Source organism: Labrys neptuniae (genome assembly GCF_040797145.1).
Lineage (GTDB): Bacteria > Pseudomonadota > Alphaproteobacteria > Rhizobiales > Labraceae > Labrys > Labrys neptuniae.
The window spans coordinates 115,344-230,369 of sequence record NZ_JBFNQD010000008.1 but is presented as its reverse complement, the minus strand read 5'-3'; the positions used below and the strand labels follow the sequence as shown (position 1 = coordinate 230,369).

At 64.0% G+C, this 115,026-nt stretch carries 100 protein-coding genes and 1 tRNA gene (1 of these 101 cut by a window edge); 57 read left to right on the top strand and 44 right to left on the bottom strand.

The annotated features are described in order from the left end of the window. The 6 genes from ybgF to ABXS05_RS22410 all read left to right on the top strand — a co-directional run. Positions 1 to 626, top strand: the 3' portion of a protein-coding gene (gene ybgF / locus ABXS05_RS22435) for a tol-pal system protein YbgF (protein ID WP_367625442.1). The gene continues 535 nt to the left of window position 1, outside the view; 626 of the gene's 1,161 nt are visible here — the last part of the coding sequence; its start codon lies off the left edge, out of view; its stop codon occupies positions 624 to 626. 65 nt (positions 627 to 691) lie between these two features. Then, positions 692 to 1,747, top strand: coding sequence for a tRNA lysidine(34) synthetase TilS (gene tilS, locus ABXS05_RS22430; protein ID WP_367625441.1), 1,056 nt, complete (start codon positions 692 to 694; stop codon positions 1,745 to 1,747). 244 nt (positions 1,748 to 1,991) lie between these two features. Then, positions 1,992 to 3,920: an ATP-dependent zinc metalloprotease FtsH gene (gene ftsH, locus ABXS05_RS22425; protein ID WP_311939993.1), complete on the top strand. Its 1,929-nt coding sequence runs from the start codon at positions 1,992 to 1,994 to the stop codon at positions 3,918 to 3,920. Between the two features lie 301 nt (positions 3,921 to 4,221). Further along, positions 4,222 to 4,638 carry a hypothetical protein gene (locus tag ABXS05_RS22420; protein ID WP_367625440.1) on the top strand — a complete coding sequence of 139 codons (417 nt, stop codon included), beginning with the start codon at positions 4,222 to 4,224 and terminating at the stop codon, positions 4,636 to 4,638. Positions 4,639 to 4,765: 127 nt separating this feature from the next. Then, positions 4,766 to 5,161: a DUF6152 family protein gene (locus ABXS05_RS22415; RefSeq protein WP_311939997.1), complete on the top strand. Its 396-nt coding sequence runs from the start codon at positions 4,766 to 4,768 to the stop codon at positions 5,159 to 5,161. Between the two features lie 15 nt (positions 5,162 to 5,176). After that, positions 5,177 to 5,641, top strand: coding sequence for a DUF6644 family protein (locus tag ABXS05_RS22410; RefSeq protein WP_367625439.1), 465 nt, complete (start codon positions 5,177 to 5,179; stop codon positions 5,639 to 5,641). 10 nt (positions 5,642 to 5,651) lie between these two features. On the opposite strand, the gene ABXS05_RS22405 is transcribed toward ABXS05_RS22410, so the two are convergent. Continuing rightward, positions 5,652 to 7,454, bottom strand: a complete 1,803-nt coding sequence (locus tag ABXS05_RS22405; protein ID WP_311940000.1) for an ABC transporter transmembrane domain-containing protein — start codon at positions 7,452 to 7,454, stop codon at positions 5,652 to 5,654. 333 nt (positions 7,455 to 7,787) lie between these two features. Between ABXS05_RS22405 and mgtE the strand changes: the two genes are divergently transcribed. Together mgtE and rpmE are read left to right on the top strand one after the other, a co-directional pair. Next, complete coding sequence (gene mgtE, locus ABXS05_RS22400) at positions 7,788 to 9,161, top strand: magnesium transporter (RefSeq protein ID WP_311940002.1); 1,374 nt, start codon at positions 7,788 to 7,790, stop codon at positions 9,159 to 9,161. Positions 9,162 to 9,308: 147 nt separating this feature from the next. After that, a complete protein-coding gene (rpmE, locus tag ABXS05_RS22395; RefSeq protein ID WP_068285651.1) occupies positions 9,309 to 9,536 on the top strand; it encodes a 50S ribosomal protein L31 in 228 nt (75 codons plus the stop codon). A gap of 303 nt (positions 9,537 to 9,839) precedes the next feature. Here the strand turns inward: rpmE and ABXS05_RS22390 are convergent, their stop codons facing one another. Then, positions 9,840 to 11,048 carry an MFS transporter gene (locus ABXS05_RS22390; RefSeq protein WP_367625438.1) on the bottom strand — a complete coding sequence of 403 codons (1,209 nt, stop codon included), beginning with the start codon at positions 11,046 to 11,048 and terminating at the stop codon, positions 9,840 to 9,842. A gap of 132 nt (positions 11,049 to 11,180) precedes the next feature. Here ABXS05_RS22390 and ABXS05_RS22385 point away from each other — a divergent pair, with 132 nt between their 5' ends. After that, positions 11,181 to 11,810, top strand: coding sequence for a TetR/AcrR family transcriptional regulator (locus tag ABXS05_RS22385; protein WP_311940006.1), 630 nt, complete (start codon positions 11,181 to 11,183; stop codon positions 11,808 to 11,810). Here ABXS05_RS22385 and ABXS05_RS22380 read toward each other — a convergent pair. Together ABXS05_RS22380 and ABXS05_RS22375 are read right to left on the bottom strand one after the other, a co-directional pair. Further along, on the bottom strand, positions 11,800 to 11,991 hold the full coding sequence (locus ABXS05_RS22380) for a DUF1192 domain-containing protein (protein ID WP_311940008.1): 192 nt from the start codon (positions 11,989 to 11,991) through the stop codon (positions 11,800 to 11,802). The two genes, ABXS05_RS22385 and ABXS05_RS22380, sit on opposite strands and share 11 nt — an antisense overlap. 19 nt (positions 11,992 to 12,010) lie before the next feature. Further along, the gene (locus ABXS05_RS22375; RefSeq protein WP_367625437.1) at positions 12,011 to 12,925 is read right to left on the bottom strand and encodes a DUF1444 family protein; all 915 of its coding nucleotides are present in this window, start codon (positions 12,923 to 12,925) and stop codon (positions 12,011 to 12,013) included. Between the two features lie 213 nt (positions 12,926 to 13,138). Between ABXS05_RS22375 and ABXS05_RS22370 the strand changes: the two genes are divergently transcribed. Next, on the top strand, positions 13,139 to 13,858 hold the full coding sequence (locus tag ABXS05_RS22370) for a DUF1013 domain-containing protein (protein ID WP_322434799.1): 720 nt from the start codon (positions 13,139 to 13,141) through the stop codon (positions 13,856 to 13,858). Between the two features lie 220 nt (positions 13,859 to 14,078). On the opposite strand, the gene ABXS05_RS22365 is transcribed toward ABXS05_RS22370, so the two are convergent. Beyond that, positions 14,079 to 14,369: a hypothetical protein gene (locus tag ABXS05_RS22365; protein WP_311940014.1), complete on the bottom strand. Its 291-nt coding sequence runs from the start codon at positions 14,367 to 14,369 to the stop codon at positions 14,079 to 14,081. A 130-nt stretch (positions 14,370 to 14,499) separates the two neighbouring features. Here ABXS05_RS22365 and gcvA point away from each other — a divergent pair, with 130 nt between their 5' ends. Then, a complete protein-coding gene (gene gcvA / locus ABXS05_RS22360; protein ID WP_311940016.1) occupies positions 14,500 to 15,420 on the top strand; it encodes a transcriptional regulator GcvA in 921 nt (306 codons plus the stop codon). 63 nt (positions 15,421 to 15,483) lie between these two features. On the opposite strand, the gene ABXS05_RS22355 is transcribed toward gcvA, so the two are convergent. Continuing rightward, positions 15,484 to 15,708, bottom strand: a complete 225-nt coding sequence (locus ABXS05_RS22355; protein ID WP_068285637.1) for a YdcH family protein — start codon at positions 15,706 to 15,708, stop codon at positions 15,484 to 15,486. Between the two features lie 367 nt (positions 15,709 to 16,075). Between ABXS05_RS22355 and ABXS05_RS22350 the strand changes: the two genes are divergently transcribed. From ABXS05_RS22350 to ABXS05_RS22340, 3 genes are all read left to right on the top strand, one after another. Beyond that, positions 16,076 to 16,255, top strand: coding sequence for a YdcH family protein (locus ABXS05_RS22350; RefSeq protein ID WP_068285636.1), 180 nt, complete (start codon positions 16,076 to 16,078; stop codon positions 16,253 to 16,255). A 172-nt stretch (positions 16,256 to 16,427) separates the two neighbouring features. Next, entirely contained in the window at positions 16,428 to 17,603 is a 1,176-nt protein-coding gene (locus tag ABXS05_RS22345; RefSeq protein WP_367625436.1) for a DUF6600 domain-containing protein, read from the top strand. Between the two features lie 81 nt (positions 17,604 to 17,684). Beyond that, the gene (locus tag ABXS05_RS22340) at positions 17,685 to 18,509 is read left to right on the top strand and encodes a creatininase family protein (RefSeq protein ID WP_367625435.1); all 825 of its coding nucleotides are present in this window, start codon (positions 17,685 to 17,687) and stop codon (positions 18,507 to 18,509) included. Positions 18,510 to 18,653: 144 nt separating this feature from the next. Here the strand turns inward: ABXS05_RS22340 and ABXS05_RS22335 are convergent, their stop codons facing one another. The 4 genes from ABXS05_RS22335 to ABXS05_RS22320 all read right to left on the bottom strand — a co-directional run bounded on the left by ABXS05_RS22335 (position 18,654) and on the right by ABXS05_RS22320 (position 22,551). After that, complete coding sequence (locus ABXS05_RS22335; protein WP_367625434.1) at positions 18,654 to 19,733, bottom strand: ABC transporter ATP-binding protein; 1,080 nt, start codon at positions 19,731 to 19,733, stop codon at positions 18,654 to 18,656. A gap of 20 nt (positions 19,734 to 19,753) precedes the next feature. Next, positions 19,754 to 20,539, bottom strand: coding sequence for an ABC transporter permease (locus tag ABXS05_RS22330; RefSeq protein WP_311940024.1), 786 nt, complete (start codon positions 20,537 to 20,539; stop codon positions 19,754 to 19,756). Continuing rightward, a complete protein-coding gene (locus ABXS05_RS22325) occupies positions 20,536 to 21,435 on the bottom strand; it encodes an ABC transporter permease (RefSeq protein ID WP_367625433.1) in 900 nt (299 codons plus the stop codon). Before ABXS05_RS22325 ends, ABXS05_RS22330 begins: the two co-directional genes overlap by 4 nt. A gap of 72 nt (positions 21,436 to 21,507) precedes the next feature. Further along, the gene (locus ABXS05_RS22320) at positions 21,508 to 22,551 is read right to left on the bottom strand and encodes an ABC transporter substrate-binding protein (RefSeq protein WP_311940152.1); all 1,044 of its coding nucleotides are present in this window, start codon (positions 22,549 to 22,551) and stop codon (positions 21,508 to 21,510) included. Positions 22,552 to 23,002: 451 nt separating this feature from the next. On the opposite strand from ABXS05_RS22320, the gene ABXS05_RS22315 reads away from it, so the two are divergent. Continuing rightward, entirely contained in the window at positions 23,003 to 24,292 is a 1,290-nt protein-coding gene (locus ABXS05_RS22315; RefSeq protein ID WP_068285624.1) for an adenylosuccinate synthase, read from the top strand. Between the two features lie 306 nt (positions 24,293 to 24,598). Then, positions 24,599 to 25,909, top strand: coding sequence for a hypothetical protein (locus ABXS05_RS22310; RefSeq protein WP_367625432.1), 1,311 nt, complete (start codon positions 24,599 to 24,601; stop codon positions 25,907 to 25,909). A 16-nt stretch (positions 25,910 to 25,925) separates the two neighbouring features. Here ABXS05_RS22310 and rnk read toward each other — a convergent pair whose 3' ends face one another. Next, positions 25,926 to 26,327: a nucleoside diphosphate kinase regulator gene (rnk, locus tag ABXS05_RS22305; protein ID WP_367625431.1), complete on the bottom strand. Its 402-nt coding sequence runs from the start codon at positions 26,325 to 26,327 to the stop codon at positions 25,926 to 25,928. Between the two features lie 506 nt (positions 26,328 to 26,833). Next, entirely contained in the window at positions 26,834 to 27,721 is an 888-nt protein-coding gene (gene rpoH / locus ABXS05_RS22300; RefSeq protein ID WP_311940031.1) for an RNA polymerase sigma factor RpoH, read from the bottom strand. Positions 27,722 to 28,257: 536 nt separating this feature from the next. Here rpoH and ABXS05_RS22295 point away from each other — a divergent pair. Continuing rightward, complete coding sequence (locus tag ABXS05_RS22295) at positions 28,258 to 28,623, top strand: ElaB/YgaM/YqjD family protein (RefSeq protein WP_311940032.1); 366 nt, start codon at positions 28,258 to 28,260, stop codon at positions 28,621 to 28,623. Then, positions 28,620 to 29,018: a hypothetical protein gene (locus tag ABXS05_RS22290; protein ID WP_311940034.1), complete on the top strand. Its 399-nt coding sequence runs from the start codon at positions 28,620 to 28,622 to the stop codon at positions 29,016 to 29,018. Before ABXS05_RS22295 ends, ABXS05_RS22290 begins: the two co-directional genes overlap by 4 nt. Before the next feature lie 7 nt (positions 29,019 to 29,025). Here ABXS05_RS22290 and ABXS05_RS22285 read toward each other — a convergent pair whose 3' ends face one another. Continuing rightward, positions 29,026 to 30,072 (bottom strand): RluA family pseudouridine synthase, encoded by a 1,047-nt coding sequence (locus ABXS05_RS22285; RefSeq protein ID WP_311940036.1) that lies wholly within the window; start codon positions 30,070 to 30,072, stop codon positions 29,026 to 29,028. Between the two features lie 221 nt (positions 30,073 to 30,293). Here ABXS05_RS22285 and ABXS05_RS22280 point away from each other — a divergent pair. Then, positions 30,294 to 30,369, top strand: a tRNA-Glu gene (locus tag ABXS05_RS22280). Between the two features lie 161 nt (positions 30,370 to 30,530). Here ABXS05_RS22280 and ABXS05_RS22275 read toward each other — a convergent pair. After that, complete coding sequence (locus tag ABXS05_RS22275) at positions 30,531 to 30,830, bottom strand: hypothetical protein (protein WP_068285434.1); 300 nt, start codon at positions 30,828 to 30,830, stop codon at positions 30,531 to 30,533. Positions 30,831 to 31,454: 624 nt separating this feature from the next. On the opposite strand from ABXS05_RS22275, the gene ABXS05_RS22270 reads away from it, so the two are divergent. Next, positions 31,455 to 32,123, top strand: coding sequence for a FecR family protein (locus tag ABXS05_RS22270; RefSeq protein ID WP_311940039.1), 669 nt, complete (start codon positions 31,455 to 31,457; stop codon positions 32,121 to 32,123). A gap of 84 nt (positions 32,124 to 32,207) precedes the next feature. Here the strand turns inward: ABXS05_RS22270 and ABXS05_RS22265 are convergent, their stop codons facing one another. Continuing rightward, positions 32,208 to 32,783, bottom strand: a complete 576-nt coding sequence (locus tag ABXS05_RS22265; protein WP_311940040.1) for a DNA-3-methyladenine glycosylase — start codon at positions 32,781 to 32,783, stop codon at positions 32,208 to 32,210. Between the two features lie 166 nt (positions 32,784 to 32,949). Here ABXS05_RS22265 and ABXS05_RS22260 point away from each other — a divergent pair, with 166 nt between their 5' ends. The 5 genes from ABXS05_RS22260 to ABXS05_RS22240 all read left to right on the top strand — a co-directional run bounded on the left by ABXS05_RS22260 (position 32,950) and on the right by ABXS05_RS22240 (position 38,415). Then, positions 32,950 to 34,545 carry an OpgD/OpgG family glucan biosynthesis protein gene (locus tag ABXS05_RS22260; RefSeq protein WP_367625430.1) on the top strand — a complete coding sequence of 532 codons (1,596 nt, stop codon included), beginning with the start codon at positions 32,950 to 32,952 and terminating at the stop codon, positions 34,543 to 34,545. Positions 34,546 to 35,105: 560 nt separating this feature from the next. Then, positions 35,106 to 35,630: a 5-(carboxyamino)imidazole ribonucleotide mutase gene (gene purE, locus ABXS05_RS22255; protein ID WP_311940044.1), complete on the top strand. Its 525-nt coding sequence runs from the start codon at positions 35,106 to 35,108 to the stop codon at positions 35,628 to 35,630. Further along, positions 35,627 to 36,709 (top strand): 5-(carboxyamino)imidazole ribonucleotide synthase, encoded by a 1,083-nt coding sequence (locus ABXS05_RS22250; RefSeq protein ID WP_367625429.1) that lies wholly within the window; start codon positions 35,627 to 35,629, stop codon positions 36,707 to 36,709. Before purE ends, ABXS05_RS22250 begins: the two co-directional genes overlap by 4 nt. 150 nt (positions 36,710 to 36,859) lie before the next feature. After that, a complete protein-coding gene (rpsU, locus tag ABXS05_RS22245; RefSeq protein ID WP_068285423.1) occupies positions 36,860 to 37,093 on the top strand; it encodes a 30S ribosomal protein S21 in 234 nt (77 codons plus the stop codon). Between the two features lie 452 nt (positions 37,094 to 37,545). Then, complete coding sequence (locus ABXS05_RS22240) at positions 37,546 to 38,415, top strand: tetratricopeptide repeat protein (RefSeq protein WP_311940048.1); 870 nt, start codon at positions 37,546 to 37,548, stop codon at positions 38,413 to 38,415. A 171-nt stretch (positions 38,416 to 38,586) separates the two neighbouring features. Here ABXS05_RS22240 and ABXS05_RS22235 read toward each other — a convergent pair whose 3' ends face one another. Next, positions 38,587 to 39,996: a hypothetical protein gene (locus ABXS05_RS22235; RefSeq protein WP_367625428.1), complete on the bottom strand. Its 1,410-nt coding sequence runs from the start codon at positions 39,994 to 39,996 to the stop codon at positions 38,587 to 38,589. A 359-nt stretch (positions 39,997 to 40,355) separates the two neighbouring features. On the opposite strand from ABXS05_RS22235, the gene ABXS05_RS22230 reads away from it, so the two are divergent. The 3 genes from ABXS05_RS22230 to ABXS05_RS22220 all read left to right on the top strand — a co-directional run bounded on the left by ABXS05_RS22230 (position 40,356) and on the right by ABXS05_RS22220 (position 42,881). After that, positions 40,356 to 41,417 (top strand): CobW family GTP-binding protein, encoded by a 1,062-nt coding sequence (locus ABXS05_RS22230; RefSeq protein WP_311940052.1) that lies wholly within the window; start codon positions 40,356 to 40,358, stop codon positions 41,415 to 41,417. A gap of 188 nt (positions 41,418 to 41,605) precedes the next feature. Then, positions 41,606 to 42,616: a WD40 repeat domain-containing protein gene (locus ABXS05_RS22225; protein WP_376717723.1), complete on the top strand. Its 1,011-nt coding sequence runs from the start codon at positions 41,606 to 41,608 to the stop codon at positions 42,614 to 42,616. A 1-nt stretch (position 42,617) separates the two neighbouring features. After that, entirely contained in the window at positions 42,618 to 42,881 is a 264-nt protein-coding gene (locus tag ABXS05_RS22220; RefSeq protein WP_311940055.1) for a hypothetical protein, read from the top strand. Positions 42,882 to 42,941: 60 nt separating this feature from the next. Here ABXS05_RS22220 and ABXS05_RS22215 read toward each other — a convergent pair whose 3' ends face one another. Further along, entirely contained in the window at positions 42,942 to 43,853 is a 912-nt protein-coding gene (locus ABXS05_RS22215) for a LysR family transcriptional regulator (RefSeq protein ID WP_367625427.1), read from the bottom strand. A 153-nt stretch (positions 43,854 to 44,006) separates the two neighbouring features. Here ABXS05_RS22215 and ABXS05_RS22210 point away from each other — a divergent pair, with 153 nt between their 5' ends. Together ABXS05_RS22210 and ABXS05_RS22205 are read left to right on the top strand one after the other, a co-directional pair. After that, positions 44,007 to 45,446, top strand: a complete 1,440-nt coding sequence (locus tag ABXS05_RS22210) for an MFS transporter (RefSeq protein WP_311940059.1) — start codon at positions 44,007 to 44,009, stop codon at positions 45,444 to 45,446. 24 nt (positions 45,447 to 45,470) lie between these two features. After that, positions 45,471 to 46,244, top strand: a complete 774-nt coding sequence (locus tag ABXS05_RS22205; protein ID WP_367625426.1) for a siderophore-interacting protein — start codon at positions 45,471 to 45,473, stop codon at positions 46,242 to 46,244. A 27-nt stretch (positions 46,245 to 46,271) separates the two neighbouring features. Here the strand turns inward: ABXS05_RS22205 and ABXS05_RS22200 are convergent, their stop codons facing one another. The 9 genes from ABXS05_RS22200 to ABXS05_RS22160 form a co-directional block, all read right to left on the bottom strand. Beyond that, positions 46,272 to 46,913 carry an amino acid ABC transporter permease gene (locus ABXS05_RS22200; RefSeq protein WP_311940062.1) on the bottom strand — a complete coding sequence of 214 codons (642 nt, stop codon included), beginning with the start codon at positions 46,911 to 46,913 and terminating at the stop codon, positions 46,272 to 46,274. Further along, on the bottom strand, positions 46,910 to 47,578 hold the full coding sequence (locus ABXS05_RS22195; RefSeq protein ID WP_367625425.1) for an amino acid ABC transporter permease: 669 nt from the start codon (positions 47,576 to 47,578) through the stop codon (positions 46,910 to 46,912). Before ABXS05_RS22195 ends, ABXS05_RS22200 begins: the two co-directional genes overlap by 4 nt. Positions 47,579 to 47,776: 198 nt before the next feature. Next, the gene (locus ABXS05_RS22190; RefSeq protein ID WP_149252043.1) at positions 47,777 to 48,568 is read right to left on the bottom strand and encodes a transporter substrate-binding domain-containing protein; all 792 of its coding nucleotides are present in this window, start codon (positions 48,566 to 48,568) and stop codon (positions 47,777 to 47,779) included. Positions 48,569 to 48,616: 48 nt separating this feature from the next. After that, on the bottom strand, positions 48,617 to 49,708 hold the full coding sequence (locus ABXS05_RS22185) for an ABC transporter ATP-binding protein (protein WP_311940066.1): 1,092 nt from the start codon (positions 49,706 to 49,708) through the stop codon (positions 48,617 to 48,619). A gap of 12 nt (positions 49,709 to 49,720) precedes the next feature. Continuing rightward, a complete protein-coding gene (locus ABXS05_RS22180) occupies positions 49,721 to 50,557 on the bottom strand; it encodes an ABC transporter permease (protein ID WP_367625424.1) in 837 nt (278 codons plus the stop codon). Continuing rightward, positions 50,554 to 51,444, bottom strand: coding sequence for an ABC transporter permease (locus tag ABXS05_RS22175; protein WP_367625423.1), 891 nt, complete (start codon positions 51,442 to 51,444; stop codon positions 50,554 to 50,556). Before ABXS05_RS22175 ends, ABXS05_RS22180 begins: the two co-directional genes overlap by 4 nt. 297 nt (positions 51,445 to 51,741) lie before the next feature. Continuing rightward, positions 51,742 to 52,776, bottom strand: a complete 1,035-nt coding sequence (locus ABXS05_RS22170) for an ABC transporter substrate-binding protein (RefSeq protein WP_437178691.1) — start codon at positions 52,774 to 52,776, stop codon at positions 51,742 to 51,744. Between the two features lie 424 nt (positions 52,777 to 53,200). After that, the gene (locus ABXS05_RS22165) at positions 53,201 to 54,058 is read right to left on the bottom strand and encodes a LysR substrate-binding domain-containing protein (RefSeq protein ID WP_311940155.1); all 858 of its coding nucleotides are present in this window, start codon (positions 54,056 to 54,058) and stop codon (positions 53,201 to 53,203) included. 222 nt (positions 54,059 to 54,280) lie between these two features. Next, positions 54,281 to 54,667 carry a RidA family protein gene (locus ABXS05_RS22160; protein WP_311940073.1) on the bottom strand — a complete coding sequence of 129 codons (387 nt, stop codon included), beginning with the start codon at positions 54,665 to 54,667 and terminating at the stop codon, positions 54,281 to 54,283. 147 nt (positions 54,668 to 54,814) lie between these two features. Here ABXS05_RS22160 and ABXS05_RS22155 point away from each other — a divergent pair, with 147 nt between their 5' ends. The 8 genes from ABXS05_RS22155 (at position 54,815) to ABXS05_RS22120 (ending at position 61,938) form a co-directional block, all read left to right on the top strand. Further along, entirely contained in the window at positions 54,815 to 55,831 is a 1,017-nt protein-coding gene (locus ABXS05_RS22155) for an ABC transporter substrate-binding protein (RefSeq protein ID WP_311940074.1), read from the top strand. A gap of 124 nt (positions 55,832 to 55,955) precedes the next feature. Then, on the top strand, positions 55,956 to 56,750 hold the full coding sequence (locus tag ABXS05_RS22150; RefSeq protein ID WP_367625421.1) for an ABC transporter ATP-binding protein: 795 nt from the start codon (positions 55,956 to 55,958) through the stop codon (positions 56,748 to 56,750). A 35-nt stretch (positions 56,751 to 56,785) separates the two neighbouring features. Beyond that, on the top strand, positions 56,786 to 57,625 hold the full coding sequence (locus ABXS05_RS22145) for an ABC transporter permease (protein ID WP_311940078.1): 840 nt from the start codon (positions 56,786 to 56,788) through the stop codon (positions 57,623 to 57,625). A gap of 2 nt (positions 57,626 to 57,627) precedes the next feature. Further along, positions 57,628 to 58,965, top strand: a complete 1,338-nt coding sequence (locus ABXS05_RS22140) for a cytosine deaminase (protein WP_367625420.1) — start codon at positions 57,628 to 57,630, stop codon at positions 58,963 to 58,965. A gap of 60 nt (positions 58,966 to 59,025) precedes the next feature. After that, positions 59,026 to 60,435, top strand: coding sequence for an FAD-binding oxidoreductase (locus ABXS05_RS22135; RefSeq protein ID WP_367625419.1), 1,410 nt, complete (start codon positions 59,026 to 59,028; stop codon positions 60,433 to 60,435). Between the two features lie 2 nt (positions 60,436 to 60,437). Beyond that, positions 60,438 to 60,746, top strand: coding sequence for a cupin domain-containing protein (locus tag ABXS05_RS22130; protein WP_311940085.1), 309 nt, complete (start codon positions 60,438 to 60,440; stop codon positions 60,744 to 60,746). Further along, a complete protein-coding gene (locus ABXS05_RS22125) occupies positions 60,746 to 61,327 on the top strand; it encodes an NAD(P)H-dependent oxidoreductase (RefSeq protein ID WP_367625418.1) in 582 nt (193 codons plus the stop codon). Before ABXS05_RS22130 ends, ABXS05_RS22125 begins: the two co-directional genes overlap by 1 nt. Before the next feature lie 125 nt (positions 61,328 to 61,452). Then, on the top strand, positions 61,453 to 61,938 hold the full coding sequence (locus ABXS05_RS22120) for a MarR family winged helix-turn-helix transcriptional regulator (protein ID WP_311940089.1): 486 nt from the start codon (positions 61,453 to 61,455) through the stop codon (positions 61,936 to 61,938). A gap of 207 nt (positions 61,939 to 62,145) precedes the next feature. On the opposite strand, the gene ABXS05_RS22115 is transcribed toward ABXS05_RS22120, so the two are convergent. Then, a complete protein-coding gene (locus tag ABXS05_RS22115; RefSeq protein ID WP_311940157.1) occupies positions 62,146 to 62,766 on the bottom strand; it encodes a glucose-6-phosphate isomerase in 621 nt (206 codons plus the stop codon). Between the two features lie 272 nt (positions 62,767 to 63,038). Between ABXS05_RS22115 and ABXS05_RS22110 the strand changes: the two genes are divergently transcribed. The 9 genes from ABXS05_RS22110 (at position 63,039) to ABXS05_RS22070 (ending at position 75,165) form a co-directional block, all read left to right on the top strand. Next, the gene (locus ABXS05_RS22110; RefSeq protein WP_367625417.1) at positions 63,039 to 64,007 is read left to right on the top strand and encodes a substrate-binding domain-containing protein; all 969 of its coding nucleotides are present in this window, start codon (positions 63,039 to 63,041) and stop codon (positions 64,005 to 64,007) included. A 175-nt stretch (positions 64,008 to 64,182) separates the two neighbouring features. Next, positions 64,183 to 65,700 carry a sugar ABC transporter ATP-binding protein gene (locus ABXS05_RS22105; protein WP_311940093.1) on the top strand — a complete coding sequence of 506 codons (1,518 nt, stop codon included), beginning with the start codon at positions 64,183 to 64,185 and terminating at the stop codon, positions 65,698 to 65,700. A 4-nt stretch (positions 65,701 to 65,704) separates the two neighbouring features. Further along, a complete protein-coding gene (locus ABXS05_RS22100; protein WP_311940095.1) occupies positions 65,705 to 66,694 on the top strand; it encodes an ABC transporter permease in 990 nt (329 codons plus the stop codon). A gap of 140 nt (positions 66,695 to 66,834) precedes the next feature. Beyond that, entirely contained in the window at positions 66,835 to 67,983 is a 1,149-nt protein-coding gene (locus ABXS05_RS22095) for a glycerol dehydrogenase (protein ID WP_367625416.1), read from the top strand. A 55-nt stretch (positions 67,984 to 68,038) separates the two neighbouring features. Then, positions 68,039 to 69,055: a galactitol-1-phosphate 5-dehydrogenase gene (locus tag ABXS05_RS22090; protein ID WP_311940099.1), complete on the top strand. Its 1,017-nt coding sequence runs from the start codon at positions 68,039 to 68,041 to the stop codon at positions 69,053 to 69,055. Between the two features lie 118 nt (positions 69,056 to 69,173). Then, positions 69,174 to 70,691: an FGGY-family carbohydrate kinase gene (locus tag ABXS05_RS22085; RefSeq protein ID WP_367625415.1), complete on the top strand. Its 1,518-nt coding sequence runs from the start codon at positions 69,174 to 69,176 to the stop codon at positions 70,689 to 70,691. Continuing rightward, positions 70,691 to 71,689, top strand: coding sequence for a sugar-binding transcriptional regulator (locus tag ABXS05_RS22080; protein WP_367625414.1), 999 nt, complete (start codon positions 70,691 to 70,693; stop codon positions 71,687 to 71,689). The genes ABXS05_RS22085 and ABXS05_RS22080 overlap by 1 nt, the downstream gene beginning before the upstream one ends. Beyond that, positions 71,682 to 72,758, top strand: a complete 1,077-nt coding sequence (gene deoC, locus ABXS05_RS22075) for a deoxyribose-phosphate aldolase (protein ID WP_367625413.1) — start codon at positions 71,682 to 71,684, stop codon at positions 72,756 to 72,758. The genes ABXS05_RS22080 and deoC overlap by 8 nt, the downstream gene beginning before the upstream one ends. Positions 72,759 to 72,768: 10 nt before the next feature. Then, the gene (locus ABXS05_RS22070; RefSeq protein WP_367625412.1) at positions 72,769 to 75,165 is read left to right on the top strand and encodes an aldehyde dehydrogenase family protein; all 2,397 of its coding nucleotides are present in this window, start codon (positions 72,769 to 72,771) and stop codon (positions 75,163 to 75,165) included. A gap of 99 nt (positions 75,166 to 75,264) precedes the next feature. On the opposite strand, the gene ABXS05_RS22065 is transcribed toward ABXS05_RS22070, so the two are convergent. The 5 genes from ABXS05_RS22065 to ABXS05_RS22045 form a co-directional block, all read right to left on the bottom strand. Then, positions 75,265 to 78,276, bottom strand: coding sequence for an ABC transporter transmembrane domain-containing protein (locus tag ABXS05_RS22065; RefSeq protein ID WP_367625411.1), 3,012 nt, complete (start codon positions 78,274 to 78,276; stop codon positions 75,265 to 75,267). Between the two features lie 225 nt (positions 78,277 to 78,501). Beyond that, positions 78,502 to 79,287, bottom strand: a complete 786-nt coding sequence (locus ABXS05_RS22060) for a winged helix-turn-helix domain-containing protein (protein ID WP_367625410.1) — start codon at positions 79,285 to 79,287, stop codon at positions 78,502 to 78,504. A 468-nt stretch (positions 79,288 to 79,755) separates the two neighbouring features. Beyond that, positions 79,756 to 80,838 carry a helix-turn-helix transcriptional regulator gene (locus ABXS05_RS22055; protein WP_311940111.1) on the bottom strand — a complete coding sequence of 361 codons (1,083 nt, stop codon included), beginning with the start codon at positions 80,836 to 80,838 and terminating at the stop codon, positions 79,756 to 79,758. Positions 80,839 to 80,919: 81 nt separating this feature from the next. Continuing rightward, positions 80,920 to 81,387, bottom strand: coding sequence for a GNAT family N-acetyltransferase (locus ABXS05_RS22050; protein WP_311940113.1), 468 nt, complete (start codon positions 81,385 to 81,387; stop codon positions 80,920 to 80,922). Positions 81,388 to 81,415: 28 nt separating this feature from the next. Then, complete coding sequence (locus tag ABXS05_RS22045) at positions 81,416 to 82,336, bottom strand: LysR family transcriptional regulator (protein ID WP_367625409.1); 921 nt, start codon at positions 82,334 to 82,336, stop codon at positions 81,416 to 81,418. A 168-nt stretch (positions 82,337 to 82,504) separates the two neighbouring features. Between ABXS05_RS22045 and ABXS05_RS22040 the strand changes: the two genes are divergently transcribed. Both ABXS05_RS22040 and ABXS05_RS22035 read left to right on the top strand, forming a co-directional pair. Continuing rightward, complete coding sequence (locus ABXS05_RS22040; protein ID WP_367625408.1) at positions 82,505 to 83,449, top strand: ring-cleaving dioxygenase; 945 nt, start codon at positions 82,505 to 82,507, stop codon at positions 83,447 to 83,449. Positions 83,450 to 83,625: 176 nt separating this feature from the next. Further along, on the top strand, positions 83,626 to 83,997 hold the full coding sequence (locus tag ABXS05_RS22035; protein ID WP_367625407.1) for a cupin domain-containing protein: 372 nt from the start codon (positions 83,626 to 83,628) through the stop codon (positions 83,995 to 83,997). A 21-nt stretch (positions 83,998 to 84,018) separates the two neighbouring features. On the opposite strand, the gene ABXS05_RS22030 is transcribed toward ABXS05_RS22035, so the two are convergent. The 3 genes from ABXS05_RS22030 to ABXS05_RS22020 form a co-directional block, all read right to left on the bottom strand. Beyond that, entirely contained in the window at positions 84,019 to 85,041 is a 1,023-nt protein-coding gene (locus tag ABXS05_RS22030; protein WP_367625406.1) for a hypothetical protein, read from the bottom strand. A 136-nt stretch (positions 85,042 to 85,177) separates the two neighbouring features. After that, positions 85,178 to 85,507 carry a GNAT family N-acetyltransferase gene (locus ABXS05_RS22025; RefSeq protein ID WP_149252071.1) on the bottom strand — a complete coding sequence of 110 codons (330 nt, stop codon included), beginning with the start codon at positions 85,505 to 85,507 and terminating at the stop codon, positions 85,178 to 85,180. Then, complete coding sequence (locus tag ABXS05_RS22020) at positions 85,500 to 87,059, bottom strand: VOC family protein (RefSeq protein WP_311940123.1); 1,560 nt, start codon at positions 87,057 to 87,059, stop codon at positions 85,500 to 85,502. The genes ABXS05_RS22025 and ABXS05_RS22020 overlap by 8 nt, the downstream gene beginning before the upstream one ends. A gap of 219 nt (positions 87,060 to 87,278) precedes the next feature. Between ABXS05_RS22020 and ABXS05_RS22015 the strand changes: the two genes are divergently transcribed. The 7 genes from ABXS05_RS22015 to tkt all read left to right on the top strand — a co-directional run bounded on the left by ABXS05_RS22015 (position 87,279) and on the right by tkt (position 95,490). Then, entirely contained in the window at positions 87,279 to 88,214 is a 936-nt protein-coding gene (locus ABXS05_RS22015) for a pirin family protein (RefSeq protein WP_367625405.1), read from the top strand. Positions 88,215 to 88,472: 258 nt separating this feature from the next. After that, entirely contained in the window at positions 88,473 to 89,906 is a 1,434-nt protein-coding gene (locus ABXS05_RS22010; protein ID WP_068295730.1) for an ABC transporter substrate-binding protein, read from the top strand. Positions 89,907 to 90,191: 285 nt separating this feature from the next. Beyond that, complete coding sequence (locus ABXS05_RS22005; protein WP_311940129.1) at positions 90,192 to 91,073, top strand: carbohydrate ABC transporter permease; 882 nt, start codon at positions 90,192 to 90,194, stop codon at positions 91,071 to 91,073. Further along, positions 91,073 to 91,909: a carbohydrate ABC transporter permease gene (locus ABXS05_RS22000; protein ID WP_068295726.1), complete on the top strand. Its 837-nt coding sequence runs from the start codon at positions 91,073 to 91,075 to the stop codon at positions 91,907 to 91,909. The genes ABXS05_RS22005 and ABXS05_RS22000 overlap by 1 nt, the downstream gene beginning before the upstream one ends. Before the next feature lie 4 nt (positions 91,910 to 91,913). Next, positions 91,914 to 92,147, top strand: a complete 234-nt coding sequence (locus tag ABXS05_RS21995; protein WP_311940131.1) for a DUF2160 family membrane protein — start codon at positions 91,914 to 91,916, stop codon at positions 92,145 to 92,147. Positions 92,148 to 92,291: 144 nt separating this feature from the next. Further along, positions 92,292 to 93,188 (top strand): NAD-dependent epimerase/dehydratase family protein, encoded by an 897-nt coding sequence (locus ABXS05_RS21990; protein WP_367625404.1) that lies wholly within the window; start codon positions 92,292 to 92,294, stop codon positions 93,186 to 93,188. Positions 93,189 to 93,465: 277 nt separating this feature from the next. Further along, positions 93,466 to 95,490, top strand: coding sequence for a transketolase (gene tkt / locus ABXS05_RS21985; RefSeq protein ID WP_367625403.1), 2,025 nt, complete (start codon positions 93,466 to 93,468; stop codon positions 95,488 to 95,490). A gap of 8 nt (positions 95,491 to 95,498) precedes the next feature. Here the strand turns inward: tkt and ABXS05_RS21980 are convergent, their stop codons facing one another. The 7 genes from ABXS05_RS21980 to ABXS05_RS21950 form a co-directional block, all read right to left on the bottom strand. Then, positions 95,499 to 96,227: a GntR family transcriptional regulator gene (locus ABXS05_RS21980; RefSeq protein WP_311940136.1), complete on the bottom strand. Its 729-nt coding sequence runs from the start codon at positions 96,225 to 96,227 to the stop codon at positions 95,499 to 95,501. A 93-nt stretch (positions 96,228 to 96,320) separates the two neighbouring features. Continuing rightward, the gene (locus tag ABXS05_RS21975; RefSeq protein WP_311940138.1) at positions 96,321 to 96,623 is read right to left on the bottom strand and encodes a helix-turn-helix domain-containing protein; all 303 of its coding nucleotides are present in this window, start codon (positions 96,621 to 96,623) and stop codon (positions 96,321 to 96,323) included. 321 nt (positions 96,624 to 96,944) lie between these two features. Further along, on the bottom strand, positions 96,945 to 98,339 hold the full coding sequence (locus ABXS05_RS21970) for a porin (protein WP_367625402.1): 1,395 nt from the start codon (positions 98,337 to 98,339) through the stop codon (positions 96,945 to 96,947). A gap of 621 nt (positions 98,340 to 98,960) precedes the next feature. After that, positions 98,961 to 99,932: a 2-hydroxyacid dehydrogenase gene (locus ABXS05_RS21965; RefSeq protein ID WP_311944458.1), complete on the bottom strand. Its 972-nt coding sequence runs from the start codon at positions 99,930 to 99,932 to the stop codon at positions 98,961 to 98,963. Between the two features lie 247 nt (positions 99,933 to 100,179). Beyond that, positions 100,180 to 101,184: a D-erythronate dehydrogenase gene (gene denD, locus ABXS05_RS21960; protein ID WP_367625401.1), complete on the bottom strand. Its 1,005-nt coding sequence runs from the start codon at positions 101,182 to 101,184 to the stop codon at positions 100,180 to 100,182. Between the two features lie 280 nt (positions 101,185 to 101,464). Beyond that, positions 101,465 to 102,235: a VOC family protein gene (locus tag ABXS05_RS21955; RefSeq protein ID WP_367625400.1), complete on the bottom strand. Its 771-nt coding sequence runs from the start codon at positions 102,233 to 102,235 to the stop codon at positions 101,465 to 101,467. Positions 102,236 to 102,358: 123 nt separating this feature from the next. Continuing rightward, positions 102,359 to 103,090 carry a DUF899 domain-containing protein gene (locus ABXS05_RS21950; RefSeq protein ID WP_311944455.1) on the bottom strand — a complete coding sequence of 244 codons (732 nt, stop codon included), beginning with the start codon at positions 103,088 to 103,090 and terminating at the stop codon, positions 102,359 to 102,361. A gap of 80 nt (positions 103,091 to 103,170) precedes the next feature. Between ABXS05_RS21950 and ABXS05_RS21945 the strand changes: the two genes are divergently transcribed. Next, positions 103,171 to 103,692 (top strand): MarR family winged helix-turn-helix transcriptional regulator, encoded by a 522-nt coding sequence (locus ABXS05_RS21945; protein WP_367625399.1) that lies wholly within the window; start codon positions 103,171 to 103,173, stop codon positions 103,690 to 103,692. 73 nt (positions 103,693 to 103,765) lie between these two features. On the opposite strand, the gene ABXS05_RS21940 is transcribed toward ABXS05_RS21945, so the two are convergent. Further along, complete coding sequence (locus tag ABXS05_RS21940; protein ID WP_367625398.1) at positions 103,766 to 113,392, bottom strand: hypothetical protein; 9,627 nt, start codon at positions 113,390 to 113,392, stop codon at positions 103,766 to 103,768. Between the two features lie 878 nt (positions 113,393 to 114,270). Beyond that, positions 114,271 to 114,957 carry a hypothetical protein gene (locus ABXS05_RS21935; protein ID WP_367625478.1) on the bottom strand — a complete coding sequence of 229 codons (687 nt, stop codon included), beginning with the start codon at positions 114,955 to 114,957 and terminating at the stop codon, positions 114,271 to 114,273. Positions 114,958 to 115,026: the final 69 nt, after the last annotated feature.

Below are 115,026 nucleotides of genomic sequence, written 5' to 3'. Positions count from 1 at the left end.
CCCCTCCCGCCACGCAGCCCAACTCCCTGGGCAGCCTTCCCGCCGGCGGCGGCAACGATGTCGCCATGCAGGACTCCACCGGCGACGTTCCCGACCAGGCTCCGCCGCCCTCGACGCCGCGCCCGCGCAACTCCACCGTCTCCCCCGGCCTGCCGGGCATTGCCGTCGACACGTCGCGGCCGATGGCGAGCAATGAACCCAATGCCGGCGCCGAGCCGGCACCCGCAGCCCCGGCAACTCCGGAGGCCGAATACGCCGCCGACTATCGCTTGATCGAGACCCAGCGCTACGACCAGGCCGAGGCTGCCTTTCGCAACTTCATCGCCAGCCACCCCAAGGACAAGCGCGTGCCCGACGCCGTGCATTGGATCGGCGAGAGCCTCTATCAGCGCAAGCAATATACCGACGCAGCCGAGCAGTTCCTGAAGGTCACCAAGACCTACGCCAATTCCAGGCGCGCGCCGGCAAGCATGCTCAAGCTCGGCATCACATTGGCGGCCATGGGCGAGAAGGATGCGGCCTGCGCCGCGCTTCAGGCCGTCGGCAGCAAATATCCCAAGGCCGGCCCGACCATTCTCAGCGGTGCCGATCGCGAGATCAAGAAGAACGCCTGCAAGGTCGGGTGATCCCGGCCTTCGGCGCCCGGGACACCGCCATGGCGGATGCCGGTCATGCATCCGGGAGCCGTGCCTTGTCCGCACCCATTGCCCTGGGAGAGCTTCGCACCCTCCTTGCCGATTTCGGCAATCGTACGCATGTCATCCTCGCGGTCTCGGGGGGCGCCGATTCCACCGCCCTGATGTTGCTGGCCGCACGCTGGCGCGAGCAAAACCCGCAAACTTGCCTCACCGTCGCAAGCATCGATCACGCCCTGCGTCCCGAAAGCGCCGGGGAATGCCGTATCGTTGCCATGAGGGCCACGGAACTCGGCCTGCCCTGCATCATCAAGCGCTGGGAGGGCGACAAGCCGGCCGCACGCCTGCAGGAAGCAGCCCGCAACGCCCGCTATGCCCTGCTGGCAGAAGCCGCGACCGAAATCGGAGCGGATGCGATCGCCACGGCCCATACGCTCGACGACCAGGCCGAAACCGTGCTGATGCGCCTGATGCACGGCTCTGCCGTCGACGGCCTGGCCGCGATGCGCCCCGTCATGCCTCTGGCTGGTCTCAGCCTCATCCGCCCCCTGCTCGGCACGACCAGAGCCCGGCTGGTGGCGACCCTGCAGGCCGCCGGCATGGCCTGGCTCGAGGACCCGTCCAATCGCAATGCCCGATTCGAGCGCGTACGCCTGCGCGCCCTTCTGGCCCAGCTTGCCCCGCTCGGCCTCGATCCGGAGCGCCTGGGCCTGCTCGCCCGCCGGGCCGCACGCAGCAGCGACGCGCTGGAAGCCATCGCGGCCGAGCGTTTCGAGGTTCTGGTCCGTCGGGAGCAAGACTGCCTGCGGCTCGACGGCCGCGGCCTTGCGGCCTGCCCCGCCGATATCAGGCTGCGCATCCTGGAGCGGGCGGTGCTCGAGATGCGGGGCAGAAACCCGGGATCGGTCTATGGCCTGCGCCTCGAACGCCTGGAGGCACTGGCGGCGGCGCTCGACCAGGCTCTCCGCCAAGCTCTCGACCCGGGCGACGGCCAGGGCGGCCCCTGGCAGCGCAGCCTCGGCGGCACCCTGCTGCGGCTGGACAAGTCCGGCAATCTCCAAGTCACCCCCGAGCCTGAACGCCGACGCGGCATCACGAAAACCAAGATGTAGAAATTGTCATTTTCCGCCAGCCTTGCCCTAGAAGCGGCAAAATAATGGCCTATTTCAAGAAATTAGCGGCGCATGCGCCACTCGAATCTTCACCGTGACAAGCCCTCGGCACTTCTGTAAGGGAGCGCAGGGCTATCTATCCCACGGGCTTGCCTTGGCATTTGGCTCGCCTGTGCCTATTTTAGCCGCGATATGCTGTGGCGTCTCCTGCAGAAGGCAGGCCGTCCGCCGCGAAAGGCGAGAGATGAACGCGAACTTCCGAAATTTTGCGCTTTGGGTGATTGTCGTGCTGCTGCTGCTGGCACTCTTCACCCTGTTCCGGCAGACGGGCAGCCAGAGCGCCGCCGCCGACGGCTCGATCTCCTATTCGGAATTGGTGAAGTCCGCCAAGGAAGGCAAAATCAAGGATGTCACCATCCAGGGCAGCGAGCTCAAGGGCACCTACGTCAATGGTGGCACGGGCTTCACCACCCAATTGCCCAATGATCCGAATCTGGCCAAGACGCTGAACGACCTCAACGTGCAGGTCAGCGCTGCCCCGCCCGCCGAGACGCCATGGCTCCTGCAGCTGTTGCTGCAGGCCCTGCCGATCCTGGCGCTGATCGGCGTCTGGATCTTCTTGTCCCGCCAGATGCAGGGCGCCGGCGGCAAGGCCATGGGCTTCGGCAAGTCCAAGGCCAAGCTGCTGACCGAGGCCCATGGCCGCGTCACCTTCGATGACGTCGCCGGCATCGACGAGGCCAAGGAGGATCTGCAGGAAATCGTCGAGTTCCTGCGCGATCCCCAGAAGTTCCAGCGCTTGGGCGGTCGCATTCCGCGCGGCGTGCTGCTGGTCGGGCCTCCCGGCACCGGCAAGACGCTGACGGCGCGTGCCGTCGCCGGCGAAGCCAATGTGCCTTTCTTCACCATTTCAGGCTCCGATTTCGTCGAGATGTTCGTGGGCGTCGGCGCCAGCCGCGTGCGCGACATGTTCGAGCAGGCCAAGAAGAATGCGCCCTGCATCATCTTCATCGACGAAATCGACGCCGTCGGCCGCCATCGTGGCGCGGGCCTCGGCGGCGGCAATGACGAGCGCGAGCAGACGCTGAATCAGCTGCTGGTCGAAATGGACGGCTTCGAGACCAACGAAGGCATCATCATCATCGCGGCGACCAACCGCCCCGACGTGCTCGATCCTGCCTTGCTGCGTCCCGGCCGCTTCGACCGCCAGATCGTGGTCTCCAATCCCGATCTGTCGGGCCGCGAAAAGATCCTGCGCGTACATGTGCGCAAGGTGCCGCTCGCTCCCGACGTCGACCTCAAGATCATCGCCCGCGGCACGCCCGGCTTCTCCGGCGCGGACCTGATGAACCTGGTCAACGAGGCGGCCCTGCTCGCCGCGCGCCGCAACAAGCGCATGGTCACCCATCTCGAGTTCGAGGACGCCAAGGACAAGATCCTGATGGGTGCCGAGCGCAAGACCATGGCGATGTCGGAAGAGGAAAAGCGCCTCACCGCCTATCATGAGGCGGGCCATGCCATCGTCGGCCTCAACGTGCCCAAGGGCATCCCGGTGCACAAGGCCACGATCATCCCGCGTGGCCGTGCGCTCGGCATGGTGAAGTTCCTGCCTGAGGGCGATCGCTACTCGATGAAATATATCGAGTTCACCTCCCAGCTCGCCGTCGCCATGGGTGGCCGCGTGGCCGAGGAGATGATCTTCGGCAAGGAGAACATCACCTCCGGCGCCGCGGGCGACATCGAGCAGGCCACGCGCATGGCAAAGGCCATGGTCACCCGCTACGGCTATTCGGACGAGCTCGGCACCGTGATGTATGGCGAGAACCAGGACGAGGTTTTCCTCGGCATGTCCATGGGCCGCACGCAGAGCGTGTCCGAAGCGACGTCCCAGAAGATCGACGCCGAAGTGCGCCGCCTGATCAACCAGGGCTGGGACGACGCCAAGCACATCCTCACCGAAAAGCGGGACGACCTCGAAGCCCTGGCCCAGGCGCTGCTCGAATATGAGACGCTGACCGGCGACGAGATCCGCGACCTGCTCGACGGCAAGCCGCCGTCCCGCGATCCGCTGGAGGAGCCCCAGACGACGCGCGGCTCGGCCATCTCTGCCGGCAAGCCGCGCCGCCCGCCACCGCAGCCGGAAGGCGGCATGGAGCCTGCTCCTTCGGCCTGAGGGCCAAGGATATCCAATATTGATGGAGGCCGGTCGCGAGACCGGCCTTTTCATGTTGTGGGTGCCTCCAGCAGGGATCGGTCCGCAGCATCCTGATGGATGCCACGCTGGCGCAAATCGCAGAGGCAGCCGGCAAATCCTTTCCAAGGGTGTCACCGGCGAAACAACGCCTCTCCTCGCCTCGAATTGCCACTGTTCAGCTTCAGGGCGGTGAACTATGCAGCAATGTCGCAGTGCCTCTGCAGGCCTAGCGGCGACCTCCTCCAGCCCAGCCGCCCAGGCGGCAGACAGAGACCGTCCCATGCTGAAATATCTCGCCGGCGCCGCCGCGCTTGCCCTCTTCGCCGCATCGCCCGCCGCGGCGCAGAGCTGCGCGCAGAACCTCAAGACTTCCGGCGTTCCCCTGCTCACCGGCCTGACCTACTCGACCTGGGCCGTCTTTCCCAAGGTCGCTCCCGCCAAGGCCCTCGACAATGTCGGCCGCGCCTTGTCCGCCGAAGGCATCGATGTCGTCAGTGTCGACAAGCGGGCCGGCGTACTGATCGCCGACCAGGACAGCGCCAACAACGGCCGTCTCCAGACCATCCGCGTCACCGCCCGCAAGGCCGGCGGCGGCACCCGCATCGATCTGCAATTCCATGTGCAGGCCGGCCAGATCGCCACCCAGGACGCCCTGCGCTCCCATATCTGCCGCGTCGTGAACGCTGCGGGCCGTTAGCATGCGTGGCACCGGGCCCGTTTGCCGGACCGCGAGGCTGGACACGGGGTTTTGATGATCCGCGCATGATTTCCGCCTCATTCGCCGGCCACTCTCCGTCAACCGAAGCCGGCACGAGGGGGCATCGATGACGATTGCGGTCGAACGGCGCGCTTTTCTCCGTCTCGTCGGAGCGGGAGCCGTCATCACCTTTGCGCCCAAGGCCTTTGCCCATCACGGCTGGTCATGGGCCGAAGGCGAACAGATGGAATTGAAGGGCACCATCAAGGCGGTTTCGATGGCTCCGCCCCATCCTTCGCTGGACGTCACCGCCGAGGACGGCGTGCTTTGGCGGGTCGACCTCGCCAATCCCGGCCAGACGCAACGCTCCGGCTTTAGCGGCGACACCGCCAGGCCGGGCGACACGGTCACGGTGCTGGGCAACCGCGCCAAGGATCGCAGCAAGGCCTGGATGAAGGCCGTGCGCGTTACCATCGCCGGCAAGAATTACGACATGTATCCCGATCGGATCCAGACACGCTGAACCCGGCGGCCCGCCATGCTGGAAGTTCTCGCTGCCTGGCCAGGCGCGGTGCTGCTGCGCGAGACACCCACGGCCTATATCTTCGTCAATGCCGGGCATATTCTCGGTATCGGCCTGCTGCTCGGCGCCATCCTGCCACTCGATCTGCGGCTTGCCGGATTATGGCCCGCGGTGCCGATCGCGGTCATCGGGCCGTTCCTGACACGCGTGGCCGCCATTGGCCTCGGGCTCACCCTTGCCTGCGGCCTGTGGCTGTTCAGCGTGCGCCCAGGGCATTATGCCGATAATGCCGCCTTTCAGGCCAAGCTCGTTCTGCTCATGCTGGCCCTGATCAATGTCGGCCTCCAGCACCGTCGCCCGGCCTTCCGCGCTGCGCTCGCCGGCGGGCCGTTGGCTGCCAGCGTGCGGGTATCGGCCCTAGTCTCAGCCTTGCTCTGGCTCTCGGTGCTGGTGGCCGGGCGCTGGATCGGTTTCCTGTAGCCGACCTCGCTCAGGCTGCATCCCTGAATTGCAGCTGCGCCAGCCGCGCATACAGGCCACCGCGCGCCACCAGGGCTTCGTGCGTGCCCTCTTCGACGATGCGACCGTCATCGAGCACGATGATGCGATCGGCGGCCTGCACCGTGGCCAGACGATGGGCGATCACCAGCGTGGTACGCTCGGTCATCAAGCCATCGAGGGCTGCCTGGACCGCCTTCTCGCTTTCGGAATCGAGTGCGGAGGTCGCCTCGTCGAGCAGCAGCACGGGGGCATCCTTGAGGATGGCGCGAGCGATGGCGATGCGTTGGCGCTGGCCGCCCGACAGTGTCACGCCGCGTTCGCCGATCGGGGTGTCATAGCCCTGCGGCATGGCGCGGATGAAGCCGTCGGCGGCGGCCAGGCGGGCCGCCTCCTCCACCTCGGCATCGCTGGCATCGGGGCGGCCGAAGCGGATATTGTCGCGGGCGGTCGCCGCGAAGACCACCGGGTCCTGCGCCACCACGGCTATGCGCTGGCGCACGCGCTTGGGATCGGCCTGCGGCAGCGCCACCCCGTCCAGCCTCACGCGCCCGAACTGGGGATCGTAGTAGCGCAGCAGGAGCTGGAACAGCGTGCTCTTGCCCGCGCCGGACGGTCCCACGATGGCAACCGTCTCGCCCGCCTTCACGGCAAGATCGACATCGTGCAGCACCGGCTTGTCGGGCTGGGCGGGATAGGCGAAGGTCACGCCTTCGAAGGCGACGGCGCCGCGCGCCGGCTCGGGGAGGGCAAGCGGCCGGGCGGGCGCCGAGATCGCCGGCCTTTCGCCGAGAAGCTCGCCCAGGCGCTCTGCGGCGCCGGCTGCCTGTACGATCTCCGCCCAGACCTGGCCGAGCTCCGAAAGAGCGCCGGCGCCGAATACCGCATAAAGCACGAATTGCGACAAGGTGCCGGCTGTCATCGTGCCGGCGACCACGTCATGGGCGCCGAGCCAGAGCACGCCGACCACCGAGGCGAACACCAGGAACAGTGCGATCGCCGTCAGCATCGCGCGCGAGCGGGTCGAGGTCGCGGCAGCCTGGTAGGCATTTTCCACTTCACCCGAGAAACGCCCGATGGCCAGCCGTTCGGCCGTGAAGGCCTGCACCACGCGCATCGCGCCGATGATCTCGCTGGCATAGGCGGAGGCGTTGGCCAGCGTGTCCTGCGCCTTGCGCGAGCGCGTGCGCACGGACCGGCCGAAGGCGACCAGCGGCAGCACGATCAGCGGAATGGCGATCAGCACCAGCGCCGAAAGCTTGGGGCTGGTCCACACCATCATCACCACGGCCCCGGCAAACAGGAAGAGGTTACGCAGGGCAACGGAAGCGGAGGAGCCGAAAGCCGCCTTGATCTGCGTGGTGTCCGCCGTGAGGCGCGAGAGCACTTCGCCAGTCTTGACCGTGTCGAAGAACAGGGGCGAAAGCTGGGTGAGATGGGCAAAGACGGCGGTACGGACGTCTGCGACCACGCGCTCGCCGAGGGTCATCACCAGATAGTAACGGGCCGCGCTGGCCAAGGCGAGAATCAGCACCACGCCTGTCATGGCCAGGAAGTAGGAATCGATGGCGGCGGCATGTCCCACCGAGAAGCCGAAATCGATCATGCGGCGCATGGCGACCGGCACCACCAGCGTAGCCGCCGCCGCCACCGTCAAAGCCAGGAAAGCCAGCACGATGCGGCCGCGATAGGCCAGGGCATAGGGTGCCAACGCCATCAGCGGGCGCAAGGTCCGGCTATTCCTGGAGGATTCCGCGGTATTTTCTCGGGTTTTCGGGTCAGTTTCCGTGGCCACGTACTATTCTTCCTTTCGAGCGCGCGGGACAATGCCCCGCTGTGGGCGCGGCTGCAATCGCACCGGCCCAAACCGCTTCAGTTTGCCGCGCTCTCCATATTATCGCGCAGTGCAAAAAAGCGCTTGACTGCGACGGCTGAGAGGCGCAAGTCGCGATTGTTCCGGCCTTTGGATTTATTCCAAAGGAATCGTCCTGGCCGGGCCCCACGAGATCAACGAGATCATGCCAAGCGACAGTAGCAGTCGAATGTTCGCGCCGTTGACGGCCTGTAAGGACTGACCGCTCGCGGGCTCGTCCTTCCGGCCGGCAACGGCCGAGAGGAAGGAAGAGCCATGGAAGACCTGGCTGAAAAGACCGTTGACGTCGCCGACCGCGACATCCTCGAGGTGTGCCTTGGCCTCGAGCACGTAGCCGACATCGTCGAACTGCTCAATGAGCAGGAGATCGAGGAACAGGCTTATGTCCTCGTACACCTGCCCGACGAGCGGGCGATCGAAGTGCTCGACCAGCCGGGCCTGGACGATCCGGCGGCGTTGATCGAGGCCCTTCCTGCCGAACGGGCCCTCAAGCTGATGGCCGGCATGTCCTCGGACCGTGTGGCGGATGTCTTCCGCTACATGAACGATCCGCCGCGCACCGATCTGCTCAACCGGCTCGATCCCGAGACCCGCGCCTCGCTCGACAGGCTGCTGTCCTACCCCGAGGACACCGCCGGCGCACTGATGACCACCGAATTCGTGTCCGTGCCCTCGTCCTGGACGGTGGAGCAGACGCTGGATCACATCCGCCGGGTCGAGCGCACGCGCGAGACGATCTATTCGGTCTATGTCCTCGATCCCAAGACCCGCCAGCTCCTGAAGGCCGTGGCGCTGCGCCGGCTGATCACGGCCGATCCCAAATCCTCGGTGCTGACGGCCGCCCGTTTCGACAAGCCGATCACCGTCGCCCCCACGGCCGACCGCGAGGAAGTGGCAAGGCTGATCGCCAAATACGACCTCCTGGCCGTGCCGGTTGTCGACGACAGCATGCATGTCATCGGCATCTGCACCTTCGACGACATCATCGACGCCATCGTGGCCGAAGGCACCGAGGACGCCCAGAAGTTCGGCGGCATGGAGGCGCTTGACGACCCTTACGACCAGATCGGCTTCTGGTCGATGATCAAGAAGCGTGCCGGCTGGCTGTCCGTGCTGCTGCTCGGCGAGATGCTCACGGCGAGCGCCATGCAATTTTTCGAGGGCGAACTCGAGAAGGCGGTGGTGCTCACCCTGTTCATCCCGCTCATCATGTCTTCGGGCGGCAATTCCGGCTCGCAGGCAACCTCCCTGCTCATCCGCGCCCTGGCGCTGAGCGAGGTGAAGCTGAAGGACTGGTGGCGGGTGGCCCTGCGCGAGCTGCCCACCGGCGTCGTGCTCGGCGCCATCCTTGGCCTGATCGGCATCGTGCGCATCGTGGTCTGGCAGAAGGCCGGCTTCTACGATTACGGGCCGCATTGGGCCCTGCTGGCCCTGACCATCGGCTGCGCCCTCACCGCGATCGTCACCTTCGGCTCGCTGACCGGCTCCATGCTGCCCTTCATCCTCAAGAAGGTCGGCTTCGACCCCGCCAGCGCCTCCGCACCGCTGGTCGCGACCCTGGTCGACGTGACCGGGCTCGTCATCTACTTCACCGTTGCCCTGGTCATTCTGAGAGGAACGTTGCTGTAGCCGGTGCAGAAAGGTGATTCCCGCATGTGAGAAATGCGGGGCCAGTGCTTGTATCCGGACCGAAATTGCGCTATCGAGCCGCCCACTCATTCGAATTTGACTTGTCCGACCGGGGTAGCGCTCCGGCACAGAGCAGGATTTGACCCCATGAAGGCCGACATTCATCCCGACTACCACAAGATCAAGGTTGTCTTCGTCGACGGCACCGAGTTCTACACCCATTCGACCTGGGGCAAGGAAGGCGACACCCTTCAGCTCGACATCGACCCCAAGACCCATCCGGCCTGGACCGGCGGTTCGCAGCAGCTTCTCGACCGCGCCGGCCGCGTGTCGAAGTTCAACCAGCGCTTCGCTGGCATCAGCTTCAAGCGCTGAGCACGAACATTCGGATATCGACGCAAGCGGGCCTTCGGGCCCGCTTTTGTTTTGGGCTGTCTTGGTTATGGAGGCGGGTTTTCAGACCCGCCCTGCTCTCTCATCGAGCCTCGTGTCTCCAGGCGGATCCGAAGATCCGCCCACACACACAAAAAGAAGCCGCGATAAGATATCGCGGCTTGTCCAAGTCGAAACAGGGAGGCGTCAAACAGAGTGAACAGGAGCCACTCGAACATCCAGCAAGCTGGAATGGCAGCGAGGCTATCGCAGAAGTCTTGATATTCGGTTAACGCCCGGTCCCGATCAGGCGGCGGCCGCGCAGAGCCTGTCCTCCTTCGATACCGGCGTCAGCCGGCACGAGCCCAGCAGCGCAGCCGTCAACGCAACGATGCCGGCCGCAAGCGAGATCCAGAAGCCGTCGGCGGCACCGAAGCGGTCGATGACCCAGCCCGAGGCGAAAGAGCCGACCGCCATGCCGATGCCGATGCCGGTCATCGCCCAGGTGATCCCTTCCGTCAGCCTGGCTGCCGGGACATGCCGCTCGATCAGGCCCATGGCGGTGATCAGCGTCGGCGAGATCGACACGCCGGACAAGAACAGCAACAGCGCCAGCATCGCGACATTCGAAACGAACAGCAGCGGCACGGTGGTGGCCGCGGCCACCGCGATGGCGATCACGAACTGACGCTCGAGCGGCATGCCGAGCTTCAGTGCCCCGAATACCAGCCCGACGATGAGCGAGCCTGCGGCATAGCCGGCGAGCACGAAGCTGGCCGCCGTCGCCTGCCCCAATTCCCTGGTAAAGGCGATCACCGTGACCTCGGCCGTTCCAAAGATGGTGCCGATGGCAATCAGGACGAAGGTCAGGATCTGCACCGACGGCAGGCGGATGGCCGAGGAGCCGCCGCTTTCGGTGAAGCGGACCGGCGGCTCGGTGGATTTCTGCACCACGAAAAGCGCCGTGCCGACGGCAAGAAACACGGTCGAGACCAAGGGACCGGCCTCAGGGAACCAGGCCACGCTCAGGCCGACCGAAAGGATCGATCCAGCCATGTAGACAACCTCGTCGGCTACCGATTCGAAGGCGAAGGCCGTGTGCAGTTGCGGCGTGTCGCGATAGAGCTCCGACCAGCGGGCCCTGACCATGGCCGGCATGCTGGGCATGGTGGTGGCGAACAGCGCCGCGACGAACAGGATCCAGGCCGGCCAGTGGAAATGGGCGGCCAGCAGCAGAACCGAAAAAGCGGCAACCGATAGGCTGGTGGCGGGAACGAGGACTCGGCCCTGGCCGTAGCGATCCACCATGCGGGAGATCTGCGGGGACATGAAGGCATTGCCGAGGGCGAAGGTGGCCGATACAGCGCCGGCCAGCCAATATTCACCGTGTGTCTGGGAGATCATGGCGACGATACCCATGGTCACCATCGCGAGCGGCAGTCGCGCCAGGAATCCGGCAGCCGCGAAGGCCTTTGCCCCCCGCGCTCGAAAAATCTGGCTGTAAGGATTGGACATCGGTCACTCCAAAGCGGAAGAGGATGCATTGACATACGCAACGTATGTATTCGACATAGTTGCATACGTCTCGTATGTCAAATAATATACACAACGTATGTGAAGGGGATGATTGGCTGCGAAGGAGATGCCATGGCCCGTAGGCCGCGAACCCAGATGATCGCCGAGACGCGCGCCAAACTGGTCGCCGTAGCGCGCGCGGCCTTCGGCACTGTCGGTTATGCGCAAGCGTCGATGGACGATTTCACCGCGGCGGCCGGCCTGACGCGCGGCGCGCTCTATCATCATTTCGGCGACAAGAAGGGCCTGTTCGCAGCGGTTATCACGGAACTCGACGCCGAAATGTCCAAGCGCCTCTCCGCGATTTCAGCCCAGGCCGAAGATCCCTGGCAGGGCTTCGTCGCCGAATGCTCGGCCTATATCGAGATGGCTTTGGAGCCGGAGATCCAGCGCATCCTGTTTCGCGACGGTCCGGCCGTCCTCGGCGATCCCTCGCAATGGCCGAGCCAGGATGGCTGCATCGCCACGATGCGTGCGACATTGATCGCGCTGAAGCGGAACGGGGTTCTGGCCGATGTCGACCCGGAGGCTGCGGCCCGGCTGGTCAATGGCGCCACTTGGCATGCCTCGCAATGGATCGCCAATGCCGCCGATCCCAAGGCAGCGTCAAAGCAGGCGGTGAAGGCCTTTCATGCGTTACTGAACGGCCTACTGTGTCATCCCGCTGACCGGCGGAGCTCTCCTGCAAGGCTCAACTCTTGAAAAAGGCGCTCGCCGCCGAAAGCGAGGCTGCCTTGCTGGCCCTGGCTTCCTCCAGGCGCGCGATCTCCTGCTTCAGGGCCGCGATGCGTTCGTCGAGTTCATGCAGCGACAGGGTCGAGAGGTCCTGCCCGATCTGATGTCCCACCGTCACCTTTCGCGGCTCTTCATCGAAAATCGCCATCTCGTCTCCTCACCTCCCATCATATGCGGCGCTGCTCGACGAGCTCGGCCGCGGTGGCCACTCTAAACCCATTCGCCTCGATTACGAAAAGCTCATCGGTGAGCGGATGTGAGCGCGACTTGGAATCTTCGCTCACTTTTGCGGCAAAACCGGCCCGGGCTGAAAAATCGGGCGTCCAGGCCACCAGAAAGTCCCGATTGGGAATGCCGGCGATGGCCAGGTCACTGCCCAACGCCTGCAGCAGTCTCTGTCGGACCGAGGGCAACAGCAAGCGGGCGGCATCATAGCCATCACTGGTCAGGATGGTGGCGTAGGCGCCCCGACCTTTCGCCGATCTCTCTGCCTCGATCGCCAGCTTGCCGGAGGCGGCCTCCAGCCCGGCCAGAGCTGCTTCATGGATCGCATCGGCATCCACGCCCCATGTCTTCAGGTCATCCGTGGTGACGAGCGCATAGCGCTCACCCTGATCGAGCGCATAGGCGATCACCACCCTGGCCGCCAGGTCGCGTGAGACCAGTTCCTTGGTCTGCCGGCGATATTCGATCGGCACGACCTGCAGGCGCAGTTTGGTTCGCGCCTCCTGCCAGCGCGCGCGCTCTTCGTCATCGGCGGGCCTGACTGCCACGATACGGTCGAAAAAGTCGAGGATCTGCCCTTCCCGGTCCATCCCCCTCGCTTTGCCGAGCTGACGCTCCAGATTGCCGAGATAGACCTGGAGCGTATTCCCGCCGACCTTGACATGAATACCCTCGGGATCATCGCCGGGCAGCGTGAATGCCAAAGCAGGCCGCCGTCGGCGCAGCAGGGCGACCACCTCTTCGCGAAAGCTTTCGTCGGCGCGCGCCGCCACGGCTGTGACGCCGGCAGCGGCCAGCCCGAATATTGCTTGCAGCACCCCACGACGCCCGATTCCGCCCTGGCTCCGCCTCGTCATCACGCCCTCGCGCATTAGCCCCTCGAGGCGATCACCTTAGCCAGGACGGTTCCTTCTCGACAATCCTGGCGAGAAAGCGGCGTAACAGGCTTTCCTTTCGAGCCGACGACGACTATATGAAGTGTTGAATCCCGACAATCAGCTCGCGTCGGGCTTCGTTCCAGGAGGCTGGAGCGAGGCGGCAGCGAGCCCATGCTTTCCGAGGAGATGCAAATGTCGACCGCCCCGCTGATGCCGAAGGCCACTGCTGTCTGGCTGGTTGAGAACACCGCCCTCACCTTCGACCAGATCGCCGAGTTCTGCAAACTGCATCCGTTGGAGGTCAAGGGCATTGCCGACGGTGAAGTCGCGGCCGGCATCAAGGGCCAGGATCCCGTGATCTCCAACCAGCTCACCCGTGAGGAGATCGCCCGCGGCGAGCGCGATTCCCATCATCGCCTCCGACTGGCCGAACCGAAGGTCAAGATCGCCGTCGCCAAGGTCAAGAAGGGCCCGCGCTATACGCCGGTCTCGCGGCGCCAGGACCGTCCCAACGCCATTCTCTGGCTGGTCAAGAACCATCCCGAGCTCAAGGACGCCCAGATCATGCGTCTGGTCGGCACCACCAAGACGACGATCGCAGCCATCCGCGACCGCACCCATTGGAACACCGCGCAGTTGACCCCGGCCGATCCGGTCATGCTGGGCCTGTGCACCCAGATCGACCTCGACTTCGAAGTCGCCCGGGCCTCCAAGGACCGGCCGCCCGAGGCCGAGAGCGCCACGCTGCTGCCTGCCGAGATCACCACGGGGCCGGCAGCCGACCGGAGCCAGAGGCAAGACGACCCCTTCGCTTCACTCGGCAACAAGCCGCGCCAGACGGAAGACGAGGACGAACTCGACGTCGCCAACGTGTTCGCCAAGCTCAAGGGCATCAAGCAGAAGGAAGACTGACGCCCTCGCCGGCCAGTCCAACTCCGTCATCGAAAAGGGCCTTTCCGCCGGGGCGGAAAGGCCCTTTTGCTTACGTAAGCCATCGACGGTGCCCACGATCCCCGGCGCAGCGCCTCTTCGCCGGCCCCTGCTGCGTCGAATCCCGGCAGTACCGGCAACAGGAAAAGGGCGCGATCGACGATCACGCCCTCATATCCCACCGAATTACCGGTCTCTACGCTTATGGAAGCGGACGCCCGAATTCGTCCCGCACGCCCTCGTAACGGACATAGCCGACAGGCGGTACGTCGTCGTCGCCATAGAGGTCGCGCTGGCGCCCCGCCTTCGCGGCTGCCTGATCCTGCCTCCTGAACTGCGCCAGGCCGGCGGAGGCCGCCTCGACGACGGCGTTGGTGGCGCCCACCACAGCGGCGACGATCGAATAATGCAGGCGCACCTGCGTCCCGTGCAGGGCCGGGGCATAGCTCCAGTGCCGGCCCCATTCATCTTCGTGGAATTCGACGCTCGACATACTCTTACCCTCAACAAAAAGTAAATGCGCTCTCGCGATATGTTTCCTATTTTCAATGGTTTATGCTAGGTTATCAACGGGGATGACCTTTCTTCACCATCAACAAAAGCTTGATGATCATAGGGTGAGCATGAGCAAATCGGGAGCCGGTCTGGGAGCGCTGTGGACCTTTGCCGTCGCCGCTCGCCATCTGAGCTTCGCCAAGGCCGCGATCGAGCTCGATGTGACCCCCGCTGCGGTCAGCAGCCAGATCCGCGCTTTCGAAGACCGCCTCGGCACCCGGCTGTTCTTCCGCACCAGCCGCAGCATGAAGCTCACCCATGCCGGCGAAGAGCTGCTCGAATCGACCAGCGGCGCCCTGCGTACCATCGACGAAGCGCTGCGCCGGGCCGCCAACACCACCCAGCGCATGAGTTTCACCGTTTCTTCCGGTTCATCCTTCGCCGCCAAATGGCTGGTGCCGCGCCTGCCACGCTTCCGCCAGCAATTTCCCGATATCGACATGCGCATCGACATTTCCGATACGCTCGCCGATTTCAGCCGCCAGGAAATCGACGTCGCCATCCGCTTCGGCCGCGGCGCCTATGCCGGCCTGCGCTCGGATCGCCTGTTCGTCGAGGACGTCTTTCCGATCTGCAGCCCCCAGCTTCTGCACGGGCCCGTGCCCCTGCGGGAACCCGACGATCTGCAATATTTCACCCTGATCCATCTCGACTGGCACAGTCAGGATTCGATGTGGCCGGACTGGCGCATGTGGCTGATGGCCGCCAAGGCGGACAAGCCCGATCCCACGCGCGGCCTGCATTTCAGCCAGTCGATCATGACCCTGCAGGCGGCTGTGGACGGCCAGGGCGTAGCGCTCGGCAATACCAGCCTTGTGGGCGACGACCTGGCTGCGGGCCGGCTGGTACGCCCCTTCGACCTGTCTTTGAAGATCGCGCCGGAATTCGCCTATCACCTGGTGGCGCCGAGGGCCAAGGCGGACAAGCCGATGATCAAGGCGTTCCGGGACTGGGTGCTCGCCGAAATCGCCAGCGGCAAGGCGGTTTGATCGCCCGGATCGCCTCCATCCCCGTCGAAGCCACGCCGAGGCCATGCCCGACGATCACAAGCGTCAGGCGATGATGTCCGGCGTCAGCAGGTCCTCGAGCAGGGACATGCGGTCCTTGAGATGGAGCTTGCGCTTCTTCAGGCGCTGAAGCTGCAGACGGTCGGGCGTTCCCACCTGTTCCAGAGCGGCAATCGCGGCATCGAGATCGCGGTGTTCCTGGCGAAGCTGCCCCAGCTCCGCAACCATCGCGGCTTCCTCCTCCTCGGTGAGCGGATTTGACAAGCCCATACCCTTCCATTCCGAATGGCAGCTTCGGTATTTCGACCATTCTGCCGCTCCATGCCCATCCGGGCACGGTGCCGAACTATGCCGAGCCGATTCCTCGCCCGCAAGCGCTGCGGCAAGATATCGCCATCTATTTACACCCGTTTGGCGAAGCTTGCCGGACAACTTTCACAAGCCCTTCCTAGGCCTTTGATCCAGCATTCTTTTTGGCCCGGCCACACTGCATTACCGTGCGGTAAGCTATTGTTCTGACTAAATTTATTGTTGCTTTGCACAATCGATTCAACGTCGGAATCCGCGATTTTCCTTCGACATGCGCGCCTTTTCGTGAGAACGTTGAATGTCGGAACTGTGACACAAGGAGCCGTTAATGCCTGTGCAGTCGCATTTGGTCGAACTGGAGCGCAAACATCACGCTCTTGAAACAGAACTCACCATCGCACTGGCTCATCCCTCCTCGGATGACCTCAAAATCGCAGAGCTGAAGCGTAAGAAACTCCTTCTCAAAGACGAAATTGCAAGATTGAAGAGCGCCGAGAGGCTGCACTGAACCAGTCACCGCTGGTGTATGTTGACCGCCGGACCGGAGCATCATCCGGTACCGGCGGTTTCATTTTGTGGCCGGATCTCAGTTGATCCACGTGCCAATTGATACGGACGTCTCCCCCAGACAGGTTCAGGATCGGCTGCGATCGAAGCAATAACCCATGGAGGGGTTTGCTATGGCCAGCACGAGTCGGCATTGGGGGCTTGGCCTCGTTTCTTCTTTCCTGCTGGCGTGCGCCGTCCTGCCCGCTCCCGGCGCTCTGACCGACCCGGCCCAGGCTGCGCCCGTCGCCGCCATCCAGGCGCAGGCGCCCAGCCTCGACGAATTCAAGGCCGTGTTGTCGGGCTATGGCCAATACATCTATTCCGAACGCTACGGCGAAGTCTGGAAACCCTCGGTGGTCCCCGCCGGCTGGCATCCCTATCCAGCCTGCCGCTGGGTCTATGACCGCACTTACGGCTGGACGTATGACGATCCCTCCGTCTGGGGCAAGATCGTCCATCACTATGGACGCTGGGCCTCGGACGGCAGCAATGGCTGGGTCTGGGTGCCCGGCACGCAGTGGAGCCCCGCCTGGGTGATCTGGCGCAGCGGTGGCGACTGGACCGGCTGGGCGCCGACACCACCTGCAAGCGACCAGCAGGAGATCAGCCTCGCCAATTTCAACGTCGACAGGCAATGGACCTTCATCGAGACGGTCAAGCTCGGCAATCGCTGCGACGACAGGCCTTCCGCCGCGCCAGCCGGCACTTTCGCCGGCTCGACCCCGGTGACGCGTTTCAAGATCGTACGGGGCATCGCCGTGTTCGTGCTGCCGCCGCCGACCCTCATCGTCGATTACGACACCGGCCCGGTGGCGCCCTGGTCGAGTGAATTCCTGGGCGAATGGCTGCTCTGGCTGAACACCGCCGCCTCCGCCGCCTCGCTCAGCGTCGGCGACAGTCTCGCCGCCTGCGCACCTCCCTCACCCCCGGCGGCGCCGATGGCCACGCCCATCGCCGTGCCCGCCCCCGCCGCGCCCCGCATGAAATCCTGGAGCCCGCCGCCACCCCGCTCCAGCAGGCGGCGGGAAGTACGCCAGACCATGATGCCCGACGCCCCCCGTAGCCGACGGCGGGTCTATGACGAGCCCGGGCCGTATTATGGCGACGAACCGCCGATCTACATCCCGCCGCGCCGGCGCCGCCCACCCGTCTGGAACGAGGGGCCGGTGGTCCAGAGGCCGCCCCGCTATCCGAGGCCCGGTCCGGTGATCACCCCCTCCAACAACCCGACCAAGCCCAATTCCGGTCAGCGCTATCGCTGGCGCCCGCGGCCCACCCCCGACAGCGCTCCGTCATCCGGGTGGTGATTCGATGATCGCAGCAAGCGGGGCGTTGAAATGGCGCCTCGCAGCGCTATGGTTCAGGCAGTTCCCGCCCTGGATTCGATCATGACCACCACCGCTTCCCTGCCCCGCCGCCATTGGTTCGAGATGACGACGGAGGATTTCCGCACCGGCGATACCGCCAACTGGATCGCAGTATTGCCGATCGCCGCCGTGGAACAGCATGGCCCGCATCTGCCGGTCGGGGTCGACTCGATGATCATGCAGGGTTATCTCGACCGTGCCATCCCGCTGATCCCGGCCGACATTCCGGCGACCTTCCTGCCGATCCAGACCATCGGCAAGTCCAACGAGCATCTGGAATTCCCCGGCACGCTCAGCCTGTCGGCCGAAACCGTGATCCGGGCCTGGACCGAGATCGGCGAGAGCGTGCATCGGGCCGGCATCCGCAAGCTTTTGATCGTCAATTCCCATGGCGGCAACATGTCGGCGATGGACATCGTCGCCCGCGAATTGCGCGTACGCCACGGCATGCTGGTCGCCTTCACGTCCTGGCATATGTTCGGCTACCCCAAGGGCGCCTTCTCGGACGACGAAACCCGCCTGGGGATCCATGCCGGCGAGATCGAGACGGCGCTGATGCTCGCCTTCCGCCCCGACCTCGTGCGCATGGACAAGGCCAAGGACTTCCGCCCTGTTACCTATGAGATGGAAGAGATCTTCAAATATCTGCGCACCGGCCGCCCCGGCGGCTTCGGCTGGATGGCGCAGGACATTCGCCCCGAGGGGGCGGCGGGCGACGCCAGCAAGGCGACGCCCGAAAATGGCCAGCTCTCAGCAGAGTTCGGCGCACAGGCTTTGGTCGACCTGCTCAGGGATATCCGCGACTTCGACCTTTCGCGGCTGAGGAACGGGCCGCTGAAAGACTGAGCGCGGTGATGCCAAGCGCCGGATGAGGGGTTGATGAAACCTCTCTTTATTGGCGGCTCCCCGGAAGGTGATCAGGAAGGGTCGCAAGATCCCTCATCCCCCTGCCGGGACCTTCTCCCACAAGGGGAGAAGGAAGCTCTATTCTCAAGCCGCGACCTTCTCGGCCTCTTCCAGCAATTGCAGGTCGCCGCGGCCGAAGGATACCGTAACGTCCTCGCCCATCTGCGGCGGCGGGGCGCCCGGATTGTTGAAGGTATCGAGCGAAACCACATTCTCGTTGAAGCGCACGCGGATGCGTACGATCGAACCGAGGAAGCTGACGAGCTCAATGCGGCCGGTGAGGCTGTTGCGCCCCTCGCCACCGCTGCCCAGCACCACCGCTTCCGGGCGCAGGGCCAGCGTGCGCGTCTCACCATTGCTGGCGCCCTGCAAGCCGCGGCTGGTGATCACTTCCTGCCCGTCGACGGAGAAACGCCCGGCAGCGGCATCGACGACCTTGCCGGTGAGGAAGTTGAGCGTACCGACGAAGGAGGAGACGAAGCGGGTCTTGGGGAAGTTGTAGATCTCGAAGGGGGTGCCGACCTGTTCCATCTGCCCGGCGCTCATCACCACGATGCGGTCGGACATCGACAGCGCCTCTTCCTGATCGTGGGTGACGAAGAGCGTGGTGATGCCGAGTTCCTGCTGCAGCACGCGAATCTCGTCGCGCAGGGACACGCGGATCTTGGCGTCGAGGGCCGAGAGCGGCTCGTCCAGCAGCAGGATCTTCGGACGCACCGCAATCGCCCGCGCCAGCGCCACGCGCTGCTGCTGGCCGCCGGAGAGCTGGAAGGGATAGCGATCGGCGATCTGCGGCAGCTTGATCATCTCCAGCATTTGCTTGACGCGGGCATCGATCTCCGGTTGCGGCTTCTTGGCGATCTTCAGCCCGAAGCCGATATTCTCGGCCACCGTCATGTTGGGGAACAGGGCGTAGGCCTGGAATACCATACCGACATTGCGCTGGTTAGGCGCCAGCCCCGAAATCTCCTTGCCGTCCATGCGGATGGAGCCGGCGGACGGTGTTTCGAAGCCCGCGACCATGCGCAGCACCGTGGTCTTGCCGCAGCCGGACGGGCCGAGCAGGGTGATGAATTCACCCTTCTGGACCGACAGATCGAAGCGTTTCACCACCTGGTTGGCGCCGAAGCTCTTCTGCAGCCCGGTGATCTCGAGAAAGGACATGCTGGCCTCCCAGTGCTGGTTCAACGCGCCGCCCGCGCGCCGCGCGAGCGGCCGACGAGCTGCAGCAGGCCCATGCAGGCCCAGGTGATGATGAAGGCAACGATGGCGAGCGCCGACGGCTCATAGGCCCGGTTCGCGCCGATCAATTGCAGATAGGTACCGAAGACCGGCCGGTTGAGCAGGCTGGCAAAGGTGAATTCGCCTATGACGATGGCGAAGGCGATGAAGGATCCGCTGAGCACGCCCGAGCGGATGTTCGGCAGGATGACCTGCCAGAGGATGGTGAAGCTGCTCGCCCCCAGGCTCTGGGCCGCCTCGGTCAGTGTCTTGACGTCGATGGCGCGCAGACCCGCATCGACAGAACGATACATGTAGGGCAGCGCCAGCACGACATAGCCGAAGGTCAGCAGGAGGTCCGTGGTCCACTCGCTGTCGGTCAGCGGCAGCCAGGACGAGGAGTTGAACATGCGGATATAGCCGAAGACGATGATGATCGCCGGAATCACCAGTGGCAGCAGCGTGACGAACTCGACCGGCGAGCGCCAGCTCGGCAGGCGCAGGCGCACCAGATAGGCTGCCGGCACCACCAGCACGATACTCAGCACGATGGTAGCGAGCGCCAGCAGGATCGAGCGGATGAAGGCATGCTGGAACTCCGCCTGGGCGAACACCACGCGATAGGCTTCGAAGCTGTACTGCCCGCGCAGCATGCGCAGCGAGAACTCGAAGGTGGAGAGCAGCGGGATGATGAAATAGCTGATCGCCAGGAGGATGATCAGCCAGGATAATACGGAGGACTTTTTCATCGCACCCACCGCTCGCTATAGCTGCGCAGCCAGATATAGGCGCCGCTGGAAATGCTGGTGATCACCACCATGCCGAAGGCGATGGCGTAGCCCAGATTGGGATTGCTGAGCACGTCGCCGCGGATCTGGGCGAAGAGCTGGATGGGAATGATCGGCAGGCTGGAGCCGGTCAGCGCATAGGCGGTCGCCACCGCGCCGAAAGCATTGGCGAACAGGAGCAGCGTCGCGCCCAAGATGCTCGGCAGCAGGATCGGCAAGGCAATATGCCGCCAATAGTGGAAATTGCTGCCGCCCAGCACGGCATTGGCCTCGCGCCATTCGCGCTTCAGCCCGTCCAGGGCCGGCGCGATCACCAGCACCATCAGGGGAATCTGGAAATAGAGATAGACCAGGGTCAGACCGGTGAAGCTGAGGATGTTGAATCCGGTCGAGTAGAGGTTGAACCCGAGCCAGTCCCGCAGCAGCACGGTGACGAGCCCCACCCGCCCCAGCGTCGCCAGGAAGGCGAAGGCCAGCGGCACGCCGGCAAAGTTCGAGGCAACGCCCGAAAATGTCATCACGGCGCCGCGCATCCATTCCGGCAGGCCGCCGAGAATGACCGCATAGGCCACGAAGAAACCGATGAAGGCACCGCCGAGGGCTGAGGCGAAGCTGATCTTGATACTGAGCCAGAAGGAGGAAACGATCGCCGGATTGGTGAAGAGTTCGGTGATGTTGCCGAAGGTGAAATGCCCTTCCCGGTCGAAGAAAGCCCCAACCAGCAGCAAGGCCGTCGGAACCACCAGGAAGAGCAGGGCGAAGAGGACGAAGGGCGCCATGCCCAGCACGGCCAGCCCTCCACTGGCTCTGACCGAGCCTGGAGCTGCAGTTGGGGCAGTGTTTGCGGTGGTATTCATCGCGGCGACCACAATAAGCACGCGTCCCGCCTGGAGAAACCGGGCAGGACGCGCAGGAGATGACAAACGATCTTACTTGACGGCGGCGCCGACCACGCTGTCCCAATCCTTGGTGATCTCGGCCTTGGCGGCACTCTGCTCATCAAGCGTCGGGAACACGGCCTTGGCATAGGCTTCGGCCGGCGGGAGCTTGGCCAGCAAGTCGGCCGGAATCTTCTTCTTGGCGACGAGGTCGTTGAAGCGGATCGGGTGGCAATAGCCCTTCAGATAGCCGATCTGGCCTTCGTCGGAGTAAAGGTACTCCATCCACAGCTTGGCGGCATTGGGATGGGGTGCATAGGCACTGATGGCCTGGACATAGACGCCGGCAACCACGCCGCTGGCCGGAATCACCACGTCGACGTCCGGATTGCCCTTGAGCGTGTCGCGATCGGTGAGCGCATTGTAGTCCCAGCGCAGGACGATGGGGGTCGCACCCTGGGCCAGCGAGGCGGCCTTGCCGATGGTGGGCACGAAATTGCCCTTCTTGTTCAGCTCGGCGAAAAATTTCAGGCCTTCGGCCGCAGCCTTGCTGGCATCGCCCTTGGCGGCCGACAAACCGGCGGCATAGACGCCCTGGATCGCCTGGTTGGCGGTGCGGGGGTCGCCGGCCAGCGCCACGGCATTGGCGTAGTCGGAGCTCAACAGGTCGGACCAATCCTTCGGCGAATTCTTGACGATGTCCTTGTTCACCTCGAAGGCGAGCACGCCGTAATAGTCACCATACCAATGGCCGTCGGCATCCTTGGCATTGTCCGGAATCGTATCCCAGGTCGCCACCTTGTAAGGTTGGATCAGGCCGTCCTTCTTGGAGGTCGGGCCGAAGGAAAGACCGACGTCGATCACGTCGGGAGCCTGCGGGCCGGTATTGCCCTTGTTGGCCTTGATGGCCTCGACCTCGTCGCCCGAACCGGCGTCCGGATTGAGCTCGTTGACCTTGAGGCCATACTTGGCCTTGAAGCCTTCGATGATGGCGCCATAGCCACACCAGTCATGCGGCAACGCGATCGTGGTGAGCTGGCCTTCCTTCTTGGCGGCGTCGATCAGCTCCTGGCTCTGGGCAAACGCGCTGCCCATCGAAGCCGCCACAGCCAGCACGGATACCGATGCGATACCCAGCCACGTTTTCCTGCTCATTGTCCAACTCCTTGATGGTGCCGCAAGGCCCATTTTCTCCGTAAGGGTTTTTACAGCGGCGCTGGTATCAATGACGGTTGACACTTTTGTGTCAATAGCGGCTGTCATATATGACAGCCCGCAAATTCACTGTTTGCAGCTATTTTTACGGGTTTACGACGCCCGTCCGATCCGTTAGGAAGTGAAAAAGCCCGGCCATCGGATGAGCCGGGCTTTTGCGTGTCCGGGTTTTGGAATTCCGCACGAAAGCGTTTCGCGATTTTGGTGGATCCGCCGAGAATCGCAAAGCGCGTCGAAGCGAACGAACGGAGGCAAAACGGCGTTTCCATCTGAACGCGTTTTGCTCTCGGGAATTTCGGGGCCGAGGGCCAGAGAGAGAAGGGAGATCACCATGGCCAATGTCGTCGTGGTCGGGTCGCAATGGGGCGACGAAGGCAAGGGTAAGATCGTCGACTGGCTGTCGGAACAGGCCGACGTCGTCGTGCGCTTCCAGGGCGGGCACAATGCCGGCCACACTCTCGTCATCGGCGACAATGTCTATAAGCTGTCGCTGCTGCCCTCGGGCATCGTGCGCGGCAAGCTCTCGGTGATCGGCAATGGCGTCGTGCTCGACCCGCGCGCCTTCATCGCCGAGGTGAAGAAGCTGAAGGAGCAGGGCGTGTCCGTGACGCCCGAAGCCTTGCGCATCGCCGAGAACACCCCGCTCATCCTCTCCCTGCACCAGGACCTCGACCGCCTGCGCGAGTCGGCGACCGACGGCACCAAGATCGGCACGACCGGGCGCGGCATCGGCCCCGCCTATGAAGACAAGGTGGGCCGGCGCGCCATCCGCCTGATGGACCTGGCCGATCTCGGCGCCCTGCGCCCGAAGATCGCCCGCCTGCTCAACCACCACAACGCCCTGCGCCGCGGCACCGGCCAGAGCGAAATCGATCCGGAAGCGCTCTATCAGGAACTGGCGGACGTCGCGCCGCAGGTTCTGCCCTTCATGGACGATGTCGGCGCCCTGCTCGACAAGGAGCGCAAGGCCGGCAGCCGTATCCTGTTCGAGGGCGCCCAGGGCGCCTTGCTCGACATCGACCACGGCACCTATCCCTATGTGACCTCCTCCAACACGGTCGCGGGACAGGCTGCCGTCGGCTCAGGCCTCGGGCCGGGTGCGCTCGACTATGTGCTGGGCATCACCAAGGCCTATACCACGCGCGTGGGCGAAGGCCCCTTCCCGACCGAGCTCACCGACGAGACCGGCCGCCTGATCGGCGAGCGCGGCCGCGAATTCGGCACGGTCACCGGCCGTGCCCGGCGCTGCGGCTGGTTCGACGCCGCCCTGGTGCGCCAGACCATCCGCACCTCCGGCATCACGGGCATCGCCCTCACCAAGCTCGACATCCTCGATGGCTTCGAGACCATCAAGGTGTGCGTGCGCTACGAGCTCGATGGTCGTGAAATCGACTATCTGCCGGCCAGCCAGGCTGCCCAGGCCCGCGTGAAACCCATCTATGAAGAGATCGAGGGCTGGCAGGAAACCACGGCCAAGGCCCGCTCCTGGGCGGACCTGCCGGCGCAGGCGATCAAATATGTCCGCCGCATCGAGGAACTGATCGGAGCGCCGGTGGCCGTGCTCTCCACCAGCCCCGACCGTGACGACACGATCCTTGTGCAAAATCCCTTTCAAGTCTAAGAGCAGACCTAATCCCGTCAGATTCGGGCATTAGTGCGTGATCTGCTGCGATGGCACTGCGCGGGTTGCGATCCGCGTGGCGCCGTGCTTGTCCGGCGGCGATCTTGTCCTTCGGGGCAGGATCGGGCGTGGCTTCTGCCACATCTTGGCGGGCAGGCCTGTCTGCAGCGGACCATGGGCCCGGAGCAAGTGCGATTCCTCCGAATCGTATTTTGCTCTAACGTCTTGTTTTGACGCATTTTCTTGATTGAAAAGTCCATCGACTTTTCCAGAAAATGCTTCTGTGAAGAGATCGAGCCAGAACGCGTGTCGACGGACTATTTTCCTCCCATTCAGCGAGCCGTGCAGGGTCTTTCCCCCAATACGCAGGAAACCCGCCAGGCGCTCTATGAGAAAGCCCGCTCCGCCCTTCTCCGCCAGCTTAATGCCGCTGATCCCGCGCTGACCGAAGGACAGATTGCCAGGGAACGCAACCTGCTCGAAGAGGCGATCCGACGCGTCGAGCACCATTATGACGAGGCCGAATTCACACCTGAACCGGTGGTCTCCGAGCGCCCGGCCGCCCCGCAGTCTCAGTCCGACGACGAGCCGGCCAATGGTGACGCGACCGATGACGAGGCATCGACCTCTGCCTCGCCACGATCCAACGGCCTTCCGGCTTTTGCCGAGCGCAGGGCCGAGAAGCGACGGCCCCAGGCACCTCGCCGCACCAGATCCAACGGCAATCTCAGGCGGTATGCCATCATGGCCGCGACGGCGGCCGTCATCATTGGCGGAGGCGCTGCCACCGCACTCTATTTACGCGGTAGCGACGACAGCCCCGTCCTGATGCCTCAACAGGCAACCGCACCGCAGACGACGGCCAAGCCGGCGCCCGAACCCGGCAAGCTGAATGACCGCCTCGGCGGCACGCCGGGCACGCCCCAGACCGAGGTGGCTACCGGCAATCCCCCGCCCCCGGCTCCCTCGCCAGCGCCCCCGGAACCTGCTGCGCCGGCTCCACAGGCTCCGTCTGCTCCGGCACCACTGCTGCCCTCGACCCAATCCGAGGCGCCGGAGGGACAGCGTGCGCGCCTGATGGAGGAAGATCCGAGCGCCCCGATGAAGGGCCGCCTCTTCGAAGGTACCGTGAACTGGCGCACGGAATCGCAGGCCAGCGGCACCAATGGCCCGCTCGATACCGTCGTCGTCGGCGAGATCAATGTTCCCGACCGGAAGATGAAGGTGCTGCTCACCCTCAGGCATAATTCCGATCGCTCGCTGCCGGCGAACTACCTCCTGAACATCCAGATGAGCGTGCCGGCCGACTACCCGAGCGGCGCCGTCGGCGACGTCAAGAGCGTCAACGTCAAGTCCGACCCTCAGGTCCCGGGCTTGCAGCTCGACGGTGCCTTGATGAAGGTCACGACCGGCGTGTTCCTGATGGGCCTGCTCGACCCGCCCGACGAGAAGGGCCGCAACGCCAAGATGTTGCAGGCCAATCAGTGGTTCGATCTGGTGTTCACCTTCGCCAATGGCCGCAACGCCGTGTTCACCTTCGAGAAGGGACCGACGGGCGAGAAGGCCTTCAACGACGCCATGGCCGCCTGGAACGCCGACGCTGCGGCGGCGCAATAGGTCTCAGGCGTCCCTTTCAGGACGCCTTCACGACCGTGACGCGCAATTCGTGCTCGCGACCGTCGCGGGCCTTCCAGGTGATCGACTGCCCCGGCGACAGGCCGAGCAAGGCCGTGCCGATCGGCGTGAGGATCGAGACCTTGCCCTCGGCAATATCGGCCTCACCCGGATAGACCAGCTTCACCTCGCGCAGGGCACCGCCTTCCGTCTCGAAGGTGACGACGGAGCCGATCTGCACCACGTTGTTGCCGACCTGCAGCGCGGGAACGATCTCCGCCCGGTCGAGTTCGCCGAGCAGCGCCTCGGCCACCTCCGGGAACCGATCGAGGGCAGAGGTCGCGAGCTGGGTCAGGCGCTCGAAATCGACCTCGTTCACGATGATATTGGGCTTGGCCTGGTTCTTCAGGGGTTGATTCATGACTGGATACCTCAAAATCGGGCGCGACGCAGCGCGCCCGCCTGCCCGCGGCTAGCCACCGGGCATGACGACAAGAAGGGATGCACAGGCCCTCGCGCGTGGCGAGAGCCTGGCGGCTATGGTGTGTGATTTGACGGATTGAGCATGCGCCGGATGATAGGCCGCACCCTATGAGGAGCGGCGTGCCCCGCAGCTCGGGGCGCAAATGGCCGAGCCCGGGGCTACGCTTCCGCGATCGGGAAGAGACGAAGGGTGATTTTGACCACGGTGCTCATGGTTCCACCATGTTGGTCGATGCCGATCCTGTCAAGCCGGCTCGAACGATGTCTCTTCACCGGCCGGAAATGCCGAGGCCGGAGGCATTTTCTGATGCGGCGACCGGGCTTCCTGATCCCGAAAATAGGCCAGGACAAGGAAGTCGGGCCTAGACGCGAATTGCTCGCACCGCACTCTGCTCAAGGAAAAGCCGCCCGAAGGCGGCTCCCCATTCGGCTATCACAAGCGGATCAGGCCGGTGCGTGCGCCGCCTCGAGGCGGGCGACGCCGGAGCGCACAGCCGCCTGCACCTTTTCGAAGGCTCTCACCTCGATCTGGCGCACACGCTCGCGCGAGACCCCGAACTCGTCGGAGAGTTCCTCCAGCGTGATGGGATCGTCAACCAGACGGCGCGCCTCGAAGATGCGGCGCTCACGATCGTTCAGCACGTTCAACGCCTGGCGCAGAGCAGTGGAGCGGTTCTCGCTCTGCTCCGTCTCGGCCAGACGGGTCTCCTGGTTGGCCGTATCATCCACCAGCCAATCCTGCCATTCGCCGTCGCCTTCCTCGCGCACGGGAGCATTGAGCGAAGCGTCGCCGCCGAGACGGCGGTTCATCTCCACCACTTCCTGCTCCTGCACGCCGAGCGATTTGGCAATCGACTTGACCTGGTCGGGACGCAGATCCCCTTCATCCAGCGCCGAAATCTGGCTCTTGGCCTTGCGCAGGTTGAAGAAGAGCTTCTTCTGGTTGGCGGTAGTGCCCATCTTCACCAGCGACCAGGAGCGCAGGATATATTCCTGGATCGAGGCCCGGATCCACCACATCGCATAGGTGGCGAGCCGAAAGCCTTTCTCCGGCTCGAAACGCTTGACGGCCTGCATCAGGCCAATATTGCCTTCCGAGACCACTTCGCCCAGCGGCAAGCCATAGCCACGATAGCCCATGGCGATCTTGGCCACGAGCCGCAGATGCGAGGTCACCAATTGATGTGCGGCTTCACGATCGCCATGCTCGCGCCAACGCTTGGCAAGCATGTATTCCTGCTCCGGCTGGAGCATCGGGAAGCGGCGAATTTCATCGAGATAACGCGACAGGCCACTCTCGGTGGCCAAGACGGGAAGCGCGGCAGAAGCCATATGTTCCTCTCCTCTGAACCCCCATCGAGGGCGGTTCAAATCGCCATCCCTCCTTCAGAGCAGACGGCGCCTACGTGATATGGGGACGACACCGGCCTTTGTGAAGACCCTGGCGGACCTTCCAAAGCGCGATATCTAGCGGCCCCGCATGTGCCACCCCGGCAAATCTATTGACCTGCTTCCACCGAGGACATCTCGCCTGCCGTGGGACATTCGTCACCCAGGCCGCTGAGGCACGGACCAATCCCGATCACCCGAACTATCATGCGCCCGATTGCGGCGATTTCGCGTTGCAATCTTTTGCGGGCGGCCATGCATTAATGTGACAGCTCGGTAACATTGTCAAATTAAGGGATGTTAATCGATTTCCGGGCGGAGGGAACCGCCGCCCGCCCCGCCGCGTTTACCGTAACGTTTTGTTTACCTTGCACCTGCGGCCAGCCGGCTTAACTCTTCCAGGAATGCCTTCCGCCATCGCAACCCGCGATCGGAAACCGGCGCGGCCCTTCACTGTTGACCAGACAGGAGACACCAGTATGGACGGCGACAAGCGCACCGCTCAGGCCAAGGCCGATCTTTCCGAAAGCCTCGGCAAGGACCTCGATGCTTTGAGGGCCGAAGTTGCCCGCCTGACCGAACAGCTCAGCGCCTATGTCGATGCGGAGAAGAGCTCCTGGTCGAAATTCCTGTCCAAAGAAGCCAGGCATGCCAGGCAGGTCTTCGACGACAAGGTGAACGAGGCAGGGGCCAAGGCCAGCGAACTTCGCGGTGCCGCCCAGGAACAGGCATCCGACCTGCAGAAGGCGACACTCGACTACATCACCCGCAAGCCGCTGCAATCGGTAGCGCTCGCCGCCGGCATTGGCCTGATCCTCGGCTTGTGGAGCAAGGGGCGTTCGTGACCCGTCTTCTTGCCCTGGGCGCCCTCGCCAAGGAGGAGTTGAGCGCCGTCCTGCGTCAGTACGGGACCGTCATCCTCTGGCGCCTCGTCGCCGGCTGCTGCCTTGTCGCGATGGCGATCATCGGGCTGATCAGCCTGCACCGCTTCCTGGCTGAAACCTATGGTCCCTATTGGGCCGACGCAGCGCTCGGCGGCGGATTTGCGGTGCTCGCCGTCCTTGCCTTGGTGGTGGCCCAGGCCGCCGAGAAGAAAGCCAAGCGCCGCCGGCTCCTGGCTGCGACCATGGTGACGGCGGCTGGCGTCGTGCAGGAGAGCCTGCCAGACAAGAAGACGGTCAGCGGCGCCCTGGCGCTCGCAGCCCTGGCCGGTGGCTTCTGGCTCGGCCGCAAACGCTGAATAGCTCTTAGCCGTTGCGCAGGGCCTCGGCCAAGGCCGCAAGATCGGCCGGTAGTGGGCTTTCGAACACCAGATGCCTGCCGTTGACCGGATGCTCGAAACCGAGCAGCCGGGCGTGCAGCGCTTGGCGGCCGAGGCCGGCGAGCACTGCGCGGGGGGCCTCCGGCAGCAGGGCGGCCTTGGTCTTGAAGCCGCTGCCATAAACCGCATCGCCGAGCAGCGGATGGCCGAGATGGGCCATATGCACGCGGATCTGGTGGGTCCTGCCGGTCTCCAGCCGGCACTCCACCAGGCTGACCAGCGGCTGGCCGCCGTGGCTGCCCGAAAGCTGGCTGCCCAAAGCCTCGACCAGCGAATAATGGGTGATGGCTTCCCGCCCGCGGCCGAGCGCCACCACGGCCATCTTCTCGCGATTGCGGGTCGAGCGGTCGATGCCGGTCTCGATCGTGCCGTGCGGGCGCGTCGCACCCCACACGAAGGCGAGATAGGCTCGCTCCAGCGGTCCCGTGCGGCCGTGATCGGCGAACTGGGCCGCCAAGCCCTGATGCGCCCTGTCGTTCTTGGCGACCACCAGCAGGCCCGACGTGTCCTTGTCGAGGCGATGCACGATGCCGGGCCGCTTCACGCCGCCCACGCCCGAGAGCGAATCACCGCAATGGGCGATGAGCGCATTCACCAGCGTGCCGCTCTCATGGCCGGCGGCCGGATGCACCACCAGACCGACCGGCTTGTCGATGACCAGGAGATCGTCATCCTCATAGACGATGGCAAGGGGAATGTCTTCGCCCTGCGGTTCGGCAGGCTCAGGTTCCGGCACCCGAAGCGCCACCCGTTGCCCTGGCTTGAGGATCTGGCCGGCATCGAGCACCGCCCGGCCGTCGATACTGGCATGGCCGGCCTCGATCAGGGCCTTGATGCGCGTACGCGACAAGGGCTGCAGGTCGGGCCTGCTATCGGCCGCCTGGCATTGGCGAGCCAGGAAGCGGTCGATGCGCTCGCCGGCTTCGGTGACCTCGAAAAACGTCTCTTCGGCACTGCTGTCGATGCTGTTCATGGGCGGGTACTAGAGCAAAATGGGGCTGAGTGGAAACGCGATTTTTCTCTAACTCTTTGTTTCGACGCGCCTTTGCAATTCTCGCAATTCCGTTGGATCGCATGCCGCGCCCGGCGCGGAAAACCAGCAATGCCAGGAATTCAAACCACAAATGCGCCGATCGCACAGATTGCCGCTTGCCGCCGGCCTTTTTTGCCGCTATAGGCGCACTCCTTGCCGCTGCTCCCATCGTCTAGTGGCCTAGGACGTCGCCCTCTCACGGCGAAAACAGGGGTTCGAGTCCCCTTGGGAGCGCCATTCGCTTTTTCAGGCGCCTGAGCAAGTATTTCCATTGCATCCACCGGTTTGCTGCGCCTTCTGGCGCCTTGGGGTTGCTCATTGCATGCGCAAATGAAAAGCGCCGCGGTTTCCCACGGCGCCCGGTAGATTTTCGTCAGGGATGGGAAGCAGCCGGCGCCTCAGCGCATGCCGACCAGGCGCTTGGGCGTACGATATTCGACCACCACGGCGCGCGGCGCGACAGCCGCACGGGGGGATTTGGCGATCGGCAGGCTGAGACGGCGCTCGACCGGCTTCACCGACCGCTTGGCGACCGCACGCACTTCCTCGACACCGACACCGAGCAGCGATGCGGCAATCTCGACCTGCTGGTCGAAGTCGTCATTGAGGCACTCGGCGGCGAACAAGGCTTCCTCGATGGTCGGAAGGGCCTGCTTGACGCGCCTGCTGCCGAATTTCGTGTTCCAGGTCTCGCTCACGGATCTATGCCTTCTCTTTCACTTGACGGCACCATAGCAGGATTCGCGCAATGTTGCAGCGCAACAAAGGCTGAGCAGCTATGCGTTGCAATTTCGGCAAATGTTGGGACGACCGCGCCCCGGACGCCACCGGCCCTGTACGAACAATGCCGCTGCCTTAGGGATGTCCGGCACGTCTCTCCAGCCGGGTCAGCAATAATTTCCGGCCAAACAAAGTACCATCGACGACGGCGAGACCTCATTCAGCAACCCATGCGTGATTAGGGCGGGATCAGACGACGCAAGGAGGCACGGCGCCTCAAATACCTCTGCGTAAGAAATACCCAAAAAGGATGAATGACCCAATGGAATTCTAGAAAACCCCCTCCCTAAATCGCCTAATCATGACAATTCTAATCCGAGCGTTTCCGTAGCTACTGCTATCAGAACACCTGTCACCATCTGATCGCAACGCGATAGATTGCGCTAGATCGCGATGCAAAAACGCAACAGGCCGCCCGATTTCCAAGGGATGAGCTCGGAACATGCTTAATAAGCCTTCACTTTTCAGCTGCCGCAGCGCTATGATCGTTTCAATTGGATACCGCGTTGATCCCACCTTCGAGTAACGGTTCGATATTTGTCATGACATTACGTTTCCTCCGCCTGGCACCGGTGCTGCTCACCCTGCTTGCTGCCTTCTCCGCGCAGACGGCCGCCGCTCAGACCGCCCCGGCGAAACAGGGACCCGAAGTCATCGGCGACGTCGTCGGCCTGACGCCGGCCGTGCACGGTTCGATGTCCGGGCGCCTGGAAATCGGCTCCAGCGTGCATCAGGGCGAGAAGATCGTCACCGGACCGAGCGGGGTGATCGAATTGCGTTTTCTCGACAACACCCATCTGATGCTCGGCTCGAAGTCGTCGGTCACGCTCGATAGCTTCGTCTATGCCGGCAATGGCAAGGCCAAGTCGGTCGTGCTGCAATTCGCCAAGGGCGCCTTCCGCTTCGCCACCGGCGATTCGGCCAAGAGCGCCTACAAGATCCACGCTCCCCAAGCCTCGATCGGCGTACGCGGCACCAAATTCCAGGTCGATTCGCGCACCCCTACCAGCGCCATCACGCTCTATGAGGGCAAGACCTTCATCTGCCCACCGCGCCGCCCCATCCGCTACTGCAAGCTGGTCAAGCCGGGTGAGACCGCTCTGGTCGGCGAAGACCGCATCATCCGCATCGTGCCTGCCGCGGGTTCGCCCACCGAGCATTGCACGGGTACGCCCAATTCCAAGATCTGCGACACCTTCGGCGGCAAGTAAGGGCGTCGAGCCAAGCAGCCAGGCCATTGCAATGCGCGTTTGACGGGCCCCTGCGGGGCCCGTTTCCGTTTGGGCGCCGGAATGTCAGAACTTCTTGCTGAGGAATTTCGAGCCGCTCCAGCCGAAACGCCAGGGCCGCTCGACCGCCTTGCTGATGCCGATGCGTGGCCCGGAAACGATGGGCGGCTCGTGGGATCGGCGCAGCAGTTCGAGGGGAGGCTGCGTCAGCGCCAGCCCGTTCTGGCTGCCGGTCAACCCCAAGGCCTGGCAAAGCCGCCCGGGTCCGGAACACAACAGGGTCGGCTTGTCGAGCCCTCGCCTCTGCGCCATGCGATCCAGGCCCACCGTCGGCTCCAGCGCTCGCAGCAGCACCGCGCTGGCGCGGCCGGGCTCTCCGGAGACGATATTGGCGCACCAATGCATGCCGTAGGACAGATAGATGTAGATGTGGCCCGGCGGGCCGAACATCACAGCGTTGCGCGGCGTCGGCCCGCGAAAAGTGTGGGAGGCCGGATCGTCGCGATCATAGGCTTCGGTCTCGACGATGACGCCACCGACACCGTCGACCAGAAGAGTCATGCCGATCAGATCTTCGGCGACGGCGAGAACGTCGCGCCTGTAGAACGCGGCGGGAGCATAGACCAGGGCGGAATCGGGCATTTCTCAGATTTTGAAAGATTATTGGGCTCTTTTGCGCTTTTTTGCGCAAAATCATCAGTCAAATTAATCTATTGTCACGAAATCGACGTGGTTTGAAGCGCCACGGCATTGACAGGCGATAATCCCTGTTTAGCTTGCGGACGCAGTAGAAGTTAGGAACTTTTTGATGAACGACGCTTTCGACCGGCGGCTTTTCCTCCAGGGAGCCGTAAGTCTCTCGACCCTGATGGCACTGGGCCTTCCCACCGCAGCATTCGCCGACGAGGGCGTGCTGACCTTCGGTCCGCCTGCGCCTTTCTCCTTCGAGGGTCTGGTCGAGCGCGCCAAGAAGCTGGCGATGGAGGCCTATGTTCCGACAGAGAAGCCGGCACCGGATATCACCTCCAAGCTGACCTATGAGGAACTCGGCAAGATCAAGTTCAAGACCGAAGACGCCTTGTGGGCCAACGGTCCGGCGCCCTTCCCGGTCACCTTCTTCCATCTCGGCACCTTCTTCCAGAAGAAGGTCACCATCAATGTGGTCGAAGGCAAGAACGCCAGCGAGATCATCTACCGCAAGGCCTCCTTCGACATGCCGCCGGACAGCCCTGCCCAGGCCATGCCCGACGGCGTCGGCTTTGCCGGCTTTCGCTTCCAGGAGCCTCGCACCGGCTCCGTCGACTGGAAGAAGAACGACTGGGTCGCCTTCCTGGGCGCCTCCTATTTCCGCGCCATCGGCGAACTCTACCAATATGGCCTGTCGGCCCGCGGCCTTGCTGTCAATGCCGCCGACCCCAACCCGCCTCATCAGGAAGAATTCCCCGATTTCAAGGAGTTCTGGCTGGAAGCGGTCCCGGGTTCCACTGACCAGGTCAAGGTCTATGCCCTCTTGGACGGCCCCTCCGTCGCCGGTGCCTTCTCCTTCCTGATGACGCGCTCCAAGGCCGTGCTGATGGACATCGAGGCACAGGTCTTCACCCGCAACGACATCAGCCGCTTCGGCCTGACGCCGCTGACCTCGATGTACTGGTTCTCCGAGACGGCCAAGCAGACCGCGATCGACTGGCGTCCCGAAGTGCACGATTCTGACGGCCTGGCCATGTGGACGGGCGGCGGCGAGCATATCTGGCGTCCGCTCAACAACGTGCCGGCCACCACCACCTCGACCTTCACCGACACCAACCCGCGCGGCTTCGGCCTCCTGCAGCGCGACCGCCTGTTCGATCACTATCTCGATGGCGTCAAATATGATCTGCGCCCTTCGCTGTGGGTGGAGCCGCTGGCTCCGTTCGGCGAAGGCACCGTCCAGCTCATCGAGATTCCCACCAATGACGAGATCCACGACAATGTCGTGGCGATGTGGGTGCCGAAGGATCCGGTCAAGGCAGGCCAGCAATTCACGCTGAAATACCGCCTGCATTGGGCCGCGGACGAGCCCTTCCCCACCAATCTCGCCCGCGTGGTGGCGACGAGGCTGGGCAATGGCGGCCATCCCGGCACACAGCGCCCGGTGGGGCTGCGCAAATTCGTGATCGAATTCCTCGGCGACCCGCTCAAGGACCTGCCCTATGGCGTCAAGCCCGAGCCGATCATCACGGCCTCGCGCGGCGAACTGTCCTATATCTTCACCGAGGCGGTGCCCGACGGCATCAACGGCCATTGGCGCGCCCAGTTCGACCTGCACGCCACCGGACCGGAGCCGGTGGAACTGCGCTGCTATCTCAAGCTCGGTGACAAGGTGCTGAGCGAGACCTGGCTCTATCAGTACCACCCCTTCGCCTAGCGGCGGACGGTCCGAGACATCAGCTGGCTTCCGGGGCAAATCCCCGGAAGCCATTGCTGAAAAAGAAGAAATCGCGCAATGTCGATTGCGTGATAGCCTGAGGCAAGGGCCTCTCCCTGGTTTGAATAAAACGACGGGCGCCAGGCATATCGCTCTCGAGTAGAGGTCCGACCTTCACACAGTGATATGCAAGCCCACCAATTTCTGCCATGTCTGCGGTCTCGAGCAGCCCTATGCCCAATATGGCCACGACGGCCGCAGTCCGACCTATGAAATCTGCTCATGCTGCGGTGTCGAATTCGGATATGAAGATCAGCTGGTTCAATCAGCGATCGATTTTCGAAAAACTCAGGTGGCGAAAGGAGCAGGCTGGTTTGATCCGAGGCACAGACCTTCCGGCTGGGATTTGACATGTCAGCTCCGGCAGATCCCGAGAGCTTTTGCAGACGACGAGAGTGTCTCGCGATAGGGCTGAGGCGCGGCTCAAGCGTGTAACGAGTTGCCACCTTCCCAAAAACGGCGTCTTGCTCTAGACACCCCTTTTACCGAAGGGAGTCCCGATGCCATCCAGCACCGCGGCGGGGCAGGCCGTACCTGTCGCCATCATCATGGGAAGTCAGTCCGATTGGGCCACGATGCGTCACGCGGCGCAGACTCTGGACACGCTCGGCATCGGTTATGAAGCTCGCATCGTCTCGGCGCACCGCACGCCGGACCGCCTCTACGACTTCGCCAAATCGGCCAAGGGGAAAGGCTTCAAGCTGGTCATCGCCGGCGCCGGCGGAGCGGCCCATCTGCCCGGCATGGCCGCGGCCCTGACCCCCCTGCCCGTCTTCGGCGTCCCTGTCGAATCCAAGGCATTGTCCGGCGTCGACAGCCTGCATTCCATCGTGCAGATGCCCGCCGGCATACCGGTGGGCACCCTGGCGATCGGACGGGCTGGTGCCGTCAACGCCGCCCTGCTTGCAGCCGCCGTGCTCGCCCTCGGCGACGAAGCCCTGGCGACGCGGCTCGAGCGCTGGCGCGCCGCCCAGACGGCCGCGGTCGCCGATCACCCCGTTTCCGACGACACGGTGAAGGCATGAATGCGGTACGTGTCGGCCCGGGCGGCATGCTCGGCATTCTCGGTGGCGGTCAGCTCGGCCGCATGCTGGCCCTGGCGGCCAGCCAGCTCGGCATTCGCTGCCACATCTATTGCCCCGACAATACCAGCCCTGCCTTCCAGGTCGCCGAGCGCTTCACCTGCGCGGCCTATGAGGACGAGGCGGCGTTGGCGGCATTCGCTGAAAGCGTCGACGCCATCACCTACGAGTTCGAGAACATCCCTGCCGCCACGGCCGCCATCCTCTCCGCAGCCCGGCCGGTCCTGCCCGCCGTGCGGGCGCTGGAAACCACAGCGGACCGCCTGACGGAAAAGAGCTTCGTGCGTTCGCTCGGTATCGGCACCGCCGAATTCCGGGCCGTCGACAGCCATGCCGACCTTGCTTCCGCTGTTGCGGCCCTGGGCCGGCCCAGCGTGCTCAAGACCCGGCGCTTCGGCTATGACGGCAAGGGTCAGACCATCATCCGCCCCGGCAACGACCTCTCCGAAGCACTGGCGCGCATGGGCGGCCAGCTCGCCATCCTGGAGGCCTTCGTCCCCTTCGAGACGGAAGTCTCGGTGATCGCCGTCCGGGCCGACGACGGGGCCGTGCGCACTTACGACCTCACCGAAAATCTGCATCACGACCACATTCTCGACCAGTCGATCGTGCCTTCGCACTTTTCAGCCCTGGTCGAGGTCGAGGCCCGCGACATCGCAGCCCGGATCATCGCAGCCCTCGATTATGTCGGCGTGCTCGCCGTCGAAATGTTCGTCACCTCGGACCGCCAGGTCCTGGTCAACGAAATCGCCCCGCGCGTGCACAATTCCGGGCACTGGACGCAGGACGCCTGCCTGGTCAGCCAGTTCGAGAATCACGTGCGCGCCGTCTGTGGCTGGCCGCTCGGTTCAACCGAACGCCATTCCGATGCCGTGATGACCAATCTGATCGGCGACAGCGTGCATTCCTGGCAGGGTCTGGCCGCCGAACCGAACGCCTCGGTGCATCTCTACGGCAAGCGTGAAGCGCGTCCCGGCCGGAAAATGGGCCATGTCACCCGGATCAGCCCAAGGTCCCGCTAATTGGATCTCACCAATCCATGCTAATCAATATGGACAGCGGCGATCCCTTCTGTTATGACGCCGCTTCCAAATTCGGCGGTGCCTTGGCACCGGGTCTCTCTGTTGCCAAGCCGCCGCAGCGATTCACACCAGGATAATAGGACAGCACGCGTGCAGGTTCTCGTTCGCGATAACAATGTTGATCAGGCGCTGAAGGCGCTCAAGAAGAAGATGCAGCGTGAAGGCATCTTCCGTGAAATGAAGCTGCGCGGCCATTACGAGAAGCCGTCCGAGAAGCGCGCCCGCGAGGCTGCCGAGGCCGTTCGCCGCGCTCGCAAGCTGGCCCGCAAGAAGCTGCAGCGCGAAGGCCTGATTCCCGCAACGCCCCGCGTTGTGAAGAAGTAAGTCTGATTCTCCGAGCCATTGACTGGTTGGGACGAACGCCCGGGCAATTTGGCCGGGCGTTTGCGTTTGTGTTGCCCATGGCGTTTCGCCACCCGGTGGAATCAGCAGGAGCCGCACACGCGCATTCGAACGACGAACTCGCGCAAAGGAGCGTTTTCGCTTGAACGCACTTTGCTTTCGCGGGCGCGGCCCATCGTCAACGGGCAGATGGGCGGAGAGGCTTTACTTTCCGGCAAGGTTAATCCGGCAGATTGCACCCCGTATCGCTTTTTCCAATCTGTCCGGACCACCATGGCTCAGTTTCCGTCCTGTCCGCTGATGCGCATCGCCGCAATGCCGAACACCGGCATTGCGGGCGCCGGGATAGGACCGGTAGGATTGGGCAGCAGTTGGACCTTGGCCAGATTTACGGCCCCCTTGTAAATTCGTCTCGATGGACCCGGACCGACAAGATGACACTTTCCACGACAACCACGGCAGAGCCCCCAGCCAGAACCTCCATCTCCCGCATTGCCGCGCTCCTGATGCTGGGCGTTGCGGGCCTCGGCCTGGTCGGCTGCGCCTCCACCGGCGGCGGTGGCGATGATGGCGATGCCAGCAGCCGTCAGGTGGCATCCGCCGACATCGGTTCGCTTTCCTCGGTGATCGAAAAGAATCCCAACGATCCGGAAGCCTGGAACATGCGCGGCTCGGCCTATGCCCGTTCCAACCAGTACGGACCGGCCATTTCCGACTTCAACCGCGCGCTGCAGATCGACCCGAATTTCGTGCAGGCCCTGGCCAACCGCGCTCTGGTCTACCGCAAGACCGGCCAGACCGCCCAGGCGATGGCCGATTACAGCCAGGTGATCACCAACGATCCCAACTATGCGCCCGCCTATGTCGGCCGCGGCAATATCTACCGCCTGCAGGGCCAGACCCAGCAAGCCATGGCCGACTATGACAAGGCCATCAAGATCAAGCCCGAAACGGCCGAGGCCTATTACAATCGCGGCCTGATCCGCCAGGCCGGCGGCAATCATGAAGTGGCGATCGACGACTTCACCTCGGCGATCTCCAACGATCCGCGCGCCGAAGCCCCCTATTATTCGCGCGGCAGCTCCTATCTGCAGCTGCAGAAATACAAGGAGGCGCTGTCCGACTTCGACCAGGCCCTGCAGATCAACAACCGCAATGCCGCCTCCTGGGCCGGCCGCGGCTATGCCCAGGCCGGCTTGAACGACACCCAGAAGGCACGCGAGAGCTTCCAGCGCGCGCTGGCGATCGATTCGAGCAATGCTGCGGCCAAGAGCGGCCTCAGCCGTCTCGGCGGCGGCGCCTGACGGCGGCGGCAGGCTTAGACCACGCCGAAAGAGGCACTACGAGCCTTCCCCGGCCTCGGGGAAGGTGTCACTTTGCCGTCGATCCGATCGCAAGGACCGATCGGCTGTGCAGCTTCGCCACGCAGTTTTCGAAGCCCCCATTGCTGGCCGATGGCCATGTGACGGCAGGTCTCAGGCAATCGCCATTCGACGCAGCTTGATGCCGAGGCGGCGTTCGTCCGGACCGATGCCGAGTTCCTTCGGGCTGATCGCGGTGTCCATGCCGATCGAAATTTCCAGCATCGAACCGACCGGTGCCGGCGGAAGCGGAATCCGCAATTCGCGTATTTCTGCGGTTGCCAATATGATTTTCTCGATGAAGCCAACGGACGGTGATGAAATCGTCAGTTCCTGTCGGTGGGCCGCATCCGGCGCGAACGCATTCAGCGTCAGAACCAGTGTCGATGCCAGCCCGTCAATACAGGCGGGCAGCTGAAGAACCGCCAAGGCTCCATCGCTCCAGACGCCATCCGGTTCCGTTCCGCTCCAGCCGAATACGCAATAGGGCTGGATATTCGTCGTCGTTTCGCCTCGCGAAAGCGGCAAGGGGGCAATGGCCGTCATGGGCCGCGGCAGCCCCCAGTTTGCCCCGAACAGATGACGCAGCGGGGGAAGCGGGGATACTCGGCTCGGCATCTGAACGGCTTGATCGAGCAGGTCCCCCCAGAAAGGCGCGCTCGCAGCCCTGCCGTCGATGCGCTGGAACGGGCCGATCACGTCGGGCTCGACAAACTCCACATCGGGCTTGATCAGCCGGATGGCAGGCTTGTCGAAATACGCGGCTTCCGTCGCCACGCTCGATGAAAGGGTGACGATGGCCCCAAGCCAGGGAGCCGCCATCAAGGCGTAGATGTTGTCGCGCGTGAAGCGGCTAATGGGCAAAGCGCGATGCAGCATGGCAAGGTCGGGATTGCCGGGCGCGTAGGGATGCGGCTTCAGCAGAATGTGGCGTCCGGCGGCAATCTCGTTCAATCGATCGGCAAAAGGCGCTGCGCTTTGAATGCGGCTCCCGGCAATCAGGCTGCTGTCATCGGGAACCTGTCCTGCGAACACGATGGCCTCTGGCTGGGCAGGCAACGGCTGCATTCGGGCTTTGAGCTCCGCCGCGCCGGCAGCGATCTGTGCGGATGGCGCGGATTGTTCGGCCAGCCGCGCCTGAAGCAGGGGGTCGTTGCTGCGCATGCGCAGAAACAAATCCTCGCAGAAGCGGATGGGATCGACCGAGATATCAACCAGTCTTTGTCCGTTGGCATGGAGAGCGCGGATCAAATTGGGAGGCATCTCGAATCCCAGCACCAGGTCGAATGTCCGGAGCCGCTCGAGTGTCGGCATGATCAGGCCGGCGACATCCGGGTGGGAAAAGACATGCGCCCAGCCCTTCTTGTCCCGCGACCACCCATGCCGGGCCACGAGGTCCTCGAGCAGGGAAGGCTCGCCATTCGCCAGGATTGAGACACGCTCGACCTCGATTCGAAGCGGCCTCAAAATCTGGAGAAACCGATTGTAGAACCAGTGGCCGATGACGGGATCGGCCTCCGGCATGCCGAGCACGCTGGAACGAAAGATATCGTGGATGGTCGCTATTCTCATCGGTTCATTTTGGCTGAATCGAAGGATGCATCATGGCCCAGATCCTGCACGACACCCGCAGTCCGTCGAGCAATGCAGTATAGCCATGTGTGCTGCGCCGTTCCCAGAGCCTATAGGGTGTAGGCGCTTCCCAAAACAAGGGAACGGCAACCCACGCTCCATCTTCGAAGCGGCGGGAAGAATCGCACTTTGGGGCTTACATCCGACGGCATCGATCCAATATAAGGCTGAGCGAATGCGGCGGGGTAGCAGCGCCCCTTGCCGCGCGCCTGTTCTTTGCTGAAGAGCGCGCCTGCGCTCCGGAGATTGCCATGGCCGATACGATTGCCTCGCAGGATAAGACGTCCGACAAGATTCCCGTTACCGTTCTCACCGGCTATCTCGGCGCCGGCAAGACCACCCTGCTCAACCGCATCCTGACCGAGCCGCACGGCCAGCGTTTCGCCGTCATCGTCAACGAATTCGGCGAAATCGGCATCGACAACGACCTCATCGTCGACGCCGACGAAGAAGTCTTCGAGATGAACAATGGCTGCGTGTGCTGCACGGTGCGCGGCGACCTCATCCGCATCATCGACGGCCTCCTGAAGCGCAAGGGCAAGTTCGACGCCATCCTGGTGGAGACCACGGGCCTGGCCGATCCGGCACCGGTGGCCCAGACCTTCTTCGTCGACCAGGACGTCGCCGAGAAGACCCGCCTCGACGCCGTGGTCACCGTGGCCGACGCCAAATGGCTGAAGGATCGCCTCAAGGACGCGCCCGAGGCCAAGAACCAGATCGCCTTCGCCGACGTCATCGTCCTGAACAAGACCGATCTCGTCACGGCGCCGGAGCTGCATGAGGTCGAGATGCGCATCCGCGCCCTCAATCCCTATGCCAAGCTGCACAAGGCGACGCGCTCCAACGTGGCGATCGCGGACGTGCTCGGCCGCAACGCCTTCGACCTCGACCGCATCCTCGACCTGGAGCCCGCCTTCCTCGAGGTCGACGAGCATGACCATGACCACGACCATGATCATCATCACGGCCATGACCACCATCATCACCATGATCACGGCCTGAAGCACTATCACGACGAGACCATGCAATCCCTGTCGCTGAAGATCGACGGCGATGTCGACCCGGCCAAGTTCATGCCCTGGATCGACCGCATCGCCCAGAGCGAAGGCCCGAGCCTGCTGCGCTGGAAGGGCATCCTCGCCTTCAAGGACGAACCGCGCCGCTTCGTGCTGCAGGGTGTCCACATGATCGTGGACGGCGACCTCCAGCGCGACTGGAAGCCGGACGAAAAGCGCGAGTCGCGCCTGGTCTTCATCGGGCACAACCTCAACCGCGACGAACTCGAGAAGGGTTTCAAAGCCTGCGCGGCGTAGGGAGGAGATTGCACCCCTCATCCGGCTTCCGCCACCTTCTCCCGCAAGGGGAGAAGGGATTTCAATGGGATGTGTCGAGCCGAATCAAACTCCTTCTCCCCTCGCGGGAGAAGGTCCCGGCAGGGGGATGAGGGGTGAATCGCCGCGCAACCCCACAACATCCCCGCCTCTTGTCCATGAGCCCCGCCTTGAATACCACCTCCTTCCCCTCGCTGTCCGAAAGTGTCACCCCGATCGAGGCCGGCAGCCATGTGCTGGCCTGCCATTGGCTGAGCCGCACGCCCGTCTTCGCCTTGGCCGACGGCACCGTGCTCAGGGCGGAGATCGGTGAAGAGAAGCGCGATGCCCTGTTCGGCGATGCCGGCCTACTCGCCGTCACCGCCAATGCCAATATGCTGGTGGCCGGCGGCGACGACGGGCGCATCATGGCGCTCTCTGCCAATGGCGAGATCAGCCAGGTCGGGCAAGCCGGCAACAAATGGATCGATGCGGTGGCGGTATCCGCAGGCGGCGCCACGGCCTGGTCGGCGGGCAAAGCCGTCTATGCCCGCGACGAAAAGGGCAATGTGAAGCAGTGGACGGCACCGTCCAGCGTGCGGGGCCTGGCCTTCATGCCCAAGGGCTACCGCCTCGCCATCGCCCATTACAACGGCGTCTCGGCCTGGTTCCCCAATTCGAGCGCAGCGCCTGAATTCTACGAATGGAAGGGCAGCCACCTCGACATCACGATTTCGCCCGACAACCGCTTCATCGTCACCTCCATGCAGGAAAACACCCTGCATGGCTGGACGGTCGCCGAGAAGAAGCACATGCGCATGTCGGGCTATCCCTCCAAGACGCGCTCCTTCTCCTGGTCGCATGACGGCAACTGGCTGGCGACCTCGGGCGCCGATGCCGGCATCGTCTGGCCCTTCCAGAGCAAGGACGGCCCGATGGGCAAGGCGCCGCGCGAATGCGGCATCCGCCATGCCAAGGTGACTCGGGTCGCCTTCCACCCCAAGGCGCTGGTGCTGGCGCTCGGCTATGAGGACGGCTGCGTGCTGCTCTGCCGCCTGACGGACGCCTCCGAAATCCTGGTGCGCCGCGCCATGCCCGGATCAGGCATCACGGCACTTGCCTGGGACAAGACCGGCGCCCAGCTCGCCCTCGGCGCCGAGGATGGCGCCGCCGGCATCCTTACTCTGCCCGGAGCCGCCTGAGGTGGTGTTCGGCCTGTTCCGCAAACCCAGCCAGGCCGACCGCGACAAGGCCGCCGCCATCAAGCAGATGGTGCGGGAGATCCTGGATCTCGGCGAGGACACCACTATCTCCGTCAGCGAAATCCAGTGCGGGGACGCCGCCTGCCCGGGAACCGAGACGGTGATCCTGGTGATGCAGCCGGGCGTCAAGACCAAGGCCTACAAGGTGCTGGCGCCGCTTGTCGAGGTCGAGCGAGTCCAGGTCGAACAGGCGCTGGCCGGATAGGGTGGGCATCGCTCGGCATGGCGTTCCCTGGAATCGCAAGCCAGGCCGCATGCCTCTGGATCAGCGGACGCAGGCCCTGACGCGCGACCTCAACCAGCGATGGGCCGGGTCGGCATCGAAGCGTGGGTGCCAGGCCATGGAGATGGCGACGGCGTCGGTCTTCACCGGCAGGTCGAAAGTGACCATGCCGTCGCGCAGCGGCTCGGTCAGGCGTGCGGCGACGCAGGCGATGTGATCGCTCGAGCGCACCAGCGTCAGCGCATCGGCAAAATTGGCGACGGCGACCGAAACGGTACGCGTGAAACCCAGAACGGCAAGCCCCGTATCCACCGGCCCCTCGAAGCGCCCGCGCCGCGAGACGGAGACGTGGGGAAAGCGCGCGAAAGCCTCAGGTGTCACCGGCCCGCCAGCCAGCGGATGGCCCTGCCTGATCACCCCGACGAAGCGATCATGCAGCAGGGCCTGGAGCCGAACCTCCGGCCCCATGGCGCCGATGACGCCGATGTCCAGATCGACGCTGCCTTCGCGCAGCGGTGCAACATCCTCCTTGCCCTGCGGTGCAAAGCGCACCCTGACCTTCGGCGCCTCGCGCGCCAGGGTCGTGGCGATCGCCGCGCCGAAGGCAGCGACGAAGCCGTCATTGGTGCGCAGGCAGAAACTGCGCTCCAACATCGCCGGATCGATCTCCCCCTCGCCGCGGATCACCGCCTCCGCATCGAGCACCAGGCGCCGCAGGCGCTCGCGCAATGCCTCGGCACGCGGGGTCGGCACGAGGCTGCGCCCGGCCCGCACCAGCACGGGGTCACGCAGCAAATGGCGGATGCGGGTGAGCTGGCGGCTCATGGCAGGGGCACTGAGATTCATGCGCTGCGCCGCACCGGCCACGCTGCCCTCCGAGAGCAGGGCATCGAGGGCGACCAGAAGGTTCATGTCCACCAGGGACGACGGCGTGACAGAGGCAGGACGGTTCATCGGAATCGATATCCATAAATGCATATGATGCAATCATACATTTCCATCATTGCACTGTATGCATCATTTGAAGGCACCTACAAACGGATCGACATCAGCCCGGCCTCGCCCGGGCTCACCGCTCCCCTCGGAGCCTCGAATGCGCGGTCCATCATGAATCAAGCCCTTCATTCCCATCCCGCCGCCCGGGCAGTACCCCACCGGCCTCTTCGCAGCGGCCTTGTGCTCACCGGCCTGTCCCTCGCCATCCTGCTCTCCCAGCTCGGCACCGGCATCGTCAATGTCGGCCTGCCGCATATGGTGACGGCGTTCGGCACCTCCTTCGGGGCGGTGCAATGGGTGGTGGTGAGCTATCTGCTCGTCGTCACCGCCCTGATCGTCGGCGTCGGCCGCTTCGGCGACCAGCTCGGCAAGAAGCGGCTCTATCTGGCCGGTCTCGTCATCTTCATGGCGGCCTCGGTCGCCTGCGCCCTGGCGCCCAGCCTGCCCGTGCTCATCGCAGGGCGAGCCGTGCAAGGGCTCGGCGGCGCCGTCATCATGGCCCTGTCCTTCGCCTTTGTCGGCGAGGTCTTCCCGCGGGGACGCACCGGCTTTGCCATGGGCGTGCTCTCCACCATGGTCTCGTTCGGCATCGCGCTCGGCCCCTCGCTCGGCTCGCTGGCGCTGGCCGCCTTCGGCTGGCCGGCGATGTTCTGGCTCAACCTGCCCTTCGGCCTGCTGGCTTTCGTGCTGATCAGCCGCTATCTGCCCACGGCCGTCGATGCGCCGAGGCACCCGATGCCCGCCACCCGCTTCGACTGGCTCGGCACGGCGCTGTTCGCCGCCACGCTCGCCGCCTATTGCCTGGCCATGACCCTGTCCGGTTCGCGCGGCTTTGCCGACCCGCTGGTCCTGCAGTTGATCGTCGCCGCGCTTGCCGGCCTGGTGCTCTTCCTTGCCGCCCAGGTCAAAACGGCCACGCCGCTGCTGCGTCTTGCGATGTTCCGCAATCTGCTGCTGTCGGCCAGCATGGCGATGAGCGTGCTGATCTATGCCGTGATGATGGCGACACTGGTGCTCGGCCCCTTCTTCCTCGCCAAGGTCGCCGGCCTGGATACGCGCAGCGTCGGCATGGCGATGACCGTCGGCCCGATAGCCGCGGCGCTGATGGGCGTTCCCGCCGGTTACGTCGCCGACCGTTTCGGCGCTCGAAAAACCATGGTGGCCGGCATCGGCCTGTTCACCGTCGGCACCTTCGGCATGGCCCAGCTCACGGTGAGCAACGGCTTGCCGGTCTATATCGCCGCCATCCTGCTGATCAGCATCGGCCTCGCCTTCTTCCAGACGCCGAACAACACGGCGGTGATGGCCGATGCCCGCCCCGAACAGCGCGGCCTCGTCTCCGGGCTGCTGGCGCTCTCGCGCAATCTCGGCCTGGTCACCGGCGCCTCGCTGATGGGGGCCGTCTTCGCCCTGGCGGTCGGCGGCGACAGCGCCACCGCTGCGCCCGAGGCCATCGCCCACGGCATGCGCATCGTTTTCGAATGGGGCGGCGCCATGGGCGTCCTGGCCCTCCTCCTGGCGCTCGCCACGCTCCGCCGTCGCCGCGCCTGACCTTCCTCCCACAGGACAACAGCCATGACACCCCATGACATCGATGAACGGACCGAAGCGCGTCCGGTTTCGCCCGAGCGCCGCCTGCACGTCGCCGAAGTCCGCACCACCAGGCAACTGACCCCGCATATGCAGCGCATCACCCTCGCGAGCACGGCCCTGGTGCATTTTCTGGCAAACAAGCCCGCCCAATGGGTGAAGGTCTTCGTACCGACGCCCGGTTTGGAACGGCCGAGCGGCCGCGCCTATACCATCCGCGCCTTCCGCCAGGCCGAGGGTGAGATGGATATCGACTTCGTCCTGCATGGCGATGGCCCCTGCTCGCTCTGGGCCGCACAGGCAAAACCCGGCGACGTCATCCAGATCGCCGGGCCTCGCAGCGGCTTCCGGCTCGAGCCCGAGTTGCGCCATCTCCTGATCGGCGGCGACGAGACCGCCCTGCCGGCCATCGGTGCCATCATCGAGGCGTTGCCGGCGGGTCTCACGGTGGAGGCTTTCGTCGAAATCCCCGATCCCGCCGATATCCAGATCCTGCATACGCAGGCGCAGCTTCATCTCACCTGGCTGCCTCGCCACGGCTTGCCGGCCGGCGTCGGCACGGCTCTGCAGGATGCCATGATGGCGGCGGTGCTGCCCCCGCAGGCGAGCCAGGTATGGCTCGCTGCCGAAGCCGGCACCGTGCGCACGCTGCGCCGTCACTTCCAGCTCGATCTCGGCCTCGATCGCCGCCGCATCACCGCATCCGGTTACTGGAAGAAGGGCGAAACCGATTTCCGGGATCGCGACGGCGACCAGTGAGCCGGCACGGCGGCTTGTGTCGCCACTCTATGCCCTGCGCTTTTCCAGTGCATCGACATAGCGCGTCAGCGGGAAGCAGATCACGAAGAAGATCAGCGCCACGAAGCCATAGACGGTGAAGGGCTGGAAGGTGGCGTTGTTGATGGCGTTGGCCGTGCGCAGCAATTCCTCGAAGCCGATGATCGAGGTCAGCGCCGTGCTCTTCACCAGCTGCACCAGGAAGCCGACGGTCGGAGCGCGCGTCATCGAGAGCACTTGCGGCAAGACAATCAGGCGCAACTGCCGCCAATAGTGCAGGCCGAGGCTCGCGCTCGCCTCCCACTGGCCGCGCGGCAGGGCTTCGACGCCGCCACGCCAGATCTCGGCCAGGAAGGCGCTGGCGCACAGGGTGAGGCCGAGCACCGCCGTCAGCCAGGGATCGATGCGCAGGCCGATGCGCGGCAGGCCGAAGAAGACCAGGAAGAGCTGGAGCAGGAGCGGCGTGCCCTGGAACAGCCCGATATACCATTCGGCCGGTCGGCTCAGCCATTTGCGACGGTCGATGCGCGCGATCAGAATGGCGAGGCCGACCAGGCCGCCGCCGATGAAGGCGACGATCGAGAGAAGTACGGTCCAGCGGGCGGCCAGCATCAGGTTGCGGGCAATGTCCCAGAAGGTGAACTCGATCATGCCAAGCCTCCGAACAGGTAACGACGGCCGCCGAACTGCAGCAGGCGCCGCAGGGCGATGCTCAGCACCAGATAGATCAGGGCCACCACCAGATAGGTCTCGAACGGCAAGAAGGTGCGGGCCTGGATGAGGTCGGCCTCATAGGTCAGCTCCTTCACGGCGATCTGCGAGACGGCGGCCGATTCCAGCATCATGATGACGATCTGGCTGCTGAGCGCGGGAAAGATCACCTTGAGGGCCTGAGACAGCACGATCTTGACGAAGACCTGGCGGGGGCGCAGGCCGAGCGCAAGCCCTGCCTCCTTCTGCCCTCGCGAAACGGCATCGAGCCCCGCCCCGACGATCTCGATGCCATAGGCCGTGAGGTTGATAGTGACAGCCAGGATGGCGACCACCAGGGGATTGAGCAGGATGCCCACTGTCGGCAGCCCGAAGAAGATGAAGAACATCTGCACGATGAAGGGCGTGTTGCGGATCAGCTCCACATAGGCAGTCACCGCATAGCGCAACGGCGCCTGGCGGCTGCGCCGGGCGGCCGCCCCGAGAACGCTGAGGATGATGCCGAGCAGGGCCGAGACCAGGATCATCAGGATCGTGATCCCCGCCCCCCTTGCGATTGCGGCGAAGGCCTCGCCGAGCCAGCCGAAGTCGAGACTACTGCCCATTACAAGGCCCTTCCCCTCAAAGCCGCGCCGCACCGACGGCTGTGCATTTGACCGATCCACCGATGTCTTCGTCATTCCCGGCATCGCCGAAGGCGGGGGGAAGGGAATCCAGGGGCAATCGCGACGACGTTGGCCCTTGGATCCCCTTTCCGGGCCTTTGGCCCGCCGGGGATGACAGATCGAACATCTGCCTTGGCATCAGTCCTTGAGATCCTTGGGGTCGAGCGGCTTCTGCAACCACTTCACCGAGATCTCGTTGAGCTTGCCATCCGCCAGCAGCTTGGCGACCGCGTCATTGAGAGCCTGCTTGAGGCGCGGTTCGTTCTTGTTGATGGCGATATGGTCGGGCGAGGACAAAAGCTGGAACTTCTGCTCGGGCTTGAGGTCCACCCGCTTGGCCAGCACCTGCGAGCCGACATCGTTGCCGACCACCATCACCTGGGCCTGGCCGGAGAGGAAGGCCTGGATCACCGAGTTATAGTTGTCGAAGCGGCGGACATCGGCCGATGCAGGCACCACTGCCGTCAGGGAGGTGTCCTCCAGCGTGCCGCGATTGACGGCGATGGACTTGTCGGCCAGGTCTTCCTTGCCGCTGACCTTGAGGGCCTGCGGGCCGATCACGGCGATATAATAGGGCGCGTAGGCCGAGACATAGTCGACCACCTTCTCGCGTTCGGCGCTGTAGCCGACGCTCATCAGGAGGTCGACGCGCTTTTCGGTCAGGAAGGGAATGCGGTTCTGGCCGGTCACGCTGACCAGGTTGAGCTTGACCTTCAGTCCGTCGGCGAGGATCTGCGCGACGTCGATGTCATAGCCCTTCAGGCTCATGTCGGGATTGACCGAGGAGAAGGGCGGGAAGTCGGCGAAGACGCCGACATTGATCACGCCGGCCTTGGTGATGTCGTCGAGCGCATCGGCCTTGGCGGCGAGGCTGCCCGCGAACAGGGCGGCCGTCAGGGCAGCCGCGCGCAGGATGTTGCGAAGGATCATGATGTCGTTCCTTTCTCTGGATGGTTGATGGTAACGGCAGACAAAGGCTCAGGCGGCGACCGGCACGACCACGCAGCCCTCCGCCGGCAGGCCGACGATCACAGGCTGCCCGGGGCCGTGCGCCTCGCCGCTACGGTTGGGCTGGACGGCAAGCACCTGCCCGCCGCCCTGCAGTTCGACGAGGATCTGCCGCATGGCGCCGAGCGGCGTAACCTCCAGCACCTGGCCGGGAATGCGGTTGCGCTCACCGGAAGTGGCTGCGGCCTGCAACGGCATCAGATCAATGCTTTCTGGCCGCACGCACAGATCCACCTCCCCGCGCCCGGCGGCATCGTCGAAGGTGGAGACCACCAGCTTCATGCCATTGGCGCCGACAAAGGCGGCAAGCCCGTTGCCATGGGCTTCCAGGCGGCCGCGGAACCAGTTGGCCCGGCCCATGAATTCGGCCACGAAGCGCGAGCGCGGCTGGCCATAGACCTCGTTGGGCGGGCCGGCCTGCACGATCGTGCCGCTCTTCATCACGAAGACCCGCTCGCCCAGGCTCATCGCCTCCTCCTGGTCATGGGTGACCACGATGGTGGTGGCGTCGACGGCGGCGAGCACCTGCTTGAGCTCGGCCCGCAACTCCTGGCGCAATTTGGCATCGAGGGCGGAGAGCGGCTCGTCGAGCAGGACCAGGCCGGGGCGCGTGGCCAGGGCGCGGGCCAGGGCGACGCGCTGCTGCTGGCCGCCCGAAAGCTGATGGGGCTTGCGATGGCCGAAATCCGGCAGGCGCACCAGCTCCAGCATCTGGGCGACGCGGTCGTCGATCTCGTTGCGCGGGCAGCCCCGGTAGCGCAGCCCATAGGCGACGTTCTCGGCGATGGTCATGTGCGGGAACAGCGCATAATGCTGGAACAGGAGGCCGACATTGCGCTGATAGGGCCGGAGCCGGGTGACGTCCTCGCCGGCAATGCGCACCACGCCGGAATCGGGCCGTTCGAAACCGGCGATGATGCGCAGGATGGTGGTCTTGCCGCAGCCGCTCGGGCCGAGCAGGGCGACGGTCTCGCCGCCGGCGATCGAGAAGGAAACGCCGTCGACCGCCGTCACATCGCCGAAATGCTTGACGGCATTGATGAATTCCACGGAGTTCGCCATGTCTGGCTCCTGTTACCTGAACATGCCCTGCCCGATCAGCCGGTCGAAACCGACGAGGCGTTCGAGGATGATGATGAGGACGGCCGTAATGCCGACCAGCAGCACGGCGGCGGCCGCGATGGTGAGGTCGAAGGAGGCCCGCATATTGCTCACCAGCGCCACCGGCAGCGTGTAGGTGGTGGGATCGGTGAGGAAGAGGCTGACGGCGACGTCGTCCATCGAGATCGCGAAGGTGAAGACGGCTCCGGTGACGATTCCGGTGCGGATCAGGGGCAGGGTGACGCTCCAGAAGGCCTGCTTCTCCGTGGCCCCCAGGATCAGGGCAGCCTCGGTCAGGCGCCTGTCGCGGCCGACCAGGCTCGCCAAGGTGGCGCGCAGGGCATAGGGCAGCGTGATGATGACGTGTCCGGCCAGCAGGCGCGGAAAGCCGCTGACCACGCCGATCTTGGAGAGGAACAGCAGCAAGGCGAAACCCGTCACCACCGCCGGCACAATCAGCGGCGACAGGAAGGCCCCCATGATCACGCCCTTGCCGCGGAACTCGCCACGGTCGAGCCCGACCGCCGCCGCGGTGCCGATCACCACGTTGATGACGGTCGCCAGCACGGCGATCTCGAGGCTGGTCGTCAAGCCCGCCACGACATAATCCTGCGAGAACAGCTTTTCGAACCAGTGCAGCGACAGGCCTGGCGGCGGCAGCGGCCCGAGATAGTCGCGGGCGTCGAAGGCGAGCAGCCCCGCCACCAGCAGCGGCACGATCAGGAAGACCAGGCCGAGCCCGATCACGATGTTGGTGCCGGTGATGGCGAGGCGATCGCCCCACATTTTGGCATTGCTGTCAGCGGTCATGCGCTTTTCCTCCGGCCATGCTGCACGAGCGAGACCAGATAGACGACGATCAGGGTCAGGATCAGCATGGTGATCGAGACGGCGGCGCCGCTGGGATAGTTGGAGACGTCGCTGAAGCGGTTGTAGATCACGTTGGAGATGAAGAGCACCCGCCCCTTGCCGAGCACCATCGGAATGACGAAGGCGCTGATCGAGAAGGTCAGCGAGACCAGGAAGGACGACACCAGCGCCGGCAGGCTGCGCCGCAGGGTGATGTCGAGATGCGCGCGCCAGGCCGGCGCCCCCAGAGACTGGGCGGCATCGATCAGGCGCGGGTCGAGATTCTGCACCGTGCCCATCAAGGTCAACACGCTGATCGGGATCACCGCATGCAGGAGCCCTGCCCCGACCAGGGTCTCGATATACCAGCGGCTGGTGGGCGCGATGCCGAGCAGGGTCAGCAGCGGCCTGATAATGCCGACCGAGCCGAAGGTCAGCTCCAGCGCATAGGTGCGCACCAGCATGGAGAGCAGCACCAGCGTGATCATCAGGCCGATGCAGGCGACCCGGCCGCGCGGCGAGAAGCGGCGCACGATGCCATAGGCGATCGGGAAGGCGATGATGAGGCCGACCAGCGAGGCGGCGACGCTGATGCGGAAGGTCTCCACCAGCACGCCCGCGAAGGACGGGCTGACCAGCTCGCGGTAATTGTCGAGCACGAAGGGCGAATCCGCCGCTGAGCCGATGCGGCCCGGCACGAATTGCCGGAAGCTCTCCAGCGCGAGATCGATTAGCGGCGCGGCGAAGATCAATGCGAAGACGGCAAGCGCCGGCACGAGCAGCAGTATCGCGCCACGATTGGGCGATGACGTCGTGGGGCTGGCCGTCGAAAGGGCTGAGGCCGACAAGGCGAAATCCTCCTGCAGACGGAGCGGGCAATCCGGAGGTAAGGGCTGGCTTCATGGTCGCGACGCCAGCCACCCCTTCGCCCCGTCCTTACGGGGAGAAGGTAGGGATGAGGGGCAGCGTGACCTTAGTGATTAAGCGCTTTGCGAAGCCCCTCACCTCTATCCTCTCCCCGTAAGGACGGGGCGAGGGGCACACACGCGCCGCACTCTTTCGTTAAGTCCGTCATCTCGCGCGACCCGCAAGGCTGTTGCCTACTAGGCCGGAGATCGATTCCGATGCGCCCACTCGAAGTTACTTCACAGCAGCGGGGCGATGTCGGCTTCCCAGCGCTTGGCCCAGGCGTCCTGGTTGGAGAGCACCACATTGTAGTCGGGCACATGGACGAACTCGTCCATTTCGGCCGGCGTGAAGATGAGATGCTTGAGATTCTCGGGCTTCTCGGCCTTGGCGTTGAGCGGCGCTTCGCCCGCAACCTTGGCGTAGAGCGTGTTCATAGCCGGGCTGATGGCGAAATTGATGAAGTCCAGCGTCGCCTTGAGGTTGGGCCGGTTCTTCAGCACGGCAAAGCCGCTCTGATAGAGGAAGGTCGCCATGCCCTTCTGCTTGGTCAGGCGGGTCACCGGGAAGTTCTTGGCGACCGCCGCCCAGCTCGGTTCGGCGAAGAAGCCGACCGAGGTCTCGCCCGCGGTGAAGGAATTGGTGAAGTCGACATCGGTCACCGCGATGCGGCCGATATTGCCGGACTTGGCCAACTCCGCCATCAGCTTCCAGCCCGGTTCCATGTTCTTCTCGTCGCCGCCGCCATGCAGGGCCAGCGCCACGATCTGCAGCATCATGCTCTGGGTCGGGCCCGGCCAGCAGATGGCGCCCTTCAGCTTAGGATCGAACAGGTCGTCGATCTTGGTGACCGGCATCGGCACGGTGTCGGTGCGATAGCCGAAATACATGCCGCCGACGGCGCGCGGCACCGCCATGATGCCACCCTTGTCGTTCTTGATGATCATCTTGGCGGGGATGTCGGCGAGATTGGGAATGTCGGCCGGGTTGACGGTCTCCAGCCAGTCTTCCTTGATCATCGAGTTGAAGGAACCTTCCCAGCCGGCGACATAGTCGAAATCGGTGCGTGGCCAGATCGCCTTGATCTTGGGCAGGATGGCGGCGGCGCCGCCCTGGTGCAGCACCCAGTCGATCTCGGCTGCGCTTTGCTGGGCGGCGATTTCCTTCATCGCCTTGACGACGTCGCCGCCCCATTCGACGGCGGTCAGCTTGGTGCCGGCGGCCCGGGCCGGTGCGGCCTGCCCCAGCAGGGCGGGCAGGCTCAGCGAGCCCATGAGAGCGAGCAGGTTCCTGCGCGACAGTTCGACCATGATGTTCCCCTCGGTAGCGATCACCATGTCCTCGTCGTGGATCGACTGTTATGGACAGGTTCAGGCGAGGCCAAGGGGGCCCGAAAAAGGCCGCCTGCGGTAGCCGGATAATTCGCGTGAGGGTATAAGCGTTGCTGAATGCCCCCGGACATGCGGATTGTCTCATACCGACGATACCGAGTGTCTGTTTGTCGTCCCCGGCGAGGCCACAGGCCTCGGGAAGGGGATCCAGCGGCCAACGGTTTCAATACCTTAGCCCCTGGATCCCCTTCCCCTCGCTTCGCTCGGCCGGGGATGACAAAACATTCGCCCAGATCGATATCAGGCGTGTGCGAGCTCGACTTCTCGTGGCGATCTTATCGAGCTCGGGTCGCCTATTGAAAACAGCTCAGGCGTGGCCGAGCTCGACCTGGCGCAGCACGAAATCGGCCAGGAAACGCGATTCCTCGCGCGCGCCGCTGCGGACATAGAGACCGATATCGACCCGGGCCGAGCCCGGCATGTCGATGGTCTTGTCGAGGGCACGGCAGCCCTCGGGAATGGTCGCCGCAATCATCGGACCGATGCCGATGCCCACGCGCACCGCCGTCGCCATCGCCACCAAAGTCGAGGCCTCGCAGACGATGCGCCAGTTGCGGTTGCGCATGGCCAGCGTCGCCATGGCCGGTCCGCGCCAGGGACAGCTTTCCACGAACATGATCACGGGCAGCGGCGTGTCCGGCGTGAACTCGATGTCGGAGCGCCCGACCCAGTGCAGATATTCGTTCCACACATGCGCCGGCTTGCGGCTGCAGCGGCTGGTATCGCAGACAGCGATGTCGAGTTCGTCATTCTCCAGCATGGCGGCCAGCCGCGCATTGGATTCGACCAGGATGTCGATGTCGACCCGGGCATTCTTGTCACGGAAATCGCGGAGAATCTCGATCAGCCGGGTGGCGGCGAAATCCTCGACCACGCCGAGGCGGATGCGCCCCTCGATCTGCCGTCCGTTCAGGCGCTTGCCGACCTCGTCGGTCAAGGTGAGGATCTCGCGGGCATAGGGCACCAGGAGGAGCCCGTCCGCGGTCAGCGTCAGCCCCTTGGGGCTGCGCTCGAACAGGTCCGAGCCAACCAGGGCTTCGAGCTTGCGGATCTGCATGCTGACCGCGGCCTGCGTGCGATGCAGCGACAGCGCCGCGCCGTTCACCGTCCCCACTTCGGCGACGGAGAGAAAGGCGCGAAGCAGGTAGGGATCGAGGTTCAGCATGCGGAGTGGGGCGCAGAGCCGGCAAGCCGGATGGGCGGGACGCATGACGGCGGCACGTGCGCCGCGGGGCGCCGGATAGGGTGGTCCATGCTTTCGATCCCCTGGTCTGGCGTCCCCGCCTGTGCCGGCCGGCCCTTTCAAGGCCCAGGACGCTTGTGGGCATTGTTCCATACCGATCGAAAATCACAAGGGCCTATGGCGACCGGCTGCCTCCCTCGGCTCTCACGCCTTTGCCGCCACCACCTCCACCTCGACCTTGAACTCTTCCCGCGTGAAGCCCGAGACGATCATCAGGGTGGAGGCGGGCGGCGGATCGGCCACCACCGCATCACGGGCCTTCATATAACCTGCCATGTGCTCGCGACCGGTGACATAGGCATTGATCCTGACGATATCGGCGAGCGCCATGCCGGCCTCGGCCAGGATCGTCTCGATCGCCTTGAAGATCAGCCTGGCCTGTGCTTCGGCCCCCTCCGGAATCGACTCGTCCGGGCCGATGCCGAGCTGACCGGAACAAAATAGCATGCGGGCGCCGGCCGGCACCTCCATGGCGTGGCTGTAGCGGGCGAAGGGAGCCCGCAGCGAGGACGGTGTGACGGCGCGAAGCATGGCGGGTCCTTCGAAAATCTGGCCGGCGCAAAATTAATCGTGATCACGACTTGTGCAAGCGTGAATTGGCGCTAACAATCGGGCACCGGCGTTGCGGCAATCCGATACCAGTAACTCCCAAGACGAAACCGAACAGAGGCGACAGGAATGAACAGCATGCTCAAGACCGCCGTGCTTGCAGCGACGGCCGTGTTTTTTGCCAACCTGAACGCCGCCTGTGCCGAGGAACTGGTGAAGGTACGCTTCGGCACCAACTGGCTGGCCCAGGGCGAGCATGGCGGCTACTATCAGGCCGTGGCCGACGGCACCTACAAGAAGTTCGGCCTCGACGTCGAGATCGTGCAGGGGGGACCGACCGCCAACAACGCCACTGCCCTGGTCGCCGGCAAGAACGACTTCTATATGGGCGGCAATCTGGTCGAGGTCTTTTCAGCCGCCAAGGAGGGGGTTCCCCTCGTCGCGGTGGCCGCGACCTTCCAGAAGGACCCGCAGATCCTGATGACGCATCCCGGCGTCGGCCTCGACAGCTGGGAGGATTTGAAGAAGGCCAAGACCATTTTCATCGGCCCCGATTTCCAGGCCACCGGCTATGCCTGGATGAAGGCGGCCTTCGGCTTCACCGACGAGGCCGTCAAGCCCTATGACTTCAATCCCGGCCCCTTCATCGCCGACAAGGGTTCGGTCCAGCAAGGCTATGTGGCGTCCGAGCCCCTCCAGGTGGAAAAGGGCGGCGGCTTCAAGCCCAATGTATTCCTGATCGCAGACCAGGGCTGGAACACCTATTCGACCCTGATCGTCACCCGTCAGGACATCATCGATGCCAAGCCTGACGTGGTGCAGAAATTCGTCGATGCCTCGGCGATCGGCTGGGCCACCTATCTCTACGGCGACAACAAGCTCGGCAATGCGGCGATCCAGAAGGACAATCCCGACATGACCGACGAGAACCTCGCCTTCGCCGTCAAGCAGATCAAGGCCTATGGCATCGTCATGTCGGGTGACGCCGAGAAAAGCGGCATCGGCGCCATGACCGACGAGCATATGAAGTCCTTCTTCGACAAGATGGTCGCCGTCGGCCTCTACAAGCCCGATTTCGACTACAAGAAGGCCTACACGCTGAAATTCGTGAACAAGAATGTCGGCTCCGACCTGATCAAGAAGTGACGATGTTGGGTCGAGTGTTACCGGCAGAGTTCCGCCACGCCTCCCGGTCGGGGTGGCGCTGCCCCGGCAATAAAGGGCCATCTCGCCGAGGCGACAGGCCAAGCCAACGTACCGGAGGTCCATCTTGAACCCTCCGGCCCGCCCGACCGTCGTCTCGCTGCGCGACGTGGGCAAGACCTTCTCCTCGGGCACGACCGCGCTCCAGCATCTCGACCTCGACATTCGCCAGGGTGAGATCCTCTCTCTGCTGGGACCTTCGGGCTGCGGCAAGTCGACGGCGCTACGCATCATCGCCGGGCTGGGCGAGGCCTCGAGCGGCAGCGTGGTCTGGGCGGATGGCGGAGCGGACCATTCCCGCGACGTCGGTTTCGTCTTCCAGGAACCGACGCTGATGCCCTGGGCCAGCGTCTTCGACAATGTCTGGCTGCCCGCGCGCCTCAAGGGCGTATCGCGAAAGGTCGTCCGGGATCCGGTCATGCAGGCCCTCGAAAGCGTCGGCTTGGCCGCCTTCGCCGATGCCTATCCGCGCGAACTCTCCGGCGGCATGCGCATGCGCGTCTCGATCGCCCGCGCCATGGTGACCCGCCCCAGGCTCCTCCTCATGGACGAACCCTTCGCTGCGCTGGACGAGATCACACGCCAGAAACTCAACGACGACCTGATGCGCCTGCAAGGCGAACTCGGCTGGACGGTGGTGTTCGTCACCCATTCGGTGTTCGAAAGCGTCTATATTTCCGACCGCATCGTGGTGATGGCGGCCCGGCCGGGACGGGCCTTCGCCGAACTCACCATCGATGCCGAACGCCCGCGCGGCGCGGCCTTCCGCACCACGCCCATCTATGTCGACTATTGCCGCCAGGCCTCCGCCGCGCTGACCTCGGCCATCGGCAAGGCCGCCGAGACCGTCGACGGGCATTGATCGCGAGAGATTTGGATCAGGAGGGCAGGAACAGGATGAGCGCGATCAGTTCAGCGGGCGATGCCGCCGCCCCTTCTGCAGCATCCCGCCGGGGCCCGCCAGCCCTGCTGAAATGGCTGCTGCCGCTCGCCTTTCTGGTGGTGGTGCTGGGGGCCTGGGAATATTGCGTGGCGGCCGGTCTCACGCCGATGAAGGTGGTGCCCGCTCCCAGCGAGATCTGGGCGGCCTTTTTCCGCGAATGGGAAACACTGGGGCCGGCCTGGCTCTTCACCCTGGAAGTAACGCTGAAAGGCTTCGTACTCGCGGTGGTGGGCGGGGTGTGCCTGGCCATCCTGTTCTCGCTGTCGCGGCTGGTCGAATATACGCTCTATCCCTATGCCATCATCCTGCAGGTCACGCCGGTCCTGGCCCTGGCGCCACTCTTGCTGGTGATCTTCTCGCAGGCCACCGTGCTCTTGATCTGCGTGTGGCTCGTCGCCTTCTTCCCGGTGCTCGCCAACACGCTGATCGGCCTGCGCTCGACCGACCATAATCTGCTCAATCTGTTCGAGCTCTACCGCGCTTCGTCCTGGCAGAAGCTATGGCTGCTGCGGCTGCGCGGCGCCCTGCCCTATTTCCTCGGCGGCGTACGCATTGCCGGCGGCCTGTCGCTGATCGGCGCCGTGGTGTCGGAGCTTGCCACCGGCGCGGGCGGCGCCCGCGGCGGGCTTGGCTATATCATCTATCTCGCGCCGCGCTATTTTGCCTATCCGCGAGCCTATGCCGCGCTGGTGCTGCTGTCGCTGAGCGGCATCGCCATCTTCCTCGCCCTGTCCTATCTGTCGCATCTCATGCTGTACAAATGGCATGAGAGCGCACTGAAGCGGGAAAACTGATCGTGTCCAGATCCGCCCAGACTGCTGCAAAGATCCCGCCCACCGGCCGCTGGGCGGTCGAGGCCAGCGTGCCGGCCTGCCTGGTGCCGCAGCGGCTTGCCGGCATCGACCAGGACGGCCTGGCGCGCATATGCCTCACCGTCGCCGACGGACGCATCGAGGCGATCGAGGCCGTGACAGGCCCGTCCGACGCGCTCTCGACCGGCATGGTCTTTCCGAGCTTCGTGGAACTGCACACCCATCTCGACAAGGGCCATATCTGGCCGCGTCGCCGCAATCCCGACGGCACCTTCTTCGGCGCGCTCGACAACGTCACCCTGGATCGCGAAGCCAATTGGTCGGCCGCCGACGTCGCCGCCCGCATGGATTTCTCGCTGCGCTGCGCCTATGCGCACGGCACGTCGGCCATCCGCACCCATCTCGATTCGATCGGCAAGCAGATCGGCATTTCCTGGCCGGTCCTTACCGACATGCGGGAAAAATGGGCCGGCCGTATCGAGCTGCAGGCGGTGGCGCTGTTCTCCATCGAGCACGTGGCCGATCGTGCGCATATGTCGGACATCATCGCAGCCCTGCGCGCACATGACGGCATCCTGGGCGGCGTCACCTATATGGTGCCGGAGCTTGACCAGGGCCTGGACACGCTGTTCCGTCTCGCCGCCGATAATGGCTTCGACCTCGATTTCCACGTTGACGAGACCCAGGACCCCACCGCCCGTTCCCTGCGCCACGTCGCCGAGGCGGCCCTGCGCCATCGCTTCGCCGGCAAGGTCACGGTCGGCCATTGCTGTTCCCTCGCCCGGCAGGAGGAGGACGAGATCAAGGCCACCATCGACAAGGTGGCCGAAGCCGGCATCGCCGTGGTGTCGCTGCCGATGTGCAATCTCTATCTTCAGGATCGTGTTCCCGGCCGCACCCCGCGCTCGCGCGGCGTGACGCTGCTGCACGAATTGAAGGCTGCGGGGGTTGATGTCGCGGTCTCCTCCGACAACACCCGCGACCCCTTCTATGCCTATGGCGATCTCGATGCCCTCGAGGTCTTCCGCGAGGCGACGCGCGTGGCCCATCTCGACCATCCCTTCGGCGACTGGCCCAAGGCCATCACGGCGACGCCGGCCTCGGTGATGGGCATCGATGCCGGCCGGCTGCGCGTCGGGGGACCGGCCGATTTCGTGCTGTTCAAGGCCAGGACCTGGACGGAACTGCTGTCCCGCCCGCAGGCCGACCGCATCGTGGTGCGCGATGGCCGGGCCATCGACACCACTTTGCCGGACTATGAAGAGCTAGACGCGGTGCTGGGGGGCGGGTCTTCAGACCCGCCTGCTTCCCACCACCCCTGATCGCTCGAATCGGCGGGTCTGAAGACCCGCCCCCCGAAAATCTCCGCCAGGTTCGATCGCATGACCGACATCGCCGCCCTCAAGGCCCGCCTGCCCGACATCCGCATCGAGGATCACCCGACTTTGGTGCGGCAGAAGAGCCGCGACTTCTTCTGGTATTCGCCGGTGCTCAAGCGCGAGCTCGACCACATCACCGGCGATTGCATCATCTTCGCCAAATCGGCGGCCGACGTCGCCGCCGCACTCGCCGCCTGCTACGAGCTCGACATTCCCGTCACGCCTCGCGGCACCGGCACCGGCAATTACGGCCAGGCCATGCCGCTTTCGCGTGGGGCCGTGCTCGATCTGTCCTTCATGGACAAGATCATCTCGATCGAACCCGGCGTGCTGGTCGCCGAAGCCGGCGCGGTGATGGCCGAGATCGACAAGAAGACGCAGGTCCATTCCGGCCAGGAACTACGCCTGCATCCTTCCACCGCCAAGACCGCCACCATTGGCGGCTTCGTCGCCGGCGGCTCGGGCGGCGTCGGCTCGATCACCTGGGGCGGGCTGCGTGACTGGGGCAACGTCACCCGCCTCAAGGTAGTGACGATGGAAGAAAGCCCGCGCATCCTCGATCTCACCGGCGAGGACCTGCACAAGGTCAGCCATGCCTACGGCACCAATGGCATCATCACCGAAGTCGAGATGCCGCTGACCACCGCCTTCAAATGGATCGACGTCATCGTCGGCTTCGATACGCTCGCCGAGGCAGCCGCCTTCGCCAATGAGACGGGTGAGGCCGACGGCATCCTCAAGAAACAGCTTGCCGTGGTGGCCGCACCGGCTGCCCACGACTATTTCAACCGGCACCGGCGCTGGATCCCGCGCGACAAGCACATCGTCTGCGCCATGATCGCCCCGCAGAACTACGACGCCTTCCTCACCATCACCCGTCGGCGCAAGGGCGCCGAACTGCTGTTCTCGACATCCGATATGAGCGAGGCCGACCGCAAGGGCCTACCTGACATCTACGAGCTCGGCTGGAACCACACCACGCTGCGTGCCCTCAAGATCGACCCTACCATCACCTATCTGCAGACGCTCTATCCCTTCCCCAACCAGCTCGACCTCGTCTCCAGGATCCACGCTGTCTTCGGCGACGAAGTGGTGGCCCATCTCGAATTCGTGCGCTTCGACGGCAAGATCACCTGTTTCGGGCTGCCGCTCGTCAAGTTCACCACCGAGGAGCGCCTCGACGAGATCATCCGCATCCATGAGGACATGGGCGCGCCGGTGTTCAATCCGCACCGCTATACGCTGGAGGAAGGCGGCATGAAGCAGACCGACGAGGTGCAGCTCGCCTTCAAGCGCGAAGCCGATCCCAAGGGCTTGCTCAATCCCGGCAAGATGATCGCCTGGGACGATCCCGAGTATGATTACACCAAGAACCGGACCTATCTGTTCCGGGGCATGCAAATGGAGGTCTGACGATGTGTGGAGCACACAACAGCGACAACACCAATCTGGCGACAGGAACGCTGCAGGTCGACGACGATCGGGTGCGCATCACTCGCTACGATTTCCAGCCCGGCCAGGAAACCGGCTGGCATCGGCATGAATATCCCTATGCCGTGGTGCCGCTGGTCGACGGCACGCTGCGCATCGTCGACGCGCAGGGCGAGAAGCTGGTGCCGCTCGCAGCCGGCATCTCCTATTCGCGCCCGGCCGGCGTCGAGCACAATGTCTTCAATGGCGGCCAGTCCCACATGGCCTTCGTCGAGGTCGAGATGAAGGGCTGATGCGGGTCCTCGTCCTCTTCTCCCACCCTTGCGAGGAATCCTTCGGCGCGGCACTGCATGCCTGCGTCGTGGAGACCTTGCGCAAGGCCGGCCACGAGGTCGACGATTGCGACCTCTATGCCGAGGGCTTCCAGCCCGTGCTGACGGCCGCCGAACGGCGCGCCTATCACGACCTGGCGCGAAACCGCGACGGCGTGGCGGCTTACGTCGAACGCCTGCAGCGGGCGCAGGTGCTGGTGATCGTCACGCCGATCTGGAATTATGGCTTTCCCGCCATCCTCAAGGGTTTCTTTGACCGGGTCTTCCTGCCCGGCGTATCCTTCACCCTGGTCGACGGCAAGGTTCAGGGCAATTTGCACAACATCACCAAGGTGGTGGCCGTCACCACCTATGGCGGCTCGCACCTGAAAGCCTTGCTGATGAGTGACCCGCCGCGACGCGTGATCACGCGCATGCTGCGGGGCGTGGTCAAGCCCTTCGCGCGCTTTCGCTATCTCGCCCATTATTCGATGAACCTGTCGACGGACCGGTCGCGTGCTGCCTTCCTGGCCAAGGTGAAGCGGACGCTCGCCAGGATCTAAAAGCTGCGCCGGATAGAAAATTTTTACCTGATTCCAGGTAAAAGCCCACGAAATCCTCGACATTTTCTGCCAGAAACTGTATCTGAAGCCGGCTACAGCAAATCATCAGCCGGCGGATCATTGCCATGCGACATCCGGCCTCCAAGACACTTGGTTATCAGTTGATCCACGTGGCCCGGCTGCACCGGGCCCGCACCGCCAAGCTCCTCGAAGGGCTCGGCCTGTTTCCCGGCCAGGAACAGGTGCTCGAAGCCCTTGCCGGGCGGGAAGCCCTCTCGATGAGCGAATTGGCGGACATCCTGCGCGTCAGGCCGCCTACGGCCTCCAAGACGATCGCACGCCTGTCAGCCGCCGGCCTGATCGAGCGCAAGGCGACGGACGGCGACGGGCGCGTCGTGCGCGTGGGCCTGAGCGCGGACGGCAAGGAAAAGGCCGCCGCCATCGCAGCCCTGGCGCTCGACATCGAGGCGGAAGCCACCAGCCATCTCGACAACAAGGACCGCAAGCGCCTGCGCAAACTGCTCAAGCGGGTCGAGAAGGGCTTCAAGCACGCTCTCGGTGGCGAGATGGACGCCGATGACGACGACGAGGGCGACGCCGACGAGGCGTGAAGGTGGGAAGCAGCCCATCTTCCCTTCTCCCCTTGCGGGAGAAGGTGCCCCGAAGGGGCGGATGAGGGGTTTTGCAACCTCACCGTTCTTGGCGACCTGCCGCCAACATGACCTAGATAAGTCGCGAGACCCCTCATCCCCCTGCCGGGACCTCTAGTCAACTCAAGGGCGTTGACGACACCCGCAAGGGGAGAAGGGAAGCCTCATTCACCTCGCCATGATGGCTTCGACCAAATCCTTTGGTCGGAACTGGTAACCGTCATTGTCGACGGCCGCCCAGCCGCCCTTGCCGTCGTCGACGATACGGCTGCGCATGCCGCCGGCCTTGGCGATGATGTCGTAGTCCTGCCCTGAATCGGCGGGATAGGCGAAGGTCATGACGAGATCGGTGGTGCCGACATTGACCGAGCGGTGGATCCAGTAGGGCGGCACATAGCATAGGCTGCGCGGCCCGATCTCGACGGTGCGGATCTCTCCGGCCGGCGATTCCAGCAGCATGATGCCATGCCCGCTCTCGCCGTAATACATTTCCGGACGATTGGGATTGGCGTGTATGTGGCCGCGCGTGAGGAAATATTCCCGCCCCACCTTGCCGGGAATCATGCGGGTGACCCCGATGATCATGTCCCCGGCATCCGCCGAGGGTTTGTAATCCGTCACCTCATAGACGACCTTGTCGCCGAGTTCGGCCAGGACCGCCTGGTAGGCCGCCTCGTCTTCATAGAGACCGGCAAGGTCGGCCATCGTCTTGGTGTAGCGGTTGGTCGCCCCCCGCAATTCCCCCTTCTCGATATCGACGACGCACAGGCCCGGCTCGCGCATGGACATATCAACCAACCTTTCTTTCGACTGCGGCAATCTAGGAAGTTCGCCATTTTGTAGCATCACTACATTTTTATCAGCGCCCCGACAACCCCAGATGCATTATTTTAACCTATTTCAAGCTAATTTATGCAATATTGCGTTGCAATATTTCACGAATGTGATTTTGTTTCAATTTTTTAAAATTTCACTCGCTTGACCCCTATCAAAAAATGTACTTATGCTACAGAACTGGGCCCGAAAAAATGCCCTGACAGACGACGTGGAGGAGAGAGCCAATGAAGAAGACCCTTTTGGGCGGCAGCCTGGCCGCAGCATTGCTGGCCGGCACGATGGGCATGGCGAGCGCCGCCGCCTGCAAGATCGGCGTGGCGATGTACACGCTGAGCGCCCCCTATTTCGCTGCCCAGCAGGCCGCCGCCATCGACCAGGGCAAGAAGGCGGGTTGCGAGGTTACCACCTCCGACGGCCAGAACGACATGGGCAAGCAGATTTCCGACGTCGAGGACATGGTCGCCAAGGGCGTCAACCTCCTGATTCTCAACCCGCGCGATCCCGAAGGCCTCGTCGGCGCCGCCAATGCCGCCAGCGCGGCCGGCGTGAAGGTGGTGGTGATGGATTCCTCCATCAACACCAAGGCCAACATCGTCACCCAGGTGCGCTCCTCCAACGACCAGAACGGCTTCCTGGTCGGCCAGTGGCTGGCCAAGAAGATGCAGGGCAAGCCTGTCAAGATCATCCTGCTCTCAGGCTCGCAGGGCAATGAAGTCGGCCGTGACCGCCGCCTCGGCGTCTTCCGCGGCCTGGTCGAGGGCCAGCTCGTCAATGACGGCAAGGCCAGCTTCGAGGTGCTCGGCCAGGGCTGGGGCAATTGGGCGACCGAAGACGGCCTCAAGGCCGCCGAGGACCTGCTGCAGGCCCATCCCGACGTCACCGTATTGCTCGCAGAGAACGACTCGATGGCGCTGGGCGGCATGAAGGCCCTGCAGGCCGCCGGCAAGAACGACGTGCTGGTGCTCGCTGCCGCCGATGGCCAGAAGGAAGCGCTCGCCCTCATCAAGGAAGGCAAATATGGCGCGACCGGCCTCAACGACCCCGATCTGGTGGCCCGTACCGCTGTCGATATCGGCCTGAAGGCCCTCAAGGGCGAGCTCGGCGCCGACACGCCCAAGCTCCAGCTCACCACGCCCGCGGTGATCACCCAGGAGAACGTCGACAAGTTCTACAAGAAGGACGCGGTGTTCTAAGCGGCCGCTTCGAGTCATGCGCCTTCTCCCCTTGCGGGAGAAGGTCCCGGCAGAGGGGTGAAACGCAGACACGGCAAGGTCGTGCGTCTCCCCTCATCCGGCGCTTCGCGCCACCTTCTCCCGCAAGGGGAGAAGGCAATAGTCGCCCTGCGATATCCAAACCAGCGAGGTCTTGATGTCCGAACTCGCCAGGCTCACCGCCATCACCAAATCCTTCGGCGGCGTGCACGCCCTCAAGGGCGTCGACTTCGACGTCCAGAGCGGCGAAGTCCATGCCTTGCTCGGCGAAAACGGGGCCGGCAAGTCGACGCTGATGCGCGTGCTGGGCGGCGAGCTCCAGCCCAGCAGCGGCGAGGTGAAGATCGCCGGCCGCCATGTCGATTTCCGCGATCCGCGCATGGCCAAGGCCCTCGGCATCGCCGTGATCCACCAGGAACTGGCGCTGGCGCCCGATCTGTCGGTGGCGGAGAACATCTTCCTGGGCGAACTGCCCGGCGTCTTCGCCGGGCCTGGGCTGAGGAAACGCGCCGGCGAACTGATCAAGCGGCTGGGTTTCGACATCGATCCGGGCGAGCGCGTCGGCAATCTCGCCGTCGCCCATCAACAGGTGGTCGAGATCGCCAAGGCGCTGTCGCGCGAGGTCAAGATCATCATTTTCGACGAGCCGACCGCCGTGCTGTCGGACCGGGACGCCGCACGCCTGCACAAGGTCATCGCCGACCTGCGCGCCCATGGTGTCGGCGTCGTCTACATCTCCCATCGCCTCGAAGAGGTGATGCGGATTTCCGACCGCATGACGGTGATGAAGGATGGCCAGCTCGTCGGCACCGTCGCTGCCAAGGACGTGAGCATCGACGACATCATCCGCATGATGGTCGGCCGGCCGCTCTCCGCCCTCTTCCCCGAGCGGGGGGAGCGCAAGATCGGCGAGGAAGTGATCAGCGTCTCCGCCCTGCATGCCGGCCGCAAGGTCCGCAATGTCAGCCTGGCGGTGCGTGCCGGTGAAATCGTCGGCCTCGGTGGCCTGGTCGGTTCCGGGCGCACCGAGGTTGCCCGCCTGATCTTCGGGGCCGACAAACCCGATAGCGGCGCCATCAAGCTCAAGGGCAAGCCGGTGCATTTCCGCTCGCCCCGCGATGCCGTCGCGGCCGGCGTCGGGCTGGTCCCTGAGGACCGCAAGCATCAGGGCGTCATCCTCGACAAACCCATCCGGGTGAACGCCACCATGGCGCGGATGTCGTCGATCACCACCGCCCTCGGCTTCTTGCGCCGGGGCCTGGAACGGCGCACCGTCAGTGAGCTTGGCCAGAGCCTGCGCCTCAAGGCCGCCAGCGTCGACGCGCCCGTCTCGAGCTTGTCGGGCGGCAACCAGCAGAAGGTAGTGCTGGCCAAGTGGTTCCATGCCGATGGCGATCTCATCATCCTCGACGAGCCGACCCGCGGCGTCGACGTCGGCGCCAAGACCGAGATCTACACACTCGTCAATCGCCTGGCGGAAGCCGGCAAGGCCGTGCTGGTGATCTCCTCCGAGCATCAGGAGCTCTTCGGCCTGTGCGACCGCGTGCTGGTGATGCGCGAGGGCGAGATCCGCGGCGAACTCAGGCCGGACGGCTACAGCGAGGAAAACCTGCTTTCCCTGGCCATGAGCGAGGGTGGGCAGCCCGGCAAACCAATTCAAGCTGGAACGGTATAGGACAATGACAGCTCTCAGCGAGAACCGCGGCGACGGCAAGCGCGGCTATGATCTCGGCGCCCTGGTGCAGCGTTTCGCGACCCTCGGCATCTTCCTGGTCCTGGTCATCGTCGCCTCCGTGTGGACCGACAGCTTCCTGACCAAGAACAACATCCTGAACGTGCTCCGGCAGGTCGCTTCCGGCGCGGGCATCATGTCGGTGGGCATGCTTTTCGTCATCCTCACCCGCGGCATCGACCTCTCGGTCGGCTCGGTGCTGGCGCTGGGCTGCGTGCTCACAGCCTATTTCATCGCCAAGCTCGGCTATGGCGTCGGCGTCAGCATCGCGCTGGTGATCCTGTGCGGCGCCGCCTGCGGCCTCGCCGTCGGCTTCTTCGTCGCCTATATGCGCCTGCCCTCCTTCGTGATGTCGCTCGCCATGATGGCGATCGCCCGCTCGCTCTCCTTCATGATCTCGGAAGGGCGGCCGATCTCGATCGGTGACGGCGGCCAGGCCCTGGCCGATTTCGGCGCCGGCTACTGGCTCGGCATACCCCAGCCCGTCATCCTGATGTTCGCGGTGTTCATCGTCGGCGGCATCGTGCTCTCCTTCACGCGCTTCGGCCGCATCATCACCGCCATCGGCTCCAACGAGGAGGCCGTGCGGCTCTCCGGCATCGCGGTGCCGCGCTACGTTCTCTCCGTCTATGTGATCTCCGGGGCGCTGGCCGGGCTCGCCGGCGTGATTTCCGCCAGCCGCACGACCATCGGCTCGGCGCAGGTCGGCGTCGGCATGGAACTCAACGTCATCGCTGCGGTGGTGATCGGCGGCGCCAGCCTGATGGGTGGGCGCGGCGACGTGGTCAACACGCTGCTGGGCACGCTGGTGATGGGCATCATCGCCAACATCATGAACCTCGCCGGGGTGCCGGGCTACAGCCAGCAGCTCTATACCGGCCTGATCATCGTGGTGGCGATGCTGCTGCAATACGCCACCGGCACCTTGAAACGATAGAACACGACCCGACGCGCTGCCGACTCCGTTGACAGCGCGTCTCTTTTTGTCTAGTTTTTCACATAAATGATCATATTTCACAAATGTGAATATCGATCATTCATCGCCGCCGGGCGATGCGACACAGGGAATCTCTCCAAATGGCTGCAACTCAAGGATGGCACAGCGCGCAGGGCCGGGCTTTCGGCGGTCCGCTCAAATACATCCAGCGCGCCGGCGAGATCGACCGCCTCGCCGATCATCTCACTCCGCTCGGCAGCAAGGCCTTCCTGCTCGTCGACGGCTTCGTCTTCGAGAAGCTCGGCCCCTCGATCCTCGCCTCGCTGGAGGGCAGCGGCCTCGGCCTCACCATGGAGAAGTTCAACGGCGAATGCTGCCGCGAGGAGATCGACCGGGTCACCGCCCTGGTCGCCGAGGCCGAGGCGGATGTGGTCGTCGGCATCGGCGGCGGCAAGACGGCCGACACGGCCAAGCTGGCCGCGATCGCCAACAAGGCCCGCATCGCCATCGTGCCGACCATCGCCTCCACGGATGCGCCGACCAGCGCCATCGCGGTGACCTACACGCCGCAGGGCGTGTTCAAGGAATCCTTCATGCTGCCGCGCAACCCCGACGTGGTGGTGGTCGACAGCGCCCTGATCGCCAAGGCGCCGGTACGCTTCCTGGTCGCCGGCATCGGCGATGCGCTCTCCACCTGGTTCGAGGCTCGCTCCAACCTGGAATCGCGTTCCGACAATTTCATCGCCGGCGGCTATCCCGCCCCGCTCGCCGGCATCGCCATCGCCAAGGCTTGCCACGAAGTGCTGATGCGCGATGCGCTGGCGGCCAAGCTCGCGGTCGAGAAGGGCGCCCTCACGCCGGCCGTCGAGAACATCATCGAGGCCAATACGCTGCTCAGCGGCCTCGGCTTCGAGAATTGTGCGGTTTCCGCCGCCCACGGCATCCATGACGGCCTGACCGCTCTTGAGGAAAGCCATGGCTTCTTCCACGGCGAGAAGGTCGCCTTCGGCGTGCTCTGCCTCCTGATGCTGGAAGGTCGCCCGCTCGCCGAGATCGAGGAAACCGCCCGCTTCTGCCAGTCGCTAGGCCTGCCCACCACCCTCGCCGACCTCAGGCTCGGCAAGGCCACCGCTGAAGAGATCGAGCGCGTCGCCAAGGCGGCCCTGAAGGAAGGCTCGATCACCTGGCGGGTTGCCGTGCCCCTGTCGGTGGAGATCGTGCGCGACGCCATCATCGCCCTGGACGCTTTCACCTCCTCGCTCTTCGGCGCGGAGCGGCGCACCGTCTGACGGCCCCTCCTCCCCTTACCCGATACACCTTTTCCTCTATTCAAGGACTTTGACCATGCGCGCAGCCGTCATGTATTCGCCGGGTGACATTCGCCTCGAGGACGTTCCGAAGCCGGTTGCCGCGACGGGGGAGGTATTGCTACGGGTTGCCGCCGTCGGCGTCTGCGGCTCGGACCTGCCCCGCATGCTGACCAAGGGCGCCCATCGCATGCCGATCATCTGCGGGCATGAATTCTCCGGCCACATCGCGGAGATCGGTGCTGGCGTGACCGGTTTCGAGAAGGGCGAGCTCGTCGGCGTGGCCCCGCTGATCCCCTGCCGGGTCTGCGATCAATGCGCGACCGGGAATTTCTCGCGCTGCCGCAACTATGACTATTTCGGCAGCCGGCGCGACGGCGCCTATACCGAATTCGTCTCGGTGCCCGTAGGCAACCTGCTCAAGGCTCCGGCCGATGCCGATCCCCGCGCCATCGCCATGACCGATCCGGCCTCGATCGCCCTCCATGCCGTCTGGAAGGCGCCGCCCACCGTCGGCCAGCGCGGCGGCGTCATCGGCTGCGGCCCGATCGGGCTGTTCGCCATCCAGTGGATGAAGCTGATGGGCTGCACGGAAGTCGTTGCCGTCGACGTCTCCGAGCAGAAGCTCGAACAGGCGCGCGAGGCCGGCGCGACCCACACCCAGCTGATCACCGATCCGCTGCCATCGGGGCTGAATTGCGATCTCATCGTCGAGGCCGCCGGCCACCCGTCCTCGATCAACTTCGCCGCCAAGCTGGCCGGCCCCGGCGGCCATGTCGTGTTCATCGGCATTCCCGTCGGCGAGGTCGCGCTGGAGAACCAGACCTTCCAGCACTTCCTGCGCCAGGAAGTATCGCTGCACGGCGCCTGGAACTCCTTTGGCGCCCCCTTCCCCGGCAAGCAATGGACCGTCTCCCTCGACGCCCTCGCCACCGGCAAGCTCAAATGGGAATTCATGATCACCCATGAGCTCACGCTCGAGGAACTACCCGGCATGTTCGAGAGCTTCAAGCGCAAGAACGAGTTCTTCTCGAAGGTGATGTTCAGGCCGTAGACTGGGAGCGCGGACAACCTGTCCGCTCTTCCTTGTTTGAAGAGCCTGTCGTTTGCGGCGACTGCCCGCGGCAAAGAACCAAGAGCGGACAAGATGTCCGCGCTCCCAGGAGAGCCTTATGCCACGTCTTCTCGGCCTGGATTTCGGCACCGGCGGCATCAGGGTCGGTGTATTCGACCTCGACAGCCGCACGATGCTGGGTGAGCGGGAGGTCCAGTATCCCACCCGCCACCCCCATCCCGGCTGGGCGGAACAATCGCCGACCGACTGGTGGGACGCACTCGGCCAAGCCAGCCGCGGGTTGATGCGCGACCTCGGATCCCCCTTCATCGATGGTGTCTGCGCCGCTACCACGGCCTCGACCGTGGTCGCATGCAAGCAGGACGGGACACCGCTCCGGCCCTCCCTCTTGTGGATGGATTGCCGGGCCGCCGAAGAAGCGGCCCGAACCGCCCGCTCGCAGCACCCCGTGCTGGCCTATGCCGGCGGCAGCGATGCGGCCGAATGGCTGGTGCCCAAGGCGATGTGGCTCTCGAGCCACGAGCCGGACGTCTATGCCGAGGCCGACATCATCTGCGAGTGCCTCGACTACATCAATTTCAAGCTGACGGGCCTGTGGGTCGGCTCGCGCATGAACGCGACCTGCAAATGGAACTACGATTCCATCACCCGGCGCTTTCCCGACGAACTTTACGCCGAGTTCGGCATTCCCGACCTCGCCACGAAGCTGCCAAATGATATCAAGGCGGTGGGCGCGCCGATCGCTCCGGTCAGCGCCGCTGCGGCCGAGCATCTCGGCCTCGTCAACCGGCCCGTCCTCGCCCAGGGCGGCATCGACGCCCATACCGGCATCGCGGGCGCCGGCACGCTGCGGCCGGGCGAACATCTTTTGATCGGGGGCACCTCGATCGTCCATCTCTTCCAGCTCGCAGCCGAAGCCCCGGTCACCGGCTTCTGGGGCCCCTATCCCCATGCCCTGGTCGATGATTACTGGCTGGTGGAAGCGGGCCAGGTTTCGGCCGGCTCGGTGATGTCCTGGTATGCCCGCGACATGTTCGGGCTCGACCCGCAGCAACGCGCTGCCCTGGTGCAGGAAGCGGGCGCCCTGCCGGTCGGCGGCACCGGCCTGCTGACGCTCGATTATTTCATGGGCAACCGGACGCCCTATCGCGATCCCCTGCTGCGCGGCGCGGTGCTCGGCCTCGCCCTCAGCCATACACGCGCGGATCTCTATCGCTCCGCCGTCGAAGCGGTGGCGCTGGGTTCGGCCAACGTGTTCCGCCGCATCCAGGACCTCGGCATTCCCTGCAACCGCATCGTCTCTTCGGGCGGCTATGCCAAGAATCCGCTGTGGTTGCGGGCCACGGTCGATGCCATGGGCATGCCCGTCGAACTCCTCGGCCAGACCAATCTCACCCTCGTCGGCACCGCCGCCTCAGCCGCCACCGGCGCCGGCCTGTTCGACGACCTCTTTGCCGCGGCGGACGCGGTGGCCCAGCCGGTCACGCTGGTCGAGCCCGACCTCGCCGCCCATGCCCGCTATGGTGAATTGCTGCAGGATTATCTTGAAGCCACCGAGCTTCTTGCGCCACTCTCGCGCAGGCTGGCATCAAGACAGCTTGAGGGACCGCGTTGATGAGTGTCGGCAATCTCGACCAAGACGTCCAGTTCAGGACGATGTCCGGCGAGCAGCGCGAACTCCTGATGATCCAGGTCGCCAAGCGCTATTACGAGCTCGACATGACCATGGGCGACCTCGCCAAGGAGCTCAACCTCACGCGCTGGCAGGCCAGCCGCCTGCTCACCGAAGCGCGTGAGGCCGGCATCGTGCGCATCGAGATCGTGCCGCGGGCCCCGCGCTCGCCCGACATCGAGTCGAGGCTCCAGCGGCGCTGGAACCTGAAAGAGGCCGTCGTCGTCCCCAACAATGGCGAGGAGGACGAGGGTTTGCTGCTCGATGCCGTGGCGCAGGCCGCCGCACGCATGCTCGCCGGTCTCGGCAAGGTGCCGCTGATCGGCGTTTCCTGGGGTCGTACCATGAGCGCGGTGGCCCATCGCCTGCCGCCCTTCTGGAACGAAGGCGTAGAGGTCGTGCTGCTCAACGGCGCCATGAATATCCGCTCGCCCTCCGTGCGTACCAACAACACGGCCGAGCTCTTCGCCCGTTCGGCCAATGGCACGGCGACCTTGCTGCCGGTGCCGGCCATTCTCGGCCATGCCGCCACCCGCATCGCCCTGGAGCAGGATCCCACCATCGCCAGCGTCTTGGAGCTTGCCCGCCAGGCCCCGGTGATCTGCTTCGGCATGGGCACGATCAGCCCCGATTCCGTCCTGGTGCAATCGGGCTTCGTCACCGAGGCGGAGACCGCCGCTCTGAAGGCCAAGGGTGCCGTCGGCGACATTCTCAGCCGCTATATCGACGCTCATGGCAATATCGTCGATGCGGACATCGATGCCCGAACCATCGGTCTGGACCTGCGTTATTGCCGGGAACGCAAATTCTCGATCGGCGTCGCTGCCGGCAAGTCCAAACAGCCTGTAACCCTTGCCTGCCTCCGGGCCGGCTATGTCAATGTGCTCGTCACCGACGAAGAGACGGCACGCTTCCTCCTGGATGAAAGCCACCATGGATAAGACCGAAAAAGGCACGCCGGCTGCCTCCAAAAAGCCCGCCCAGGTCTCCTCGGGTCAAACAGTCCCTGCCCTCAGCGTGGTGCCTGTCAGCTCCGCCCTCACCGTGTCAGGCCAGGGCGCCCATGCCCGCAATCCCGGCACCGCCCTCAAGCCGGAATGGTTCGACGCGATCGAGGTCAATCTCAGCGCCACCGAACGCCGGGCCGCAACCCTCGGCGGGCGCCGCACGGTGAAGAAGGAATATCAGGCTGCCTGGCTGGTGAAGGCGGTACAGTGCATCGACCTCACCACACTGGCTGGCGACGATACGCCCGGACGCGTGCATCGCCTCGCGCTGAAGGCGCGCCGCCCCATCCGCGAGGACATCGTGGCCGCTCTCGGCCTCGCCGACACCCCGCCCACGGTGGGCGCCGTCTGCGTCTACCCCACCATGGTCGGCCCCGCCGTCAAGGCGCTCGCCGGCTCCGGCATTCCCGTCGCCTCGGTGGCGACCGGCTTTCCCGCCGGCCTCACCCCGCTGCCCCAGCGCCTCGCCGAGATCCGCTATGCCGTCGACCAGGGTGCCGGAGAGATCGACATCGTCATCAACCGCGCCCAGGTACTGACGCAGGACTGGAACGGTCTCTATGACGAGATCCGCGCCATGCGCGAGGCCTGCGGCGAAGCCCATCTCAAGGCCATTCTCGCCACCGGCGACCTCAAGACCCTGCGCAATGTCTACAAGGCCTCGATGGTCGCCATGATGGCGGGCTCCGATTTCATCAAGACCTCCACCGGCAAGGAGGACGTCAACGCCACCCTGCCCGTCAGCCTCACCATGCTCCGCGCCTTGCGCGACTATGGCGAGTTCACCGGCGAGGCGGTCGGCTTCAAGCCGGCCGGCGGCCTGAGGACGGCCAAGGACGCCCTCGCCTGGCTGGCCCTGATGAAGGAAGAGCTCGGCCGCCCCTGGCTGGAGCCCAACCTTTTCCGCATCGGAGCCTCTTCGATGCTCGCAGACATCGAGCGCCAACTCGAACACTTCGTGACCGGGCGCTATTCGGCGCTGACCCACCACGCTTTGGCCTGAGGACAAGACTGTGCCCACCGTAAAGGAAATTCTGCAAACCATGGACTATGGTCCTGCGCCCGAAGCCGACAATCACGTCACGGCCTGGCTCGCGAGCCACGAGAAGGGCTTCAAGCACTTCATCGGCGGAGCCTTCGTCGCCTCCAAGGGCAAGGACACCTTCGAGGTCGTCAATCCCGCCCGCGACACCCTGCTCGCCAAGGTCGCCGCCGGCACGGCCGAGGATGTCGACGCCGCCGTCAAGGCCGCGCGCAAGGCCTTTCCGGCCTGGTCGGCGCTGCCGGGCCATGAGCGCGCCCGCTATCTCTATGCCATTGCCCGCCATATCCAGAAGCGCGAGCGCTTCCTCTCGGTGCTGGAGACGCTGGACAACGGCAAGCCGATCCGCGAGAGCCGCGACATCGACATTCCCCTGGTCGCTCGGCATTTCTACCACCATGCCGGCTGGGCCGAGCTGGTCGAGACCGAGTTCGCCGGCTATGGCCCGGTCGGGGTCTGCGGGCAGATCATTCCGTGGAACTTCCCGCTCCTGATGCTGGCCTGGAAGATCGCGCCGGCATTGGCGGCCGGCAACACGGTGGTGCTCAAGCCCGCCGAGTTCACCCCGCTGACGGCGCTGGCCTTTGCCGAGATCTGCCGTGAAGCCGGCCTGCCGGACGGCGTGGTCAACATCGTCACCGGCGACGGCGCCACGGGTGCAGCCCTCGTCGCCCATCCCGACGTCGACAAGATCGCCTTCACAGGTTCCACCGAGGTCGGACGCCTGATCCGCCAGGCTACGGCGGGCTCAGGCAAGAAGCTCTCGCTCGAGCTCGGCGGCAAGTCGCCCTTCATCGTCTATGAGGATGCCGATCTCGACGGTGCCGTGGAAGGCGTGGTCGATGCCATCTGGTTCAACCAGGGCCAGGTCTGCTGCGCCGGCTCGCGCCTGCTCATCCAGGAAGGCATCGCCGAGCGCTTCCTCGGCAAGCTGCGCCGCCGCATGGAGACGCTGCGCGTCGGTGATCCGCTCGACAAGTCCGTCGACATGGGCGCCATCGTCGCGCCGGTGCAGCTCCAGCGCATCCAGGACCTCGTCAAGAAGGGCGAGCAGGAGGGCGGCACGCTCTGGCAGGTCGATTGCGCGCTGCCGGCCAGGGGCAGCTTCTTCCCGCCGTCGATCTTCGTCGATGTGGAACCCTCCTCCACGGTCTCGGAGGTCGAGATCTTCGGCCCGGTCGCCGTGGCCATGACCTTCCGCACGCCCGACGAGGCGATCCAGCTCGCCAACCACACCCGCTATGGCCTCGCAGCCTCGATCTGGTCGGAGAACATCAACCGCGCCCTCGACACCGCCGCCCGCATGAAGGCCGGCGTGGTCTGGGTCAACTCCACCAATCTGTTCGACGCCGCAGCCGGCTTCGGCGGCTATCGCGAGAGTGGCTTCGGCCGTGAGGGCGGCCGCGAAGGCCTCTACGAATATCTCAAGCCCGACTGGGAGAAGTCCCTGCCGGCTGCGGAGGACAGCAAAGCGGCCGCGCTCGGCGTGGCTCCGGCCGAAGCACCTGCCGGCAGCGGCCTGCCGAGCATCGACCGCACTGCCAAATTGTTCGTCGGCGGCAAGCAGGCTCGTCCGGATTCCGGCTACAGCTACACGGTGAAGAGCACGGCCGGCGCCACGCTCGGCCAGGCGGGCCTCGGCAATCGAAAGGACATCCGCAACGCGGTTGAAGCGGCGACCAAGGCGGGCGGCTGGGGCGCCGCCACGGCGCATAACCGCGCCCAGGTGCTCTATTACATTGCCGAGAACCTGTCGACCCGCGCCGCCGAGTTCGAGCAGCGCCTGGTGAGCTACGGCCACAGCGCCAAGGCAGCCAAGGCGGAAGTGGAGGAGGCTGTCAGGCGCATCTTCTACTATGCCGCCCAGGCCGACAAATATGACGGCCGGGTGCATGCCACCCGCTCGCGCAACGTGACACTGGCGATGAACGAGCCCTTCGGCGTGGTCGGCATTCTCTGCCCGGACGAGGCGCCGCTGCTCGGCTTCGTCTCCCTGGTGCTGCCGGCGATCGCCATGGGCAACCGCGTCGTCGCGGTACCCTCGCCGGCCTTCCCGCTGGCGGCGACCGACTTCTACCAGATCCTGGAAACCTCGGACGTGCCGGCCGGCGTCGTCAACATCGTCACCGGCGCGCGCGACGAACTCGCCAAGACCCTGGCCGAGCACGACGACGTCGACGCCCTCTGGTATCACGGCTCCAGAAGCGGCGCCGCGGCCGCCGAGAAGGCCTCCGCCGGCAACCTCAAGGCGACCTGGACCAACCAGGGCCGGGCCATCGACTGGCTGAAGGATGCGCAGGCCCAGGGCGCCGACTATCTGCGCCACGCCACCCAGGTGAAGAACATCTGGGTGCCCTACGGCGAGTAAGGCTCGCCTCCTTGGAGCGCGGACTTCCAGTCCGCTCTTGGAAACGTCGCGCTTGCAGGACGACAAGAGCGGACTGGAAGTCCGCGCTCCAAGAACACTTCACGCCTGATCGGCGCTGGCCTCGCCCGGCTGCTTGGGCTTGTAGGCGCCCTTGGTGATCACCTCCTCGCCGACCTCGACCAGGTGATGCCCGACGGTGCGCAGCAAATGCAGGGCGACGGTGATGTCGCTTTCGACGATGTCGAGGAATTCGCGCGTGCCGATGCGCAGGCCGGTCAGGTCGGCCGTCGCGATCATCGACACCATGCGCGTCTGGCCGAGGATGACGGCAAGATCGCCGATCAGCCGCCCGGGTAGGATGGTATCGATCAATTCCTCCTCGCCCAGCGAATTGAGCCAGCGCAGTTCGGCAGCGCCGGAGGCGACGACATAGGCGCCATCGGGCACCTCGCCGGTGCGGAAGACATAGTCGCCGGCTTTCGTCGACATCCAGCGCGAGGCATAGGCGAGCAGCTCGATCTGGCTGCGCTTGAGCCCGCGGAAGCTCTCAACCGCCGAGAGCACCTCGACCTTGGCCTGCAGGTCGCCCGAGATCGAGGCGTGATAGGCCGGCGCCGGCGGGCGGCTGGCCCCGTTGATCAAACGACCGTCACGGATGGTGACAACCAGATCGAAGTCATCGCTCTGGGTGATCTGGGGCTCCAGTACGATGATGGTGCTGTCAGGCAGCAGGGCCCGCAGCCTGAGCCAGATGGCACGACGGTCCGCCTCCGAAGCGCTCGCCATGGCATGATCGAGCAGGACGAGATCGGGCCGGCGTATCAGGGCCCGGCCGAGGCCGATGCGCTCGCGCACCGCCGGCGAGAGGTTGGTGCCGGCGATCGCGGTACGCACCTCTCCCACCAGCAGGCGCAGGGCGCCGGCGAGGCCTTGCGCCTCCACCACTTCCATCAGCACGTGGTGGATCTGCCGGCGGGTCGCCTCCGACGGCGCCTCCGACAGGCCGAACACCAAGTTTTCCAGCACGGTCAGGTCATAATTATAGGCATCGGCCTGGATCGGCGAAAAAGTTCCGCCTGCCAGCTCCCTCAGGCGCGCACCATGGCGGGCACGCGCGGCCACGATGGCGGCCGCAAGCCCGGCGGGAAAATCGGTGCCGAGATCACTCGGCGCGATGTTGAAGAGCAATGACAGCAGCGTGGCACGCTCGGCGGCGCTCATGCCGGCGACGTCGTGGGCCTGCTCCTTGGAGGCGACCGACCGCAAGCGCTCGAACAACTCGGGGCCGATTGTGGTGAAGCGGCGCAGCAGCGGATGGCGAGGCCCGACTTCGCCAAAGGCCCTGACCAGCGTCGAGGCAAGGTCGATCGAGAAGGCCAGGAGCTGTTCGGCAATGTCGAGCCCGGCGATCTCGGCCAGGAGGCGTTCACCCGGATGGCTCGATTCGGTCTCACCGTGATGGTGGACGGCATAGAGCAGGTTCTCGCCGATGGTCAGGCCTGGATTGATGGCGCCGGGATCGAACCGGTCGATCTGCCCGGCCAATCCATCAGTCTCCAGGCGTCGCGCCACCCGTTCCCTGAGGGCGAGGACGCGGCCGGCGAGATCGTCATGCTGGCCCGGAACCAGATAGCCGTCGAGAGCGCGATCGAGCAGCATTTCCGAGCGACCGATCACCTCGATGACAGCGAGCCACCAGGCGTCGACCTCGCTTTCGTCCTTGAAACCGACGAGCCCGCCATCGTTCCAAGCAATGTCGAGCCGATCGGGGCTGTTGGCGGTCTCCACGGCTTCGGCCACAGCCTTGGCCTCCTCGCCCGACGGTTCACCCGACGGCACGGGTTCCAAATAGAGGGGCATCCTGGTGTTCTGGGCGATGGTGCCGCGGAAAAGGTAGGGCGTGCTGGTGGCGACGCCGATACGCGCCGCCAGAACGGTCGGACTGACTCCGGCGAGGTCGAGGCCGGATATGGTCACCTGCCCGGTGCTCGGCGCCGAGGCGCCCGAGAAAAGGTCGCACAAGGCCCGGCGCACCAGCATGTCCGCACTCTGAATGGCGACGAGCGCCCCGCCGGGAATGGTGAGATCGACCTGATCGAGCAGAGGTACGCCGCCAAGGCCCGGCACGGTGACGTCGCGCAGATGAATGGTGCCGTTCAGGCGCGGCACATCGGCATCGGCCACCGCCGGGGCCGGAACCGCCGGCACTTCGAATTGCTCCAGGAGGGCGTCATAACGCGAGGATGCTTCCTGGGCCTGGTTCCAATAGGTCAGCAATTCGCGCCAGGGATCGGCGATGTCGCGGGAGGCGGCAAGCGCCGCGATCAGGGCGCCGACGCTGAGCTGGCCATGGATGACCAGATAGCCGCCGATCAGGAAGAACAGGAAGGGGGTGAGCTGCGTGATCGAGTTGTTGACGAATTTGATCAGGAATTTGCGCTCGAAAATGCGCAGCCGGATCGTATACAGCTCGCCCAGCTGCCGGCTGAACTCGGCGAGGCGGTAGCGCAAACCGCCACTCTGCCGGAGATCGGCGACACCGGCGACGCTTTCCCCGATGCGTTCCGACAGGGCTCGTACCCGGCTGACGCGCTGATGATGCAGCCTGTTCACATAGCGCTGCATGCGCGGGATCAGATAGGCCTGCACCGGAATCAGGCCGATGCCGGCAACGCCGAGCCAGACATTCTGGAGAAAGAGGAAGGCGACGATGGTCAGGATCTGGCCTGCCTGGAACACCGGCTGGGCGAAGGCATCGCCCATCACGCCGCTCAAGGGCTCGGCCTCGGCGGTGACCATCGAGACGACCTCGCCCTGCGAGACGGTGTCGAAGCGTTGCAGGGGAAAGCGCAGCACCTGGGCGATCAGCTTGTAGCGCAGCCGCCGGATCAGCCTCTCGCCGATGACACCCCGGTAGATGCCGAGCTGCATCTTGATGACGCCATTGGCCAAAGTGCAGACCAGAAAGGCCAGGCAGAGCACCATGAGAAGCGTGGTCTGGTCGAGATGCAGGCCCAGGTGGTTGAGCGGCGTGACATGCCCCTGAAGCGCGCCGTTCAGGATATATTTCGGCAATTCCAGCGACAGATAGAGCACCGGAAAGGAAGCCACGGTCGCAGCCAGTAATAAAAGCTGATGTCGCCTGCTGTACCGCCAGACGAACGAAAACAGCCCGGATCTGTCCGGATCGCCATTGCTGGACAAAAGTCGCCTCCCGCCCGTTGCGAGATCCCCACATCTTCATGTGTGACTACAACCCACAATAGCAAGCCACCGGCAGGCGAAAACCGCTCCCTTGCCTATATCGGCGCACGAGAAAGGCCTTTTTCTTGGCCTTCACCACATGTGCAGCGATGTCGTGCCCTGCGTCGTACCGTGCCAGGAGGCCGTCTCGATATTGAAGACGAGCGCACTGACGACCTGCCTGGCGACGTTCTGGTGGAAGGCCACGACGCTTTCGGCCTTGAGGAAGAAGGACTGCGTCAGCAGGCGGCGGCCCGATCGGGCATCGGACAAGGTCACGACGACATTGAGATGCGGCTCGCCGGCCACGACCTGGCCCTCGACCAGATAGTCGACACCGGCGACCGTCTTGGGTGACGGTTTGCGCCGTGCCGGCGGCTGCACCACGATCACGCGCGAATTGGCGATCGCGCCCCGGATTTCCTGCACGATGGTCTCGAAGGCAGGCTTCATCCCGCCATCCACGCCACGCAGGCTGAACGGCATCACCGCGACCTTGGGCTCCCCCGCGCCGGCATCGAGATCGATGTCATCGGTGCCCCGCTCCGGTGCCTCCGGCGCATCAGCAAAGCCTTCGGGCGGCATGTAGATGTAGCCCCGCCCCGGCACGGTGTGGATGATACGGTGCTGCTCGTCTCCGACGCTCTGGCGCGCATCGCGAATGCAGCGCAGCAGGGCCCCTTCGGTAACCACGGCATGCGGCCAGACCGCGGCGAACAATTCGTCCTTGCGGACGACCCTTCCGGCATTGCGAGCAAGATAACTCAGCAATTTGAAGGTTTTAGAGCGCACCGGCACGCGCGCGCCGGCCTTGCGCAATGTACCTCGGCTGAGATCCAGAACGGATTCGCCGAGCCTGTAAGTCAGCTCCTGATCCATGTCTCTACTCTCTCGGCAGTGGGGGTTGGGCGAGGTTTGTCCCCGCTCCGTCTGTGGTGCCGCCGAAAAAGTGCAGGAGGATTTGCAGGAAGCCTCCGGCTGTCTCAGCCGCAGCTCCAGTTTCGCCATTCCTGCCAGGGAAACATCATCAAAACAGATGAGGCGCAGCCGGATTTCTTGCGTCACGGTGCTCATCGAAAGCAAAGTGTCTATCAACATGACTGCACACGGGAGCGCTTCCCCTCACCCTAACCCTCTCCCCGCAAGAAGCGGGGCGAGGGAGGCGCAAACGTCACGAATGATCGTCGGAGATTTCATCTCGCCCAACCGCTGGGCGAGATGAGACACTTTCGGCCTGAAATACAAGGCTGAAGTCCCCTCGCCCCGTCCTTACGGGGAGAGGGTTAGGGTGAGGGGCAACGCAACCGGAAAGATGAGGTGAGGAAGCACCTATCAACCCCGCCGGGATCACGCCATGCGAGGCAGTGGCGCCAGTCCGGCCAGCAGGGCGACCACCTCGGCCTGGCGGCTGCAACCGGTCTTCTCCAGGACGCCGCGCACCTGGGTGCGCACCGTATTCGGCGTCACGCCGCTATGCTGGGCGATGTGCTCCACGCTGTCGCCTGTCGCGAGGCTGCGCGCGACCCGGGCCTCCGCCGGCGTAAGGTCGAAAAGGGACTGCACCAGCTCAACCGGCGGTGCCTGCGGCGCGGTCACTGGCGTCAGGATCAGGGCCGCCGCGCTGCTCACGAAAATGTCGCGCGCGCTCAGGCGGATCGGCACGATATGGGCGACCATCGCCTCGGGCTCCCCCCGCACCGGGAAGGACCGCACGCTCGCACCATGCGGCTGGTCGATGGTGACGATGGCATCGCGCAGGAGCTTGTCGGCCGCCCGATCGACGAAGGAGACGCCGTCGAAGGCGCGCCAATGCACGAAGGCGCCGAGATCCTCGATCAGGCTGTTGGCGGCCAGCACCTTGCCCATCCGGTCGAGCACCAGCGCCGGCAGGCCGAGAGCAGCCAGGGTCTGGCTGGCGGCGCGGGCCCGCTCGAGTTGCAGGCGTGCGGTCATCAGGGCACTGCGGGCCAGATGGGGGCGCAATATATCGAAACGATCGACCAAGGCCCGCTCGGCCGGCCCCTGGGCGAGCCAGCGCGTGAACAGGAGCAGCAGCATTTCCCGGGTCGGCAGCTCCACCGTGGTCACGATCATCGAGCCGATGCCCGAGGGGCGCCAGAAATCACGATAGAGCGGCTCCTGCTCGAGCTCGATCTCGGTCATGATGTCCCGCTCGGTGATGAAACCGGCCCGCGAGGATGCCAACACCCGGCTCAGCCCATGGCCGCGCTGGGCGAAGCCGCCGGCCAGAGCGGCCTTGGCCCTCTCCCGTGCGTCGGGCGAGGCCGTGAGCATGGTGGCGTCCTTGCCGAAGACATAGAGGCTGCCGCCTGCCCCCGCCGTCATACGCGAAAGCGTGTCCAGCGTGTCCGGCCATTGTTCCGGCACGAAGGCACATTCGTAGATCCGATCGACCAGTTGCTGATCCATGACGGCTTCCTCTCGAAAGCAACGCCTGCATTATTCCAGATCACGCCGTCAATTCACCAAGAAAATATCGATTTCTCTCCCTCAATCCGCAAGTTTCAACTCGAAAAACACCTGATCACGTAGGACTATACCATCGATCATGATGCCGTCGGGGTAACCCGTTTCCGGCCGGAAGGCATCCGGCACGATTCGGGTCATGCGAAAGCCCCGGCGCTGGTAGAAGCGCAGATTGCCGATATCGGCCGTCGCCGTCGAGACGACCAGCGACAGAGCGCTCTGATCCCGGGCAAACGCGATGGCCGCTTCGACCAGTTCGCACCCGATCCCCGTGCCGCGGTGCTCGGCCAGCACCGCCAGGCTCTTGAGCTCGAGCACGTCTGGCTCATCGGTGGCGACGATCTGGGCGTGGCCGATGATGATGCCTTCCCGGCGGGCCACCAGCACATCGCCCAGCCCGATATAGGAGGCGATCTGAACCGGTGAATCATCGGCGAGGGCGAACAGCGCCAGCAGGGCGTCGCGCGGGCCGTCATATCGTTCTATCGGCATCGGCACATCCGCGGGCAGAGGACCGGTATCATCGCGCGGGCCCGCGCAGCCAGTCGGGCACCTCACCGAAGCCCTCGACCAGGTGGTCGACGATGGCCCGCAGCTTGCGCGGCATCGGCTTGACCGGCGGCCAGACCGCGGCGATCGGCAAAGGCTGCGGCGGGTTGCCGGGCAGCAGGGCGACGAGGCGGCCATCGGCCAGGGCCTCATGGGCAATGAACATCGGCAGCAGGGCCAGCCCCAGGCCGGCAATCGCCATGTCGCGCATCACCTCGCCATTGTTGGCGGCAATGCGGCCGCGCATCGGCACGCCGACGACACCGCCCGAGCCATCGGCCAATTGCCAGACCTGCGTCGCCTGGAGGTTGCGATAGCCGATAGCGGCATGATTGGGCAGGTCGGCGAGATCCTTCGGCGCGCCCCGGCGCTCCAGATAGTCGGGGCTGGCGCAGACGACGCGCGGATCGTCGCAGAGTTTGCGGGCGATCAGGCCGGAATCCGACATCTGGCCGATGCGCACGGCAAGGTCGAAGCCGCCGCGCACCAGATCGACGAAGCGATCCTCATAGTCGACCACCAGTTCCAGATCGGGGTGCCGCAGGGCGAAGGCAGCCAGCAAGGGGCTGAGATGGCGGATGCCGAAGCTCATCGGCGCCGAGATGGCGAGCGAACCGCGCAGGCCCGCCATGCCCCAGGCCACGCTCTCGACGGCGTTGGTCATCTCAGCGAGGGCCGGCCTTAGCCGTACCGCCAGTTCGCCCGCCGTCTCGTTGGGCAGGATGCGCCCGGCATGGCGCTGGAACAACGGCGCGCCCAGGGCCAGCTCGAGATCGGCGATGCGCTTGCTGACCACCGATTTCGACAGGTTCGCCCGCGCCGCCGCGCCGGACACGGTGCCGGTCTCCATCACATCCAGGAAGGTCTTGATCTCGTCGATGGTCCATTTCATGGCGAGCGTCTCGGTCGGTGCACCCCAGGTACTCTGCCTACCCCGTGAGCGCTCTCATTCCAAGCCTTGCCGTTCGAAATCTTCGAACGCGGCGTGTGCAAGGATCGCGCTACCCGGCCCGACCGTTCGCGCCGATATTCCGGGCAACGCAACACGAAGGAGACTGCCATGCAGCTCACCGGCATTCATCATCTCACCGCGATCACCGCGAACGCACCCGGCAACAAGCGCTTCTACACCGACACGCTTGGCCTGAGGCTGGTCAAGAAAACCGTCAACCAGGACGACACCAGCGCCTATCACCTCTTCTATGCCGACGGCGAGGCCACGCCCGGCAGCGACCTCACCTTCTTCGACTGGCCGGTGGCACCCGAACGCCGCGGCACCCATTCGATCAGCCGCACGGGCCTGCGCGTCTCCGGCGAGGACAGCCTGAATTATTGGGCGGCCCGCCTGAAGGATCTGGGCGTAACCGCCGGCGACGTCGGCCTGATCGACGGTCGCGCCAGCCTTGAATTCGAGGATCCGGAGGGCCAGCGTTTCCGGCTGGTGGACGATGGCGGCAACGGCGCCCTGCACCCCTGGAGCCGCAGCCCCGTACCGACTGAACACCAGATCAGGGGCCTTGGCCCGATCACCATCTCGGTGCCGAAGAAGGAGCCCACGGATGCCGTCCTCACCCGCGTGCTCAACATGAAGGAGGAGCGCGACTATGCTTCGCCCGACGGCGAGGGCCGAGTGCATGTCTACCGCATGGGCGAAGGCGGTGCCGCTGCCGAGTTGCATGTCGCCGTGCAGCCGGGGCTCGGCACTGCCCGCCAGGGCGCCGGCGCCGTACATCACGTCGCCTTCCGCACCCCGGACGTCGCGGGAATCCATGCCTGGACCGAACGGCTCGGCCAGTTCGGCATTCCGAGCTCGGGCGAAGTGGAACGCTACTACTTCCGCTCGCTCTACTTCCGCGAGCCCGGCGGCAATCTCTTCGAGATCGCCACCGATGGCCCCGGTTTCGCCGTCGACGAGCCGCTGGAGAGCCTGGGCGAGCGCCTGTCGCTGCCGCCTTTCCTCGAAGGCCGCCGCGCCGCCATCGAAGCCGGTCTGCAGTCCCTGTAGTATCGGCCACGAACATAGCCCAACCAACGCAAGGCCAGCGCCGGGTATCCCCCGGCGCTGGTTTTTTGTTGGAGACAAGCCTTGAAACCGCACCGCGGCAGAAGCGCACAATCGTTCAAGATCGCAGCCGCGGCAGGCTCCATAAGTCGCATCATTCAAGAACGGAGCAAGGCACCATGGAAACCACGCCCAAAGCGATCAACTTCGCCGAGAAGATCTCAAAGATCGGCGATCTCTGGCAGCCCCGCGTCATTGCCGAGATGAACGACTACCAGTTCAAGCTGGTGCGCATCGAGGGGGATTTCATCTGGCACGACCATCCTGAAACGGATGAGACCTTCATCGTCCTCAGCGGCCGCCTGCGCATCGATTTTCGCCATGGTGCAGTTGTCATCGGCCCGGGCGAGATGGCCGTGGTGCCCAAGGGCCTGGAGCACAAGCCCTATGCAGAAAGCGAGGTCCATCTCCTGCTGATCGAACCGCGCGGCACCCTCAACACCGGCCATGAAGGTGGCGAGCGTACGGCCCGGAACGACGTCTGGGCCTGAGGCGGCACCGGGCGCTCTTCCTCAACTCTCGATCACGAGGTCAAGCAACTCGCCATCGAGCGAAAACTTGGCTGCGAACAATTCATTGTCGTTGCGGGCCGGCAGGATCGCATAGTCGAGGGTCAGTGCCGCGCCGCCGCTTTTCTCGGGCGAAAGTGAAAAACATCCACGCTTGAGAACGAGTGCCGCGGCAAAGGCCTGCGGCGAGACGGCACCAGGATCGGCTGCATCGGGAAAGATCTGATCGAGAGCCCGGCGCAGGGTCGGGGTACCATAGGTGAAACGCTCCTCCAGCCATTCCATGCGCAAAGCCTCGGGAAAGCCAGACCGCACGCCGGCATCCAACCTGTCCAATTTCTCGACCAGGGGTACGAACGGATCCAGATGCTCCGGCTCGAAGGCAGCCATGGTTTTCTTGGTCATGAAGAGATCGAACGGAACTTTGCGCCCGGCAACCATCGGCGTTACCAGGCGCGAAAAATCCGACAGCTTGCGTCGCCCGAAAAAGGAATGCCGATATCCCGCCTCCCATCGAGACGGTGCGATTGAATCCGGCAGGTCGCGCATCGCCTGTTCGACCTGGTACTCGATCCCCGAGAAATTTCCGGTGGCATCGAAAAGAGCGGCGAAAACCGGTGGCCACCAAGGGATGCCGGCAAACTCCCAGGCTGCTTGGTCAATCGCGCGATATTGCAGGGCGAAGGGCCGCTGATCATAGGGGTAAGGCGTCAGCGAGGATGGAAGCAACTCATCGTCACCGCCCATCATGGCACAGACGAGCTCGAACGCTCCTGCGGAGGGGGGCCAGGAGCAAAAATGTTCCCGAACGCGCCGGTCATTCTCTTCCAGATTGCGGCAGAAAGCTTCGAAGGCCGGCAGGCGTGGCAGGAGCGCCTCGTAATGCTCACGGGTCGGATGGCACATATACCCCGCCCTATAGGCGACGTCGGAGCGATTGGCAGGCGGATGGAAGATGAGATCCCACCCATCCGCCGTGACCTGTCCGAAATAGGCGTGCGTAGCGATTGCATCGGGAGACTGCATGACGACCTCGAGGTGCGATCCCCGCACGGTGCCGCAACTGCGTTCGGGAGGCAATCAGGCCAGATCCGATCGCCCCGGCTTGAGCAGTTCCGTTAGATCTTTCGCCAAGAATAAGACAAGAATAAGAACAGTATAGCTACGCCGTCGCCGGCGGGTCCTCGCCCGGCGCCAGCGTCATCACGTCGGCCCAGTCGGGGTGCTTGCGGTATTGCGCCCGCACATAGGGGCAGAGCGGCAGGATGCGAAAGCCGTCCCTGCGGGCGTCCTCCACCATGTAGGCCACCAGAGCCGCGGCAGCGCCGGTGCCGCGCATCGTCTCGGGGGCACCGGTATGATCGGCACTGATCAGGCCGGCTCCGTGCCTGGTGAAGACGATCTCGGCCTCCCCTTCCACCCCGTCGATGCGCGCGACATAACGCCCACGCGGTTCGGTCAGTTCCTCACGACGAATGTCGATATCAGCCATTGCGGCCTCCTTCAGTGATTTCGAACCATTGACGTGCCGCCGACCGGTCGGCGGATGACAATTCGTGGCCGGTGTCGATGCTGCGGGCGGTGACGTCGGCGCCCTGGTCCCGCAGCCAGGCCTCAAGCCGGGGCGCTTCCTGCCCGAAGGGGTCCCGAGCCCCGGTCAACATCAGGACCGATGTCCCGGCAAGATCGGCCTGCGGCAAGGCCGCGAGCACCGGCATCGCCCGCAGCAGAACGGCGCGCGTGATGATGCCGGGATGTAGCCCCATCACGGCGGCGATGAAATTGGCGCCGTTTGAATAGCCCAGAAAGGTCAGACGGGTGGGGTCGAGTCCATAGCCTGCAACGGCCCCCTCAATGAAAGCCGCAAAGGCCTTCGCTTCGAAGGCGATGTCGGCCTGATCGAACTCCGTCATCCCCATGCGCCGGAACCAGCGCAGCACGCCTTCCTCATGGCTACGCCCACGCACGCCCAGCAAGGTCGCATGGGGCGCGATCTGTCGGGCGAGCGGCATCAGATCGGCCTCGTTCCCGCCGGTTCCGTGCAACAGGACCAATGTGCTGCCGTCGGGCTGGTCCGGCGTATGGAACCGATGCACGAACGGCAGATCCCGATGCGGCAGGCGCGGCTCTCCAGGCAGGGAGAACTGCGGCAGCATGGCCTTCAGCTCCTCCGCCCGCCCGGCATCGCCGGGCGGTACGAACAGGCGCTCGCCGAGACGGTCGGCTTCCTCGTCGATGGCAAAACCCGGACCATCCGTCGCCACTTCGATCAAGGTGCCGCTTGGCTCCCGTACATAGAGCGAGGTGAAGTAGTTGCGATCATGGAAATTGGTTGGCGACGAATTGAGACGCGACAGCGCAGCCTCGTGCTTGCGCACCTCAGCCACATCCACCGCGCGAAAGGCGACATGATCGGCTGTGCCGGTACCGGGAACACCCGGCACATAGCCCGAGGCATCGCGGACATCGACGGCATCCGTATCCGACAGCAGGCGCTGGACACTGCCCTCGCGCGGCCCGGGCCGGTAGCCGAAACGCGCGATGAAGGCCGCCGTTTCCTCCGGCTGGTCCGTCAGCAGGGTCACCGCACGCAAGCGCCGCGGCGCGGTCGCTTCGTTGCCCCAGGGCGCGGCTGATGGCAGGTCGGCACCGACCAGCTTGACGATGACGCCGTCGGGATCCTTGAGCCGCAGTACGGATTCGCCGAATTCCTGCGACGGCCCCGTCATCGGCACGCCATGGCTGAGGGCCCGCGTCATCCAGTCGCCGATGCTGGCCGACGGCACCGCAAAGGCGATCTCGGAAACCTGGCCATTGCCGACACGGCCGGGGGCACCGTCCTCCCAGACGAGGAAGGTGACGATGGAGCCGGGCGAGCCGAGACGATCGCCATAGAAGAGATGGAGTTGCTGGGCATCTTCGTAGCCGCCCGTACGCTTGACCAGGCGCAGGCCGAGGAAGCCGACATAGAAATCGACATTCGCCTGCACGTTGCGCGTCATCAAGGTGACGTGGTGGATCCCGCTCGCGGCCATTGCCGTCATATTGCTACCCGTCTCTCTCCTGTCGATGTTTTCCAAACTCGCATGATCGTCTGCGTTCGTCCAAGTCACTGACATCGAAATCGGCGTTCTCGATTGTCGAACGGCAAAAGGGTTTTGAGCGACCAGTTCCCGACCTATGCTGAGCCATGGGCCGCCTGAGCAAAGTTTGAGATCTTGCGGCCGACAACGTCCGAAGCACCAAGTGGACTGGAGGATCGAATGAGCTGGAACCCCGCCCTGACACCCGGCTGCCCCGACGCGATCGGCATCGACGCGATCGAAACCTTGATCGTTCCGCGTTCGCGCGATCTCGGCGGCTTCGAAGTTCGCCGCGCCCTGCCCGCCCCCAAGCGCCAGATGGTCGGCCCCTTCATCTTCTTCGACCAGGCGGGGCCTGCCGAATTCCTGACCGGCCAGGGCGTCGACGTCCGTCCGCATCCCCATATCGGCCTGGGTACCGTCACCTATCTCTATCGCGGCGATTTCCACCATCGCGACAGCCTGGGCACCGACCAGGTCATCCACCCCGGCGCCCTGAACTGGATGGTGGCCGGGCGCGGGGTCACCCATTCGGAACGGACCTCGGCGCAAGCCCGCCGCGGTCCCAACAGCCTGTTCGGCATCCAGACCTGGATCGCCCTGCCGGAAACCCACGAGGACATGGCGCCGATGTTCGAGCATCACGGCAAGGAGACTCTGCCGGTGATCGAAAGCGACGGCGTCAGCGTGAAGCTTATCCTCGGCAATGCCTATGGCGAGAAGGCGCCGGCGACGATGTTCTCGGAAACCTTCTACGGCGACGTCGTCCTCTCTCCCGGCGCAAGACTGCCCATGCCGGATAATCATGAGGATCGCGGCCTCTACATCACGCAAGGCTCCGTCTCCATTGCCGGCCAGGATTTCGAGGCCGGGCAGATGATGGTCTTCCGCCCCGGCGACGCCATCACGGTTGCGGCCGGCGACCGGGGCGCCCGCCTGATGATCTTGGGCGGCGCCACCCTCGGCGGACCACGTTATATCTGGTGGAACTTCGTCGCCTCCTCGAAGGAACGCATCGAGGAAGCCAAGGCGCAATGGCAGGCCCAGAACTGGGGCCAGGGCCTGTTCGATCTGCCACCGGACGATCGCGCCGAGCATATTCCTCTGCCCGATTGAGACCGGCAACGGCATTCATTCTCCCAGACAGGCAGCGTGCGACGAACCTTCTTCACACAATGGAGAAGGTTCGTCACATTTTCGGGATGACTTTGCGCAAGATTCTTCATACAACTTCACCTTGCGCGTGACCTTGCCCATTGACTCAGTTTGTGGAAATGCGCAACAAAATGAAGGGCGCCCCTATGATGTGGCTCCGGCGCCAATCCCGTCGCCACGCGGGCAATAAGAAACAAGCCATTTCCAGGGAGAAACCAGATGTACAGGAAGATAGGAGCCGGCCTCGCCGCACTGACGGTCAGCGTCCTGCTCGCCACCACCTCCGCCTATGCCGATTTCTGGTCCGACGCATCCAAGGACCTCCAGGGTGTCACCATCCACGGCATTTCCGAGAGCACGCCGCCCTCCAACTATGTGAAGAACGTGCTGGGCCCAGCCTTCACCAAGGCCACCGGCATCAAGGTGGAGTTCGAAGCCACCTCCTGGGACCAGATGTACGACAAGGCGATCAAGGACATGGAGGCCAAGACCGGCGTCTATGACTTCGTCTATATCGAGCAGGACATCATCTACAGCTATCTGGCCCGCAACTTCCTGGTCGACATCACCAAGACCCTCGCCGACAAGCCGGCGCTGAAGGCGCCCGACTACGATCCCGCGAAGTTCACCAGCTTCGCCAACTACTTCAAGGACGACAAGGGCGACCTCTACGGCGTGCCGATGGAGGCCTTCATCAAGATCTACCTCTATCGCAAGGACCTGTTCGATGATCCGGCGGTGAAGGAAGCCTACAAGAAGAAGACCGGCAAGGATCTCGCGCCCGCCAAGACCCATGAGGACTACAAGGCCATCGCCGACTTCTTCACCGAATGGGGCAAGGACAAGGGCGAGGAATTGTGGGGCTCGACGGTGCAGGCCAATACCGGCCACCCCGCCTCCTGGTACGAATTCTTCGAAAGCGTTGCGCCGACCTTCGGCGTCTATAATTGGGGCATCGACGCTTCCAAGAACTATGCCGCCACCGTCGCCAATGGCGGCTCGATGAACAGCCCCGAGGCCAAGAAGGCCCTGGAATACTGGCTGAGCCTGCTGCCGGATGCGCCACCCGAATCCACCGCCAGTACCTGGGACGAAGTCGCCGCCACCTTCGCAGCCGGACGCGCGGCCCAGGGCCTCGTCTATGGCGAGAACGCCGCCTGGATCGCCACCGATGCCTCCAAGTCCAAGGTGGTGGGCAAGGTCGGCGTGGCCTTGCCGCCGACCTCCCCCGGCGTGATCGAGGCCGCGGAAGCCGGCAAGGGCTATATCGGCTATTATGACGGCGGTGCCTTCGGCATCTCCTATGCCTCCAAGAACAAGGAAGCGGCCCTGCTCTTCCTGCAATATATCGCCCAGGAGAGCGTCCAGGCCGATTGGGCCGTCGCCGGTTCGCGCATCACCCACACCGCGACCTATGACGATCCCAAGGTGAAGGCGCAGGACGAGAAGACCAACGGCTACTATTCGCTGATGAAGAAGGACGGCAAGCTCTTTGCCGGTGCCCCGCCCTACCCCTTCCACGCCCAGGTGCGTGAAGCGACCGCCTCGATCTTCTACAAGGCGATCACGGGCGACCTTTCCGCCTCCGACGCCCTCGACCAGATGGCGGCCACGACGGAAGCCGAACTCAAAAAGCTGGGCTATCGCAAGTAAGAACGTCGGCCTTTGTCATGCCCGGGCTTGACCCGGGCATCCAGGCACCTTCGCCAGGTGCGTACTGGCCAGGTGGGGACTGAATTGCCGGGCCAAGCCCGGCAATGACAAAGGCCGCATCGATCCAAAGCGGGCCGCCATTTGAACGAGACACTTCAAATCGCAAAGACACGTTGGATCAAAGAGTTGGAGCAAGTGAGCGTTCACGCCTGAACGCTCACTTGCTCGAGGTGCCGTAGCTTTCGAGATCGGCATCCCTCTTGCCTCGCGGGTGAAGGAACCCTCATGCGATCGTCGACAACCGGCTGGCTGCTGCTGGCACCCACCCTGTTCATCCTCGCTCTGTTCGGTGTCGTGCCGTTCATCTACGTGATGGTGGTCTCCTTCACGCAGTGGAACAGCTTCGCTGCCGATCCGACCATGCATTTCAACGGGCTCGACAATTTCCGGGCCTTGGTCTTCGATACCGACTTCCTCAAGTCGATCTGGGGCACGTTGAAATTCGGCTTCTTCGCCGTGGTCAGCGAGATCGTGCTCGGCTATTTCCTCGCCCAGCTCTTCATGCGCGACTTCCCGGGCAAGGGCTTCTTCCGTACCATCCATACTTTGCCGCTGGTGATCGCGCCGATCGCCGTGGGCGCGATCTGGCGTCTGCTGCTGACGCCCGGCCTCGGCCCGTTGCCGAGCTATCTTCGAAGCTGGTTCGGCTACGACCTCAACATCAGCCGCTTCTCCGACCAGGCCTTCACCGCCGTGGTGATCATGGATATCTGGCACTGGACGCCGCTGGTGACGCTGACCTTGCTCGCCGCCCTGTCGTCCCTGCCCAAGGATCCCTTCGAGCAGGCGCAGATCGACGGCGCCAGCCGCTTCCAGATCTTCTGGCACATCACTTTGCCGATGCTGAAGCCGGCCATTCTCGCCACCGTGTTCATCCGCCTGATGGATGCGTTGCGCACCTTCGACGAGATCTTCATGCTGACCTCCGGGGGCCCTGGCGATGCCACCCGCTTCGTCGGCCTCTATATCTTCCGCGTGGTGTTTCCCAAGAAGGACTACGGCTATGGCGGCGCCATGTCCGTGCTGGTGCTCTACCTCACCATCGTGATGTGCTGGCTGCTCTATTCGGCCCTGGTGGCCCGCCGCGACCTCAGGAGGCCCGAGTGATGCGCAAGCCCAATGTCTTCGTCAGCCTGTTGCTCTGGATCGTGCTCAGCCTGATCACGTTGGCGCCGATCTACTGGCTGTTCGTGGTCTCGGCCAAGAGCCGCGTCGAGCTCTTCGGCCGGCCGAGCTTCCTGTTGACCTCCTTCTTCCCAGACAACTACGCCAACGCCCTGACCGACCCGAACCTGCAGAAATACATGTTGAATTCGGTCATCGTCGCCACTTCCAATGCCTTTCTTGTGACCCTGCTCGGCTTCCTCGCCACCTATGCGCTGACGCGCTACAAGCTGGTCGGCAAGGAGAACGTCTTCTTCTGGACCATCACCAACCGCATGGCCCCGCCGGCGGTGTTCCTGCTGCCTTTGTTCCTGCTCTACACGCAGGTCTTCGTCGTCGGCGACTGGAAACTGTTCGATACGCGCATCGGCCTCGTCCTGCTCTATTGCGTGTTCAACCTGCCCTTCGCCGTGTGGACGCTGCGGCCGGTGCTCGATTCCATCCCGCAGGAACTCGACGAGGCCGCCACCATCGACGGCGCCTCGACCTTCCAGCTTCTCGCCAAGGTGATCTATCCGCTCGCCCGGCCGGGCCTCGCCGTCACCATGATCCTCACCTGGATCTTCGCCTGGAACGAATATCTCCTGGCCGCCACCCTCACCAGCGTGGAGGCCCGCACCATCACCACGCTGCTCGCCGAATATGTCTCCGTCACCGGCACCAATTGGGGCCAGCTTGCCGCCACCGCCATGCTGACGCTGATCCCCGCCCTGGTGATCCTCGGCGTGGTTCAGCGCCATATCGTCGCCGGCCTGACCTTCGGCGCCGTGAAGGGATGAGGCCATGAACCAGTTCGCCAATCTCGACAAGCAGGACGAAGAGCTCGAAAAGCCTCCCGTCGAAAAGACCGGCTTCCTGCCGATCCACACCAACGGCTTCGACCGCGGCTTCATCGCCGTGGTCCTCTTGATCGCCATCCATCTGTTCTGGATGCGCTTCGTCGAGCAGTCGCTCTCGATCTATGTCGCCACCGCGATCTCGCTGGTGCTCGGCTATGTGATCATCAAGAAGGGGTGATGCCGATGGCGGCCATGCTTGGCCCGACCGTCAGGATAACTCCCCCTACCGAGGCGCAAATCCAAGGTAAAATCTTGCTCTTGCGCTTCGGCTTCCTCCCACTATTGTCATACAAAATACGATGACAAGATGAGGGAGCGGACAATGGCCAAGCGCATCATGTTCACCGGCGGCAGCGGCAAGGCCGGCCGCCATGTCGTGAAGGATCTCCTCGATCACGGCTATGAGGTGCTCAACATCGACACCAAGCCGCTGGACGATCCGCGCGTTCGCACGCTGATTGCCGACATCACCGATGCCGGCCAGGTCTTCAATGCGCTGTCGAGCTATATGGGCACGCACGAGTTCGACGCCTCGCTGCGTCCGCAGAAGGTCGACGCCGTCGTCCATTTCGCCGCCATTCCACGCATCATGATCGTGCCTGACAACGAGGTGTTCCGCGTCAATGCGCTCGGCACCTACAACGTCATCGAAGCGGCGACCAAACTCGGCATCCGTAAGGTCGTGATTGCCTCGAGCGAGACGACCTATGGCGTCGTCTTCGCCCATGAGCACCGCAATCCCACCTATTTCCCGCTCGACGAGGACTATGACGTCGACCCGATGGACAGCTATGCCCTCTCCAAGGTCGTCAACGAGAAGACGGCCCGGGCCTTTGCCCTGCGCGAGGGCATCGACATCTACGCGCTGCGCATCGGCAACGTCATCATTCCCGAGGACTACACCGAGAACTTTCCCAAATGGTTCGCCGATCCCGGTTTTCGCAAGCGCATCGCCTGGAGCTACATCGATGCGCGCGACCTCGGCCAGATCACCCGGCTCGCCATCGAGAAGGAGGGCCTCGGCTTCCAGGTTTTCAATGCCGTCAACGACGAGACCTCGTCCAATCTGCCGACAGCCGAACTGCTCCGCCGCTTCTACCCCGAGGTGCCGGTCAAGGGCACGCTCGGCGAATACGAGACGCTGCTGTCCAACAAGAAGGCCCGCGAGCTGCTGGGTTTCCGCGAAGAGCATCCCTGGCGGCGTTACGTGAAAGGCTAGAGACTGTTATGGACCATGGATAGGGTTACAGTCGAAGTTCTGTTGTCCAGGCGATATCCCAGCGTCTTTGCGAGCAGTTGAATTACGACTGTCGTCCCTCGGGTAAGGATGGCTCAGCAGAAGCGGTCATCCGCCGCTGTGACCGCTGCAGGCCATCCGGCCCGCATGAGCGGTCGTGTTTGACAGCATCGGTTGTCCAGCCTACTTGTACGGACAGGATTACAAGAAGCGAAACCAGCTCGCCCTGAATGGACCAGCCGACCGCACAGGAAACGCCATGAGCTTCGACGAACGACCTGCCCCCTCCCAGCGCGACCTCGCCAACGCCATCCGCTTCCTGACCGTCGATACCATCGAGGCGGCCGGGACCGGTCACCCCGGCACCGCCATGGGCATGGCCGATATCGCCGAGGTGCTATGGAATCGCTTCCTCAAGCACAATCCGGCCGACCCGAGCTGGATCGACCGCGACCGTTTCGTGCAGTCGAACGGCCATGGCGCGATGCTGATCTATTCCCTGCTGCATCTGTCGGGCTACGATCTCTCGCTCGAGGAGCTCAAGGCCCATCGCAAGCCTGGATCCAGGACGCCGGGCCATCCCGAATACGGCATCACGCCCGGCGTGGAGACGACCACCGGGCCGCTCGGCCAGGGCTTCGCCAATGCCGTCGGCATGGCGCTCGCCGAGCGCAAGCTCGCGGCCGAATTCAACCGCGACGATTTTCCCGTCATCGACCATCACACCTACGTCTTTGTCGGCGATGGCTGCCTGATGGAAGGCGTGGCGCAGGAGGCCGCTTCGCTCGCCGGCGCACTCGGTCTCGGCCGGCTGATCGCCTTCTATGACGACAACGGCATCTCCATCGACGGCGACGTCAGGGCCTGGTTCGCCGACGACACGCCGGCGCGTTTCCGGGCGCTGGGCTGGCACGTGGTCTCTGATGTCGACGGCCATGACCCCGGCGCCGTCGAGGCCGCGATCGAGGAAGCGCGTGGCGTGCATGACAGGCCGAGCCTGATCTGCTGTCGCACCATTATCGGCTTCGGCGCGCCCACCAAGCAGGGCAAGGAAGAAGTTCATGGCGCCCCATTGGGCGCTGCCGAGGCCACGGCAACCCGCGAAGCGCTGGGCTGGCGCTATCCGCCGCATGAAGTGCCCTCTCCCATCCGCGCCGGCTGGGATGCGCGCAAGCGCGGAGCAGACAGGCAGGCAGCCTGGGAGGCCCTGTTCGCCCGCTACCGGGCGACCCATCCGGATCTTGCCGCGGAGCTGCAGCGCCGCATGGCCGGCGAAGCACCAGTCGCTTTTGCTTCCGCCGTGGCAGCCTATGCCGATGCCCTGCTGGCGGAACCGCCAGCCCGCCAGCCTCTGCGCAAGGCTTCCAGCAAGGTTCTCGCCCGCTTCACCGCGCTGCTGCCGGAACTGATCGGTGGCTCGGCTGACCTCAGCCAGTCCACCCTGGCCTGGACCGCCGCTTCCAGGTCGATCCTGCCGGGGGGTTTCGCCGGCAATTTCATCCATTACGGCGTCCGAGAATTCGGCATGTCCGCCGTGATGAACGGCATGGCAGCCCATGGCGGCCTGATCCCCTTTGGCTCGACCTATCTCGTCTTCAGCGACTATGCCCGCAACGCCGTGCGCCTTGCAGCCCTGATGAAGCTGAAGGCGATCTTTCTCTATACGCATGATTCCATCGGGGTCGGCGAGGACGGCCCGACTCACCAGCCGGCCGAACAGCTCCTTGCCCTGCGCGCCATTCCCGGCCTGTCGCTCTGGCGCCCCGGCAGCGAGCTCGAAGCGCTGCTCGCCTGGGAAGACGCGGTGGGCCGCGAGGGTCCCAGCGTCATCGTCGCGGCCCGCCAGGACGGCTCAGCCATCGCGCACAGCGGGGAACACCGGCAGGCGATCCGGCGCGGCGGCTATGTCCTCTCGGAACCGGCGCGGCGCCCCGATCTCGTCCTTGCCGGAACCGGCTCCGAGCTCGGACTCATCACCGAAACGGTGACGCATCTCGCGGCCGAGGGGATCCATGCCCGGGTAGTATCGATCCCCAACGCGAACATCTTTGCAGAGCAGCCGACAGCCTATCGCGACGCCGTCCTGCCGCCGGGCCTGCCGAGCCTGTTCATCGAAGCGGCCTCGTCGATCTACTGGTATCAGTTCCTGCGCGGCCCCGGCGCGGTTGTTGGCATCGACGCCTTCGGGGAAAGCGCGCCCGGCCCGCTGCTCTACCGGCATTTCGGCCTCACGGCCGAGGCGGTGGCGGCAAGGGCCAGGGCGCTGCTGGCGGTCGGCACCTGAGAAGGACGTCAGCGCGCCCGATGCAGTTCGATGGTCAGGCGCGTGCGATCGGGATGGTGCCAGGATTCGTAATATTCCACCGGCCTGCCTTCCTGGTCATAGGTCAGTTCGCGGTTGAAGAGCACATGCGACCCCGGATCGAGACCGAGATGACCGGCTATCTCGGCATCGGCCGTGCCGATCTCCACGGTGCGCTGCCCGCTGGAGACGATGACGCCGAAATCCCGCTCGAGGCATTCGTAGAGCGAGACCTGGTCGAGGCCGGGATAGGTCAGCAATCCCGGCACACGGCCATAGGGCAGATAGTTGCGCACCAGAAGCAGCACCTCGCCATCGGCATAGCGCAGGCGCTCGATCAGCACGGCCCTGGCATCACCGATGCGCTCGGCGATGGCCGCAGGGGCCTCGATCAGGCGCTGCGCCAGGATCTTCGTGCTCAGCTTGAAGCCGGCCCGCGCCAGATCCTCCCGCAGCGGGTCGAGGCGCTGGCTTAGATTGATCGGCACCCTGCGTTCGCGCACGAAGGCACCACGGCCGCGCTCGGTCTCGATCAATCCCTGCAGCGCCAGCGACTGCAGGGCCTGGCGCACGACGCTACGCGAGATGTCGTAACGGGCACACAGCTCATGTTCGGAAGGAAGTCTCTCACCCGCGGCGTAGAGGCCTTGCGAAATTCCGGCCCTCAGGGTTTCGGCGAGCTGAAAATAAAGGGGAACCGGCGTGGAACGATCGAGCATGAAGCGACAAATCGGCGAGAAGGATGCGCGACCCTACCAGCTTTACCGCTCCAGCAACAGCGCATGCTTGGTCCTGCTTTCGCAGCACCTCAATCACGCAGCATCCGTCTCCTGGGCGAGCACACCGCTCGCGCTGGCATTGCCGCGGATCGCATAGGCCAGGGGATCACGCCCCATTTCCACCGCCAGCGTCATGAAGGTTTCGGCATTGCAGGGCAGGTAGGAGGATTCGAGCCGCGCCAGCGTACTGAAGGTCACACCCGTAAGTGCGCCGAACTGTCGATAGGTCAGCCCGCGCGCGGCGCGCGCATTCCGCAAATCGTCGCCAAATCGCTTCCAATCGATCTGGAGCGATGTGGAGTTCTTCTGGAAGGGACGGCTCGCTCTTTCCTGCATTTCTTCACTCACTTCACGCCTGGTGAGATCGCGCTACATTGCCTGGAACTCTTTCAGCAAACATTCTCAAATATTTCATCGCGACTTCTCCAGAACCGGGAAGACTCCGCAAAATGCACTGGACTTCAACTGCTATACGTAAGGCACTCCAATATACGTTACCATACCGGAATGCATTCAGCGTTACAGATCAAATTCGTAACATCACAATTTCTTGAGGACGTTGCCAAAACGCACAGCACAACTTCAAGACCGCAAGCACAATAGGCCAAGCGGGGCCCGGCTCACGCCAGGCCCCGCTCTCAGATCGTTTCGTTCGGATCAGAAGGTGCGCTTCAGGCGAACACCACCCTGCCAGGAGTTAGCGGAGCCATCCAAAGACCCGAGCGGCCCGATGCCAACTTCCTGCTTGGTGTGGGTATAGGATACTTCGCCTGCCACAGAGAGGCCCTTGACGATCGTATAGGTCAGATTGCCCGCGATGGAGTATTCCTTGAGCGAGATATCGATACCCGGGGCAACATTTCGCAGAATGCCGTCAGCCTTCACGTCGATGTAGCTGCCCACCAGATTGGCGTTGAGCTGCGGCGTGATATTGCCACCGAGTTCGGCCACGATCGACCAGCCCTTGGTCGTGTCATAGCCCGAGATACCTCCGGGCCCGATCGACGAGGGGAAGAGGTCCGACAAGCCGATGAGCGTGCCCAGGCTGTTCTTGACACCGAGATACTCGGTGGCGCCATCGGCATACTGACCTTCAACGATAAAATGGCCGCCGTCGATGACCGGTATTTTAATGAGGGCAGTACCGCCAATAGCAAAGCCGTACTTGTTGTCGTGTGTCGTCGGGATGGAAAAAGTGTCAGTGTCGCCGCTCGACGTCACCGTCCCGTCGATAGTCTCGGGCGAGCGCAGCTGGTGGAGAGCTCCTTGGACGGCCAAGGATCCCCAACTTGCATCATAGCGCAACTGACCAACGACGTCCGGAAGCTGTTGCCCGCCCTGCAGATTGATGTCCACGCTGTTACCGAAGCCGAGGACCGTGCTATCCAAGCCAACGTCGTTGACACGGTGGTCGCGGCCATCTTCGATCGACAGCGTGGCGCTGAAGCCACCGCCGAACTGAGCGGTGTAGGCGAGCAGGTTAACCGTGCTGGTTTCTGCGTAGTAGGGTGCCCAGATCGTATCGCCATACTCGTTGTCGTAGAAGCCGAAGAACGAATGGGCGTAACCAGCGGTCAGGCCACCGAACTGGATGAAGGCCTTGTCGATCGTGAAGGTGTTGCCGTTGTAGGTGCCGCCACGACCTTGAGCCGAAATCGGATGAGAGTCGGCATTGATCTGGAAGTAGGAGCGCAGCACGCCCCAATCGGTCTCGGTGCGGGCGTCGAACCAGATACGGGCCTGCGTGTTGAAGGCCGAGCGATCATCATTCCGGTTCTGCCCAACATTGGTCAAGACATTGTTGATGGATGTCGGAGCCGTATTGATGCCCACCCGGTCGCCGCCAAACGCGCGATAATCGGCGCGGATCTCGCCGCCGATCTTCAGGCAGGTGTCAGAGCCCGGGATGTAGAAGAAGCCGGGACCGAAAGCCGAGCAGACCTTCACATATTCGACGGCCTCGCCCTTGGTCATGGGCAGGTCGGCAGCCTGGGCGGCGCCGATGGCGGCGATGCCTGCAGCAGCGCCGAGAAGTGCGGATTTAATCGTCATCAAAACCCCCTCCGGGACATTATTTTACTTGCACGAGGGGACTTCTTGTCATGACACCCCACTCGCAACAGCCGACCGAACTTGGCGCATGCTTGGAAAGCACTTGGCCGCCACGTGAATCGTCGCAATGAAGGTGCGATATTCTAGAAAGCGCCACAATAGAGTTTTTCTACCTTGGCACCGACAGAAAACATTTTGGCGAATATGTGTCACTCAAAAGACACATCCAGAGCATCGTAGCTTACACCAAAGAATCGACTACCCTTAAGGGTATATCGAATTAATATACCAACAAAATATAAGTTTATTTCGGTGTTTTATAATTGGAACACATAAAATTAATACACGAAACCTCTATCTCTTAGCAAAAGACACCACAAGCCCGTCATTGCAGGCCAATCAGTTTCCATGTGGTAATATAAGACTTACCGATCCACCGCCCCCGCACATCGATGCCGGAATGAGTTCGGAAAAATTCCTATCCGGTATCCCGTTTTGCTTGCGGGCGGCATGCCATGCAACGAGACGAGAAATCTCTCCGCATCAGACACAAGCAAGCACCGCCGGACCGATGGTCCGGCGGTGCTTGCTTGTCTTGTCTATGGCTGAAGCTGACGGCCGTCAGGCCTTCTCTCGGGGCCAGGGCGTCTCGGACACCGGCGTCAGCGGCCCCTTGCCATCGCGCCAGGAGACGAGATTGTCGACCACCAGCTGGCCCATGGCCCGGCGGGTGTGAATGGTGGCCGAGCCGACATGCGGCAGCAGCACCGCATTGTCGAGCGCCACCAGCGCTTCAGGCACCTGCGGTTCGTCGGCGAAGACGTCGAGCCCCGCCGCGAGAATGGTGCGATTGCGCAGCGCCTCGATCAGGGCGCCCTCGTCGACGACAGAACCGCGGGCGACATTGATCAGCACGCCGTCGGGGCCGAGCGCCTTGAGCACCTCGGCATCGACCAGATGGCGCGTCTCCGCCCCGCCGGGGACGATGATCATCAGTGTATCCACCGCCTCCGCCAGCGCCTTCACGCTGGAGTGGTAGGCATAGGCGACATCCGCCTGGCGCCGGCGCCCGTAATAAGCGATCTTCAGGCCGAAGGCCTCGGCGCGGCGGGCGATGGCTTTGCCGATCCGCCCCAGGCCGACGATACCGAGCGTGCGCCCGCGCAGCGTCGCCGGCGTCAATGGATAGTTTTCGCTCAGCCATTTGCCCTGCCGCAGGAAGCGGTCGGCCTGCGGTACTTCGCGGATGGTCGCCAGCAGCAAGGCCATGGCGAGATCGGCGACGTCCTCGTTGAGGACTTCGGGCGTGTTGGTGACGACGACGCCATGCCGTGCCGCCGCGGCGGCATCGACGGAATCATAGCCGACGCCGAAATTGGCGATGATTTCGAGCTTGGGTAAAGCGGCGATCAGCGCTTCGTCGACATGGGCATGGCCGCCAGCTGCGAGGAAGCGCACCCGGTCGGCGATCCTCGCCAGCACCGCGTCGGGATCATCCGCCAGCCAGAGCTTGTGCACGGTAAAGGCCTGATCCAAGGCCTCGACCGTTTGGGCAAGCATGGGCTTGGGCATCAGAAGATCGGGTGCGGACATGCCGAGGGAACTCTCAGGGAATGGAATGGATCGAAGGATAGCGCCAAGACCTAAAGCGTTTTGCGGTCTGGCGAAATCACCAAATCGCAAAATGCATTGGAACGAGAAGCTCCGGCAGGCAGGCAGATCCATGGCGTGGGATCTGATTTTCGAAGTCAGATCCCACGCCATGGACTATTGTTGCTGCATCGTTTTTACCGAAAATCGGCATTCACTTTTCGGTACGATGCTCCAGGAAAGCGCCTGCTCAGAGGGCCGGCAGCTTGCCGCCAAGCTCGTCCTCGATATGGGCCTGCACGATGGCGTCCATGTCGCGATCGGCGACGAAGCCGAGTTCGAGGGCACGCGCCGTGTCGAAGTCGCGCGGCCAACCCGCCACGATCTTCTCGATCACGGGATCGGGCTGATGCTTGATCAGCGCCACGGCCTTGTCACCGGCGGCCCGGCGCAGGGCCTCGATCTCCTCGGCCACCGTTGCGGAGAGGCCGGGCATGGAAAGATTGCGGCGCGCGCCCAGGCGGGCCGTGTCGATCGCCGCTGAATGGTGGAGGAAGCCGACCGCCGAGCGCGGGCTGGCAAACCAATGGCGCACATCGTCCGAGACCGGCAGGATGGCTTCCTGCCCATTCAGCGGCTCGCGCAGAATGCCCGAGAAGAAGCCCGAGGCTGCCTTGTTGGGCTTGCCGGGGCGCACCGCGATGGTCGGCAGGCGGATGCCGATGCCGTCGAAGAAGCCACGGCGGCTGTAATCGGCCAGCAGCAGCTCGCCGATCGCCTTCTGCGTGCCATAGGAGGTCAGGGGCGTGTTGAAAAACTCGTCGCCGATACGCTCCGGGAAGGGCGCGCCGAACACGGCAATGGAGGAGGAGAAGATCACGCGCGGATAATAGCCCTCGCCCGGCCGGGCATCGCCATGGGCCTGGCGGATCGCTTCGAACAGACGCTGGGTGCCTTCCAGGTTGATGCGATAACCCTTGTCGAAATCGGCCTCCGCCTCACCCGAGACGATGGCGGCAAGATGGACGATCACATCGGGACGAGTGCCGATCAGACGCTCGACCGTACCGGGCACCGGCAGATCGTCCTGGCTGGCGCTGCAGGCGAACGGCAAACCGGCTGGGACCTGGGGCAGCACGACGTCGCTGAGCAATGCTTCGCTGACGGACTTGCCGCCAAGCTTGCCGTCGCGGCTCATGCTCTCCAGCAATTTGCGGCCCACCATGCCGGCCGCACCCAGGATCAGGACTTTCATCGCCTCGCCTCGTCATTTCCCCGCGACCGAAAACACCCAGCCGAAGCCTCGCGCATCGCACCGCATCTTTTGTCTCATGATGCCCGTTCCGGGCCCGAAGACGGCTCGAATCCGCCGTTTCTCAGCCTAGCGATAAGGCCTTTGCCGAGGTGAGGCAAGTTCTTGTCTTACAAATTGGGCCAATTCTTGTCTTACAAATTAAACAAGGACATGGTGGCGCATGACAAAGGCCCCGTCATCGCTTCCGGGGCCTCGCCATCATTCGCGTTAGCGGGCACGATCAGGAACGCGGCCCGACCATCGCCGTCAGGGCCCCTTGCGGATCACGGCATTGGATCACCCACATCTCACCGGGCACTTCCATCGGCTCCATCAGGATCTTGCCGCCATTGTCTGTGACGCGCTTGGCCGTCTCGTCGATATTGTCGACCTGGATGTAGTAGACCCACATCGGCCCGCACATGTCCTTGGTGCGGGTCATCATGCCCCCATAATCGGTGCCGTTCTGGCCATAGAGCTGATAGACCCCCATCGGCCCCATATCGAGGCCCTGGTGCTTCTCCCAGCCGAACAGCCTGGAATAGAACTCGAAGGCGCCAGGCCCGTCGCCGGCATGCAGTTCCCGCCAGGCGATATGGCCCGGCGTGCCCAGGCCCGGCATTTCCGGCGGCTCCCCCTGCCCCTTGAACAGGCCGAACACGGCTCCATAGGGATCGGCGGCAATGGCAAAGCGGCCGACGCCCGGAATGTCATCCGGCGCACGATGAACCTGGCCTCCGAGCTTCACCACCTCGGCCGCGGAGACATCGACGTCGTCAGCGGCCACGAAGCCGGTCCAGTTCGGCGGCACATTGCGGGCGGCAGCATCGGGCGGAATGTCCATGAGGCCGGCCACGAGCGCGCCCTTGTTGGAAAACAGCGTGTAGGTGAGGCCCGGCATACCGGAATCGGCCGCATCCCAGCCCAGCACGGCGCTATAGAAGGCCGCCGCCGCCTTCACATCCGTGGTCATCAGTTCGTACCAGACAAAGCTTCCATGCGTGACGGACATGACGGGCTCCCTTTGATGTCGGTTTCGGATCAGATTGCGGATCAGATTTCTTGGCAGGGGACGATAGGCCGAGACCATGGCGGCCCGATCACAGCCCCTTGGCGATAGCCATCGAAACGGGTGTCAGCTGCAGCAGCCATGTGCAGCGGGCTTGTCCTCGTATTCGTCATGCCGCCGCACGAAATCCATGGTCGAAGCCTCGTTCCGTCCCTTGGGTGCGCGGTCGAGGATCATCAAGGTGCCGATCAGTTCCTCCGGACCGCGGGCATAGCTCGAATAGCTGTGAAACACCTCGCCCTGCTCGTCCTTGTAGAAGGCACTCAGCCCGGGCAATTCGTCATGGCCTTGGGCGCTCGGCTGGCTGGTGAAATTATAGACGATCTCCTCGCCCGCCAGGTCCTCCCGGCTGAAGGAGACGTGATAGTCGAAATTGAAATCACTGCCGAAGGCCGACGCCCAGGGAAAGCGCCAGCCCATGCGCGCCTTGTAGGCCTCGATCTTGGCAAGCGGCGCCCGCGAGACGGCGGTGAGCGTGACGTCGTGGTGGTTGAGATGGGCCACGGCGCCGTCGAGATGATCCGCCAGGAAGGAGCAGCCGGTGCAGCCGGCATCCCAGTCGGGGCCCAGCATGAAATGGTAGACGATCAGCTGGCTGCGGCCCTCGAACAACTCGGCGAGCGTACGCCGCCCCTGGGGCGTGTCGAAAAGATAGGCCTTGTCGACCTTGACCCAAGGCAGCGCCATGCGCTCGGCATTCAGCCGGTCGCGTGCCCGCGTCGCTTCCTTCTCCTTGATCAGCAGCGCCTTGCGCGCCGTCAGCCATTCTTCCCGAGACACGACCTGATGAGCTGGCATGTCGACCTCCCTGCAGAAGTTCTTGGATAGCGGATTCTGAATTGCTTGACTAAATAGGTTGATATCAACATTATTAGTGCATGTCAAAACACACCGATCATCGGCGCTTTTCATCCCAGCCGGGCCTCGATGAGGCAGATCCCCCGGACGCGGAGGGCACGCAGGAAACCCTCGTTCCCTTCGCGACGACCCTGCTCGTGCGCGATACCTGCCTGTGCCTGCACGTCCAGCGCGCGGCGCGGGCACTGGCTCGCCGCTTCGACGACGCCCTGCGTCCGGTCGGGCTGACAAACAGCCAGTTCTCGTTGCTAATGGCGCTCAACCGCCCTGCCCCGCCGCCGATGGGGCCGGTGGCGGCACTGCTGGCCATGGATCGCACCACCCTCACCGCCGCCCTCAAGCGGCTCGAGGCCCGCGGCCTCGTTCAGATATTGCGCGATCCGGCGGACCGGCGATCCCGCCTGCTCGCGCTTACCGCGGCGGGGCGGTCGCTGCTGGCGCGGGCCGTGCCGATCTGGCAGGAGAGCCATGCCCTGCTGGATACGGCGCTGGCGGGCGGCCAGGCCATCCGCCTCAGGCAGGATCTCGCCACTCTCTGCTAAGCCGCTGCCCCCGCACAGGCAAAGGCCCCGGTTTCCCGGGGCCTCGTGTCGACAGGGCGCGACGCCGTCCCCGTCAATTGAAGGTGTAGGACAGGCCGCCCATCACGCCGAAGTCCGGCTTGCGGCCGCCCGCCGAATAGGTGCCGGCGATATTGGCGCGCCACTTGGCGTCCTCCGAGGTCCAGCCCAGGCCGGCGGCGAGGCCGACCTGGCGGTGATAGACCGCCATGCCTGCCGCGGCCGAGACCTTGCCCGGCCTGTCGTCGTAGCGCAAAGCCGAGGCCGCCATGGCCTGGGAGATGCCCTGCCGAGCTTCCTTGAGGTTGTTGGACACCTGGCTCTGCAGATTGGCGATGCTGCCGCCGAAATTATTGATCTGATTAGCCAGATTCTGAACGTTCTGATTGGTCGCATAAAGCTGCGAACCGTTCACCGCATCCGTCGAAGTCGTCGAGAGCGTGCCTTGAGCGACCCCTGTGATCGCCTTTCCACCTCCATCGATACCGCTTGCACTAACTTTTGGGCCGCCGCCGGCAAACGATAAGCCATCGCTGGTGAGTTGCGTTTGACCGATCACCATACCACTCTTGTCGATGGTCGGACCGCCAGTACCGCCTACGGAGATCGAGTTAGCGACTTTGACGTCATTCGCTAAAGCGTATTGTACATTGACGTCACCAGTCTGAGTGACAGTCTTGCTAATCACCATATTGCCATCGGCACTGCTGAAATCGACCGTAGCCCCCGGCGCGACGTTGCTTGCCTTCGAGGTCTCGCCAGCTGTACTCAGATTCCACCCCTTATTGGCCTGCTGCTGCACGTCATAGAGCTGTGAACCGTTCACCGCATCCGAAGACGTCGCGCTCACTGCCCCGTTGGCAACATTGGTGATCGTCGTGCCATTGGCCCCGCCCAAGGTGATGCTGCCTTTGTCGGTACCCGCATCGTACTGCACGGCATTCTCTGCCAGATTGGCAACCTGCTGGCCGACCTTGCCGATCTCCTGATTGGTTGCATAAAGCTGCGAACCGTTGACGGCATCGGTCGAGGTCGCGGTCACCTGGCCGGCAGCGACATTCGTCACCGTACGCTCATTGCCGACCGAGCCGACGCTGACTGTGCTGGTCGGCGCGCCACCAGCATAATTATAGGTCGTGCCGTTGACCGTACCGCTACTGGTCTGCACCACGGTAGAGGTTTTCGAGCCTGCGCCCAACGCGACGTCTCCGGCTTGGCCGCTCGAGGTGTCAGCACCCGCACCCATGGCAACCGAGTTGGTCTGGGTTGCCTTACTGCCTGTGCCGGTCGCGATGGAATCGGTGCCGCTGGCCTCCGCTCCATTTCCACTGGCGATTGCACCATCTGCGCTGGCCTTCGCGCCGGTACCCGACGCCATAGAATTGTTGCCAATAGCCTCCGCCCCGGTGCCGGTCGCGATAGAATTGTTGCCACTCGACTGCGCACCATTACCCATAGCAACCGACGACGTACCACTCGCCTCGGCGGCATTGCCGGTGGCGATGGCATTGTCTGCGCTCGCGTTGGCCTGGGTGCCGGTCGCGATCGCATTCTTGCCGCTCGACTGCGCACCATTGCCCATGGCAATAGAACCGCCGCCGCTCGCCACGGAACTCGGTCCGATACCGATCGAATCCTGCCCGCTGGCAACGGAGTCCGGCCCTGTCGAATTGGTATGGAAATATTTGATGCCGCCGCCATTGATGGAGCCGCCGATCTTGTCGAGCACGCTCTGCACCGAGGTGAAGGTGCTGCCACCGTAATTCAGACTGGTGATCACCGTGCCGCTGCTGGGATCGAAGCTCGAGCCGCCGCCAAGGCCGCTTGCCATCGAATTGCCTAGGCTGAAGATCTGCGAGCCATTGACCGCATCGGTCGAGGTCGCCGTCACGTCGCCATTGGCGACATTGGTGATCTTCTTGCCGCCGGCATCGATACCGGCGATCGTCACGCTAGGCCCGCCCGTGATGATGAGGCCGTTCGTCGTCACCGTGGTGTTGCCCACGGTCAAGCCGGAGGCATCGAGTGTGTTGCCGCCTGCCGTGACGCTGTCCAGCGTGATGCTCTTGGCAAGGTCGAAGGTCGCGTTCGGACCGCTATGGGCGATGACGATATTGCCGTCGGTGTTGCTCAGATCCACCGTGCCGCCGGGGCCGACATTGCTCTTGTTTGTGGTGTCTCCGCCGGTCGACAGGTTCCAGCCGGCATTGGCATTGTTGCCCACGGCTTGGAGCTGGCTGACATTCACCGCATCATTGGCCGCCACGCCATTGGCGACATTGCCGATGGTCACCGGCGTGCCGGCATTGCCGAGCGTGATCTTGTCCTTCACCGCGGGATCATCGTACTTCACCGCAGCATTGGCGAGGTTGGTGGTGTTGGTGTCGAGCTGCGTCAGCGCGCCGGCCACCGTGGTGTAGCCCGTGGTCGTGCCGACATTGCCCTTGCCATCGATCGCCGTGACGGTCTGGCTGAAGCCCGACAGCGTGCCGGTCGCCGGGTCATAGGTCGTGCCGCCCCCCAGGGTCGACGCCGTCGAATTGCCGAGATTGCCGGCGGCATTGCTGACCGTCTGCAACTGGCCGACATTCACCGCGTCGGTAGCGTTGGTGCCGGCTGCGACATTGGTGATCGCCTTGCTGCCGGCATCGATGCCCGTGGCGGTGACGCTCGGCCCGCCCGTGATGGTCAGGCCGTTCGTCGTCACCGTGGTGTTGCCCACGGTCAAGCCGGTGGCATCGAGCGTGTTGCCACCCGCCGTGACGCTGTCCAGCGTGATGCTCTTGGCGAGGTCGAAGGTGGCGTTCGGGCCGTTATGGGCGATGACGATATTGCCGTCGGTGTTGCTCAGATCCACCGTGCCGCCAGGACCGACATTGCTCTTGCCCGCGGTATCGCCGCCGGTCGACAGGTTCCAGCCGGCATTGGCATTGTTGCCCACGGCCTGGAGCTGGCTGACATTCACCGCATCATTGGCCGCCACACCGTTGGCGACATTGCCGATGGTCACCGGCGTGCCGGCATTGCCCAGGGTGATCTTGTCCTTGGTGGCAGGATCGTCATACTTCACCGCCGCATTGGCGAGGTTGGTGGTGTTGGTGTCGAGCTGCGTCAGCGCCCCGGCCACCGTCGTATAGGCCGTGCTGGCACCGACATTGCCCTTGCCGTCAACAGCCGTGACGTTCTGGCTGAAATTAGCGATCTTGCCGGTAGCAGGATCATAGCTTGCCCCACCGCCCAGCGTCGAGGCCGTCGTCGAGCCGAGATTGTTGACGTTATTGCCGAGATTGGTCACCGACGTCGCGACGGTGTTGAGCTGGCTGAAATTGACCGCATCATTGGGATCACTGCCGTCGGCGAGATTAGTGACCTTCTTGTTGCCTGCGTCGATGCCTGCGGTGGTCACGCTGGGCCCACCGGTGATGGTGAGACCGTCGGTGGTCACCGTGGTGTTGCCCACGGTCAAGCCGGTGGCGTCGAGCGTGTTGCCGCCCGCCGTGACGCTGTCCAGCGTGATGCTCTTGGCGAGATCGAAGGTGGCATTCGGGCCGTTATGGGCGATGACGATATTGCCGTCGGTGTTGCTCAGATCCACCGTGCCGCCGGGACCGACATTGCTCTTGCCCGCGGTATCGCCGCCTGTCGACAGGTTCCACCCGGCATTGGCATTGTTGCCCACGGCCTGGAGCTGGCTGACATTGACCGCATCATTCGCCGCCACACCGTTGGCGACATTGCCGATGGTCACCGGTGTGCCTGCATTGCCGAGCGTGATCCTGTCCTTCACCGCCGGGTCGTCATACTTTACCGCGGCATTGGCGAGGTTGGTGGTGTTGGTATCGAGCTGGGTCAGCGCACCGCCGACCGTGTCATATTTGCTCGCAGTCCCGGCATTGCCCTTGTCGTCGACAGCCGTCACGGTCTGGCTGAAGCCTGATAGCGTGCCCGTGTTGGGATCGTAGGTCGTGCCACCCCCGATGGTCGAAGCGGTCGAATTGCCGAGATTGTTGACGTTGTTGCCGAGATTCGTCACCGAGGTGGAGACGCTGTTGAGCTGACTCAGATTGACCGCGTCGGTGGCATTGGTACCGGCGGCCACATTGGTGATCGCCTTGTTGCCGGCATCGATGCCGGCCGTCGTCACGCTCGGCCCGCCCGCGATGGTGAGACCGCTGGTGTCGAGCTTGGAATTGCCGGCCGTGACGCTGTCGACCGTGACATCCTTGGACAGGTTGAAAGTGACGGCGTTGCCGGTCTTGGTGATGGCGAGATTGCCGTCGGTGTTGTTGAGGTCGACCGTGCTGCCGGGGGCCACATTGGAGGAGTTGGCGCCGTTGGCGGTCAGGTTCCAGCCCTTGTTGGCGGTCTGCTGCACGTCATAGAGCTGGGAGCCGTTGACCGCGTCGGTCGAACCTGCCGCAACCGCGCCATTGGCGAGATTGGTGATCTGGGTCGGCTGCGTCGCGCCGGCACCACCAAGGGTGATCTTGGTCTTGGTGGCGTCGTCATACTGCACCGCATTGGCGGTGGCATTGCCGACCACGGCGAAGAGCTGCGAACCGTTGACCGCATCGGTCGAGGTCGCCGTCACGTCGCCATTGGCGACGTTGGTGATCTTCTTGCCCCCGGCATCGACACCGGCAGTCGTCACGCTCGGCCCGCCTGTGATCGTCAGGCCGGTCGCGTCGAGCTTGGACGCACCCACCACTACGCTGGTCGTATCGATCGTCACCGCGCCGACGGACAGGCTGTTGGCGATCTTCACGTTGGAGGCAAGGTCGAAGGTCGCGTTCGGCCCGGACTGGCCGATCACGACATTGCCGTCCGTATTGCTGAGATCGACCGTACCGCCCGGCGCAATGTTGCTGGTGCTTGCGCCCTTGTTGGTGGAGAGGTTCCAGCCCTTGTTCGCGGTCTGGCTGACCGCGTCGAGCTGGCTGACATTGACCGCGTCAGTGGCCGCCACGCCATTGGCGACATTGCCGATGGTCACCGGCGTGCCGGCATTGCCGAGCGTGATCCTGTCCTTCACCGCGGGGTCGTCATACTTCACCGCGGCATTGGCGAGATTGGTGGTGTTGGTGTCGAGCTGCGTCAGCGCACCGGCGACCGTGGTGTAGTTCGTGGTGGCGGCCGCCGCATTGCCCTTGGCATCGACGGCCTTGATGCCCTGGCTGAAGCCGGACAGCGTGCCAGTGGCGGTGTTGAAGGTCGTGCCGCCGCCGATGGTCGAGGCGGTCGAATTGCCCAGATTGTTGACGTTGTTGCCGAGATTGGTCACCGAGGTCGACACGGTGTTGAGCTGGCTGAGATTGACTGCGTCGGTGGCGTTGGTGCCGGCGGCGACATTGGTGATCGCCTTGCTGGCGGCGTTGATGCCGGCCGTGGTGACGCTGGGACCGCCGGTGATGGTGAGGCCGGTGGTGTCGAGCTTGGAATTGCCGGCCGTGACGCTGGTGAAGGTCGGCGTCATCGAGGTGGCGATGGCGATGGTGTTGCCGGTCTGCGTGATCGCGATGTTGTTGCCGGCCTGGTAGGTCACGGTATCGCCGGGCGCAATCTTGGTCGAGGCACTGCCCGAAGCCGTGCCGGTGCTGCCGGCAACCGTGCCCGTATTGGCGTTCCAGCCCTTGCTGGCGGTCTGCTGCACGTCGAAGAGCTGCTGGCCGGTGACGGCGTCGGTGGAGGCCGCGGTCACCGCGCCATTGGCGACATTGGTGATCTTCTGCGGCGAACCGCTGCCATGGCTGGCATCATACGCACCGAGCGTCTTGTTCCACTGCAGCGCATCGGTTTGCAACGCCGTCACGGAGGTGTTCACCGCATTGAAGGCGTTGCCGACATTGTTGTAGGTGGTGCCGCCGATATTGTAGCTCGGTGCGCTCACCGTGCCCGTCGCCGGATTATAGGTCGAGCCGCCACCGAGATTGCTGGCCGTCGAATTGCCGAGGTTGTTGACGTTGTTGCCGAGGTTCGTCACCGATGTGGCGACCGTGTTTAGCTGGCTCAGATTGACAGCGTCGGTGGCATTGGTGCCGGCCGCGACACTGGTGATCGCCTTGCCGGCGGCATTGATGCCGGCCGTCGTCACGCTCGGCCCGCCAGCGATGGTGAGGCCCGTGGTGTCGAGCTTGGAGTTGCCGACGGTGACACTGCTGGCGATGGCGAGATTGCTCGCCAGGTTGAAGGTGGCGTTCGGGCCCGATTGGGTGATGACGACATTGCCATCGGAATTGTTGAGATCGACCGTGCCGCCGGGCGCGATGTTGCTGGTGGTCGCCCCCTTGTTGGTGGAGAGGTTCCAGCCCTTGTTCGCGGTCTGCTGCACGGCGAGGAGTTGCGAGCCATTGACCGCATCGGTCGAGGTCGTGGTCAACGCACCATTGGCGACATTGGTGATCGTCACCGGCGTGCCGGCATTGCCCAGCGTGATCTTGTTCTTCACCGCCGGGTCGTCATACTTCACCGCGGCATTGGCGAGATTGGTGGTGTTGGTGTCGAGCTGCGTCAGCGCACCGGCGACCGTCGTGTAGTTCGTGGTGGCGGCCGCCGCATTGCCCTTGGCATCGACGGCCTTGATGCCCTGGCTGAAGCCCGACAGCGTGCCAGTGGCGGTGTTGAAGGTCGTGCCGCCGCCGATGGTCGAGGCGGCCGAATTGCCCAGATTGTTGACGTTATTGCCCAGGTTCGTCACCGACGTGGCGACCGTGTTGAGCTGGCTCAGATTGACCGCGTCGGTGGCATTGGTGCCGGCGGCCACATTGGTGATCGCCTTGCTGGCCGCGTTGATGCCGGCCGTCGTCACGCTCGGCCCACCCGTGATGGTGAGGCCGGTGGTGTCGAGCTTGGAATTGCCGGCCGTGACGCTGGTGAAGGTCGGCGTCATCGAGGTGGCGATGGCGATGGCGTTGCCGGTCTGCGTGATCGCGATGTTGTTGCCGGCCTGGTAGGTCACGGTGCCGCCCGGCGCGATATTGGTGAGCGCGCTGCCCGAAACCGTACCGGTGCTGCCGGCGACCGCTGCCGTATTGGCATTCCAGCCCTTGTTGGCCGTCTGCTGAACGGCAAAGAGCTGCGAACCGTTGACGACGTCGGTGGAGGCCGCGGTCACCGCGCCATTGGCCAGGTTGGTGATCGTCACGCCACCGGCCGGCGCTCCCGCGCCGCCGGTCGCCCCAAGCGTGATCTTGCTGCCACCGGGAGCATCATACTTGACCGCGATATTGGCCAGGTTGGAGGTGTTGGTGTTCAACTGGTTCAGCGCGCCTGCGACCGTCGTCTGCGCGGCTGCCGCACCGACCGCGCCGGTGTTGCTGACCGGATTGATAGTCTGGCTGAAACCGGACAGCGTGCCGGTGGCCGGATTATAGGTCGTGCCGCCGCCGAGGGTCGAGGCCGCCGAATTGCCGAGATTGTTGACGTTGTTGCCGATCGTCGTCACCGACGTGCCGATCGCGTTCACCGCCTGGTTGGTGGCAAAGAGCTGTGAGCCGTTCACCGCATCGGTAGAGGTGCCGCTGATCCGGCCGGCCGCGACATTGGTGATGGTCCGTTCCTTGCCGGAGGAGCCGACGCTCACCGTGGAATTGGCGGCATTGCCGGCATAATTGTAGCTCGTGCCGTTGATCGTGCCACTCGGCGTGTTGACCACGGCGGCTGTGGTCGACCCGGCACCCAGAGCGACGTCGTTGGCATTGCCTGCATTCGAGCCAGAGCCGAGAGCAACGGCATTGGCGGCTGCGCCCGTGGCCTTGTCACCGAAAGCAAGAGCACCGGCAGCCGCGGCATTGGATTGATTGCCGAGCGAAACGGAACCCTGCCCGACCGCGAAATTGGCATTGCCCAGCGCGACCGCGCCATTGGCCGCCGTGGTGCCGGTCGTGTTGCCGGCGGCGGTATTGTTGGCGCCGAGCGCCACGGCACCTGCGCCGTTGGCCACATTCGGGTCGCCGATCGCCACCGCGCCATCACCGATGGCCTTCTGACCCAGGCCGATGGCGACGGCCCCTCCAGCCGCGGTCGCGGCGTTGGCATTGGCGCCCACGCCGATGGCGACGTTCTGGCCCGTTGCACCGGAAATCGAGTTCAAACCGACGGCCACGCCATTGGCGCCGGCCGCCTTGGAATTGGTGCCGATCGCAGTCGCGTTGGCGGCATTGGCATTGGCGGCAAGACCGAAGGCAATCGCGCTGTCGCCATTGGCGGTCGCGCTAATACCAAAGGCAATTGCATTGGCCTGCGCAGCATTCGCCGATTGTCCGAATGCGATGGCATTGGCGGCGTTGGCCACGCTTCCCCCACCGAAGGCGACGGCATTGGTTCCGTTCGCCTTGGAAGAAATACCAAAGGCGATCGCATTGGTGGACGTCGCCAGCGAATTGCTGCCCATCGCAACGGCGTCGACACCGCTGGCGTTCGACGACACGCCATAAGCCATGGCGTTCTGGGCCAGTGCATTGGAGGAGCGGCCCACCGCGATGGCATTCTCGCCGGTCGCCCTGACACCATAGCCCATGGCATAGGCGGCATTGGCAGTAGCCTGGGCACCCAGGCCGATCGACACTGCACCAACCCCCGACGAAGTCGTCGTCCCACCGAGGGATCCTTGCCCGCCGATCGCGATGGCATCGACATTGTTGGCGATCGACTGCGCACCGATCGCGACGGAATCCTGCCCCGTCGACTGGGCACTGGCGCCGAAGGCCAACGTGTCACCGGCATTGGTGTTGCTCTTGGCAAACGCTCCGCCGCCAAAGGCAATGGCGCTGCCCGCAGAACCCGCCACAGCATTGGATCCGGTGCCGATGGCGATTGCAGTGGATCCCGATGAACCGGCTCCGCCGGACGCCGAGGAGGAGGTGCCGATTGCGATCGCGTTCAAGCCGTTTGCCAGCGCGCCATCGCCCTGCGCCATGCCATAGCTGGCGGCGACATTGGCGCCACGGCCGATGGCAATGCCGGACGCCGAAGCGGCAGTAACCGTCGATTGTCCGCCAAAGGCAATCGAATTGGCACCGGCAGCCTGGGCACCACGCACGTCATTCGCACCGATGGCAATCGAGCTCTGGCCGGATGCCGTTGTCGAGTTGGCCACGCTCAGGGCATTCGTGCCATTGCCGCCGGCGCCACCAATAGCCACGGAATTGTTTCCGGTCGCCCGGGTGCCGAAACCGACGGCAGTGGCTGCCGTCGCGGTCGCCTGGGCCTCCAAGCCGATCCCCGTGCCCCATTTGCCCCCAAGACTCATCACGCCAAAGGCTGATCCGCCTTCGCCGGTTGCCTTGGCGAAGGATCCGTAGACCGAGCCTGCCGTCACACCCGACGCACTCGATTCGCAACCCGCCACGGTCGAATAGGTACCCGTTCCATCGGTAGCCTGATTTGTGGTGCCCCCCGGGTTTGTCCGCCCCACAACGCTGTTGCTACCCGTCACGCAGGACGGCGAGGTGTTGATCGTGTTGGCAAGGGCCGCTCCCCCGCTCCACAGGCTCAGCAGGATCGCCGCCATCGCGGTACCTCCGAGCACACAACTCACCCGCCCCCCGCTGGCGAGCGCACCGATGCCCAGGCGCTTGCCCCTCATACCCATCACGCGATGCGCCATGCGCAGTACGGCATGGATGCGTCGACGCAAGCTGCGATGGGCATGCTTGGCGAGATGAATGCTGTCGTGGTTCGGCATGGGGCCCCGGTCTATCTGAAACGCCGCGTCTCACAGGCAAAGCTGTCCCGTCCGAGGACAGCTTTGTTAGCAGTTGACCTAGGGATTCCCGATTACCGGGTAGCGATTCGTATTCCGAATACTTGGTCCCCCGACTCTCCATATCCCTTGACGAAGGACCGGTAGCCGTAGCGTCAGATAAACAGAATCCTCCGCATATCCGTTTAATACTCATGATTCCGTAAGGGTGTAAATACTGTATGAGATTCCGTTAAAAGTACATTTTTACCTCTAATTTAAAATAAACTATCGATCTCAATCGAATTAATTTGAAATCTGGAAAATATTTATAGCTCAAAAGGAGTATTATCGAAAATTGGAGTCAAAAATTTGAAAAAAGATTGAAAAATTATTCATAAAATAAAATGAATCCCAGGGTTCATATTTAAAATATGATAAATCGATGAATTGATTATCGACTATATTTAATTCATATTTCAAAGATTATTTCTATATCAGGTACAAAATTTAATCTTCTCAAATCATTGCAGATACATAATTTCGTATCTCAATATACGTGAAATCAATTCTGAATTACCAAGTTGGCCGGGAGTGCTTTTGCGAATAGACGACTTTGCCACCAGCGACAGGAGGCGCGCGCCCTAACACGAAGGAATTAAGCCTATCGGCCGGGCATCGCCGTTCCCGGCGCTGTTGCGCACATGCAACAAAGCGAGAAAAATCAGCCCCGCCGCCCGCCAGGCCAGCTCTTCGCCTCAGTGGGTGGACTAAGCAAGCGCCCAGAAAGACCGTCCACCCGATGCAGTCATCAGGGACGCTTGCCCCTGTCTAGCCCCTGAAAGAAAAGGGCGGCCCGAAGGCCGCCCTCACTGCAAAATCTATTGGACCGGAGCCGGTTCGGGTTCCGGCTTGGGCTTGGGTTTTGGCTTGGGTTTTGGTTTGGGCTTGCCTTCAGGCTTGGGCTTGCCTTCAGGCTTGGCATCCGGCGCAACCGCCGGTGTCGCGGGCGTCGGTATCGGACCTTGAGCGGCATTCGGTCCGCTGGCACCGGGCACAACGCCGGCCTGGGCAATGTTGACACTCAGCCCATAAAGCAACAGGCGCTTATCGACACCTTGGAAAAGAAGCTCGAATGTCAGTTTCGTATCGGCATTCACCGGAAAGAAGCCCGCAAGGTGGAGCAATCCGTTTTTCTCGACCTGGGGCGGGAGGGTGATCGTCGGTTCGAGCACCAGCGCCGCCGCGAGATCCAGATCGGCCTTGCGCTGGCTGGCGAAAACTTCGGCCAGCCTGGCATCACTGTTTTCCCGCTGGAAATCCGGCGAGCCGAGATCGCGCAGCACCGAGTAGTTGCCGGTCTTGTTGGCCTGGTCGAGCGCGATCAGGGTGGAGCGCACCAGGATCAGGACGGTCTTGGGATCGAGGTTCATCGCCTGCGGCCCCGCCGGTGCCGCATTGGCGGGAGCCGGCGCAGCCGGAACGGGCACAGGCTGTTGCTGCTGCGCCATGGCGGGCAGTGCCAGGCTCGCCGCAATCGCGACGGCGAGCAGCCCCGCTCGGCGCATCACGGGAGTGAGGCGTCTCCGCCAGGGTCTGCTCTGCGATGGGCGACGTTTCATAGGATCCAGGCCTCG

Bases quoted from the DNA above. Each gene is read 5' to 3' on its own strand.
- ftsH (WP_311939993.1), top strand. From the start codon at position 1,992: ATGAACGCGAACTTCCGAAATTTTGCGCTTTGGGTGATTGTCGTGCTG.
- ABXS05_RS22420 (WP_367625440.1), top strand. From the start codon at position 4,222: ATGCTGAAATATCTCGCCGGCGCCGCCGCGCTTGCCCTCTTCGCCGCA.
- ABXS05_RS22415 (WP_311939997.1), top strand. From the start codon at position 4,766: ATGACGATTGCGGTCGAACGGCGCGCTTTTCTCCGTCTCGTCGGAGCG.
- ABXS05_RS22410 (WP_367625439.1), top strand. From the start codon at position 5,177: ATGCTGGAAGTTCTCGCTGCCTGGCCAGGCGCGGTGCTGCTGCGCGAG.
- mgtE (WP_311940002.1), top strand. From the start codon at position 7,788: ATGGAAGACCTGGCTGAAAAGACCGTTGACGTCGCCGACCGCGACATC.
- rpmE (WP_068285651.1), top strand. From the start codon at position 9,309: ATGAAGGCCGACATTCATCCCGACTACCACAAGATCAAGGTTGTCTTC.
- ABXS05_RS22390 (WP_367625438.1), bottom strand. From the start codon at position 11,048: ATGTCCAATCCTTACAGCCAGATTTTTCGAGCGCGGGGGGCAAAGGCC.
- ABXS05_RS22385 (WP_311940006.1), top strand. From the start codon at position 11,181: ATGGCCCGTAGGCCGCGAACCCAGATGATCGCCGAGACGCGCGCCAAA.
- ABXS05_RS22380 (WP_311940008.1), bottom strand. From the start codon at position 11,991: ATGGCGATTTTCGATGAAGAGCCGCGAAAGGTGACGGTGGGACATCAG.
- ABXS05_RS22375 (WP_367625437.1), bottom strand. From the start codon at position 12,925: ATGACGAGGCGGAGCCAGGGCGGAATCGGGCGTCGTGGGGTGCTGCAA.
- ABXS05_RS22370 (WP_322434799.1), top strand. From the start codon at position 13,139: ATGTCGACCGCCCCGCTGATGCCGAAGGCCACTGCTGTCTGGCTGGTT.
- ABXS05_RS22365 (WP_311940014.1), bottom strand. From the start codon at position 14,369: ATGTCGAGCGTCGAATTCCACGAAGATGAATGGGGCCGGCACTGGAGC.
- gcvA (WP_311940016.1), top strand. From the start codon at position 14,500: ATGAGCAAATCGGGAGCCGGTCTGGGAGCGCTGTGGACCTTTGCCGTC.
- ABXS05_RS22355 (WP_068285637.1), bottom strand. From the start codon at position 15,708: ATGGGCTTGTCAAATCCGCTCACCGAGGAGGAGGAAGCCGCGATGGTT.
- ABXS05_RS22350 (WP_068285636.1), top strand. From the start codon at position 16,076: ATGCCTGTGCAGTCGCATTTGGTCGAACTGGAGCGCAAACATCACGCT.
- ABXS05_RS22345 (WP_367625436.1), top strand. From the start codon at position 16,428: ATGGCCAGCACGAGTCGGCATTGGGGGCTTGGCCTCGTTTCTTCTTTC.
- ABXS05_RS22340 (WP_367625435.1), top strand. From the start codon at position 17,685: ATGACCACCACCGCTTCCCTGCCCCGCCGCCATTGGTTCGAGATGACG.
- ABXS05_RS22335 (WP_367625434.1), bottom strand. From the start codon at position 19,733: ATGTCCTTTCTCGAGATCACCGGGCTGCAGAAGAGCTTCGGCGCCAAC.
- ABXS05_RS22330 (WP_311940024.1), bottom strand. From the start codon at position 20,539: ATGAAAAAGTCCTCCGTATTATCCTGGCTGATCATCCTCCTGGCGATC.
- ABXS05_RS22325 (WP_367625433.1), bottom strand. From the start codon at position 21,435: ATGAATACCACCGCAAACACTGCCCCAACTGCAGCTCCAGGCTCGGTC.
- ABXS05_RS22320 (WP_311940152.1), bottom strand. From the start codon at position 22,551: ATGGGCAGCGCGTTTGCCCAGAGCCAGGAGCTGATCGACGCCGCCAAG.
- ABXS05_RS22315 (WP_068285624.1), top strand. From the start codon at position 23,003: ATGGCCAATGTCGTCGTGGTCGGGTCGCAATGGGGCGACGAAGGCAAG.
- rnk (WP_367625431.1), bottom strand. From the start codon at position 26,327: ATGAATCAACCCCTGAAGAACCAGGCCAAGCCCAATATCATCGTGAAC.
- rpoH (WP_311940031.1), bottom strand. From the start codon at position 27,721: ATGGCTTCTGCCGCGCTTCCCGTCTTGGCCACCGAGAGTGGCCTGTCG.
- ABXS05_RS22295 (WP_311940032.1), top strand. From the start codon at position 28,258: ATGGACGGCGACAAGCGCACCGCTCAGGCCAAGGCCGATCTTTCCGAA.
- ABXS05_RS22285 (WP_311940036.1), bottom strand. From the start codon at position 30,072: ATGAACAGCATCGACAGCAGTGCCGAAGAGACGTTTTTCGAGGTCACC.
- ABXS05_RS22270 (WP_311940039.1), top strand. From the start codon at position 31,455: ATGACATTACGTTTCCTCCGCCTGGCACCGGTGCTGCTCACCCTGCTT.
- ABXS05_RS22265 (WP_311940040.1), bottom strand. From the start codon at position 32,783: ATGCCCGATTCCGCCCTGGTCTATGCTCCCGCCGCGTTCTACAGGCGC.
- ABXS05_RS22260 (WP_367625430.1), top strand. From the start codon at position 32,950: ATGAACGACGCTTTCGACCGGCGGCTTTTCCTCCAGGGAGCCGTAAGT.
- purE (WP_311940044.1), top strand. From the start codon at position 35,106: ATGCCATCCAGCACCGCGGCGGGGCAGGCCGTACCTGTCGCCATCATC.
- ABXS05_RS22250 (WP_367625429.1), top strand. From the start codon at position 35,627: ATGAATGCGGTACGTGTCGGCCCGGGCGGCATGCTCGGCATTCTCGGT.
- ABXS05_RS22240 (WP_311940048.1), top strand. From the start codon at position 37,546: ATGACACTTTCCACGACAACCACGGCAGAGCCCCCAGCCAGAACCTCC.
- ABXS05_RS22235 (WP_367625428.1), bottom strand. From the start codon at position 39,996: ATGCCGGAGGCCGATCCCGTCATCGGCCACTGGTTCTACAATCGGTTT.
- ABXS05_RS22230 (WP_311940052.1), top strand. From the start codon at position 40,356: ATGGCCGATACGATTGCCTCGCAGGATAAGACGTCCGACAAGATTCCC.
- ABXS05_RS22215 (WP_367625427.1), bottom strand. From the start codon at position 43,853: ATGAACCGTCCTGCCTCTGTCACGCCGTCGTCCCTGGTGGACATGAAC.
- ABXS05_RS22210 (WP_311940059.1), top strand. From the start codon at position 44,007: ATGAATCAAGCCCTTCATTCCCATCCCGCCGCCCGGGCAGTACCCCAC.
- ABXS05_RS22205 (WP_367625426.1), top strand. From the start codon at position 45,471: ATGACACCCCATGACATCGATGAACGGACCGAAGCGCGTCCGGTTTCG.
- ABXS05_RS22200 (WP_311940062.1), bottom strand. From the start codon at position 46,913: ATGATCGAGTTCACCTTCTGGGACATTGCCCGCAACCTGATGCTGGCC.
- ABXS05_RS22195 (WP_367625425.1), bottom strand. From the start codon at position 47,578: ATGGGCAGTAGTCTCGACTTCGGCTGGCTCGGCGAGGCCTTCGCCGCA.
- ABXS05_RS22190 (WP_149252043.1), bottom strand. From the start codon at position 48,568: ATGATCCTTCGCAACATCCTGCGCGCGGCTGCCCTGACGGCCGCCCTG.
- ABXS05_RS22185 (WP_311940066.1), bottom strand. From the start codon at position 49,708: ATGGCGAACTCCGTGGAATTCATCAATGCCGTCAAGCATTTCGGCGAT.
- ABXS05_RS22180 (WP_367625424.1), bottom strand. From the start codon at position 50,557: ATGACCGCTGACAGCAATGCCAAAATGTGGGGCGATCGCCTCGCCATC.
- ABXS05_RS22170 (WP_437178691.1), bottom strand. From the start codon at position 52,776: ATGGGCTCGCTGAGCCTGCCCGCCCTGCTGGGGCAGGCCGCACCGGCC.
- ABXS05_RS22165 (WP_311940155.1), bottom strand. From the start codon at position 54,058: ATGCTGAACCTCGATCCCTACCTGCTTCGCGCCTTTCTCTCCGTCGCC.
- ABXS05_RS22160 (WP_311940073.1), bottom strand. From the start codon at position 54,667: ATGCTTCGCGCCGTCACACCGTCCTCGCTGCGGGCTCCCTTCGCCCGC.
- ABXS05_RS22155 (WP_311940074.1), top strand. From the start codon at position 54,815: ATGAACAGCATGCTCAAGACCGCCGTGCTTGCAGCGACGGCCGTGTTT.
- ABXS05_RS22145 (WP_311940078.1), top strand. From the start codon at position 56,786: ATGAGCGCGATCAGTTCAGCGGGCGATGCCGCCGCCCCTTCTGCAGCA.
- ABXS05_RS22135 (WP_367625419.1), top strand. From the start codon at position 59,026: ATGACCGACATCGCCGCCCTCAAGGCCCGCCTGCCCGACATCCGCATC.
- ABXS05_RS22130 (WP_311940085.1), top strand. From the start codon at position 60,438: ATGTGTGGAGCACACAACAGCGACAACACCAATCTGGCGACAGGAACG.
- ABXS05_RS22125 (WP_367625418.1), top strand. From the start codon at position 60,746: ATGCGGGTCCTCGTCCTCTTCTCCCACCCTTGCGAGGAATCCTTCGGC.
- ABXS05_RS22120 (WP_311940089.1), top strand. From the start codon at position 61,453: ATGCGACATCCGGCCTCCAAGACACTTGGTTATCAGTTGATCCACGTG.
- ABXS05_RS22115 (WP_311940157.1), bottom strand. From the start codon at position 62,766: ATGTCCATGCGCGAGCCGGGCCTGTGCGTCGTCGATATCGAGAAGGGG.
- ABXS05_RS22110 (WP_367625417.1), top strand. From the start codon at position 63,039: ATGAAGAAGACCCTTTTGGGCGGCAGCCTGGCCGCAGCATTGCTGGCC.
- ABXS05_RS22105 (WP_311940093.1), top strand. From the start codon at position 64,183: ATGTCCGAACTCGCCAGGCTCACCGCCATCACCAAATCCTTCGGCGGC.
- ABXS05_RS22100 (WP_311940095.1), top strand. From the start codon at position 65,705: ATGACAGCTCTCAGCGAGAACCGCGGCGACGGCAAGCGCGGCTATGAT.
- ABXS05_RS22095 (WP_367625416.1), top strand. From the start codon at position 66,835: ATGGCTGCAACTCAAGGATGGCACAGCGCGCAGGGCCGGGCTTTCGGC.
- ABXS05_RS22090 (WP_311940099.1), top strand. From the start codon at position 68,039: ATGCGCGCAGCCGTCATGTATTCGCCGGGTGACATTCGCCTCGAGGAC.
- ABXS05_RS22085 (WP_367625415.1), top strand. From the start codon at position 69,174: ATGCCACGTCTTCTCGGCCTGGATTTCGGCACCGGCGGCATCAGGGTC.
- ABXS05_RS22080 (WP_367625414.1), top strand. From the start codon at position 70,691: ATGAGTGTCGGCAATCTCGACCAAGACGTCCAGTTCAGGACGATGTCC.
- deoC (WP_367625413.1), top strand. From the start codon at position 71,682: ATGGATAAGACCGAAAAAGGCACGCCGGCTGCCTCCAAAAAGCCCGCC.
- ABXS05_RS22060 (WP_367625410.1), bottom strand. From the start codon at position 79,287: ATGGATCAGGAGCTGACTTACAGGCTCGGCGAATCCGTTCTGGATCTC.
- ABXS05_RS22055 (WP_311940111.1), bottom strand. From the start codon at position 80,838: ATGGATCAGCAACTGGTCGATCGGATCTACGAATGTGCCTTCGTGCCG.
- ABXS05_RS22050 (WP_311940113.1), bottom strand. From the start codon at position 81,387: ATGCCGATAGAACGATATGACGGCCCGCGCGACGCCCTGCTGGCGCTG.
- ABXS05_RS22045 (WP_367625409.1), bottom strand. From the start codon at position 82,336: ATGAAATGGACCATCGACGAGATCAAGACCTTCCTGGATGTGATGGAG.
- ABXS05_RS22040 (WP_367625408.1), top strand. From the start codon at position 82,505: ATGCAGCTCACCGGCATTCATCATCTCACCGCGATCACCGCGAACGCA.
- ABXS05_RS22035 (WP_367625407.1), top strand. From the start codon at position 83,626: ATGGAAACCACGCCCAAAGCGATCAACTTCGCCGAGAAGATCTCAAAG.
- ABXS05_RS22030 (WP_367625406.1), bottom strand. From the start codon at position 85,041: ATGCAGTCTCCCGATGCAATCGCTACGCACGCCTATTTCGGACAGGTC.
- ABXS05_RS22025 (WP_149252071.1), bottom strand. From the start codon at position 85,507: ATGGCTGATATCGACATTCGTCGTGAGGAACTGACCGAACCGCGTGGG.
- ABXS05_RS22020 (WP_311940123.1), bottom strand. From the start codon at position 87,059: ATGACGGCAATGGCCGCGAGCGGGATCCACCACGTCACCTTGATGACG.
- ABXS05_RS22015 (WP_367625405.1), top strand. From the start codon at position 87,279: ATGAGCTGGAACCCCGCCCTGACACCCGGCTGCCCCGACGCGATCGGC.
- ABXS05_RS22010 (WP_068295730.1), top strand. From the start codon at position 88,473: ATGTACAGGAAGATAGGAGCCGGCCTCGCCGCACTGACGGTCAGCGTC.
- ABXS05_RS22005 (WP_311940129.1), top strand. From the start codon at position 90,192: ATGCGATCGTCGACAACCGGCTGGCTGCTGCTGGCACCCACCCTGTTC.
- ABXS05_RS22000 (WP_068295726.1), top strand. From the start codon at position 91,073: ATGCGCAAGCCCAATGTCTTCGTCAGCCTGTTGCTCTGGATCGTGCTC.
- ABXS05_RS21995 (WP_311940131.1), top strand. From the start codon at position 91,914: ATGAACCAGTTCGCCAATCTCGACAAGCAGGACGAAGAGCTCGAAAAG.
- ABXS05_RS21990 (WP_367625404.1), top strand. From the start codon at position 92,292: ATGGCCAAGCGCATCATGTTCACCGGCGGCAGCGGCAAGGCCGGCCGC.
- tkt (WP_367625403.1), top strand. From the start codon at position 93,466: ATGAGCTTCGACGAACGACCTGCCCCCTCCCAGCGCGACCTCGCCAAC.
- ABXS05_RS21980 (WP_311940136.1), bottom strand. From the start codon at position 96,227: ATGCTCGATCGTTCCACGCCGGTTCCCCTTTATTTTCAGCTCGCCGAA.
- ABXS05_RS21975 (WP_311940138.1), bottom strand. From the start codon at position 96,623: ATGCAGGAAAGAGCGAGCCGTCCCTTCCAGAAGAACTCCACATCGCTC.
- ABXS05_RS21970 (WP_367625402.1), bottom strand. From the start codon at position 98,339: ATGACGATTAAATCCGCACTTCTCGGCGCTGCTGCAGGCATCGCCGCC.
- ABXS05_RS21965 (WP_311944458.1), bottom strand. From the start codon at position 99,932: ATGTCCGCACCCGATCTTCTGATGCCCAAGCCCATGCTTGCCCAAACG.
- denD (WP_367625401.1), bottom strand. From the start codon at position 101,184: ATGAAAGTCCTGATCCTGGGTGCGGCCGGCATGGTGGGCCGCAAATTG.
- ABXS05_RS21955 (WP_367625400.1), bottom strand. From the start codon at position 102,235: ATGTCCGTCACGCATGGAAGCTTTGTCTGGTACGAACTGATGACCACG.
- ABXS05_RS21950 (WP_311944455.1), bottom strand. From the start codon at position 103,090: ATGCCAGCTCATCAGGTCGTGTCTCGGGAAGAATGGCTGACGGCGCGC.
- ABXS05_RS21945 (WP_367625399.1), top strand. From the start codon at position 103,171: ATGTCAAAACACACCGATCATCGGCGCTTTTCATCCCAGCCGGGCCTC.
- ABXS05_RS21940 (WP_367625398.1), bottom strand. From the start codon at position 113,392: ATGCCGAACCACGACAGCATTCATCTCGCCAAGCATGCCCATCGCAGC.
- ABXS05_RS21935 (WP_367625478.1), bottom strand. From the start codon at position 114,957: ATGCGCCGAGCGGGGCTGCTCGCCGTCGCGATTGCGGCGAGCCTGGCA.